The sequence below is a fragment of the Luteimonas campi genome, assembly GCF_051162505.1.
In the GTDB taxonomy this organism is placed as follows: Bacteria; Pseudomonadota; Gammaproteobacteria; order Xanthomonadales; family Xanthomonadaceae; genus Luteimonas.
The window spans coordinates 342778-455585 of record NZ_JBNWEM010000001.1 but is presented as its reverse complement, the minus strand read 5'-3'; the positions used below and the strand labels follow the sequence as shown (position 1 = coordinate 455585).

Below are 112808 nucleotides of genomic sequence, written 5' to 3'. Positions count from 1 at the left end.
AGGGCCAGCTTCGGAAGTTGCGGGTCCTCGCCCTGGCTGGACAGGAAATCGCGCAGCAGCAGCAGCCCCGGGCGCAGGTTGCGCGCGCCGCCGTAGACGTCCTCGGGCGATGCGGCGTCGATGCGGAACACGCTGTCCAGGCAGGTGCCCAGCACGGCCGCATCGGCCTGGCCGGTTTCGGCGATGCGACGCACCTGCTTGAGGGCCTGTGCCAGGCCGGCCAGCGCGAGTACGCGGTCGTCCATCATGCCGCCTCCCCGCGCAGGCGCTGTTCAAGCGGCGCATCGGTGCTGGCGATGACCGCGCCGCCCAGGCAGGTGTGGCCGTCGTAGAACACCACGGACTGGCCTGGCGTGACCGCGCGCTGCGGATTGCGGAACGCCACTTCGAGGCTGCCGCTGGATTCGTCGATGCTCACCTGGCAGGGTTCCTCCGGTTGCCGGTAACGGGTCTGGGCCGTGCATTCGAACCGTCGGGCCGGCGGCGAACCGCCGATCCAGTGCGCCGGTTCGCTCCACAGCCGCGTGGATCTGAGATAGGGGCTGTCGCTGCCCTGGTCAACCACCAGCGCGTTGCGCGCGACGTCCTTGCCCACCACGTACCAAGGGGCCGCGTCGAAACCGCGCAGGCCGCCCAGTTGCAGGCCTTCGCGCTGCCCCAGGGTGAAATAGAACACGCCCGGGTGGCGACCGACCACGCGCCCGTCCGGCGTCTGCATTTCGCCTTCGCGCGCAGGCAGGTACTGCGACAGGAAGCTGCGGAAATCGCGCTCGCCGATGAAGCAGATGCCGGTGGAGTCCTTCTTGGCCGCGGTAGGCAGGCCGGCCTCGCGGGCCATGGCGCGCACGTCGGCCTTGGCCAGCGCGCCCAGCGGGAATTCGGTGGCGGCCAGCTGGTCCTGGCCCAACTGGTGCAGGAAATAGGTCTGGTCCTTGCCGCGGTCGGCCGCGCGCAGCAGGTGCCAGCGGCCAGCGCGATGGCCCACGGCGGCGTAGTGGCCAGTGGCGATCTTCTCCGCGCCCAGTTCGCGCGCGGCGTCCAGGAAATGCCGGAACTTGATCTCGCGGTTGCACAGCACGTCGGGATTGGGCGTGCGGCCGGCCGCGTATTCGGCGATGAAGTGCTCGAACACGCCGCTCCAGTACTCGGACGAGAAGTCGCGGAAATGGATCGGGATGCCAAGCCGGCCGCACACCGCGACCGCGTCGCGGCGGTCGTCCTCGGCGCGGCACTCGCCGCTGCCGGCCGCTTTCAGCTTCCGACCGCCATGGATGGCGGGAGTGCCGGAAGCGCAGGACGCATTTTCCGGCCTGCCTTCAGCGGCACTCGCGCTGTCCTGCGCGTCGTCGTCGGCCCAGTTCTGCATGAACAGCCCCGCGATCGGCGTGCCGGCGTCGCGCAGCAGCAGGGCGGCGACCGAGGAATCGACGCCGCCGGACATGCCGACGATGACCTGCGGGCCGCTCATGCCAGCTGCGTGACCAGCGACAGCGGATGGCGGCGGCCGGCCAGGTAGTCGGCGACCACCCGCCACACCAGGGGGCTGCGATGCCGTGCGACTTCAGCGCGCAGGTCCGAGGGCGCCAGCCACAGCGCACGCTCGATGCCCTCGTCGAGGGTGCGGTCCGGATCGAGCCGAAGTGGCTCGGCGGCAAAAGCGAAGCGCAGGTAGTGGCGACCCTCGCTTTCACCAGGGCGGGCCGGCGCCTTCCACTGGTATGCGCCGATGAAGGCGGTCAGGCGCACATCCCAGCCGGTTTCCTCGCGGGTCTCGCGCAGCGCCGCTTCCATCAGGCTTTCGTCGGGCTCCAGGTGGCCGGCCGGCTGGTTGAGCACCAGCCGGCCCTGCACCCGTTCCTCCACGCACAGCAGCCGGCCGTCGTCGACCACCACCGTGGCCACGGTGACGTCGGGTTGCCAGAAGCGGCCTTCGCGGTAGCTCATGCGTCAGAGTTCGTCCCGGTCGCCGCTGAACTCGATCTCCTTGTCGTCGGCGACCTGGGCCGCGATGTCCAGCGCGGCTTCCAGGGCGGCCGCATCGACGCTGTCGGGCAGCTTGATCACGAAGTACAGCACGTCGCCCGCGGCTTCCCAGGCGCCCAGCTTCTGGGTGCGGCTGTCCTCGAGCAGGGTGAGGGCGCGGGCGCCGTCGATTCCGTCCTGCTCCAGGCGCGCGGCGGGGGCGAACACTTCGCGGATCCGGAACCCGGCCACGTCCTCGGTGCGCCCGGACACGAAGACCAGCTGGGTGCGGCCTTCCTCGGCATAGTTGTAGACCACCTTGTAGTCGCCGTCCTCGTCGACCTCGTACTTCATTCCGCGCGCGTCCAGGCGCGAGGCCACCGAGCTGTCGGCCATGGCCGGGGCAGCGGTCAGGACGGCGAGCGCGGCGGCGACCAGCAACAGTGCAACGCGGTGTTTCATGGTGTCCCCCCTTTGTGGATTCGCCGTGAATTGTCTCGCGTGGGCCCGCGCCCCGTCCAATGCCGGCCGTTCCGGCCCTGCGTCCGCTCTCCGTATAATCGCCGGATGACCCGCAAGCATCCCGAACACGACCACGGCACCGTCGTCGAAACCGGAAAGCCGGAACTGGCACGTCCCCCGCTGTATTCGGTCCTGTTGCTGAACGACGATTACACGCCCATGGACTTCGTGGTCGACGTGCTGGTGCGCTTTTTCGCGATGGACCTCGAAAAGGCCACCCAGGTGATGCTGCACGTCCACACCCGGGGGCGGGGGGTCTGCGGGGTGTTCAGCCGCGAGGTGGCCGAGTCCAAGGTGGCACAGGTGAACGAATACGCCAGGCTCAACCAGCACCCCTTGCTCTGCACCATGGAAAAGGCCTAAAAGGAGCCGAGGCCGGGGCATGGAAAAGCCGAACCGCGGCCCCATACAGGCTGCAGTTCCCTGGAGGTTCCCTCCCCATGTTCAGCAAGGATCTCGAGTACAGCATCGGCCAGTGCTACAAGCGCGCCCGCGAGGCGCGTGACGAGTACATGACGGTCGAGCATCTGCTGCTCGCGCTGCTCGACAACCCCTCGGCCGAGGCCGTGCTCAAGGCCACCGGCGCGGACTTCCCGCGCCTGCGTGGGGATCTCGAGCAGGCCATCCTGACCTCGGTGTCCAAGCTGCCCGAGGACGATGGCCGCGATACCCAGCCCACGCTGGGTTTCCAGCGCGTGCTGCAGCGGGCCGTCTACCATGTCCAGTCCTCCGGCAAGAAGGAGGTCACCGGCGCCAACGTGCTGGTGGCGATCTTCGGCGAGAAGGATTCGCACGCGGTCTATTTCCTGCACCAGCAGGATGTCACCCGCCTGGACGTCGTCAACTACATGTCGCACGGTATCGCCAAGGCCGGCGGCGAGGCGCCGGAGCCGGGCAGTGAGGACGCCGCGGCGCGGGCCGAGGGCGGCGACGGCGAAGCCAAGGGCGATGCCCTGGCCGAATTCGCCTCCGACCTCAACGCCATGGCCCGCGAGGGCCGCATCGACCCCCTGGTGGGACGCGCCGAGGAGGTCGAGCGCACCATCCAGGTGCTGTGCCGGCGGCGCAAGAACAATCCGCTGTACGTGGGCGAGGCGGGCGTAGGCAAGACGGCGATCGCCGAAGGCCTGGCGCGGCGCATCGTCCACGGCGAGGTGCCGGACGTGCTGGCCGATGCCACCATCTATTCGCTGGACCTGGGCGCGCTGGTGGCGGGCACCAAGTACCGCGGCGACTTCGAGAAGCGCCTGAAGGCGGTGCTCACGGCGATCAAGAAGCATCCGGGAGCGATCCTGTTCATCGACGAGATCCACACCATCATCGGGGCCGGCTCGGCGTCAGGGGGCACGATGGACGCCTCCAACCTGATCAAGCCGGCGCTGGCCTCGGGCGAACTGCGCTGCATCGGTTCGACCACGTTCCAGGAGTATCGCGGCATCTTCGAAAAGGATCGCGCGCTGGCGCGGCGCTTCCAGAAGATCGACATCGTCGAGCCGACCGTGGGCGAGGCCTACGAGATCCTGCGCGGGCTGAAGTCGAAGTACGAAGAGCATCATGACGTGCAGTACCAGGACGAGGCGCTGCAGGCGGCCGTCGACCTGTCGGTCAAGCACATCGGCGACCGGCTGCTGCCCGACAAGGCGATCGATGTGATCGACGAGGCGGGTGCGCGGCAGCGGTTGCTGCCGGCCGATTCCCGCAAGCACCTGATCGACGTGGAGGAAGTGGAGGCGATCGTCGCCAAGATGGCGCGTATCCCCACCAAGCAGGTCAGCGCTTCCGACAAGGACGTGCTCGAGCACCTGGAGCGCAACCTGAAGATGGTGATCTTCGGCCAGGATCCGGCGATCGAGATGCTGACCTCGGCGATCAAGCTCTCGCGCAGCGGCCTGGGCAATCCGGACAAGCCGATCGGCAACTTCCTGTTCGCCGGCCCCACCGGCGTGGGCAAGACCGAGGTCACCCGCCAGCTCGCGCTGCAGCTGGGCATCGAGCTGGTGCGCTTCGACATGTCCGAGTACATGGAACCGCATTCGGTGTCGCGCCTGATCGGCGCGCCCCCGGGCTACGTCGGCTTCGACCAGGGCGGCCTGCTGACCGAGAAGATCGTCAAGACGCCGCACTGCGTGCTGCTGCTGGACGAGGTGGAGAAGGCGCATCCGGACATCTTCAACATCCTGCTGCAGGTCATGGACCGCGGCGTGCTGACCGACACCAACGGGCGCGAGGCGAACTTCCGCAACGTGATCCTGGTGATGACCACCAACGCCGGCGCCGCCCAGGCCTCGCGCCGGTCGATCGGCTTCACTCGCCAGGACCACAGCACCGACGCGATGGAAGTGATCCGCAAGGGCTTCACCCCGGAGTTCCGCAATCGTCTCGATGCGATCGTGCAGTTCCAGGCGCTGGGCATGGACCACATCCTGCGGGTGGTGGACAAGTTCCTGATCGAGCTGGAAACCCAGTTGCACGAGAAGAACGTGGCGATGACGTCCACGCCGGCCGCTCGCGACTGGCTGGCCGCGCACGGCTTCGACCCGCAGATGGGCGCGCGTCCGATGGCGCGCGTGATCCAGGACAAGGTGAAGCGCCCGCTGGCCGACGAGCTGCTGTTCGGCAAGCTGGCCAAGGGCGGCCGGGTCAGCATCGACGTCAAGGACGACGAGCTGGTGGTCGAGACGTTCGCCGAACCGGAGAAGCTGCTGCCGGCCACGGTCGAATAGCGCGGCGCGATGCAGCGAAAAAGGCGGCCCATGGCCGCCTTTTTCGTGTCCGCCCGCCTGGCCATGGCGCCGGTCCCGTTGCGGGACCGGCGCAGCAGGAGCCGCGCGTCAACCCTTGCGGCTGGCGATCCACTGGTCGACGCGGCGCTCCAGCAGGTTCAGCGGCAGCGCGCCGCCGCCGAGCACGGCGTCGTGGAAGCCGCGGATGTCGAAGCGTTCGCCCAGCTCGCCCTCGGCTTTGCGCCGCAGCTCCTGGATCCGGATCATGCCGATCTTGTACGCCGTGGCCTGGCCCGGCCAGGTGATGTAGCGCTGGATCTCGGAGCGGATCGCGGCCTCCGGCGTGGCGGAGTTGGCGCTGAAGTAGTCCACCGCCTGCTGCTCGGTCCAGCCCTTGGCGTGCAGGCCGGTGTCGACCACCAGGCGCACCGCGCGCCAGAGTTCCGAGGCCAGGCGGCCGTATTCGGAGTAGGGATCCACATAGGTGCCCGGCATCTCGCGCGCCAGCCATTCCGAATACAGGCCCCAGCCCTCCGAGTACGCGGTCGAGCGCGCCTGGGTGCGGAACTCGGGCACGCCGGTGAGTTCCTGCGCGATCGAGATCTGCATGTGATGGCCCGGCAGGCCCTCGTGGTAGGCGATGACCTCGAGCTCGGGCTTGGGCATCGCGTTCATGTCCGACAGGTGCGCGTAGTACACGCCGGGACGCGAGCCGTCGGCGGTGCCGGGGAAGTAGTGCTGTGCGGCGCCTGGCTGCTCGCGGAACGGTTCGACGCGCTTGACCACCAGGTCGGCCTTGGGCAGCAGGCCGAAGTACTGCGGCAGCACCTTCTTGATGTTGTCGATGGCGCGGGTGGCATCGTCGATGTAGGCCTGGCGGCCGGCATCGGTGTCGGGATACTTGAACTTCGGATCGGTTGAGATGTGCCGGAAGAAGGCCTGCAGGTCGCCCTCGAAACCGACCCGCTTCATCAGCGCCTCCATTTCGCGATGGATGCGCGCGACCTCGTCCAGGCCGATCCGGTGCACCGCGTCGGCGTCGAGGTCGGTGGTGGTGTGCATCCGCAGCTGGTGGCGGTAGTAGTCCGCGCCGTTGGCCTGGGTGGTGCCCACGCCCGACGGGTTGTCGATGGCGTTGGCGCGATCGGCTTCCGCCCAGGCGATGAGGTCGCGATAGCCGGGCTGGATGTTGTCCAGCAGCGCCTGGCGCGCCTCGTCCTTGAGCGCGGTGGCGCGCGCCGCGTCGATGAGGCCGGACTTGACCAGCCCGTCGGCCTTGGCCTGCAGGTCGCCCCACAGCGCCGAATCCTTGCCCTCGTCGAAGGGCGCGCCCGTGATCACCGCGCGCGCTTCCTTGAGCACCCCGTCGTAGGCGAAGCGCGGCATGCGATAGCCGTCGTCGGCATTGCGCCTGGCCAGCTCCAGCATCTGTCCCATCGCGCGACGCGCTTCCTTCAGGCGGGCGAGGTACGCCAGATAGTCGGCTTCGGTCTCGACCTTGTGGAAATTGATCAGGAAGGTCGGCAGGAACGACTGCGCGCCCTGCATCTGGTTGAAGACGTAGACGTTGCGCCGATAGCGGTTGCCCGCGGCGGCGGTCTCGTACTGCAGCTTCCACAGGTCCCAGGACAGCCTGGTCTCGTCGTCGAGCGCCTCGCGGTCGAACTGCGACTCCATCTCGTCCACCGTGGCCTTGCGCCAGGCCAGGCGCTCGTCCTGCGCCTGCTCGGACATGTCGTCGAGCCGGTCGTAGAGCTCCTTGCGGCCGAGGAAGGTCAGCGCGATGGGACTGAAGCGCAGCTCTTCCTGGTACTTGCGTTCGAACCAGGCATTCAGGCGCTGGCTCTCGGTCTGGGTGCTCGCGGCTGCGGCGGCCGGCGCTTCCTGCTGCGCGAAGGCGGCCGGAGCGGCAAGGGCGAGCGCGACGGACAGGGCGAGGGCGCGGACAAGGGCGGGCCTATGCATCGGACATCTCCTGAAGGGATGCACGAAGCATAGGCGCGTCGATGCCCGGCCGCCATGCGACTGATGGCAGGGGGAATGCGGGTAGGGGAAGCGCGCCGAGGGTGCGGTGCGGGAAGGCGCCGTCCTGCGGCGCGACCGGCGATGCCGGTCTACTTCATGCGGTAGGTGATGCGACCCTTGGTCAGGTCGTAGGGGGTCATCTCGACCTTGACCTTGTCGCCGGTCAGGATTCGGATGTAGTTCTTGCGCATGCGTCCGGAGATATGCGCAATGATTTCGTGGCCGTTCTCAAGCTTCACCCGGAACATGGTGTTCGGGAGGGTCTCGGAGATCGTGCCTTCGAATTCGATGACGTCGTCTTTCGCCATTCGTCCTGTTGCCGGTGGTTGCGGGCGCGCCACTGCCGCGAAAATAAGCGGGGCATTCTGCCATGCGCGCCGGCCCGGTGCAAAGCCGCGGCCGGGGCGGGGTGTTCATCTTCCCCGCGAATGCAGCGGGACAGTGCCGAAGTCCGCCGTCCAGGAACCTGGCGCCACGGGCGCCTCGACCAGCGGCGCGATGGCCTGCAGGAAGCGCTCGCGCGGCATGTGCGCCGCGCCGAGGAATAGCAGGTGCGGGTTCTCCACCTGGGCGTCGATCAGCGGGCAGCCGCGCCCGTGCAGCCAGTGGGCGAGGGCGGCCAGCGCCGCGGTCGATCCGCCCGAGGCCGCGCTGAACATGCTTTCGCCGTAGAACATCCGTCCCACCGCGATGCCGTAGATCCCGCCCAGCAGCGGCGCGTCCTCGTCCGCATCGGCGAACACCTCCACGCTGTGGGCGTGGCCGAGCCGGTGCAGGTGCAGGTAGGCCGACTGCATCTCGGCCGTGATCCAGGTACCCGATTGCCCCGGACGCGGGCTGCTGGCGCAGCAGTGGATCACGCGTGCGAAGGCCGTGTCGGCCCGCGCCACCCAGGTCGAGCGGCGCAGGCCGCGCCGGAAGCGCGAGGAGAGGCGCACGCCATCGCTGCGGAACACCATGCGCGGATCGGGCGACCACCACAGGATCGGCTGGCCTTCGGAGAACCAGGGAAAGACGCCGCGCCGGTAGGCGTTGAGCAGGCGTTGCGGCGACAGGTCGCCGCCATAGGCGAGCAGCCCATCGGGTTGGCGCAAGGCGCGGGCCGGATCCGGAAACGGCGCGGCCGGGTCGTCGGACAGCCGGGGCAGGGGCAGGTTCACGCCCGGATTGTAGGGCGGCCGTGCGCGATCGCTGGGCCCGGTTGGCTCAGTCGCACGTGTCCGGCGCAGCCCGGAACGGGCTGCGCTGCTGCAGCCAGGCGCGATTACGCGCGACGACCATGCGCTCCTGCGCGCACCAGGACGACAGTGCCTCGCGAAACCGGGCGTCGGCGATCCAGTGGCGGCTGCGCACCTCCACCGGCAGGAAGCCGCGCGCGATCTTGTGCTCGCCCTGCGCGCCCGGCTCGAACACGCGCAGGCCCTCGCGCAGGCAGTATTCGATGCCTTGGTAGTAGCAGGTCTCGAAGTGCAGCCCTGGCAGCTGCGCCAGCGCGCCCCAGTAGCGTCCATACAAGGTGTCGTCGCCGCGCAGGCACAGGGCACCTGCCACCGCCTCGCCGTGGTACATCGCCAGGATCAGCAGCAGTCGCGATGGCATGGCCCTGGCCAGGTGCTGCAGGAATTCCAGCGTGAGCGCGGGCGAGTTGCCGTATTCGGCAAAGGTCTGCAGGTAGAAGCGATGCATGGTGGCGAGGTCCGCCTCGCTGGCCTCGCCGCCGTGGACGGTGCGGAACTCCACGCCCGCACGTGCCACCTTCGCCCGCTCCTGCCGGATGTTCTTGCGATGCCTGTGGTCCATCGCCCCGAGGTAGTCGTCGAAGCTCGACCAGCCGGCGTCGTTGCGCCAGTGGTACTGCAGGTCGGTTCGCTGGAGCCAGTCCTGCCCGAAGCCGGTGTCCTCATCGGCGGGTGCGAAGTTCACGTGGGCCGACGACAGCCCCAGCCGTGCAGTCTCCTCCACCAGTTCGCGTGCGAGCGTGCCGCGCAGCGCGGCCGTCGGCGCCAGCAGGCGAGGACCGGTCACAGGCGAGTAGGGCACGGCGCACAGCAGCTTGGGGAAATAGTCCAGCCCATGCTGCGCATAGGCGTGGGCCCAGGCGTGGTCGAACACGAACTCGCCGTGCGAGTTGTGCTTGAGGTAGGCCGGCGCCGCCGCCAGCAGCGCATCGTCCTCCCAGAGCGCGAGATGGTGCGGGGTCCAGCCCCAGTCCTCGCGCAGGCAGCCGGCCTCTTCCAGACCGGACAGGAAGGCGTGGTCTACAAAGGGATTGCCGCCATCGTGCAGGGCGTCCCAGCGGTCTGCCGGAATATCGGCGAGGCGGCGATGGATCCGGACCTCGGCCATGCTGTGCTCGGCGCGCCCCACCGGCCCGGCATCGCCGGACCGGGCGGGGCGCGTGGTCAGGCGCCCTTGTCCAGGAACCGTTCGGCGTCCAGCGCCGCCATGCAGCCGAACCCGGCCGACGTGATCGCCTGGCGATAGACCTGGTCGGCGACGTCGCCCGCGGCGAAGACGCCCTTGACCGAGGTTTCGGTCGCGCCGCCGGAAAGGCCGGAGCGGATGTCGAGGTAGCCGTTGTTCATCGCCAGCTGGCCCTCGAACAGCGCCGTGTTGGGCGTATGCCCGATGGCGACGAAGAAGCCGTGCACCGCGATTTCGCGGGTACTGTCGTCCTGCACCGACTTCAGGCGCATGCCGGTCACGCCGGCATCGTTGCCCAGCACCTCGTCCACGGTGTGGTGCCAGACCGGTTCGATCTTGCCGGCCGCGACCTTGGCGAACAGCTTGTCCTGCATGATCTTCTCGGCGCGCAGCGTGTCGCGACGATGCACCAGGTAGACCTTGCGGGCGATGTTGGACAGGTACAGCGCTTCCTCGACCGCGGTATTGCCGCCGCCGACCACGGCCACGTCCTGGTCCTTGTAGAAGAAACCGTCGCAGGTGGCGCAGGCGGACACGCCGCGGCCCTTGAACTTCTCCTCCGACTCCAGCCCCAGGTACTTGGCGGTCGCGCCGGTGGCGATGACCAGCGCGTCGCAGGTGTACTCGCCGCTGTCGCCGACCAGGCGGAACGGGCGCTGCGAGAGGTCGGCGGTGTGGATATGGTCGAACACCACCTCGGTCTCGAAGCGTTCGGCATGCGCCTGCATGCGCGCCATCAGGTCCGGGCCCATCAGGCCATGCGCGTCGCCGGGCCAGTTGTCGACCTCGGTCGTGGTCATCAGCTGGCCGCCCATCTGCAGGCCGGTGATGACGACGGGCTTGAGGTTGGCGCGGGCGGCGTAGACGGCGGCGGTCCAGCCGGCAGGGCCGGAACCGAGAATGATCAGACGGATGTGCCGGGGCGAAGAGGGGGGCATGTATACTCGCAGTTCATTGAGCGCGGCTTGACGGGTCCATAGCTTGGCGGCGGCGCGGCGGCAACACAAGGCGCGCGCGGCGATGTCCGCGAAACGCAGTATCCGCGGGGCGACATGTCGCGTGCCGACGTATTCGCTTCCGGTGTCCGCGAAACGCGCTGTCCCGGCCGCCAGGCGCGGCGATCGCGATCGGAGCCGCGCATGCGCATCGGAGTGCCGAAGGAAACCAAACCGCTGGAGGGCCGCGTGGCGCTGGTGCCGGCCGCCGCCGGCGACCTGGTCCGCCGCGGACACGAGGTATGGATCGAACGCGACGCCGGCGTGGCCTCGGGTTTCGCCGACGCGCACTACGAGCGACTGGGCGCGCGCATCGCGCCCGACGCCGCCGCGCTGTACGAGCGAGGCGAACTGATCGTCAAGGTCAAGGAGCCGGTCGCGGGCGATCTCGCGCTGCTTCGTCCGCATCACCTGTTGTTCTGCTACCTGCATCTTGCACCCGATCCGCCGCTGGCCAGGCGGCTGCTGGACATCGGGCTGACCGCGGTCGCCTTCGAAACGGTGGAACTCGACAGCGGCGAGCTGCCGCTGCTGGCGCCGATGTCGACGATCGCCGGACGGATCGCCGTACAGGTCGGCACCGCCCAGCTGCACCAGCCGCTGGGCGGCAAAGGCGTGCTGCTCGGCGGGCTGCCGTCGACGCCCCGCGGCAAGGTGGTGGTGTTCGGTGCCGGCCAGGCCGGCGGCGCGTCGGTCGCGGCCGCGGCAGCCGGCGGCGCCAACGTGGTGGTGTTTGAGACCCGGCAGGACCGGCGCGAGGCGATGATGCGGGCCGGACAGAACGTGACCACCCTGCATCCCTACGACGACCTGGTCGCGCAGGAAGTGGCGACGGCCGACCTGGTGGTCGGCGCCGTGCTGGTCACAGGCGCGGTGGCGCCGCATGTGCTCGACCGGGCGATGGTGCGGGCAATGGAGCCGGGCAGCGTGCTGGTGGACATCGCCATCGACCAGGGCGGCTGCTTCGAGACGTCGCGTCCGACGACCTGGGAGGCGCCGACCTACGTGGACGAGGGCGTCACCCACTTCTGCGTCACCAACATGCCGGGCGCGGTGCCCCGCACCAGCTCGCAGGCCATCTGCGCGGCGATCCTGCCCTGGGTGGACCGTCTCGCCTCGGGCGGCTGGCGGACGCATCCGGCCCTGCTGCGCGGAATCAACGTCGAGGCCGGCCGGCTGCTGCATCCCGCCCTGCAATCGCTGGAACTTTGAATTAAGATCAAGGCATTGTGTCGGTTTGCTAAGGCAGTGGATGACGGTGGCTCGGGCGATTCCTGAACGCGGCAAGCGCCAGCGCGCGACGGCCAAGGAGGCCGCGCCGCCGGATCCGCGTCGCCAGCGCCTGCTGCGCGACATCGCGATGATCCTGGTCGCGCCCCTGCTGCTGTACCTGCTGGTGTGCCTGGTCACCCATTCGCCGGACGATCCGGGCTGGTTCGTGGCCTCAGGCGGCGGTGTCGCCAGCGAGTTGCACAATGCGGGCGGGCCGGTGGGCGCGCGTATCGCCGACATCCTGCTCGGCCTCACCGGCTACGTGGCCTATCTGCTGCCGCTGATCCTGGGCGCGATCGCCTGGATCGCGCTGTTCGGCATGGATTCGGATGGCGATGGCCGGGTCGATTTCGGGCCGGCGCTGCGCCTGGTCGGCATCGTCGGCTTCATGGTGTCCGCCACCGGAATGCTGTACCTGCGCTTGGGCAACGTCGAAGGCCTGCCGCAGGGCGGGGGCGGGATCCTCGGCCGGCTGGTCGGCAATTCGCTCGACCGCGGCTTTGGCGCGCTGGGCGGCAACCTGTTCCTGCTGGCCCTGCTGCTGGTGTCGGTGACCCTGGCCACCGGCCTGTCCTGGCTGGCGGTGGCCGACCGGGTCGGGGGCTGGGTGCTGATGCTGCCCGCCCTGCTGCGCCGTGGGCGCAAGCAGGCGGCCGAGCGCATCGAGGCGCACGAGCGGCGCGTGGAGCGGGAGGAAACCCGCAAGGTCGACACCGAACTGCGCGCCAGGCGCGAGAAAGTGAAGATCGAGCCGCCGCCGGCGCCGGTCGTGGAAAAGAGCGACCGGGCCCGGCGCGAGCAGCAGATCCCGCTGTTCCACGTCGGCGACGGCAGCGGCGTGCCGCCGCTGGCCCTGCTCGACGATCCCAAGCCGCAGCCCAAGGGCTACGACGAGGAAACGCTGGAAACGCTGTCGCGGCAGATCGAGTTCAAGCTCAAGGACTTCCGCATCGATGCGCAGGTGGTGGGTGCCTATCCCGGCCCGGTGATCACCCGCTTCGAGATCGAGCCGGCGCCCGGCATCAAGGTCAGCCAGATCAGCACGCTGGACAAGGACATCGCCCGCGGCCTGTCGGTGAAGTCGGTGCGCGTGGTGGATGTGATCCCGGGCAAGTCGGTGATCGGCCTGGAAACGCCGAATACCCACCGCGAGATGATTTACCTGTCCGAGCTCCTGCGTTCCAAGGAGTACGACAAGTCGACCAGCCCGCTGACGCTCGCCTTGGGCAAGGACATCGCCGGCCGCCCGACGGTGGCCGATCTTGCGCGCATGCCGCACCTGCTGGTGGCCGGCACCACCGGCTCGGGCAAGTCGGTGGCGGTCAACGCCATGGTGCTGAGCCTGCTGTACAAGGCCTCCGCCAAGGACCTGCGGATGCTGATGATCGACCCGAAGATGCTGGAGCTCAGCGTCTACCAGGGCATCCCGCACCTGCTCGCGCCGGTGGTCACCGACATGAAGGAGGCCGCCAACGGCCTGCGCTGGTGCGTGGCGGAGATGGAGCGCCGCTACAAGCTGATGAGCGCGGTGGGCGTGCGCAACCTGGCCGGCTTCAACAAGAAGGTGCGCGACGCGCAGGAAGCCGGGCAGCCGCTGCTCGACCCGTTGTTCCGCCCCAATCCGGAATCCAGCGAGGTCGCCGAACCGCTGGAGACGCTGCCCTTCATCGTCATCTTCATCGACGAATTCGCCGACATGATGATGATCGTCGGCAAGAAGGTGGAGGAGTTGATCGCGCGCCTGGCGCAGAAGGCGCGTGCGGCGGGCATCCACCTGATCCTGGCCACCCAGCGCCCCTCGGTGGACGTGATCACCGGCCTGATCAAGGCGAATATCCCGACCCGTATCGCCTTCCAGGTCTCGAGCAAGATCGACTCGCGCACCATCCTCGACCAGTCCGGCGCCGAAACCCTGCTCGGCCACGGCGACATGCTGTACCTGCCGCCGGGCACGGCCATGCCCGAGCGCGTGCACGGCGCCTTCGTCAGCGACGAGGAGGTGCACCGCGTGGTCGAGCACCTCAAGCAGAGCGGTGGCGGACCCGACTACATCGAGGGCGTGCTGGACGAATCGCAGACCATGTACGACGGCACCACGGTCGGCGCGACCGGCCTGCCGGAAGCGGGCGGCGGTTCGGGGGACGAGTCCGACCCGCTGTACGACGAGGCGGTGAAGATCGTCACCGAGACGCGCCGCGCTTCGATCTCCGGCGTGCAGCGGCGCCTGAAGATCGGCTACAACCGCGCCGCGCGCCTGGTCGAGGCGATGGAGGCCGCGGGCGTGGTGTCCGCGCCCGAGCACAACGGCGATCGCGCCGTGCTGGCGCCGCCGCCGCCGAAGTAGGGCGGTGGCGACGACGCTCGCCGCCTGGTGAACGTCGACGGGCCCCGCAAAGTGCGGCTGCATGAACGCTCACCGGGCAGCTGCGTCCGGCCTGGCCCCGGCTTCCCGTAACAAGGGGCCTGGGATGGGCGAAGTGCGTGTTCAGCTTCCTCTTTGCAGACTTGCGCCACCCATTCCCGAGGACGTGTCCATGATCCGCAAGAGCCGCTGGCTGCTTGTCGCCATTGTCGCACTGGCAGGTGCTGCCCACGCTGGCGGCCGTGCGCAGCTCGACAGCTTCACCCGGGGCCTGACCGGCCTGGACGGGCAGTTCATGCAGCAGGTGCTGGACGAAGGCGGCCGCGTGCGCGAGACCTCCAGCGGCCGGGTCGCCCTGTCGGCACCGCGCCTGTTCCGCTGGGAGTACGAGAAGCCCTATCCGCAGCTGATCGTGGCCGACGGCAAGACCGTGTGGGTCTACGACCCGGACCTGGAGCAGGTCAGCCGCCGTCCGCAGGGCAGCGCCGAGCAGGACAGCCCGCTCGCGGCGCTGATCGATCCGGCGCGCCTCGACCGCGACTACCTGGTGGAAGAGGGCGGTGAGGACGACGGCCTGCAGTGGCTGGTGCTCAAGCCGAAGCAGGGCGCGGAAGATGCGCCGTTCCAGAGCGCGCGGCTGGGCATGGCCGCGTCCGGGCTCGCGCGCATGGAGATCGTGGATGCGCTGGGCCAGCGCACGCAGATCCGCTTCAGCGGCTGGAAGCGCAATCCGGGCTTCGAGCGCGGCACCTTCGTATTCACGCCGCCGGCGGGCGTGGACGTGGTGGGCGAAGGCTGAGCCCCCTCGGATGATCGCGCAGGCGCCATCGCGGGCAGGCGCAGCCGCCATCCAGGTGGCGACTGCGCTGCTGCTGGCGGTGGCGCAGGCCGGCGGGCCCGCACAGGCGCAGCTGGCCGCCACCGCCGCGCCTGCACGCGCCTCGCAGGCCGCGGCGCAGCCGGGCGCCGCCACCAGCGGCAACGAGGCGCTCGACAACGCCGTGGCCGCCGTGGTGGTGGCCGCTCTGGCCGAGCAGATGAACACCGCATCGATCGAGGTGAGCATCGACTCCTACGAGGTCGGGATCGCCAGCCTCCGCGACCGCAACGTCAGCGGGCTGGGGCGCATGCGCCTGGACGGCGACGAGGAATGGATCGGCTTCCGCTATAGCACCGTCTACGACACCACGTTTTCCAGTGCGGGCTATCCGCGCCTGACCATCGGCGGCGTCTCGGCGGGCGAGCGCGAGGTCCCCAACGATTCGGGGCTGGTGCGCGAACTCGAGGAACGGGTGATGGTGGAGCTGGACCGCCAGTTCGGCGGGCGCTCCACGCGCCTACAGCTCGATGACATCAACACCGTCCAGGGCGGCGGCCGGCTGCTGCGCATCAATGCCCAGGGTATCGCCGACTTCGGCCTGGACGGCAGCACGCCGGTCCGGATCGAGGCCCTGTACGACCGGGTGGCGGGCGCCTGGCAGCGCGTGAACTACGACCTGGGCACGGCGTCCCGCTGAGGCCCGGCGGCGGCAGCTTCAGCCGACGCTTGCTATGGTGCGCACCCGGTTCCCGTTTGCCTACCGCCGTGCCTCGCGCCAGACCTCCATCACCCGCCCCGGGCGGCGACCTGCTCGACATCGACCGCAGCGCGCTGCGGCCGCTGGCCGAGCGTATGCGGCCACGCACGATCGAGGAGATGGTGGGGCAGCGCAGGCTGGTCGCGCCCGGCTCGGCCTTGCGACAGTCGATCGAGGCCGGCAGCGTCCATTCGATGGTGTTGTGGGGGCCGCCTGGCTGCGGCAAGACCACCCTGGCCCTGCTGCTGGCGCACTATGCCGACGCCGACTTCCGCTCGGTGTCGGCAGTGCTGTCGGGGTTGCCCGAGGTCCGGCAGGTGCTGGCGGAGGCTGGCCAGCGTTTCGCCGACGGGCGCCGCACCGTGCTGTTCGTCGACGAGGTGCACCGCTTCAACAAGGCCCAGCAGGACGCGTTCCTGCCGCATATCGAACGGGGCACGATCGTCTTCGTCGGCGCGACCACCGAGAACCCCTCGTTCGAACTCAACTCCGCGCTGCTCTCGCGCTGTCGCGTGCATGTGATGGAGGCGGTCTCCGCCGACGATATCCGGTCGGCCTTGCGCCGCGCGCTGGACGACCGCGAACGGGGCCTGGGTGGACGCGGCCTGCAGATCGCCGACGGTCAGCTGCTGCTGATCGCCACCGCGGCGGATGGCGACGTGCGTCGCGGGCTGACGTTGCTCGAGATCGCCGCGGAACTGGTCGGAGAGGGCGGAACGATCACCGACGAGGTGCTGGACCAGGTGCTCGCCGACCGCACCCGCCGCTTCGACAAGGGCGGTGAGCAGTTCTACGACCAGATCTCGGCGCTGCACAAGTCGGTGCGCAGTTCCAATCCGGATGCCGCGCTGTACTGGCTGGCGCGCATGCTCGACGGGGGCTGCGATCCGATCTACCTGGCGCGCCGCCTGACGCGCATGGCGGTCGAGGATATCGGGCTGGCGGATCCGCGCGCGCTGCAGATGGCCGTCGACGCCTGGGATACCTACGATCGCCTGGGCAGCCCGGAGGGCGAACTGGCGCTGGCGCAACTGGTGCTTTACCTGGCCAGCACCGCCAAGTCGAATGCGGCCTATGTCGCCTTCAAGGCGGCCCGGCGCGATGTGGCCGAGTACGGTACGCAGGAGGTTCCGATGCACCTGCGCAACGCGCCGACCAAGCTGATGAAGCAGTTGGGCTGGTCGAAGGGTTATCAGTACGACCACGACGCCGAGGGCGGCGTGGCGCTGGACCAGACGGGGTTTCCCGACGCCATGGGCGAACGCGTCTACTACCATCCGGTCGAGCGCGGCCTCGAGCTCAAGCTCAAGGAGAAGCTCGACGCATTGCGCGGCGCGCGCGCGGGGCGGCAGCGCGGCAGGGGCGGCGGCTGAGGACTCGCGCTGACCTGCCCGGCGCAACCCGGCGCAGGCACCGGCGTGTTCCATCGGCGCGCTCCCCATCTTCACCGGTTTGCGGCAAAGATAGGCGTTTGTCGCCGGGCGTTCGTGGATGGCCAGCAGAAAACCGAACGGATGGGCACTTCTCGGCATCGCGGTCATCGCCGTGCTGGCGCTGGCGTGGCTTGGCGGAGAACCCACCCGCGCCATGGACGACGAGGCGCGCACCGCGCTGCGCGGACGCCACATCGGCTTCGTGTTCCAGTTCCACCACCTGGTCAACGCGTTCACCGCCCTGGAGAACGTGTTGATGCCCTGGATGGTGGCCAATGGCCGGCCCGACCCGGCCATCACCGAGACCGCACGCGGTCTGCTCGCCGACGTGGGGCTGGAGAAGTTCACCGACCGTCGTCCCGACCAGCTTTCCGGGGGGCAGCAGCAGCGCGTCGCGATCGCGCGCGCCCTGATCACCAGGCCCGCTCTGCTGCTCGCGGACGAACCCACCGGCAACCTCGACACCCGGACCGCGGCGGAGGTGTTCGGACTGCTGCGCCGCTTCAACGAACAGTTCGGCTGCGCGGTGCTGGTGGTCACCCACGACCCGCGCCTGTCCGAGACCTGCGACCGCACGATCCAGCTGGTGGACGGCTGCGTCGTATCGGACGACCGGCGCCGCGGCAGCGGTCCTGTGCACTGAGTCGGTTGGTTTCCGGCTCTGTCGGCGCAGATCGATGCGCCAGCCATCGCGGCCGGCCGGATGGCAACTGCCGTCCTCCGCCGCGGCAGGTGCCAGCACGAAAAAGCCGGCACGAGGCCGGCTTCACGCAACACACTTGATTCATGGTGGGCGGTGCAGGGTTCGAACCTGCGACCCTCGCCGTGTGAAGGCGATGCTCTACCGCTGAGCTAACCGCCCGGTTTCGATGCCGCCTGCGTACTGGCGGCCCTGCCGTCGGGTGCCCGATGGGGCGACGGTGAAACGGGACGCGAATTCTACGGTGGAGGGCAGGGCCGGGGCAAGCCTCGTCGCGGATTCCTTTTGGGCACAGCCGTGCGGGCGCCAGCCTGGACGATCCTTCGGCGTTTCCGGCGCTATCGGGTATAGGCCCCGATCAGATGGCTCAGGTGGGCGCGCTCCGCGTCGCGCAGGAAGGGCGACAGCAGCATCATGACCTGGACGATCCCCTCGCGGATCGCGGTGCGCTCGTCGCGGTCGCCGCGGATGGCCGCGTAGTTGAGCCAGAATGTGGCCAGCACCAGCAGATTGGTGGCGGCCGCATCGATCTCCGAAGGCGAGGCGCGCACCACGCCGGCCTGCGACAGGCGCTGCATCACCGTATGCGCGCGATCGTCGGCGCGCTTGAGGATGCGCGCGAAGCGCGTCCGCAGGTGCCGGCTGCGGCTGAGGATTTCCAGCAGGTCGCGGTAGAAGAACCGGTATTCCCAGATGCACTCGAACACCTGGTGCAGTTGCATCCAGATGTCCTCGAGCCCGGGCAGGCGGCCGTCGGGCGGCGTGAGCACGTCGTCCATGCGCGCTTCGTAGCGCGTGAACAGCTGCTCGATGATGTCGTCCTTGTTGCGGAAGTGGTAGTACAGGTTGCCGGGGCTGATCTCCAGCTCATCGGCGATGTGGTTGGTGGTGACGGTCGGTTCGCCCCGCGCGTTGAACATCGTCAGGGCGCAGTCGAGGATCCGCTGGCGGGTGTCGCGGGCCATCCGTCCGGCGCTCAGCCCTTCAGGCTGGCGACGAGCTCCACGTACTGACGCTGCGCCTGTTCGCGCGGCATGCCCGCGAGCGCGCTCCAGGCGTCGTACTTGGCGGTGCCGACGAAATCGAAGAAGCCCGGCTTCTCGCCCTTGGCATCGCCTTCGGAACCTTGCTTGTAGAGCGCATACAGGCGCAGCAGGGTTTCGTTGTCGGGCCGTCGGGACAGCAGCTGCACGTCCCTGGCCGCCTGTTCGAACGTCAGCCCGGCGCTGGCCATTACGCACTTCCACACCCAGTCCGCGGCAATGACAGCACGCAGGTCCGGGGTGGTCAACACGTGCCGTACCGTCGCGGTCCGGCGGACGCCGTCAGTACGAGCGGCACTGGCGGAAGCGGACCGTCGCGTCGCTGCCCGGTGGCGGCGTGAGCTGGATGCGCGAGGCGGCCAGGTCGTCGTAACGCTCCACGAGCGGGCAGATGCGCCCGAACGGATCGTCCTGGATCGCGGACAGGAAGACCTGCAACGTGGATTCGCTGGACCAGGCCGCGCGGTCGACATCGGGCAGGGTCGACACTGCGGCGGCGATGTCGGCACGCTGCTGCTCGATATCCGGCGTCGTCGCCGCAGGCGCCTGTGGCCCGGGGAGGGACACCGACGGCAGGCCGGGGTCGACCGCAGGGGCTGTCGCGGCAGCCGGCTGCTCCCCGGGCCGGGCCACATCGGCCGCGACGGCCGGCGCCGCGGCCGGTCTGGCGACGGGCGCCGGTGGCGGCAGGGCCAGCCAGACCGCGACGCCGGCGAGCAGCGCCAGCAGCCACGACAGCAGCACGCGCTGGCGGGCCGCCCGGGCGGCGCCGGCGCGGATGCCGGCCAGCTGATCGGCGGGCAGGAAGTCGCGCAGCTGCGGCCACAGGGCCGGGCCGTCCAGCAGTTCGATGCGCTGCAGGGAAGCCACCGGCCGTGCATCGTCGGTGATGCGTCCCTGGGTGACCAGAAAGCCGCCCACCGCGCCCTTGAGTTCGATGGCCCTGGACAGTTCGTTGACGGTCAACCGGCCGAGCAAGAAGGCGCTGCCGTGCTTGCAGGAGAGCAGCCAGTGGTCGCCGTCGCGTTCCAGGATGTAGTCGCTGTCGCCTGCGGGATTTTCCGCATCCACCACCCGGCGGTACCCGCGTCGCGACAACGCGTCCAGCACCATGTGGATGAAGCTCCGCCAGGACACCCCCGACAAGGCCCGGATGCCCGCCCGCGTCTCGTCGCGCCGCAGTTGCACGGTGCGGAAGTGGAACGTGGCGATGCTGCCGATCAGCAGCGCCACGCCGATCGCGATCAGCCAGTTGGGCATCGGTTACCAGGCTTGCGGGGGGCGGCAAAGGATAGCGGAATCGCCCTCCTGCGCCGCGCGGCGGCCATGCGCGAGGCGTTGCCAACAGCGGTGGCGCGACGGCCGTCCCAGATATGGCGGCGGCCTGATTGCCGCGCGCCGCAGTCGTCGCCAAGGCGCGGCCCGGTCAGGCCCGGTTCCGGCACCTGCTCCTGGCCGGTCCGGGTCAGGCGCTGGCGCTGTCGCCGAAACGCTCGGCCAGCACCCGGCGGATCTCGGCTTCGATCGGCCCCTTCATCGCCGACAGCAGGAAGCCCAGGCTCGCGGTCACGTGGACCTGGTTGGGTTCGAGCGCGATCCGGCCCTCCACCCCGCTGCGGGAGAAGTGCAGGGTGTCGTCCTGCCAGTCGCAGGCCACTTCGAACCGTTCTGACAGCTTCTGCGCCACCTGTTCGACGGACAGGCGGGCCTGGTCCAGCGGGAGCGAATGCGGGTGGCGGATGTCGATGCCGGCCATGGGGGGGCGCCTGGGGGGAGGGGCGCCATTCTGCGATGGGAGGGCGCGCCCGGCCAAGCCTCCCCGACGCGCGTGATAGATTGCCGCGCCATGGAGTCCGTCAGATTGCGAATTGCCGCGCAGCCGCGCGACGACCGTCCCTTGCCGGTCGGCGTGCACGGTATTGCGCGCACCGGGCCCGGCCGCATCGAAGTGGTGGAAGGGGGCGGCGACTGCCCGCTGCGGTTGTGCGTGGACCGGCGCGGCATGTGGCTGAACGTGGAGGCTGGCGCCCCGGGCGTGCATGTGAACGGTCGCCAGGTGCAGCGCATGGCCATGCTGCGGGCCGGCGACGCCATCTACGTCGACGGGGTGGAACTGCGCCTGGTCTCGGCCGAGCCGGTCCAGGTGCCGGGTCCGGGCGACGAAGCCGGCCTGCCGGACGAGATGCCCAACCTGCGGGTGGTGCTGCGTGGCGTGGGCGGGCGCTTCCACGGCCGCTGCTTCACGCTGGAACGCCCGCGTCTGGTCGGTCGACATGCCGACGCGGATATCCGGATCGACGACCCGGCCTTCGCCGACCGCCACGCGCGCCTGGAGCTGGTGGGCGAGCAGGTGGTGCTGCGCGACCTCGGCTCGGCCGAGGGCAGCCAGGTCAATGGCGAGTCCGTACGCGACGCCCTGCTCGAGGCCGGCGACCAGATCGTCTTCGATGGCCATCACCGCTTCGTGGTCGAGGCGCCGCGCCGGCGCAGCCGGGCCGCGGGGGACGCCGCGCCGGAAGCACCCGCCATCCTGGCGCCGCCGGCTTCACGCCAGGCCATGCGGTTGCCCTGGCTGCTGCTCGCCGCCGTGGGGCTGGCCCTGCTGCTGGCGGCGCTGTTGCTGTTCGGCTCCGGCTGAGGCGCCCGAGGCCATCGCCGTCTAGGGCCAGCGCGGGGCGGGCGCGGGGCGTGAGCGCCGCACGGTCTTGTTCCAGACCCGCCAGCCCAGCAGCATCGCCAGCACCAGGGCGTAGAGCAGCGGCTCGCGATAGTCGGATTTCACGATCCACCAGAAGTGCAGCACCGCCAGCACCGCGACGAGGTATACCAGCCGGTGCAGGCGGCCCCAGTTCCGCCCCAGCCTGCGCATCCAGCCGCGGGTGGACGTGACCGCCAGCGGCACCAGCAGCAGCCAGGCGGCGAAGCCCACGGTGATGTAGGGGCGCTTGACGATCTCCTCGAACACCAGCGCCCACCAGCCGCGCAGGTCCAGCGCCAGATAGGCCGCCAGGTGCAGGCTGGCATAGGCGAAGGCATACAGGCCGAGCATGCGCCTGAACTTCAGCCAGGCCGGCTGCCCGCTGATCTGGCGCAGCGGCGTGATGGCCAGGGTGACCAGCAGCAGGCGCAGCGCCCACAGGCCGAGTTCGTGTTCGATGGCCGCGACCGGATCGGGCCCGAGCGCATCGATGTCCGCCTCGCTCCAGACCTGCCAGAAACGCCAGGCGAGCAGCGACAGGGGCAGCAGCGCCAACGCATGGACCGCGGACTTGGCCAGCGGCAGCGGACGGCTCGCCTGCGTCATGGATCCATCGTTCCCCGATCGCGGAGGCGGCCACGGGCGGCGGCGGCCGGCATGCCGGGACTCAGTACCACTTCTTCAGGTCCATGCCGGCGTACAGCGATGCGACCTGGTCGCCGTAGCCGTTGAACATGCGGGTGGCGATGCGGTCGGCGAACAGGCGGTTGCCGGTGCCGGCGATGCGGCGTTCGGTCTTCTGGCTCCAGCGCGGATGGTCGACCTCCGGATTGACGTTGCTGTAGAAGCCGTATTCGCCAGGCTGCAGCCGGTTCCATGCAGTGGCGGGCATGCGCTCGCTGAAGCGGATCTCCACGGTCGACTTGATGCTCTTGAAGCCGTACTTCCACGGGACCACCAGCCGCAGCGGGGCGCCGTTCTGCTGCGGCAGCGGCTTGCCGTACAGGCCGGTGGCCAGGAAGGCCAGCGGATGCATGGCCTCGTCGATGCGCAGGCCTTCGCGATACGGCCAGTCGATCGAGCGGAAGCGCAGGCCAGGCATCTGCACCGGATCGGCCAGCGTGGTGAATGCGACGTACTTCGCGCTCGAGTTCGGCTCGAACTTCTTCAGCACCGCGGCCAGCGGCACGCCCAGCCAGGGGATCACCATCGACCAGCCCTCGACGCAGCGCAAGCGGTAGATGCGTTCTTCCTGCGCGATTCCCCTGAGCAGTTCCTCGAACGGGACGTTGCCCGGCTTCGCGCACTCGCCCGACACAGCCACGTTCCAGGGCGAGGTGCGCAAGGTCTTCTTCGCCCGCGACGGGTCGGCCTTGTCGGTGCCGAACTCGTAGAAATTGTTGTAGCTGGTGATGTCCTCGTAGCGCGTCTGCACCTCGTCGGTGCGGAAACCGGAGCGCGCCTGCGCGGGCGTGATCACCGCGGTGGAGGGTGGGGCTTCGGCTTCGGCGCATCCGGCCAGCGGCAGCAGCGGTGCGCCGGCGAAGGCGCCCAGCAGGCAGCGGCGGGCGCGATAGACGGTTTCATCGGTAACGTCGGCCGCGGGAATCGAGAGCACGCTGCGCAAGGACATGATTGGTTTCCTGTGGAAGCGTGGTTTGGACGCCGCAGCGCGGTAAAAGTTGCGCATCGGCGGCAGGAATCGCTGTTGCGCTGCGGCATACTAGGCATCTCCATCACACCGGTCCGTGAAGCAAGATGGCGCGCGCATACAACTTCAGTCCTGGTCCAGCGATGCTGCCCGAAGCCGTGCTGCGCCAGGCGCAGGCGGACATGCTCGAGTGGGGCGACGCGGGCGCGTCGATCGTCGAGATGAGCCATCGCGGTCCGGAGTTCCTGCAGGTGGCTCGCCAGGCCGAGGCCGACCTGCGCGAACTGGTCGCCATCCCCGACGATTACGCGGTGCTGTTCCCGGCCGGCGGTGCGACCACGCAGCAGGCCCTGATCGCGCTCAATTTCGCCGAACCCGGGCAGCGCGTGGACTACGTGGTCAGCGGCCACTGGGGCCGCACGGCATTGAAGCAGCTGGTGTCGGTGGACCTCAACATCGCCGCGAGCGGCGAGGACGGCGGCTTTCGCACGATCCCCGCGCGCGAACGCTGGCGCCTGTCGGACGATGCCGCCTATGTGCATATCACCGCCAACGAGACCATCCATGGCGTCGAGTTCCGCCCGGCCTGGGGCCAGGTGCCGCCGGACACCGGCAAGGTGCCGCTGTTCGCGGATTTCAGTTCGAGCATCGCCTCCGAGCCGGTCGACGTGTCGAAGTACGGCCTGATCTACGCAGGCGCGCAGAAGAACCTCGGTCCGGTCGGGATCAGCGTGGTGATCGTGCGTCGCGACCTGCTCGAGCGCGCCGGCCAGCCGCGCGCGGACATCTTCGACTACCGCTCTCAGCTCAAGGGCGAGTCGATGCTCAACACGCCGCCGACCTGGAACTGGTACCTGCTGGGCCTGACGGTGCGCTGGATGCTGGACGAGGGCGGGACCGCCGAGTTCGACCGCCGCAGCGAGCACAAGGCGCGCCTGCTCTACCAGGCGATCGACGGATCCGGCGGCTTCTACCGCAACGACGTCGACGCAAGCGTGCGTTCGCGCATGAACGTTCCCTTCTTCCTCGTCGACGAGGCGCTCGATGCCGCCTTCCTCGACGGGGCGCGCGAGGCCGGCCTGATCGGCCTCAAGGGCCACCGGGTGCTCGGCGGCATGCGCGCCTCGCTCTACAACCCGATGCCGGTGGCGGGCGTGCAGGCACTGGTCGACTACATGCGGGAGTTCCAGAAGCGTCATGGCTGAGCGCAACACACGGGCGCGGGCGAAGTCCGCTGCCGGCAAGAACCGGCCGAAACCAACGACCGGGGTTCCCGGCACCCCCAAGGCCGCGACGCGCAAGCGGGCGGACCCGGCCGCGCCAGCGCACAGGTCGGCTGCGGCCGCGTCGTCGGCGCGCAGCCGCGGCGAGCTGTCGCGCAAGTCGCCGCCCGACCTGGCCGCGGTGCGCGCGCAGATCGACGGCATCGACCACGAGATCCAGGCGCTCATCGCAGAGCGCGCGCTGTGGGCGCACCAGGTCGGCAAGGCCAAGGGCAAGCTCGCCGCGGCCATCGACTACTACCGGCCCGAGCGCGAGGCGCAGGTGCTGCGCCGTGTGGTCGACCGCAACGACGGACCGCTCAGCGACGAGGTGCTGGTGCGCCTGTTCCGCGAGATCATGTCCGCGTGCCTGGCGCAGCAGGAACCGCTCAAGATCGGCTACCTCGGGCCCGAGGGCACGTTCTCGCAGCAGGCGGTGCACAAGCACTTCGGGCATTCGGCCAAGGGCCTGCCGCTGGTGAGCATCGAGGAGGTGTTCGACGAGGTCGCCGCGGGCAGCGCCGACTTCGGCGTGGTGCCGGTGGAAAATTCAGGGCAGGGCACGATCCAGTCCACGCTCGACATGTTCCTGACCTCGCCGCTGAAGATCTGCGGCGAGGTGGAACTGCGCGTGCACCAGTACCTGCTCTCGCGCACCGGACACCTCGAGGACATCGAGCGCGTGTACTCGCACGGCATGTCGCTGGCGCAGTGCAAGAACTGGCTGCGGCAGAACCTGCCGGGCGTGCACAAGGAAGCGGTGGCGAGCAACGCCGAGGCCGTGCGCCGGGCCAAGAAATCCGACGACGCCGCCGCCATCGCCGGCGAGAACGCGGCGCATGTCTACGGCATGAAGGTGGTGGCGGGGCCGATCGAGGACCGCAACGACAACACCACGCGCTTCCTGGTGATCGGCCGCGCCTCGTTCCCGCCGTCGGGCAACGATCGCACCTCGCTGATGGTCTCCATCCGCGACCAGCCCGGCGCGCTCTACCGCATCCTCGAGCCGCTGGCGCGGCGCGATATCAGCATGAACCGGATCGAATCGCGGCCTGCGCACGGGGCGTTGTGGCAGTACGCCTTCTTCATCGACGTGGCCGGTCATGTCGACGAGTCGCCGCTGAAGGATGCGCTGGCCGAGATCGACGATTTCGCCGGCGACGTGCGCGTACTCGGCTCGTATCCGGTCGCGGTGCCTTGATCTACGACATTGCCGGCCGCCGCGGTGCCGGCGGCCGGGCAGGCTGCGCGCGCCGCGCGTGCCGGGCCTGGGACATTTTATTGAACGCTTTGCACGGGGAGACGCGATGAGCAGCGGGACGGACATGCACTGGATCGCCTCGAAGGGCGCACCGCTGCGCGGCGAGCTGGCGGTGCCCGGCGACAAGTCGGTATCGCACCGGGCGATCATGCTGGCCTCGCTGGCCGATGGCGTCTCGCGCATCGACGGCTTCCTCGAAGGCGAGGACGCGCGCGCCACCGAGACCATCTTCCGCCGCATGGGCGTGCGCATCGAGACGCCGAAGGCCGGCAGCCGCGTCGTGCACGGCGTGGGGATCGATGGCCTGCGTGCGCCGGACGTGCCCCTGGATTGCGGCAATGCAGGAACCGGCATGCGCCTGCTCGCCGGCCTGCTGGCCGGCCAGACGTTCGACACCATCCTGGTCGGCGACGCGTCGCTGTCCAAGCGGCCGATGCGCCGGGTGACCGTGCCGCTGGCGCGGATGGGCGCGCGCATCGATACGGGCGAGGGCGGCGTGCCGCCGCTGCGCATCCACGGTGGCAGTGCACTGCGCGGGATCGAGATCGAGACCGAGGTGGCCAGCGCGCAGGTCAAGTCGGCCCTGCTGCTGGCCGGGCTGTATGCGGACGGCGCCACCACCGTGCGCGAGCCGCACCCGACCCGCGACTACACCGAGCGCATGTTGCAGGCGCTGGGCTGGCCGATCGAGTTTTCGCCCGGCTTCGCGCGGATCGAGGGCGGGCATCGCCTGCAGGCACGCGACATCGAGGTGCCCGCCGATTTCTCGTCCGCGGCCTTCTTCATCGTGGCCGCCACCCTGGTGCCCGGTTCGGAACTCCGGTTGCGGCGGGTGGGCGTGAACCCGCGCCGCACCGGCCTGCTGCACGTGCTGCGCCTGATGGGCGCGGATATCGTCGAGCAGCCGGCGGGCGAGCAGGGCGGCGAGCCGGTCAGCGACCTGCTCGTGCGCCATGCGCCGCTGCAGGGCATCCAGGTGCCCGAGGCGCACGTGGCCGACATGATCGACGAGTTCCCGGCGCTGTTCGTGGCCGCCGCCTGCGCCCGCGGCGACACCGTGGTGCGTGGCGCGGCGGAGCTGCGGGTCAAGGAATCCGACCGGATCGCGACGATGGCCACCGGCCTGCGCACGCTCGGGGCATCGATCGATGAGACCCCCGATGGCGCGGTGATCCGCGGCGGCGCCCCGCTTGGCGCCGGCAGCATCCAGAGCCATGGCGACCATCGCATCGCGATGTCCTTCGCCGTGGCGGCGCAGCTTGCACAGGGCGAGGTGCGCATCGAGGACGTGGCCAACGTGGCGACCTCGTTCCCAGGTTTCGATGCGCTGGCCTCGGGAGCCGGGCTGGGACTGCGCGCGGGCTGACCCGGCCGGTGCTCGGCCTCGGGTGGGGCAGGCAGGCATCGATGGACCTGCTTGCGCCCGACCCGCTGAAAGTCGACGGCATGGCCCGCGCTGCGGGCCATGCCGGAGTCCATCGATCCGCTGGCCTGCGCCGGTCTACTGTCGTTCGACCCTGAAATCCACCGGCACCTGCACCGACGAGGCCACCGCCTTGCCGTCGCGTGTCGCGGGCCGGAAGGTCCAGTCGCGCACCGCGCGCTCTGCGGCGCGATCCAGCTCGCGCGAGCCGCTGCGCCCGACCACCTGCACATCGCTCGGCGTGCCGTCGGCAGCCACGTCCACGCGCAGCACGACCGTGCCCTCTTCCCCGGCGCGCAGGGCGGCGCTGGGATACTCGGGGCGCTGCGGATCGATCGGCTCCGCTGGGCGCTCGCTGGGCGCTGCGGGCGGTGTCCGCTCGCGGGCGGGTTCGCGCTCCGCCGGAGCGGTCGATACCGGCGACTCGGAGGGCATGGGGGCGGTTTCGCCAATGGGCGGTGGTACCGCGTCCGGCGCGTCGTTGCGCCCGACGAAATACCAGGCCACGGCGATGATCGCCAGCAACAGCAGGATCCAGAGCAGGGCGCTGCTGCGCTGCGGCGGCGTGCCATCGCCGGGCGGCGGGGAGGCAGGGCGGTCGTGCGTCATCGGGTCGGACATGGGCCGGGCTCCATAGGTTTGGGCCCAGGCAAAGTTCCACGCGCCCCGTGCAGGCGGCGTCGCCCCGGCGTCAAGGCCCGGTGAGCCTCAGCGCGGCGCGTCGAAGCGGATCGTCTGTTGCACGGAGCCCGCCACCGCCGCGCCATCGCGCATCGCCGGTTCGAAGCGCCACTGGCGCACGGCGCGTACCGCCGCACGATCCAGGGCGCGGTTGCGGGTGCCGCTGAGCACCTCGACCTTGCCCGGACGACCATCGGCGCGCACTTCGATCTGCAGCACCACCTCGCCGGACGCGCCGGCCCGCAGTGCGGCCAGGGGGTACTCCGGTGGCGGTGCCGACAGCACCCGCGGTTCGCGTGTCCCGGCCAGCTCGGCAGGTGCCGGGGACGGCGGCATGGGCGCGGCCGGCTGGACGGCGGTCTCGACCGGAGGCGTGCCATGCTGGTCGACCCTGGGCGCGTCGCCGTCCGCAGGGGCGTCGGTGTCCATGCCGCTGGCCGCCGACTCGCCCGCCGGCAGCGGGGCCGGCAGCGGCTCGAAGATCTGGCCGGGCACGCCGGTGCCCGCTTCGCCATCGGCGCGATAGAATTCGAACTCGTCGCGCTTGCCCGACAGCACCAGGGCGAACAGCAGCAGCCCGGCCAGGATCGCGCCGCCGACCAGCCACCAGGCGCGGCCTGCGGGCAGGAAGCGGGCGATGCCGCGGGACGTGGGCGTTGAAGGCGTGGACATGCGCAGCGAAGAGCCTGTGTTTTGCCCGATTCTGGCACATCGGAGGTCATGCGCCGCGCAGGCTGCGGGGCAGGGCCTGCCCATCTCGGCGATAATGCTGCGCTGTTTCCCGCGCCCTTGCCCCCGCCATGCTCGATCCGACCCTGCTCCGCCAGCACCTGCCCGAAACCGCCGCGCGCCTGCGCGATACCCGCGGGTTCGAGCTGCCCGTCGACCGGCTGCAGGCGCTGGAGGCCGAGCGCAAGCAGATCCAGGTGCGCACCCAGGAGCTGCAGAACCTGCGCAATACGCGCAGCAAGGCGATCGGCCAGGCCAAGGCGCGTGGCGAGGACGTCGCGCCCCTGCTGGCCGAAGTCGCGGGCCTGGGCGACGAGCTCAAGGCCAGCGAGGCGCGGCTGGACGCGATCCGCGGCGAACTCGAAGCGGTCGCGCTCGGGCTTCCCAACCTGCCGGATCCGTCGGTGCCGGTGGGCGCGGACGAAACCCAGAACGTCGAGCAGCACCGCTGGGGCACGCCGCGTGCCTTCGACTTCGAAGCGAAGGATCACGTCGAACTCGGTGCACGCCACGGCTGGCTCGACGGCGATACGGCGGCCAAGCTGTCCGGCGCGCGCTTCACCGTGCTGCGCGGCCAGCTGGCCCGGCTGCATCGCGCACTCGCCCAGTTCATGCTCGATCTGCACACCGGCGAGCACGGCTACGAGGAAACCAATGTGCCGGTGGTCGTCAACGCCGACAGCCTGCTGGGCACCGGGCAGTTGCCCAAGTTCGAGGAGGACATGTTCGCCACCACCCTGGGCGAGCACCGGCGCTACCTGATCTCGACCGCCGAGATCTCCCTGACCAACATCGTGCGCGACGACATCGTCGATGCCGGGCGCCTGCCGCTGCGCATGACCGCGCACTCGCTGTGCTTCCGCTCGGAGGCCGGCAGCGGCGGTCGCGACGTACGCGGGATGATCCGCCAGCACCAGTTCGAGAAGGTGGAACTGGTGTCGATCGCGCGGCCCGAGGACAGCGACGCCGAACTCGAGCGCATGACCCGCGCCGCCGAGACCGTGCTCGAGCGCCTGGGCCTGCCGTACCGCCGCATGCTGCTGTGCTCGGGCGACATGGGGTTTTCGGCCCGCAAGACCTACGATCTGGAGGTCTGGCTGCCCTCGCAGCAGACCTACCGCGAGATCTCCTCGTGCTCCAACTGCGGCGATTTCCAGGCCCGCCGCATGCAGGCGCGATGGCGCAACCCGGACAGCGGCAAGCCCGAACCGGTGCACACCCTCAACGGGTCGGGCACCGCGGTCGGTCGCGCCCTGATCGCGGTGATGGAGAATTTCCAGCAGCCCGACGGCTCGATCATGGTGCCCGAGGTGCTTCGCCCCTACATGGGCGGCGCCGACCGCATCGCCTGAGTCGGCGCCCGGCGCGGCTGGCCCGAGTCACCCAATCATACGAACGGCCGTAACTGCCGCTTCCCGTGGCTGCGTGGTGAAACCGTCGCCCGGCAGCCGGACGCTGCCCCTGCTCACGCCACCTTCGGCAACGGCTCCGGGAGCGACGCCAGCGCGTTCGCGATCGAGTCCTGGCGGTGCTCCGGCGACAGCCCGATGCGGTCGGCGCGCACCACCTCGATGTCGGTGATCCCGAGGAACCCGAGCACCTGGCGCAGGTAGGGCTCGACGAAGTCGGTGGGCTGGCCCTGGTGCGCCCCGCCCGCGGCCAGCGCCAGGACGACGCGCTTGCCCCCGGCCAGGCCGACCGGCCCGGATTCGGTATAGCGGAAAGTGCGCCCCGCCACGGCGATCCTGTCGATCCAGGCCTTGAGCGACGAGGGCAGGCCGAAGTTGTACATGGGCGCGCCGATCACCACCACGTCGGCCGCCAGGAACTGCTCCAGGACCGCCGCGCCACGGGCTGCGCCCAGTTCGTCGCGGCCGGACAGGATGGCGCCCGACAGGTGGGGCAGCGGATCCTGTTCCAGGTCGCGGGTCTCCACCTGCAGCCCGCGCACCTCGGACCGCCAACGTGCGACGATGGCGGCAGTCAGCTGCCGGGTGACGGAATGCTCGCCCAGCGCGCTCGAATCGATCTGGAGCAGTTTCATGTCGGTGTCCTCTCTCGTGTACTGACGGGAGGGCAGCTTATTTCGTTGCATTTATGAGATAAATGCGGTTAAATATTACTCATCGTTCCAAATTCGGAGGTTCCAGTGCAGGATCTCAATGATCTGTACTACTTCGCCATGGTGGTGGAACACGGCGGGTTCGCCGCCGCGGAACGTGCCCTGGGAATCCCCAAGTCCCGCCTGAGCCGACGGATCAGCCAGCTGGAGAACGATTTGGGCGTGCGGCTGCTGCAGCGCTCGACCCGGCGCTTCGCGGTGACCGATGTCGGTCAGAGCGTGCATCGGCACGCGCAGTCGATGCTGGCCGAGGCCACCGCCGCGCGCGAGGTGGTCGACCGGCTGAGCGCCGAGCCGCGCGGCGTGGTCAAGGCCAGCGTACCGGTGGGCGTGGCGCAGCAGCTGATGCCCAAGCTGCTGCCCGAGTTCCTGGCCCGCTATCCGGAGGTGCGCGTGCAGTTGCACGTGAGCAACCGCCGCGTGGACGTGATCAACGAGGGTTTCGACGTCGCGATCCGCGTGCGCACCCGCTTCGACGACGACGGCAGCCTGGTGATGCGCAGCTTCGGCCAGATCCAGGAACTGCTGGTCGCAAGCCCCAGGTACCTGGACCGTGCCGGCCGCCCGACCGCGCCCGAGCAACTGGGCGACCACACGACCATGACCATGGGCGAGGACGAGGGCCGCCAGCGCTGGGAACTGCAGGGCAGAGACGGCGAGGTCCGCCGCGTCGAGCTCAAGGCACGCGTGTCCGGCTTCGATTTCCCGATGCTGATGGCACTGGCCAAGCAGGGACTGGGCATCACCATGCTGCCCGAGACCATGTGCGCCGAGGCCGTGCGCAGCGGCGAACTGGAGGTGGTGCTGCCCGACTGGCGGCTGCCGCAGGGCGTGGCGCATGCGGTCTTCGCCTCGCGTCGCGGCATGCTGCCGGCGGTGCGCGTGTTCATCGATTTTCTGGCCGAGAAACTGCCGCCGTTGATCGAGGAATCCAGCCTCAACTGCCGCAACTGCAACAAGGACGATGGCGCTTCGGCAGCCGCCGGCGCCCTGCGCCGGCCGGGCGGCGACGCGGGCACGCATGCGACAATGCGCTGAGCGCGCGGTCGTAGCAACGGCGCGGTAAAAGCCGGAAGGGTGGCAGAGTGGTCGATTGCAGCGGTCTTGAAAACCGCCGATGGGTCAAACCATCCGTGGGTTCGAATCCCACCCCTTCCGCCATCACACCCCGATATCGAAATGGCACACGTCCTCGCGCGTGCCGAGCTTGGTGTACAGCGCCATCGCCGGTGCGTCCGGCGGGTCGGCCTGCACGTAGATCACCCAGGCCCCGCGTTCGCGTGCGATCGCGCGCAGCTCGTCGATGAGCGCGGTGGCGATGCCGCGTCGGCGCCAGGCCTCGTCCACCGCCAGGTCGTAGATGTAGATCTCGCTGCGGGCCTGTTCGAACTTCTGCAGTTCGTAGGCCGCCAGGCCACCGACGACCTCGCCCCCCGAGATCGCGGCCAGGGCGATGAACTGCCCGCCCGACAACAGCCTGCCCAGGTAATCGTCGTCGGGCTGGGCGCCGGTGTAGGTGTCCATGTCGTCGAAGGCCTTGCCCAGCATGGCGAGCAGGGCGCGCATCACCATGAGGTCGCCGGCGGATACGCGCCGGATATCGGGTTCGGCCGTCGTCATTCGTTGCTCCTGTGACCAGGTGTTCCGGTGGGCGCTGTCCTCCGCCCCGGTGCGCTTGCGCGCGCGCGTGGCATGGCGCTAGCCTCCCGTGGTCAGGGGCGTGGCGCAAGGGGAGACAGGGATGACGATCCGGGTGTTCATGGTCGACGACCATGCGCTGGTGCGCGCAGGGATGCGCATGATTCTGTCGGGCGAAACCGACATCGAAGTAGTGGGCGAGGCCGAGTCCGGCGAGAGTGCGCTGCCGATGATCCGCAAGCTGCGGCCGGACGTGGTGCTGTGCGACCTGCACCTGCCCGGCGTGAGCGGGCTGGAGGTCACCGAGCGCGTGGTCAAGGGCCGGCACGCCAAGGTGATCGTGGTGTCGGTGCTGGAGGACGGGCCGATGCCGCGCAAGCTGATCGAGGCCGGCGCGTCCGGTTACGTCGGCAAGGGCGGCGACTCGACCGAGCTGGTGCGTGCGGTGCGGGATGTGGCGCGCGGCAAGCGGTTCCTGGCCAACGGCATCGCGCAGAAGCTGGCGCTGTCGGGACTGGGTGGCGAGCTCACGCCGTTCGATGAGCTGTCCCCGCGCGAGCTCGAGATCTCGATGCTGCTGGTGCAGGGGCTGCGGCAGGAAGAGATCGCGCGGCGGCTCAACCTCAGCCCGAAGACGATCAATACCCACAAGTCGCGGCTGTTCGCCAAGCTTGGCATCGACGACAGCATCGCGCTGGCGCGCCTGGCCAGCCAGTACGGGTTGGTCGATCCCTCGCAGGTGATCTAGCACCTGCGAGGGGCGACCCGGGGCGGGACGTCAGGCGTTGCGGCGGGTGTCGCCGTCGGCGTGGATGTCGTCCTGTCCCGCGGCTTCGTCGATCGCCTCGGCCGCATCTTCCGCGGGCGAGTTCGCGACGGCTTGCGCAGGCGGCGCCTGCACGGGCGCGTCGAACAGGCCCGGCGCGCGGTCGTCCGCCGGCGGCGCCTGCTCGACCACGAGCGCCGCGGCCGCAGCCGGTTCGGCTGCGGGCTCAGCCAGTGCGGCGGTGTCCTGCGCAACGACCGGCTCCGAAGTCGCGTCGACCAGGACCGGGGCTTGGGTCAGCGGCGCGGACGTCGGCGTCGGTTCGGCGGCCTCGGCTGCTGCGACCGGGTCTACCGCCGCCGCGGCCTGCGCCACAGGCTCGGGCACGTCGACCTGGGCAGGTTCGGCTGCAGCGACGACCGGTGCATCGGGCTCGAGCGACGCCGGCGTGGCCTGCGCCACCTGCTCCGGCTCCGGCACATCGCGCTGGGCAGGCTCGGCTGCAGCCACCGGCGGTACGACGGGCTCGAGCGCGGCGGTCGCCACCGGCTCGGCCTGTGCCGGCCGAGGTTCGACTGGCGCCGTGGCTGCGGCGGACTCGTCCGCCGCAGCGACCACGGTCGTCGCCGGCCTGGTCCCGGCCTGCGCCGTGTCCGTCTCGACGGGCGCAGGCGCGGCGGGGACGGAGGCGGCCTGCACCGGCGCGCCAGGCTCGTCGAACTCGAATTCCGGCTGGGTGCGGCGGGCCTGCGCGATGGCGGGCGTTTCGCCCTCGTCGTCGCCCTCGTCGCCGTCCTGGCCCAGGTCGTCGTTCAGTCCTTCAGCCAGTCCGGCGGCTTCGCCGTTGCCGCGACGGCGACGGCGCCCGCCGCGACGCCCGCGACGACGACGGCCACCGGCGCCCTCATCGCCCGCGGCGACCGCGGTCTGGTCCTGCCCATCGGCGCTGGCCGCCTGGGCCTGGGCCGCGGTCTCGGCCGCTGCGGTGCCAGGTTCCGGCGCTGCGACCACGCTGGGCGGGGTGGCGACGGGGGACGCGTCCTGCGTCGCGGTCGCGGGAGCGAAGGGCTCGCGCTCGACCGACTCGACAATGGCGGCAGGCGCTGGCGACCTGGTGGCCGCGTCGGGCTGCGGCCTGGTCACCGGCTCGCCCGCGTCGGCCGCGCGGGCCTGTTGCTTGGGCTGCTTGGCCGGCTTCTTCTGCGCCGGAGCCTGGGCCTGCGGCTGCGCGTTGCCCTGCGCCGGCTGCTGGCCACGCGCCGGCTGGGCCTGGCGCGCTTCCTTCTGCTGTCCCTGGGCCGGTTTGCCGCCATCACGGCGTGCCGCCTTGCCCTGGCGCTGGTCGCGCCGGCCGCGTTCTCCGCGTTCGCCACGCTCGCGATTGCCACGCTCGCCGCGTTCACCACGCTGCGGCGACTGCGCCGACGACGCAGGCCGTGCCGGTTCGGTGTTCGACGCGGATTCGCCGACGAAGACCCGACGGAGCCAACCAAGCACGCCACCGGCCGCGACCGGCACGGGGGCGGGCGCGACGACCGGCGCCGGCGCGGGCGCCGGTTCGGGCTGGGGCTCGCGCACCGGCGCAGGCTGCGCAGGACGCACGTTGGTGACGGCCGGCGGCGGGATGTTGAGGTTGTTCTTGTTCAGCGCGATGGTCGCCACGCGACGCGGCGTGCCGCGCTGGTAGCTCGGGCGCGCACTTTCCTCGCCCAGTTCGTTCTCGCGCAGCCGGGTAACCTCGTAGTGCGGCGTGTGCAGCTGCTCGTCGGCCACGATCACGATCGGCGCCTTGTGGCGCTTCTCGATCTCGGCCAGCGCGCCGCGCTTTTCGTTGAGCAGGAAGTTGGCGATCTCCACCGGCGCCTGCACCAGCACCTGGCCGGTGTTGTCCTTCATCGCGTGCTCCTCGGCGACGCGGATGATCGACAGGCTCAGCGATTCCACGCTGCGCATGCGGCCGTGGCCCTCGCAGCGCGGGCAGACGATCTGGCTGGATTCGCCCAGGCTGGCGCGCAGCCGCTGGCGGCTCATTTCCAGCAGGCCGAACTTGGAGATGCGGCCCAGCTGCACGCGCGCGCGGTCGTACTTGAGCGCGTTCTGCAGCTTGTTCTCGACCTCGCGCTGGTGCTTGCTCGAGTCCATGTCGATGAAGTCGATCACCACCAGGCCGCCCAGGTCGCGCAGCCGCATCTGGCGTGCGACCTCTTCGGCCGCCTCCAGGTTGGTGTTGAACGCGGTGGTCTCGATGTCGCTGCCCTTGGTGGCGCGCGCCGAGTTCACGTCGATCGCGGTCAGGGCCTCGGTCTGGTCGATCACCAGGGCGCCGCCGGAGGGCAGGCGCACGGTGCGCTCGTAGGCGCTCTCGATCTGCGACTCGATCTGGTAGCGGTTGAACAGCGGGACGTCGTCGGTGTAGTGCTTGAGCTTGCGCAGGTTGTGCGGCATCACCTGCTCGACGAAGTCCTTGGCCTCGGCGTACATCTCCGGGGTGTCGACCAGGATCTCGCCGATGTCGGCGCGCATGTAGTCGCGCAGCGCGCGGGTGATCAGGCGTGATTCCTGGTAGATCAGGAACGGCGAGGGCTTGCTGAGGGCGGCCTCGGCGATCGCACGCCAGATGCTGAGCAGGTAGTCCAGGTCCCACTGCAGCTCTTCGGCGTCGCGGCCGACGCCGGCGGTGCGGATGATCACCCCCATGTCCTCGGGGATGGTCAGCGCGTCCATGGCCTTCTTCAGCTCGGCCCGGTCGTCGCCCTCGATCCGGCGCGAGACACCGCCGGCGGTGGGCGAGTTGGGCATCAGCACCATGTAGCGGCCGGCCAGCGAGATGAACGTGGTCAGGGCCGCGCCCTTGTTGCCGCGCTCTTCCTTGTCGACTTGGACCACGACTTCCTGGCCTTCGCGCAGGAGTTCCTTGATGTTGCCCGAGCGGTGGTCTGCGCCGGCCTGGAAGTAGTCGCGCGAGACTTCCTTCAGCGGCAGGAAGCCGTGGCGGTCGGCGCCGTATTCGACGAAGGCCGCTTCGAGGGAGGGCTCGAGCCGGGTGATGCGGCCCTTGTAGATGTTGGACTTCTTCTGTTCGCGGGACGGCTGTTCGATGTCGATGTCGTACAGGTTCTGGCCGTCGACGATCGCCACGCGCAGTTCTTCTGCCTGCGTGGCGTTGATGAGCATTCGCTTCATGGTTTGCGTTTCCTCGCGCTTGCCGCTGCCGCGCTCTTGCGAGCGTGTGCAGGCGCGCGGAACGCCGGGGCGTTTCGCCTGGAGCTTCGGTTGGCCGCCAGCCGCGCATGCGCAGCGGCGATCCCGGGTTTCCAGCGCTACGACACCACGGCGGACCGCGGGAGCGCTTCAATCAAGAGTGTTACGGGGCCGGCGGCTGCTTCGCGAAGGCCTTTCGGGCCGGCGCTTGCGCCGCGCGGGACATGTTCAGCACCGCTGCCTTCGCAACGGGCGGTGTCCGGGACTGCCGTCCAGCCGCTAACATGGCCGCCCCGAGGGCGGTGGCCGCGTGCTGGCACGGACCTCGCGGAAGGCGGGCTTTCGGCCCGTGATCTTCCAGCGAAATCAGCACCTTATCTCGCCCGCCGAGTGTATCAGATAAAGCCCAAGAATGAATGAGACCCGGTTACCCCCCAGCGGTGGCGTACGCATCGTCGCCGTCGACGGCGAGCGCGCCGGACAACGCCTCGACAACTTCCTGCTGTCCCAGTTGAAGGGCGCGCCCAAGTCGCTGGTGTACAAGATCGTGCGCAGCGGCCAGGTTCGGGTGAACGGCGGGCGGGCCAAGGCCGAGACCCGGCTGGAGGCGGGGGACCAGGTGCGGATCCCGCCGGTCCGTCTCGGCGAGCCGGGAGACAAGGGCGCGCCCGCCAAGGGTCTGCTGGAGGCGATGGCCGCCAGCATCGTGTTCGAGGACGCACGCCTGCTGGCCATCAGCAAGCCCTCCGGCGTGGCCAGCCATGGCGGCAGCGGGGTCAACTTCGGGGTCATCGAGACGCTGCGCGCCCTGCGGCCCGGCCAGGAGTTGGAACTGGTGCACCGGCTCGACCGCGACACCTCGGGCCTGATGGTGATCGCCAAGAAGCGCTCCGCGCTGCGCGAGCTGCAGGCCCTGCTGCGCGAGGATCCATCGGTGCAGGCCAAGGGCATCGCCAAGCGCTACCTGACCCTGCTGGCGGGGCGCATGCCCGACGGCGTGATGAGCGTGGACGCGCCGCTGCACGTGGGCCTGCGCCAGGGCGGGGAGCGCCACGTCCAGGTCGGCCCGGAAGGCAAGGCATCGCTGAGCCATTTCCGGGTGCTGGAGCGTCGCGGTGGGCAATCCTATTGCGAGGTCCGCATCGAGACCGGACGCACCCATCAGATCCGCGTGCACGCCCGGCACATCGGGCATCCGGTGGCCGGCGACGACAAGTACGGCGATCCCGACGTCAATCGGCGCCTGCGTGATCAGCTCGGGCTGCGCCGGCTGTTCCTGCACGCCGCCTCGCTGGAGTTCGCGCTCGAGGGAGGCCAGGCGCCGTACGTGTTGAATGCCCCGCTGGCGCCCGAGCTCGTCGAGGTGCTGGACCGGCTGGGCTGAGCCGCTTCCAGGCGGCTGTCCAACCCACAGCGCCGCGCCCGTCCCGGGCGCTCACGACTTTCCAGCCCCTACCGCGCTCGAGGCGCGCAATGACAGGGCGACGACGGGAGGCGCGATTCAATCGGTCGCCATGACCGACGCCGCGTCCGCTTCGCCCACCCGGCCAGGCCCAGGGTCCACGACCGCCCCGGCCGTCTGGACGATCGGGCATTCCACGCGATCGTGGGAGGAATTCCTCGATCTGCTGGCCGAGTGCGGCATCGGCGCCATCGCGGACGTGCGTCGCTTCCCGGGTTCCCGCAGGTATCCCTGGTTCGCCAGCGAAGCCATGGCGGAGCAATTGCCGGCGGCAGGCCTGCAGTACCACTGGCTGCCGCAGCTCGGCGGTCGCCGCAAAGCGCGGCCCGGTTCGCCCAATGCCGCCTGGCGCAACGCGGCCTTCCAGGGCTATGCCGACCACCTGCGCAGCAGCGAGTTCGCGCAGGGGCTGGATCTGGCGCTGCAGAGCGCGCGTGCGTGCAGGACCGCGCTGATGTGCGCGGAGGCGGTGTGGTGGCGTTGCCACCGGCGGTTGATCAGCGACGTACTGGTGCATCGCGGGCACGAGGTCGTCCATATCCTCGGAGCAGGCCAGTACCAGCGGCATGGCCTGCATCCCGATGCGCGTGCCGATGGCGATCTGCTGGTCTATCCGCCCGTGCAGGCGGCGTTGTTTCCGGGCGGGAGCGGCTGACGGCGCAATGCGTCGCTGCGGCGATCCCCGCCTGGCTGCGGATGTGGAAAGGGCCCGCTGACGGGCCCTTTCCGGCATCGCGCCGTGGGGGAGGGGCGCTATTCTTCCTCGTCGCGTCCGGGCTGCTGTCCCTGCTGCCTTTCGCGCTGGTTGCCGCTGTCCTGGGACTCGCGCTGGCTGTCTTCGCTGTCACGCATGTGCCGTCTCCTGTCCCCGGCCCAATGCCGGGGTGGGGCGAGCCTGCGCCGGCCGCCGTCAAGACGATGTGCGAGCGGCCTGCCCTGGATTCATCATGCTGAAGCGACCCCGCCGGGCCGTGGCTCAGCCGTCGAGCGCGGCAAGCAACTGCCGGATGCGATAGGGCTTGGACAGGAAATGGGCGCCCTCCGGCAACTGCTCCAGCTGGGAGCGCTGGTAACCCGAGGCCACCACCACGCGAGGACGCGGCTGTTGTCGCAGCGCGTGTTCCGCCACCTCCAGGCCGGAGACGCCTTGCGGCATGCTCACGTCGGTGACCACGTGCGAAAAGCGGCTGCTGCCGAGCTGCTCCAGGGCCTCGCGCCCGTTCCGGGCCATGGTGACCTCATAGCCATGGTCGGACAGCGCGTCCTGCATGATGCTGCGCAGGTCGTCCTCGTCCTCGACGAACAACACGTGCTGCGTCGGTCTGCTCATTCGCCCCCCGCAACCGGCAGGCGGATGACCAGGCTCGTGCCGGCCCCCGGCGTGCTGGACAGGTCCACGCCGCCGCCCGACTGCGAGGCGAAGCCGAATACCTGGCTCAGCCCGAGGCCGCTGCCCTTGCCGACCTCCTTGGTGGTGAAGAACGGTTCGAACACGCGGGTCTGGTGATCGAACGGGATGCCCGGCCCCGTGTCCGTGACCTCGACGCAGACGAACCGGTGCTGGGGACTGCCGGACGATCCCGGCTCGCGTTCGTCCCGCAGAAAGGTCCGCAGGTGGATGCGTCCGCCATCCACCATCGCATCACGGCTGTTGCTGACCAGGTTGAGCAGCGCGGCCTCCAGCTGGCCCGCATCGGCATCCACTTCAGGCAGCGGCTCGGCGAGTTCGAACGAGAACTCCACGGCATCGCCCGCGCAGCGTCGCAGCAACTCGTCGCGGTCGCGGATGACGGTGTTGATGTCGAGCCGCTCCGGCGCGAGATTCTGGCCGCGACCGAAGGTGAGCAGCTGCCGCGACAGCAGCACCCCGCGCTCGGAGGCGCGCATTGCCGTCTCCACCATGCGCGACACGCGCTCGTCGCGGACGCGGTTGTCGATGACGTCCAGGCTGTTGATGATGATGGTCAACAGGTTGTTGAAATCATGCGCCAGGCCCAGCGTGAGCTTGCCGATCGCCTCCATCTTCTGCGACTGCAGCAGCGAGTGGCGCGTCCGTTCCAGGCGCTGTTCGGCTTCGTAGCGTTCGGTGATGTCGCGGGTGATCTTGGCGAAGCCGACCAGGCGACCATCCTCGAAGATCGGGTCGATCACCACGCTGGCGTGGAAGCGGCTGCCGTCCTTGCGCAGGCGCCATCCCTCGCCGACATAGCGGCCCTCGGTACGGGCAGTGTGCAGGTTGCGTTCCGGCACGCCCGCGGCCGCATCTTCCGCAGAATAGAACCGGGAGAAGTGGCTGCCGACGATCTCGTCGGCGCTGTAACCCTTGATGCGTTCGCCGCCGGGGTTCCAGGAGCGCACGTGGCCAGTGTCGTCCAGCATGTAGATCGCATAGTCGGTGACCGAGTTCAGAAGGAGCGCGAACTGGCGGCTGGGGTCCCCCAATCCGAGCGTGGTGCGTGCTTCCTCGGCCGACTGCATGTGGATCCCCCGGAACAAGCGACCAAGGTAGGATTGCGAAAGTTAAAAAACTGTCAATCGCGCGACGGAAAGACCCGCATGCGGCGACGTGCCGGATGCCGTCTTGGCACAGGTTCGCGTAGGCGCCACGCGGCGCCCGTCAACGTTGGCGGGCCCGACCGGCCGGCGCACGCACCGACACATGCAGGCTGCCCGCCACATGCCATCGCCAGGGGAATTCCACCGCGCGGCTGATGCCGATGCGCGGGCCGACCGCAGGCTCGCGCGGCGGCGGGGTACCGTCGCTGACGATACCGATCCCCGAATCGGCCGTGACCAGGTCGGCGCCGTCCAGCGCGCCTGTGATGCCGAAGGCCTGGGAGAGCTTGCCTGGGCCGCTGGCGAGGTCGCGGTCGCGGCGCGCCGCAGGCCGCAGCAGGCGCATCTGCTCCACGCCCCGGATCGGTTCGGCCGCGCGCAGCAGCACGCCCATGCCTTCGCCGACCTCGCCGCATACCGCGTTGCTGCCCCAATGCATGCCATAGGTGAAGTAGACGTACAGATGCCCCGGCTCGCCGAACATGGTGGCGTTGCGCGCGGTCTTGCCGCGGAACGAATGCGCGGCCGGATCCTCATGGCCCGCATAGGCCTCGACCTCGACGATGCGCGCTGCGCGACCGTCGCCACGCACCAGGATCTTGTTGAGCAGTTCGGGCGCGACGAGGGCAGGGTGGCGTCGGTAGAACGCGCGTGGCACCGGAACCCACTGCGCATGCGTGGCGGTTGCCGTATCCAGATGCTGCTCCGTGTCGGTTGCGGTCGTGCGCCAGAGGATGACCGCAGGGCCCGCAAGCGATTGTCAACGCGTGCGGTGTCGTTGCCGTGCCCGAAAGGGTGGCCCGGATTCCTGCCGGGTCGACACGCATCCCGGCAGTCGCGTCGGATGGCGCCCGCTCCGGTGCCGCGCGGCGGCCGGTCGCGGCGGGATCGTGCCGCGTACGCGTGATCGAGGCCGATGGTGCGCAGGTCGCGACGTTCGACGTGACTCGACCAATGCCACGATGACGGGCCAGTCGGCGGCTGAGGCAGCGGCATGCCGGGAGCGGCTGCGACGCGCCGGAGCACGACCCACTTGCCTGCCCGGTACATGGATCACTAGAATAGGCGGCTCACCTGTCGGGGTGTAGCTCAGTCTGGTAGAGCGCTACGTTCGGGACGTAGAGGTCGCAGGTTCGAATCCTGTCTCCCCGACCATCAGGTCAAGCAGTTGGGCCACCCTCGCGGGTGGCCTTCCTGTTTCCGGGCCGTGGGTTCCGGGCAATGGGCGCCGGCGCGACATGCGTCTGCGGCGCGCCCCCCATCCAGCCGGACGGGCATCGCGCCGCGTCCATGCCGCGATCGCCATACTGCGGGCTCCGTCGATGGCGAGATGCGATGACCGCAATCCTTGCCGCGCCCGCGCGCGGCGAACGCAAACGCCGCACTGACTGGCTGGATGCGCAACTCGCGCCGGTGCGCGCGACGCACCGCAGGGGGCTGGCGGCCTTGGTGGCCGGGGGCTGGTTGCTGCTGCCGCAGGCCTGGGCGATCGCGACCATCGCCCAGGCGGTGTTCGTCGAGGGACGTGCGCCGCAAGCGATGGCCGGCCCCTTCCTGGTCCTGCTGCTGGCGATGCTGTTGCGCGCCGCGCTGGTCCGGTACGCGCAGGCTGCGGCGGCCACCGTGGCCGAGTCGGTCAAGGCGCGATTGCGTACGCGACTGGCGGAACAGTCGCTCGCCCGGGGAGCGCTGTGGCTGCGCGGTCGCCGCAAGGGCGCGCTGGTGGAGCTGTCGATGGGGCAGGTCGATGCGCTCGACGGCTACTACGCCGGCTACCTGCCCGCCCGTGCCGAGGTGATGTGGGTGCCCGTGGCGCTGCTGGTCGCGGTGGCCGCCGCGGACTGGGTGGCGGGCCTGCTGCTGCTGCTCACCGCGCCGATGATCCCGCTGTTCCAGATGCTGGTCGGCTGGGGCGCCGAAGCGGCGGGCCGCAGCCAGTTGCAGGCGCTGGCACGGGCTTCGGCGCATTTCGCGGACCGGCTGCGCGGGCTGGACCTGGTCCGGGTGCATGGCCGCGCGGGCGATGAACTGCGGGAGGCCGCCGCCGCGGCGGATGAGGTGCGCGACCGGAGCATGCGGGTGCTGCGCATCGCCTTCCTGTCGTCGGCGGTGCTGGAGTTTTTCGCTTCCGTCAGCGTGGCGATCGTCGCGATCTGGTTCGGCTTCCGTTACCTGGGCCTGGTCGACTTCGGCCCCGCGCTTCCGGCCGGCCTGCTTTTCACCGGCCTGTTCTGCCTGCTGCTGGCACCGGAGTACTTCGCGCCGCTGCGGCGGCTGGCCGCGCACTACCACGATCGCGCCAACGCCCAGGCGGCGGCTGGGCTGGTGGAAGATGTGTTCGAAGCGCTGCCGCGCGACCGGGCCGAGCCGGCTCCGCCCCCCGCCGGCACCGCGAGCCGCGACGGCGGACTCGTGGTGGAGCAACTGCGACTGCGGTATCCCGGGGCCGCCGCGCCGGCGGTGCAGGGGGTGTCGTTCGCACTGGCCCCGGGAGGACGGCTCGCGCTTGCCGGGCGCAGCGGCTCGGGCAAGAGCAGCCTGCTCGAAGCACTGGCGGGCTGGGTGCCCGCGGAGGCCGGCAGGCTGGAGCTGCCTGCCGGTGCGAGGATCGCGCTCGCAGGACAGCGGCCGTGGATCTTCCAGGGCAGCCTGGCGGACAACATCCGCCTCGGCGACCCGGAGGCAGGCGATGCCGCCCTGGAGCAGGCGGCCGAGGCGGCCCAGGTGCTGGCGTTCGCGCGTCGCCTGCCGCAGGGGCTGCTCACACGGGTGGGCGAGCGCGGCATCGGCCTCTCGGGCGGGGAGGCGAGGCGGGTGGCGCTTGCGCGGGCGCTGCTGCGCGATCCCGACCTGCTGCTGCTCGACGAGCCCACCGCCTTCCTCGACGCCGGCACCGAGGCCGGGCTGCTGGCGGCCCTGGAGGCATTCGCCCGCGGCCGGATGGTGGTCGTGGCGACGCACAGCCCGGCGGTGATGGCCTGGGCCGGGCGGGTGCTGCGCCTGGACGGGCCTGCTCCGCGGAGCGCGCGTGCCGGAGCGCCGGCATGAGCGTGACCGGCCCGGGACAGGTGCTGTCCCGCCACCGGGCGGCTCTCGTGGCCACCGTGGCCCTGCTGCTGGCGACCCTGCTCGCCGGCATCGGGCTGCTGGGCGTATCCGCCGGCTTCCTGACGGGCGCGGCGCTGAGCTTCGGCGTACTCGGCGGATTCAACCTGTTCCTGCCCTCGGCCGGCATCCGCGCGCTCACCATGGCGCGGATCCTGAGCCGCTACGGCGAGAAGCTGGTCGGCCACGAAACAACGCTGCGCATTGCGCGCGACCTGCGCGTCTGGCTGTTCGGACGAATGCTGTCGCTGTCGCCCGGGCAACTGTCGCGGCTGCGCACGGGGGATCTGCTGGCGCGCCTGCTGGACGACATCGATGCGGTGGACGGCCTGCTGGTGCGCGCGATCGGGCCGCTGCTGGCGCTGGTTCTGGCCGCGCTGGCGCTGGTGCCGTTCGCCCTGCTGCTGGATCCGCCGTCGGGCGCATGGATCGCGGTGGTCTGCGGGGCCAGCGCCATGATCGCCTGGTGGGGCGCGGCGCGTGGGCACGCGGCCACCGCGCTGGCCCGGCAGCGTGCCTGCCTGCGCGCCAGCCTGCATGAGCTGCATGACGGCGCGGCCGACCTGGCCGCCGTGGATGCCACCGGGCGCTGGCTGCTGCGCCTTCCCGGCCAGGCTGCGGAGCTGGCGCTGGAGGAACGCCGGCGGCGCCTGCGTCTGGCCGATATCGGTGCCCTGCAGGGCGTGGCCGGGGCGGTGGGGTGGTCCGTCCTGCTCTGGCTGGTCTGTACGGCGGTGGTCGAGGGCCGGCTGGGCGCGGATCGTGCCGCTGGCCTGGCCTTCGCCGCCCTGGCGCTGTCGGAGATGCTGCCGGGCATGGCGCTGGCCTGGCAGTCGCTGCAGGCGGCGCGCGCTTCCGGGTCCCGCATCGACGCGCTGGCCGGCCAGTCGCCCGCCGTCGCCGATCCGGTTCGTCCCGGCGTGCTGCCGGCCCGGGGGGCGCTGGTGCTGGACTCGGTCGCCTTCGCCTGGCCCGGGGGGCGGCGCGTCCTCGACGGGGCCGAGTTGCAGCTGGAACCCGGCGAGCGCGTCGCGATCCGCGGCGACAGCGGCATCGGCAAGAGCAGCCTGGCCGCACTGGCGTTGCGCCTGGCCGATCCCCTGGCCGGCGCGGTGCGCTGGGGCGGCGTCGACCTGCGCGAAGTGGCGCAGGCCGACTGGCATGCCCGCCTCGCCTGGCTGCCCCAGGAAGCACCGGTCTTCGCCGGGACGCTGGCCCGGAACCTGCGCATGGGCGGTGGCGGGACCGACGAGGCGGACCTGCATCGCCTGCTGGCCGCCCTGCGGCTGGAGGATTGGGCCGACGCCGCAGGCGGACTGGCGGCCTGGATCGGCGAGAACGGCGCCACCGTCTCCGCGGGGCAGGCGCGCCGCATCGCGCTGGCGCGGGCCCTGCTGCGCCCGGTACCGCTGCTGGTGCTGGACGAGCCCACCGACGGTCTCGACCAGGACACTGCCGACGCGGTGATGGGCGCCTTGCCGGCGCTGTGCGGCGACAGGTCCGTGCTGCTGATCAGCCACGCGCCACTGCCCCCGGGCGTAGTCCACCGCGAGCTGCTGTTGAGCGAAGGGCGGCTGCATCCGCTGGCGAGGGCGGGTTGAGCGACGCCTCCGCGCTGCCGCCTACTGCAGGACGGTAGCCAGTTCGGCGAGCGCGGCGTGGTCGAGGATTTCCACGTGCTGGGGGTCGGGCAGGGCGATCACGCCCTGTTCGCGCAGGCGGGTGAAGCTGCGGCTCACCGTCTCGACGGTGAGGCCGAGATGGTCGGCGATGTCGCCACGGCCCATCGGCAGGGCCATGGTGGCTTCGTCGTCGTGGATCTTCATCTGCCTGCGCAATCGCAGCAGGAAGCTGGCCAGACGCTCCATCGGCGACAGGCGCGCGAGCAGCAGCATCGAGTCGTGCGCATCGTCGAGCTCGCGGCAGGCGCGCTCGAGCAGGGTGTGCTCGAACTCGGGGAAGCGGTTGCGCAGGTCGCGCAGCACCGCGAGGTCGAAGACGCAGACGCGGCTCGGAACCACCGCTTCGATGCTGTGCCGGTGCACCGTCATCTCCGACAGTCCGACGAAGGTGCCGGGCGTGGCGAAGCCGACCACCTGGCGGCGCGCGTCGGACAGGGTGCGCACCAGGCGCAGCATGCCGCCGGTGACGCTGTAGGCATGCCGGCTGGGCTGGCCGCTGCGCGCGAGTTCGGCGTTGGCCTGCAGCTCCATCGACGAGGCGTAGCGCTCCAGCGAATCGATCTCGGGCGCGGGCAGCGAGGCGCAGACCGCGAGGTCGCGCACCGCACAGCGGGCGCAGTCGATCGGGACGACGGTACGGGTCTGGTGACGGCAGCGGGCAACGGCGGGACTGGACATGCGGCTTCTGTTCGCAGACTGGGCACATGATACCGGTGCGCGAGGTCGCCCATCCGGAAAAAATGTCCCAGCCCGGTGGCACGCCGGCCGGCGCGGCCGCAGGAAGGCCGTCGGCGCCCGGTTCGAGGTCATGCCCGGGTAGAATGGGCGTCTTTCTCCGCCACTTCGCGACAGCATGATCAAGCCCAGAACCCCGCCCGGCGTCATGGAACTGCTGCCGCGCGACCAGATCGCGTTCCAGCGCATGCTCGACACGATCCGGCGCATCTTCGAGGGTTTCGGCTTCCTGCCGATCGAGACTCCGGTGTTCGAGCTGTCGGAAGTGCTGCTGACCAAGTCCGGCGGCGAGACCGAGCGCCAGGTGTATTTCGCCCAGTCCACCGGCGCGCTGGAGAAGGCCGCCGACGGCCTACCCGAACTGGCCTTGCGTTTCGACCTCACCGTGCCGCTGGCGCGCTACGTGGCCGAGCACGAGCACGAGCTGGCGTTCCCGTTCCGCCGCTACCAGATGCAGCGCGTGTACCGCGGCGAGCGTGCGCAGCGCGGGCGCTTCCGCGAGTTCTACCAGTGCGACATCGACGTGATCGGCAAGGACGCGTTGTCGACGCGCCACGACGCCGAGGTGCCGGCGGTGATCAGCGCGGTGTTCGAGGCGCTGGACATCGGCGATTTCACCATCCAGTTCAACCACCGCAAGATGCTGCGCGGCTACTTCGAGGGCCAGGGCATCGCCGCCGAGGCGCAGGTGCCGGTGCTGCGCGAGATCGACAAGCTCGACAAGCGCGGCGAAGACGCGGTGCGCGCGACCCTGGCGGGCGAGGGTTTCGGGCTGTCGGCCGAGGTGATCGACCGGCTGATGGCGTTCTCCCGCGTACGCTCGACCGGCCACGACGATGCGCTGGCCAGGCTCGATGCCCTGGGCAGCGGTACGCCGCTGTTCGAGGAGGGGCGCGAGGAACTGCGCGAAGTGCTGCACCGGCTCAAGGCGCTGGGCGTGCCGGAGTCCCGCTATGCGATCAACCTCTCGATCGCGCGCGGCCTGGATTACTACACCGGCATCGTCTACGAGACCACGCTCGACGCGCACCCGGGCATCGGCTCGATCTGCTCCGGCGGGCGCTACGACAACCTCGCCAGCCACTACACGAAGTCGAAGCTGCCGGGCGTGGGCATCTCGATCGGCCTGACGCGCCTGTTCTGGCAGCTGCGCGAGGCCGGCCTGGTCCGGACCGCCGACAGCTCCGTGGACGTGCTGGTGACGCTGTTCGACGACGCCGGCCTCGACCATGCCCTGGGCCTGTCGCAGCAGTTGCGCGCGGCCGGGCTCAACGTCGAGACCCAGCTCGAGCCGCGCAAGCTCGGCAAGCAGATGCAGTACGCAGACCGCGCCGGGATCCGCTTCGTGGTGATCCGCGGCGAGGACGAGGCGGCCAAGGGCGTGGTCTCGGTGAAGGACCTGCGCCGCGGCGAACAGTTCGAAGTGGCGGACGCCGATCTCGCGCGCACCCTGCTGGTGGAGCGCGAGCAGTGGCGGGCGCTGCGCGACGGCGCGGGCTGAGCCGCGACGCCGGTCGCACCCGTCGGGCGCGCGCCTTCGCGACGCCGCGTCCGCCGGATGGCGTCGGGCAGCCGGCGAAGCCGGTTCCAACATGGTGGCCGGGCCAGGCACCGCCCGCGCGCCTTGCGGCAGGGAGTCCGGGCGGCCTCGTTCCGCCCGCTTTCCGCCGTGCACCACGGCAGACATGATGTCCCGGCACGCGGGACGCCCCCGATGACGACGGCAGACGCGCCATGAAACCTGTTCTCCTGGACGGTAAATCCCTCACCCGCGACCAGCTGGTGGTGGTCGCCAATGGCGCGCAGGTCGCGCTCGATCCCGCGGCGCTGCGCGACGTGGCCCGCGCCGCCGACTTCCTGGCCGAGCAGGTGCGCCGCGAGGAGCCGATCTACGGCGTCTCCACCGGCTTCGGCAGCAACGCCGACAAGCTGCTCGGTGCGCATCCGCTGCGCGACGAACTGCCTGGCGCGGTGAAGTCCGGCCGATCGCTGCACGAAGAACTGCAGCACAACCTGATCGTCACCCATGCGGTCTGCGTGGGCGAGCCGCTGGCCGCGGACGTGGTGCGCGCGATGCTGTGCATCCGCATCAACACCCTGCTCAAGGGTCATTCGGGCATTCGCGTGCAGACCCTGCAGGCGCTGGCCGACCTGCTCAATGCAGGCATCGTCCCGGTGGTGCCGGCACTGGGGTCGGTCGGTGCATCCGGTGATCTCGCGCCGCTCTCGCACCTGGCGATCGTGCTGCTCGGCGGCGGCGAGGCGTTCTACGCGGGCAAGCGCATGCCGGGCGGCCAGGCGCTGGAGGCCGCGGGCCTGGCGCCGGTGTCGCTGTCGTACAAGGAAGGCCTGGCGCTCAACAACGGCACCGCGCAGATGCTCGCGACCGGCGCGCTGGCGCTGCATCGGCTCGAGCGCCTGCTGGACACGGCCGACCTGGCCGCGGCCATGACCATCGATGCCTTCGCGGGGCGCCTGGGAGCGTTTGCCGAAGAGGTGCATGCCTTGCGTCCGCACCCGGGCCAGGTACGCACCGCGGCGCACCTGCGCGAGCTGCTGGACGGTTCGACCCTGGCCGATATTCCCTACCACCTGGTGCCCAGGTTCCAGAGCTGGCTGCCGACGAGCTGGGATACCGACCAGGCACGCGACCTCGGCTTCGACATCGGCTGGGACTGGGTGCCCAGCGACCAGCGCCATGGCCGCGAGAAGTTCTACCTGCGCTTCAAGCCGTTCCGCGGCGGCAAGAAGCACCAGCCACAGGACAGCTACTCGCTGCGCTGCATCCCGCAGGTGCACGGGGCGGTGCGCGATGCGGTGGCGCACGCGCGCAGCGTGTTCGACATCGAGCTCAACGCCGTCACCGACAACCCGCTGGTGTTCCCCGACCGGGAGGCCGAGCACGTCGAGCAGCAGGTGATCTCGGCGGGCCATTTCCACGGCATGCCGCTGGCGCTGGCGATGAGCGCGGTCAAGGCGGCGATCCCGGTGCTGGCCTCGATCAGCGAGCGCCGGCTCAACAAACTGGTCGATCCGGCGACCAGCGATGGCCTGCCGGCCTTCCTGATCGGCAACGAGGACGGCACCGAGTCGGGCTACATGATCGTGCAGTACACCGCGGCGGCCATCGTCAACGACCTGGCTACGCGCGCGCACCCGGCCAGCGTGTACTCGATTCCGACCAGCGCCAACGCCGAGGACCATGTGTCGATGGGCACCAACGAGGCGCGGCACGTGCTGTCGATGGTGGACGACCTGGGCAAAGTGCTGGGGCTGGAGCTGTACACCGCGGCGCAGGCGCTGGACCTGCGCCTGGACATGATCAATGCGGCGCGCGACCTGGCGCGACGCAGCGATGCCGCCGGCTTCGCCCGCAAGATCCGCGGCGTGGACGACGACTCGCCGCTCCACGCCGGGTTCCTGGCCGAGGTGGAAGCGCTGCGTGCCGAACTCGCCGCGGCCGGAGCCTTCCATCCCGGCGCCGCGGTTGCGCGTGCGCATGCCGAGATCCGCCGCCGCATCGCCTTTCTCGACCGCGACCGCGCGCTCGATGGCGAGGTCGCCGCCGCGGTGCAACTGGTGGCCGACGGCAGCCTGCTCGCCGCCGCCGGGCTGACCGCATGAACCTGCCGCTGCCCCTCGGCTGGACCGGTGTACTGCTCGCGGCCCTGATCGCGTTCGCGATCGGGATCGCCAGCCTGCTGTTCTGGCGCTGGCTGGCCCGGCGCGCCGGCTGGAGCGAGGCCCATGCGATCGGCTGGGCCTGCGTCACCGCCGTGGCGATCGGGGCCGGCATCGACACCTGGCACCTGTTCTACCTGGGCGTGGTCGCGCTGGAGTCGCCGCTGTACGCGCGCATTGCGCTGGCCAGGATCCACGATGCCGACTACGTCGGCACGCGCGCCTTCCTCGAATGGGCAGGCGCGTTGGCCGGGGTGGTGACGGGCTGGGTGATGGTGCAGAAGCGGGGCCTCGTCGAAGACGGCTGAGCGACGGGCGCGGTGCCGCGTCGCGCCAGCGCAGCGGTGCTCCTGCAAGGCCAGCTGCCCCGGTGACTGGCGCGGCGTTCGGGCAGGCATGCACGCGCGTGTCGGCCATTTCTGATGCGTTGATGGATCCCGGGGATAGAGCGGTTGGGCAGCGCAAGCGGCGCCCGCAGTCGAACGGGTTCTCCCCAAGAGCGCGGCCCGGATGGTTTCGGTGCGGCGTGAGACGTTGCCTTCGTTTGCGCCTGGGGCGGTCGGTCTGCATGGGGCCGGCTTTGGTCGGGCCGGCCTCGGTGGGGCCGGCTTCGGTAAGGGCCGCAGCGCCCCGGGCAGGGAGGGCGCACCGCTCGGGCAGACGTCCGTGTCCGCACTCGCGGCCGCGGCACATCCGTGTGCCGCTTGCGCCGTCCCTGCCCGGGTCACTGCGGCACGCGGCCATGAGGGCGTCCCTCCGGTCGGAAGGGTGGCTCCAGGGGAGCTTCGGCGAACGCGTGCCAACCTCGCCCCGGAGCATCGGGGCATCAGGATCGATGAGTCATGCCCTCCCGGCGGGGGATCGCGGAAAGCGAAACATGGATGTTTTGCGCGCGAGTCAGGGCAGGATGCCCTGACCGAGCGGGGAGCGATCCCCCGCCGGGAGGGCATGGCGTCCGTCCGACGCCCGTATCCAGCACCTACGCCAAACAGCTCCGATCCAGTCGGAAGAACCAGGATTGTCCAACCCCTGCATCCGCGGTAGGGATTTCTCCCTGCGGCAAATTCCCGAAGCTGCGTTCCGGCGCCCCGGGGTCGGACCGCCGCTCGTGTTCAGGAGGAATCGCGCGCAGTCGTTCGCCCCGCCCGGGCACGACGCTGAACAAGTTCCTGGAACTCTCTCGCAACTGGTTGACTAATGTAATAACGCGCTATTACATTATGCCGACCATGAAGCAGCGCCTCGAACCCCTGTCGGACTCCGATGCCGACGCCTCCTTCCGCGCCCTGGCCAAGGCCCTGGCCGGGCTGGAGCGTGTCGACGAGGCGGCCGCGTTCCTGCGCGATCTCTGCACCCCGGCCGAGCTCGAGGCCATGGCCGACCGCTGGCGCGTGGTGCCCCTGCTGCTCGAAGGCCTGCCCTATCGGGAAATCCACGAGCGCACCCTGGTCAGCGTGACCACGATCGGCCGCGTCGCGCGCACGCTCGAACACGGTGCGGGCGGATATGCCGCCGCCGTCCGTCGCCAGTACCCCCGGCTCGCGCCGGGCCACTGAAGGAATCCAAGATGAGCCCCACGGCCGTCCCCGCGGCGCGCGATCGCCTGCGCATCGCCATCCAGAAATCCGGTCGCCTCAGCGATCCGGCGCGGGCACTGCTCGCGTCCTGCGGCCTGTCCTGGCGCGAGAGCCGCGACAAGCTGTTCTGCTACGGCGAGACCGCGCCGGTCGACCTGCTGCTGGTGCGCGACGACGACATTCCCGGCCTGCTGGCCGACGGCGTCTGCGATTACGGCATCGTCGGGCGCAACGTGCTGGAAGAACAGGCCGCCGTCCGCGCCGCGTCCGGCAAGCCGCAGGTGTCCAGGGAGATCCTGCCGCTGGGCTTCGGCGGATGCCGGCTCGACATCGCGGTGCCCGATGCCTGGGACTGGGAAGGCCCGCAGCAACTGCAGGGCAGGCGCATCGCCACCAGCTATCCGGGCCTGCTCGCGCAGTGGCTGGCTTCGCACGGAGTGGAGGCCGGCATCGTCGAGCTGTCCGGGTCGGTGGAAATCGCGCCGCGCCTGGGACAGGCGGACCTGATCTGCGACCTGGTGTCCAGCGGCGCCACCCTGGCCGCCAACCAGCTCAAGCCGGTGCAGACGATCATGCGCAGCGAGGCCGTGCTGGCCGGTCCGGTGCAGCCTTTCGCCGACATCCGCGGTGAATTGGCGCAGCAACTGCTGCGCCGCCTGGACGGCGTGCTGCGGCTGAAGGACAGCCGGCTGCTGATGTTCCAGGCACAGCGCAGCGAGGTGCCGGCGCTGCTCGAACTGCTGCCCGACGCCGACCAGCCGACGCTGCTGCAGGTCGACGGTGCCGACACGCTGGCGCTGCAGGCGCTGTGCCACGGCGCCATGACCTGGCAGCGGCTGGAGGATCTCAAGCGCGCCGGTGCGCGCGGGCTGATGGTGCTGCCGGTCGAGAGGATGCTGGCATGAGCCCGGCGCTCGCCCAGCGCCTCGACTGGACGCGGCTGGACGCAGCGGCGCGCACGCAGGCGCTGCAACGTCCGGTGCAGGCCGTGGCTGCGCAGACGCGCGACGCGGTCGCGGCCCTGGTCGAGGACGTGCGCGCTCGCGGCGATGCCGCGCTGCTGGAGATCACGCAGCGCTTCGATGGCGTCGCCCTGGACGCCATCGAAGTGTCCGCCGACGAATTCGCAGCGGCCGAGGCCGCCGTCCCGCTGCAGCTCAAGGCGGCGATGGAGGAGGCTGCCGCCCGCATCGAGCGCTTCCACCGCGCCGGCATGGTGCAGGGCTATGCGGTGGAAACCGCCCCCGGCGTGGTCTGCGAGCGCGTGGTGCGCGCGATCGCGCGGGTCGGCCTGTACGTGCCGGCCGGCAGCGCCCCGCTGCCGTCCACCGCGTTGATGCTGGGCGTGCCGGCGCGACTGGCCGGTTGCCGCGAAGTGGTGCTGTGCACGCCGCCGCGCCGCGACGGCACGGCCGATCCTGCGGTGCTGGTGGCCGCGCGGATGACCGGCGTGCACCGCGTGTTCAAGCTCGGCGGTGCCCAGGCGATCGCGGCCATGGCGCTGGGCACGGGCAGCGTGCCGCGCTGCGCCAAGCTGTTCGGCCCCGGCAACAGCTACGTCACCGAAGCCAAGCAGCAACTCGCCCAGGCTGGCGCGGCGGCGATCGACATGCCGGCCGGGCCTTCGGAAGTCCTGGTGATCGCCGACGCCGGCGCCGATCCTGCTTTCGTCGCGGCCGACCTGCTGTCGCAGGCCGAGCACGGGCCGGATTCGCAGGTGCTGCTGCTGAGCGACAGCGCCGACCTGCTCGATCGCGTCGAGCGCGAACTCGCGGATCAGCTGGCGATGCTGCCGCGTGCCGGGATCGCGCGCCAGGCATTGGCGCAATCGCGGCTGCTGCGGGTGGAGACGCTGGAGCAGGCCTTCGACATCAGCAACCTCTACGCGCCCGAGCACCTCATCCTCGCCCTGCGCGATCCGCGCGCCTGGCTGGATCGGGTGCAGGTTGCGGGTTCGGTATTCCTGGGCGACCACACGCCGGAAGCCCTGGGCGACTACTGCAGCGGCACCAACCACGTGCTGCCCACCAATGGCGCCGCGCATGCCTACAGCGGCGTCTCGGCGGCGAGCTTCCAGAACTTCGTCAGCGTGCAGTCGGCGAGCGCGTCCGGCATCGCCGGCATCGGCGACTGCGCAGTGACCCTGGCCGAAGCCGAGGGGCTGGAGGCGCATGCCAACGCCGTGCGCCTGCGCCTGGCGGCCACGCGGGAGGCGGCATGAGCGTCGATCCTGGCGATCCCCTGTCGCTGGTGCGCGAGGACCTGCGCGATTTCGCCGGCTACAGTTCGGCGCGCAGCGCCAGGCTGCAGGGCGAGATCTGGCTCAACGCCAACGAGTCGGCGTGGGCGAACGCCGCGGACATGGACGCAGGCTGCAGGCGCTATCCCGATCCGCAGCCGGCGGCGCTGCGCGATGCGCTGGCCGCGCTCTACGGCGTGCGTGCCGAGCAACTGGTGGTGGGGCGGGGCAGCGACGAAGCCATCGACCTGTTGGTCCGTGCCACCTGCCAGCCCGGCCGCGATGCCGTGCTGGTGACGCCGCCGGTGTTCGGCATGTACGCGGTGAGCGCGCGCCTGCAGGGCGCGCCGCTGGTCGAGGTGCCCCTGCGCGACGATGAGCGCGAAGGCCTGGTGCCGGATCTCGAGGCCATCGGGCGCGAGGCGCTGGCCCGCGGAGCGAAGCTGGTGTTCCTGTGTTCGCCGTCCAATCCCGGTGGCGCGGCGATTGCGCTGGACGACATCGTCGCGCTCGCGCAACGGCTCGCGGGTCGTGCCCTGGTGGTGGTCGACGAAGCCTATGGAGAGTTCTCGGACGTGGCGTCGGCCACGACCCTGCTCGACGCGCTGCCCAACCTGGTGGTGCTGCGCACGCTGTCCAAGGCCCACGCGCTGGCGGCTGCGCGCATCGGCGTGGCCATCGCCGCGCCTGCGCTGATAGCCGTGCTGCGACGCTGCCAGGCCCCGTACCCGGTGCCGGGCCCGGTGGCGAAGATCGGGGTGGAGGCGCTGTCGCCGGTGGCACTGGCCCAGACGCGGCAGCGCATCGCGCAGGTCCGCGACGAGCGCGAGCGCCTGCGCCAGGGATTGAGCGGCATGGCGGGCGTGCGCCGCGTCTACCCCTCGCAGGCCAACTTCCTGCTGGTGCGCTTCGAAGACGCCGACGGCGCGTTCGCGGCGCTGCTCGCGGCCGGCATCGTGGTCCGCGACCAGCGCGCAGCACCCTCGCTGGGCGACGCGCTGCGGATCACCGTGGGTACGCCCGAACAGAACGACCGCGTGCTGTCCGTGCTGTCCGGCGCGACAGCCGCGAGGACACCACAAGCGACCGCCGCTGGAGAGATCGGCTGATGGCCACCAGGATCCTGTTCGTCGATCGCGACGGCACCCTCATCGAGGAGCCGGAGGATTTCCAGATCGACGCCTACCACAAGCTGCGCTTCGTCAAGGACGTGATTCCGGCGATGCTGAAGCTGCGCGATGCCGGCTTCGAGTTCGTGATCGTCAGCAACCAGGACGGCCTGGGCAGCGAGGGCTATCCGCGCACATCCTTCGACGGGCCGAACGACCTGATGCTGCAGGTGTTCGAAAGCCAGGGGATCGTGTTCCGCGAGGTGCTGGTCGACTGCAGCTGGCCGGCCGACAACGCGCCCACGCGCAAGCCGGCCCTGGGCCTGGTGCAACACTACCTGCGCGATCGCGGCATCGACCTGGACCGCTCGGCGATGGTCGGCGACCGCGAGACCGACCTGCAGTTCGCCCGCAACCTCGGCATCCGCGGCTTCCAGCTGCGCACCGCCCAGTTCGGTGGCGAGTGGGACTGGCCAGGCATCGCCCACGAACTGGCCGACGCGCCGCGCCGCGCACGCGTGCAGCGCAACACGAAGGAGACGCGCATCAGCGTCGAGATCGACCTCGACCGCGCGGCCGAGGCCGAGGTCGCCACCGGCCTGCCGTTCTTCGACCACATGCTCGACCAGATCGGCAAGCATGGCGGCATCGCGCTGAAGGTGCGCGCCGAGGGCGACCTCCACATCGACGAACACCACACCATCGAGGACACCGGCATCGCGCTGGGCCAGGCGCTGAAGCAGGCCCTGGGCGACAAGCGCGGCGTCGCGCGATACGGCTTCACCCTGCCGATGGACGAGACGCTGGCCAGCGCGGCCCTGGATTTCGGCGGGCGTCCCTACCTGGTGTTCGATGCGACGTTCCGGCGCGAGCGCGTGGGCGATATGCCGACCGAACTGGTCGGGCACTTCTTCCGCTCGGTCTGCGATGCGGCCGCGCTCAATCTCAACCTGAGGGTCGAGGGCGAGAACGACCACCACAAGGTCGAGGCCCTGTTCAAGGCCTTCGCGCGTGCCTTGCGCATGGCGGTGCGGCGCGAGGGCGCCGACCTGCCCAGCACCAAGGGCGTGCTGTGATGCGCGGAAGGCAAGCATGAAGCTCGTCCTCGTCGACGCAGGCGGCGCCAACCTCGGTTCGGTGCGCTGCGCGCTGGAACGCCTGGGCGTAGTGCCGGAGCTGTCGGCGGACGCGGAGGCGATCCGTGGCGCCGATCGCGTGATCCTGCCGGGCGTCTCCACCGCCGCCACCGTGATGGGGCGTCTGCGTGCCCTGGGGCTGGTCGATACGCTGCGCGGGTTGCGCCAGCCGCTGCTGGGCGTCTGCGTGGGCATGCAGTTGCTGTTCGAACACTCGGAAGAAGACGACACGGACTGCCTCGGACTGCTGCCGGGGCGCGTGCGCCGCATTCCCGGCGGGCCGGGCCTGCGCGTGCCGCACATGGGCTGGAACCGGCTGCAGCTGCATCGCCCCGACCCGCTGCTGGCAGGATTCGGCGAGGGCGAGTACGCCTACTTCGTCCACAGCTACGCCGCCGGCACGACCGACGATTGCATCGCCGGCAGCCATCACGGGCAGCCGTTCGCCGCCGTGGTCCGTCGGGGCAACGTGATGGGCGCGCAATTCCACCCGGAGCGCTCGGCCTCGGCCGGTGCGCGCCTGCTGCACAACTTCCTGACACTGGAGCCGGCATGAGCAGTTTCATCCTGTACCCGGCGATCGACGTGCGCCACGGGCGGATCGTCCGCCTTGCCCAGGGCGACTACGCGCAGGAGACGCGCTACGGCGACGACCCGCTGGCGTTGGCGCAGGCCTACGCGGCGCAGGGCGCCCGCTGGCTGCACCTGGTCGACCTGGACGCCGCGCGCGCCGGCGGCTACACCCTGCTGGAGCTGGTGCGCGATATCGTCGATAGCAGCGGCCTGCAGGTGCAGACCGGCGGCGGCGTGCGCTCGCGCGACGACGTGCAGAGGATCCTCGATGCCGGCGCGGCGCGCGTGGTGGTCGGCTCGCTGGCGGTGCGCGAGGCGGAGATGGTCTGCGGCTGGCTCGACGAGTTCGGGGCCGAGCGCATCACCGTCGCCCTCGACACCCGCCAGGACCGCGAAGGCACCTGGCGCCTGCCGGTGCACGGCTGGACCGAAACCGCGGCCGGCACCCTGCAGGAGATGGCGCGGCGCTATGCCGGCCATGGGCTGGCGCACCTGCTGTGCACCGACATCACCCGCGACGGCATGATGACCGGCCCCAACCTGGCGCTGTACCGGCTGCTGGCCGACGAGGTGCCCGGACTGGCGCTGCAGGCCTCCGGCGGCGTGCGCGATCTTGCCGACGTGGTCGCCGCCCGCGACCAGGGCTGCGCCGGCATCGTGCTGGGCCGTTCGTTGCTGGAGGGCCGTCTGCAGCTGCCGCAGGCGCTGGCCGAGGCCGGCGCCGGAGCGCCGCGCTGATGCTGGCACGGCGGATCATTCCCTGTCTGGACGTGCGCGACGGGCGCGTGGTGAAGGGCGTGCGCTTCCGCGACCATGTCGACATGGGCGACATCGTCGAGCTGGCGCTGCGCTATCGCGACGAGGGCGCGGACGAACTGGTGTTCTACGACATCAGCGCCACGCCGCAGGGGCGTTCGGTGGACCGCGGCTGGGTCGAGCGCGTGTCCTCGAACATCGACATCCCGTTCTGCGTGGCCGGCGGCATCCGCGACGTGGAGACGGCGCGCGCGGTGCTGCACGCCGGCGCGGACAAGATCTCGATCAACTCGCCTGCGCTGGAGCGGCCCGCGCTGATCTCCGAGCTGGCGACCGCGTTTGGAGTGCAGTGCGTGGTGGTCGGCATCGATTCGATCCGCGAGGCCGACGGCGAGTGGAGCGTGCGCACCCATACCGGCGATCCGGACCGGATGCGCGCACCCGCGGTCCGCACCCTCGACTGGGTAGTGGAAGCGCAGCGGCTGGGCGCGGGCGAGATCGTGCTCAACTGCATGGACAGCGATGGCGTGCGCCGGGGCTACGACCTGGTGCAGCTGGGCGCGGCGCGGGCGCTGTGCCAGGTTCCGCTGGTGGCTTCCGGGGGTGCCGGCGAGCCCGTGCACTTCCGGCAGGCTTTCGCCGAGGCCGACGTCGACGGCGCGCTGGCCGCAAGCGTGTTCCACAGCGGCAGCATCCGCATTCCCGAACTCAAGCGGTACCTGCAGGACAACGGCGTGGAGGTGCGCAATGGATGAGGCCACGGACGCGACCGTCCCGGACGGCGTGGCGGCCCTGGACTGGGCCAAGGGCGACGGCCTGCTGCCGGCGATCGTCCAGGACGCGCGGACCCTGCGCGTGCTGATGCTCGGCTACATGGATCGCGCGGCGCTCGAAGCCACGCTGGCGACGCGACGGGTGACCTTCTTCAGCCGCAGCAAGCAGCGGCTGTGGACCAAGGGCGAGTCTTCCGGGCACTACCTGGAGCTGGTGTCGCTGGATGCGGACTGCGACCGCGACACGGTGCTGGTGCTGGCCCATCCGCAAGGACCGACCTGCCACCTCCAGCGCGAGAGCTGCTTCCCCTCGGCGCCTGGCGCGGCGCTGGCCGAACTCTCGGCCCTGGTCGAACGGCGCCGCGACGAGATGCCCGAAGGCAGCTACACAAGCCGGCTGTTCGAAGGCGGCACGCGCCGCATCGCGCAGAAGGTTGGCGAGGAGGGCGTGGAGACGGCGCTGGCAGCCGTGGCCGAGGACGACGATGCGCTGCTGGGCGAGGCGGCCGACCTGCTGTTCCATCTGCTGGTCCTGCTGCGCGCGCGCGGACTGGGGCTGGAGGACGTGGAAGCGAAACTGGCGACGCGGCGGCGCTGAGGGCGCCGGCAACGACGATCGGTTTCGCGTTCGTCCGGGAGCGCCATCGACGCGCCATTACGCCGCGCTGATCGACGTCCTCACGCAGTCGCGGCCGTTGGCCTTGGCCGCGTACAGCGCCTTGTCGGCCGTCTCCAGCGCATCGTCGATATCGTCGGCCGCGTCGGGTGCCACCGTGTGTACGCCGATGCTCGCCGACATCCTGACCTGGACGCCATGCGCTTCGCAGGGTTCGTCGACCAGCGAACGGCGCACGTCCTCGGCCACCGCCACCGCGCCGCGCAGGTCCTGGCTGGGCAGGACCACCACGAACTCCTCGCCGCCGTAGCGCGCCAGCAGCGCGTCGTGCGGGCGCAGCACGCGGCCGACGCGGCGCGCCGCCCAACGCAGGCATTCGTCGCCGACCAGGTGGCCGTGACGGTCGTTGATCGACTTGAAGTGGTCCAGGTCCACCATCAGCAGCGACAGCGGCCGGCGCGCCTCGCGGCACTGCGCGAGCATGCGGTCGAAGCCCTCGTGGAAGTAGCTGCGGTTGAACAGACCGGTGAGGCCGTCGCGCCGGCTGGAGTCCTGCAGCTTCTCGTGCGCGTCCTTGAGCTGCACCAGCGCCTGCTGCAGTTCCTGGGTGCGACGCGCCACGTTGCGCTCGAGCTGGCGGTTGGCCTCGCTGGTGATGCGCTGGTTCTCCTGGCGCAGCTGCGCGTAGCGGTAGCCCAGCGCCACCGACAGCAGCAGCATCTCCAGCGCCGAGCCGATCTGCACGCCGTACTCGGTGGCGAAGTTCTTGGGCAGGGCGCCGAAGGCGAGCAGGGTGAAGATCGCCGTGCCGAGCAGGAACATCGACCAGGCCAGGAGCAGCAGCCTCGCCGGCGTGTAGCCGCGCCGCAGGACATGCAGGGTGGTCAGCACGATCCAGACCACGCCGACCAGGACCGCGCGCGAGGCGATCGGCGTGGACACGCGGTAGGGCAGCCAGATCGAGGCGACGCCGAACACCACGAAGAATCCGATCAGTCCGATCGTGACGAGGTTCAGCCGAGGCGCCCGCTGCGGCAGTTCCAGGAACGTGCGCGCGAACTGCAGCATCGCGATCAGCGCCAGGCAGATCGAGATCGGCACCATGTGGTCGGCCATCCACGGCGACGCCGGCCAGAGGTACTCGAAGCCCAGCCCGTTGAGCGTGAACAGCACCAGGCCGAATGCGGTGATGTGGCACAGATACCAGAAGTAGCTGGCGTCGCGCAGCGAGAGCCACAGCACCAGGTTGTAGAAGAACAGGGCGAGCAGGATGCCGTAGTACAGGCCGATGGCCAGCTGGGCGTCGCGCGAGACCTCGGTGAACGCAGTCTGCGTGTACAGCTGCAGCGGCACCTGCATCGAACTCTGGCTCTGCACGCGCACCAGCAGTTCCACCGGCTGCCCCACGGGCAGGTCGACCAGCAGGTTGGGGTGGCGGTAGCGCACGCTGCGCTCGGCGAACGGCACGTGGTCGCCGCCGACGTGGTGGATGATGCGTCCGTCGGGATAGCGCAGGTGGATGTCGAGCCGGTCGCTGAGCGGGTATTCCTGCACCAGCAGCCAGCGCTGCTCGTCCGGATTGCGGTTGACGATGGTGGCGTGGAACCAGAACGCGCCGCTCTGGAACCCGAACGCATCCTTGCCGCCCGGCAGCGGCCGGAAGTCGCCATTGGCCGCGCGCCGCCATGCGTCCTCGGCCCTGTCGGAACCGGTCGTGTCGTGCCGGTAGGCGAGATAGGGAGAGAGGGATGCCGCCGTCACCGCAGGCGTCAGTTCCAGATCGGCCTGGGCCGACGCCGGCAGGCTCGACCCCACCATCGCCAGGGCCAGCAGCCACCACAGGGCCAACCTCATCGCGTATCCGTCGTGCGAACCATGGCGTTCCATCCGTCGTCCAGCCGGCACCCAGTCCAAACGATGACCGACGGCATAATGGGACAAATCCAGCAAAAAAGGGGGAGCCGGATGCACCAGCCGCGCCATATCGCGGGACTGCTGCTCATCGTCGCGGCGGCGCTCGCGCCGGCGTGGGCCTGCGAACGTGGCACCGTCTTCGAGGATCTCGATGGCGACGGCCGCCGGGGCGGGCATGAGCCGGGGCTGGCGGGGGTGCGCGTTTCGGATGGTCGGGAAATCGTTTCCAGCGATCGTGGTGGCGGCTGGCGGCTGTCCTCGTCCCCTCGGCAGCCCGTGTTCCTGATCAAGCCCGCCGGCTTCTCGGTTCCGGCCGGAGCCGATGGCCTGCCGCGCTTCTGGCGCGCCGTGGGCGAGACCGGGTGCGACTTCGCCCTGCAGCGGCGCGAGTCGCGGTCCGGCCTGAAGGTGATCGTGAGCAGCGATCCGCAGGCGGGCACGGCGCGCGAAGTCGACTACTACGCCCGGATCGCGGCCCGCGGTTTCGCCGCGCACCGCGATGCCGCGCTCGGCCTGACCCTGGGGGATGTGGCCAATGACGACCTGTCGCTGTATCCATCGCTGGTGGCCGCGACCGTGGCCGCCGGCGTGCCCTGGCTGCACGCGCCCGGCAACCACGACCTCGATCCGGAAGCGGAGGACGACGCCGGCTCGCTCTCCGGCTTCGCCCGGGTGTTCGGACCCGACAGTTTCGCCTGGGAGGAGCGCGAAGCCGCGTTCGTGATGCTCGACAACGTGGTGGCCCTGCCCGGGCAGCGCCCGGCCTATGTCGGCGGTCTGCGCGAGGACCAGTTCGCTTTCCTCGAACGCTATCTCGCCGGGGTGGACCGCGACCGGCTGCTGGTCCTGGGTGCGCATATTCCCTGGTTCGACACCGCCTCGCCGGGCGAGCCGCCGTCGCTGCGGCCGCAGGACCGCGCCCGCCTGTTCGCCCTGCTGCGTCCGTTCCCGAAAGTGCTGCTGCTCAGCGGTCACCGCCATGCGCAGCGCATGGTCTTCCACGACGCGGACAGTGACTGGCGCGGCGATGCATCGCTGCGCGAGTACAACGTCGGGGCGATGAGCGGCGCCTACTGGTCGGGCGTGCCCGGCGCCGACGGCATACCGCACTCGACCATGGCCGATGGCACGCCGCGCGGCTTCGCGACGCTGCACATCGACGCTGGCGGGGACTATCGACTGGCCTGGCATCCCACTTCATTGCCCGAGGACGACCCCGCGCTCACCCCGGCCATGGCCCTGCACGCGCCGAAGGTGCTGCGCAACGGCGCCTATCCGGCCTGGGGCGTGTACGCCAACGTCTTCCTGGGCCATGCGGGCACCCGCGTGGAATTCCGGGCCGACGACGGCGAGTGGCGCCCGATGCGGCACTGGCCCGCGCCCGATCCGCGCCTGTTGTTGGAGAACACGCGCGACGATCTCGCAAAGGCACTGCGCGCGTTCGACCGCTCGGCCGAAGCGGAGGCATCGACCCATCTGTGGCGCGGCGCGCTGCCGACCCGCCTGGGTGCGGGCGAACACCGGGTCGAGGTCCGTGCCTTCGACGACCAGGGCGGCGAGCATCGCGCCAGCATCGTCTACCGGCTGGAGGACGCCAGCCTGCCGCCCGGCACCGGCGTCGCGCCCTCGCCCTAGAGCGGGTGCGGATAGGGCAGGTGCGGGCCGCGCACCAGGCGCGCTTCCCAGGCGTGCAGGCGCGCGGCGATGTCCTCGCCAATGGAGATCTGCGGGAACGACGGCTCCACATCCTCCGAGGTCTCGCGTCGCGCCACCTGCCGCTTCGCGTACTCGAAGGCGCCCACCAGGCCTTCGTCGCGGTTGAAGCCTTCGACCAGCAGTGCACGTCCGAACCAGGTAGCGCTGCCGCTGTCGCCGCAGCCGAACGAGGGACGGTCGTGGCGCGCCGCGGTGATCACCAGCGCCGCCGGTCCGGCCAGATCCCGAATGAAGCCGCCCGAATAGCAGGCCGACACGATCAGCAGCCGGTTGCGGATGCCCGAAGCGTCGAGCGCCTCGCGCAGTTCCGCGGGCCGCAGTGCGGCATCGCCGTGGCCGGCGAGCCGCAGCGTCAGCGCGTGGTCGCGACTGCCGTGCGAGGTGATGAACAGGAGCAGGAGGTCTTCTTCCGGATCCATCAGCTGGCCGAGGCCCTGCAGCGCAAGACGCAGGTTCGCCGGGGTGGCCAGCGGTCGCGGATCCTCCTCGAGGCTGCGCGGATGGTTGACCAGCGCCATCGCGCGCCCACCGGCGCCGTAGCGGGCGGTGACCAACTGCTCGAAATAGAGCGCCTCGTTGCGGAACACGTCCTCGTCGCCGTCGCCGGCCACCGCGATCGCGTAGAGGTCGGGCCTGCCCGGTTCCGGTGGGGGCATCTGACGGAGGCGGGACTCGATGAGGTCGCGATCGCGCCGCGCGACGGACGACGTCGCATCGTCCGCGGCGGCGGGGCATGTGCCGAGGCAGGCGAGCAGGCCGAGGCAGGCCGTTGCGGCGATCCGACGAAGGCCGGGGCGCCGCAGGAGACTCATCCGGGCTGGATGCCGTCGAAGCCGGTGACGCGCAGGTGCCCACCGTGCTCGCCGGTGCGGGGCTGCGGATAGTCCTCGGGCCGGTCGACCAGGACAGTCCGCATCCCGGCCTCCCGCGCGGCATCGAGCTCGGCCACCACGTCGGACAGGAACAGGACGCCGGCCGGCGCCACGTCCAGCGCATCCGCGATCCGCGCATAGCTGTCCGCCTCGCGCTTGCCGCCGATGGCGGTGTCGAACCAGGCGGAGAACAGCGCGGTCAGGTCCCCTGCATCGGTGTGCGCGAACAGCAGCTTCTGCGCCGGCACCGAACCGGAGGAGTACACGGCCAGCCGGTGGCCGGCGGCATGCCAGCGGCGCAGCGCGTCGGTGGCGTCGGGATAGACCGGCGCGGTGAAGTCCGCGCTCGCGTAGCCGGCCTCCCAGACCATGCCCTGCAGCGCCTTGAGCGCGGTGTGCTTGCGGTCCTCGTCGATCCAGCCCTGCAGGGTCTCGACGATCATCGAGTCCTGGCACAGGCCACCGTTCTCCAGCGCCACCTGGTCCAGCCAGCGCCGTACTTCCGGCTCCTGCCCGTGCTCGCGCACGAAGCGGGGCAGCTCGCGCCGGGCGTAGGGAAACAGCACGTCCTTGACGAAGGAGATGCTGCTGGTGGTGCCTTCGATGTCGGTGAGGATGGTGGTCATGTCGTCTCGTTGCGCAGGTCGCGCGCCCGCAGGAGCCGCGCGTGCGCGTACGCTCAGCCGGCGTCCTTCTCGTAGCGCGGGAACTTCCGCGCGATGTCGGTGCCGGTGAAATGGCCGATCCAGCCGTCGGGCTGCTGGAAGAAGCGGATCGCCACGAAGCTCGGCTCCGCGCCCATGTCGAACCAGTGGGTGGTGCCGTCCGGCACCGCGATCAGGTCGTTCTTCACGCATTCGATCTCGTAGACCCGGTCGTCCACGTGCAGGGTGAACAGGCCCGAGCCCTCGACGAAGAAACGCACCTCGTCCTCGTTGTGGTAATGCTCGTCGAGGAACTTGCCGCGCAGTTCGTCCTTCTTCGGGTTGTCCGGCGCGATGCTGATCACGTCGACGGTGGTGAAGCCGCGCTCGGCGGAAATGCGGTCGATGTCGGCGCGGTAGGCGGCCAGCACCTCCTCGGACGAGGCGCCAGCGGCGACCGGCTGGCTGGCCTGCCAGCGCTCGAAGTGCACGCCGATCTTCGCCAGTTCGCGGGCGATCTCGTCGCCATCGTGGCTGGTGAACTCGGGGGCGTCCGGATTGGCGTCGGAGAAGATGCGGAGTCGGCTCATGGCGGTCGGCTTGCGTGAACGGCAGGAAGTCAGGCTATCAGCAGGAGCGGGCCGCCGGGAGGCAGCGGATGGAACGCGGGCGTTGCGCGCATGCGCCGGTGGATCAGCGGTGCACGCCCAGCCGGCGCAGCTCCAGCTCGCATCCCAGCAGGAACTCGAAGGCCTCCAGGTGGCGACGGGCCTCGCCCATGTCGCGGCCCCAGGCATAGAGGCCGTGGCCATCGATCAGGTAGCCCCACATCGGTCCCTTGTCGAGCAGGGCATCGACCTGGGCGGCGAGGGTGGGCATGTGCTGGCTGTTGGGCAGCACCGGGACGTCGACCGCGGTTTCGTGGGTCTCGTTGCCGCGGAAGGCCTTGAGCAGTTCGTAACCTTCCAGGCGCAGGTGGCCGGCGCCGGCGAACAGGCGGGAGGCCACGGTCTGGTTGCGCGAATGCGTATGCAGGATGCAGCCCACGTCGGCGAAGCGCCGGTACAGCTGGGTATGCAGCAGGGTCTCGGCGGAGGGGCGGTGATCGCTGCCCACCGCGGCGCCGTCGAAGTCGACGACCATGATGCCGTCGGGCGTCAGCCGGCCCTTGTCGCGGCCGGACACGGTGATCGCCGCATGGCGTTCGTCCAGGCGCGAGGAGAAATTGCTGCTGGTCGCCGGCGTCCAGCCGAGTTGCGCGAGCTCGCGCACGTTGCTGATGATCTCGCCGGCGCGTTCGCGCAGCAGGTCGGCATCGAAGGGCAGGTCGTTCATGCCGCAAGTGTATCGCCGCGGGGCAGGCGCGGCGATGCCAGGGCGTGGTGCGCCGACGCTAGGCAGCGGCGCGGCGCCCGAAGCCGCGATAGGCGGCCCAGGCCAGCAGCGCGATGATCACCGCACCCACCAGGATGTCGGTGTCCGACGACCAGGCCAGCAGGCCGCAGGCGATCAGTGCGCCCATGCCGAAGACGCGGTCGCTGCCCTGCGGGCGACGCTCGCGGGTGCCGAACAGCAGGCTCAGTCCGGCCGCGGCGTAGGCCATGATCACCAGGGTCACCGCCATCTCGATGATGGTGCCGAACTGTTCGCCGACGGTGGGCGCGCGGGTCAGGATCGAGATCGCGGTCATCGACAGCACGATGATGAACAGGCCCCAGCCGGCCGCACCGTTGGGTCGCAGGCGGCCGAAGATGCCCGGCAGGAAGCCCCGATCGGCCGCGCGCGCGCCCGACTCGCCGGTGACCAGCATCCAGCCCCCCAGCGTGCCGGTCGCTTTCAATGCCGCGGCGGCTGCGATCAGCGGGACCGCCCAAGGGCCGAACATGCTGCCGGCCACCAGCGCGAACGGTGCGCTGGACGCGGCCATGTCCGCCGCGGGCACGATGCCCATCATCAGCACCGAGGAGACCAGGTAGATCGCGCCGGCGATCAGGATGCCGCCGAGCGTGGCGATCGGGACGTTGCGGTCCGGATCGCGGACCACGCCCGCCACCATCGCACCGGTCTCCAGGCCAATGAAGGCCCAGAATACGGGGGCGAGGGAGCTGAACACCACCGACAGGTCGCTGCGGCCGCTGACGTTCCAGCTGGCGCGGTAGATCTCAGGGTCGAAACTTGCCCAGCCGGCGATCAGCACCGCGGCCACCGGCATCAGCCCGAAGATCACGCAGAACGACTGGAAACGCGCGATCGAACGCGGCCCCAGCAGGTTGAGGGCGAACATCAGCCAAAGCAGCGCGATCTGGCCGACCAGACGCACGCTGCCGCTGTCCTCGATCGGCAGCAGGATCACCAGGTAGCCGAACGCGGCCACCGCGATCGCGTTGTTGCCGATCCAGGATGACAGCCAGTACATCGTGGTGGCCACGAACCCCATGTCCCGGCCCAGCGCGGGGCGGATGTAGTCGTCCGGCGAGGTGAGGTCGGGATACTGCCGCGCGAGCCGCGAGAACGCCGCACCCAGCACCACGGCCAGCACCGTGCCCAGCAGCCAGGCCAGCGCGGTCACGCCGCCGACCTCCGCCAGGGACGCGGGCAGCAGGAAGAAGCCCGATCCGATCATGTTGTTGGCGACCACGAACGTCGCGAGGACGGGGCCGATCTTCTTGATGCTGGTGGCCGTCATGCGGGATTCCGGGGCAGGAACGCCGACGGCGCCACCAGGGCGCCGTCGGTCGAGGAACTCAGGCGACGTTGAGCCGGCTGTGTCGATAGCCGTACAGGAAGTAGATCGCCTGGCCGATCAGCGTCCAGCAGACGAAGATCACCCAGTGCTCCATGAACGACTGCAGGAACAGGAACAGGCAGGCCACCACGCCCAGCGGGCAGACCAGCCAGAACAGCGGCACCCGGAACGGGCGGGTCAGGTCGGGCCGGGTGAAGCGCAGCACAAGCACGCCCAGGCACACCGTGGCGAATGCGATCAGGGTACCCATCGAGACCAGCTCGCCCAGCACGCTCAGCGGCATGAACCCGGCCAGCAGGCAGGCCAGCACGCCCACCACGATGGTGCCCACATGCGGCGTCTGGTGCTTCGGATGCACGCGGCCGAACATGCGCGGCATCAGGCCGTCGCGCGACATCGAATAGAAGATGCGCGGCTGCGCCATCAGCATCACCAGGATCACCGAGGACAGACCGGCGATCGCGCCGATCTCGACCGCGGTCTTGAGCCAGCCCAGGTTGGCGCCGGGATCGGCACGCATCGCCAGCTCGAGGGCGGTTGCCACGGGCTTGGCGGTATCCAGTTCGCGGAACGGCGCCATGCCCACCAGCACCGCGCACACGGCGATGTAGATCAGGGTGCAGGCCGCCAGCGAGCCGAGGATGCCGATCGGCATGTCGCGCTGCGGGTTCTTGGCTTCGCCGGCCGCGGTCGAGACCGCGTCGAAGCCGATGTAGGCGAAGAACACGATGGTCGCGGCGCGGAACACGCCCTCCATGCCGAACTGGCCGGGTCCCTCGTTGGCGGGGATGAACGGGGTCCAGTTGGCGGGATCGACGTACATGACGCCGAAGCCCAGGAAGGCCGCGATCACGGCCACCTTGATCGCCACCACGATGCCGTTGACGAAGGCCGACTGGGTGATGCCGACGTAGCACAGCCCGCTCACCGCGGCCACGATCAGCACCGCGGGCAGGTTGATCAGGCCGGCGGTGCGCACGAAGCCCCCGTCGGCCCAGGTGATCGGCGCGGAGGCGAGTTCGGCGGGGAAGGGCAACCCCAGCGTGGTGGTCAGGAAGCTCACGAAATAGCCCGACCAGCCCACCGCCACAGTCGACGATGCGAACAGGTACTCGAGCACCAGACACCAGCCGATGAACCAGGCCACGTACTCGCCGAGCGTGGCATAGGAATACGAGTAGGCGCTGCCGGAGACCGGCATCATCGCCGCGAACTCGGCATAGCACAGGCCGGCGAAGGCACAGGCCAGGCCGGCGAGCACGAAGCTGAGCATGATCGCCGGGCCGGCGTGGTTGGCCGCGGCCTGGCCGGTGAGCACGAAGATGCCCGCGCCGATCACCGCACCGACGCCCAGCAGGACCAGATGGCGCGCGGTCAAGGTGCGCTTGAGCGTCACCTCGCCCTGCAGGGAGCCCTCGACCGGTTCGCCGGCATCGACATGCGGCGCCGGCTCGACCGGCTTGACCCTGAACAGACTTCTCGACATCGGTGGTTCCCTGGAGATGGACTTGAGGGCGCCGCTGGGGGTCGGCCGCGGAATCGTTACCGCCGCTACCTTGCCAAACGGCGAACCGGGGCACAAGCGCGCTGACGATGCGCGACAATCGCCGCCCATGACCTATGACACTGGAGCGCCGCGACCTTGAGCGACGAGAGCAACGATGCTGGACGGCTGGCCGAGGGGCTGCTGGCCTATGCCCGTCGCCACCCCGGGCAGGCTGACGTCGCGGGCGATTTCGCAGCGCTGCTGGAGGAAGGCGACAGGGCGTTTCTGCGTGATCGCCTGGATGGCCACTTCACTGCCTCGGCCTGGCTGGTCGATCGCACGCAGCAGCGGGTGCTGCTGACGCACCATCGCAAGCTCGGCATCTGGGTGCAGCTTGGCGGGCACGCCGATGGCGACCTCGACCTGCGCCGGGTCGCACTGCGCGAGGCCGAGGAAGAATCGGGTTTGACAGGCCTGGTTGTCGATCCGGAGATCTTCGACCTGGACCGTCACTGGATTCCCGAGCGCAAGGACGTCGGCGGGCACTGGCACTACGACGTGCGCTACGTGGTACGCGCCGGCGCGAACGAGGCCTTCGTGGTCAGCGATGAATCGCACGCGCTGGCCTGGCGCGGGATCGACGCGATCGCCGCCGATGCCGCGGCCGATGCGTCGCTGCGGCGGATGGCGCAGCGCTGGCTGGCGCGGGCGGGTCGACCGGAATGACGGGTGCCGCGCGGCATCCACCATGCCTGCCGTGGCGCGCGCCTCAACGGCGGGCAGCCACCTCGTCGATATGGTGGAGCAGGTCGGCCGGATCGTCGTAGACGCGGAACGCGCCGGAGCGCTCCAGTTCCTCGCGGCCATAGCCGCCCGACAGCAGCCCCACGCCCAGAGATCGCGCCCGCTGGGCCGCGAGCATGTCCCAGATGCTGTCGCCGATCACCAGCGAGTGGGCGATGTCCACGCCCAGGCGGTCCGCCGCGGCGAGGAACAGGTCGGGATCGGGCTTGGCGTAGCGCACCTGGTCGCGGGTGACGACCGGTACCTTCGCCGGATCCACACCGAGCGCGGCGATGTTGGGTGCCGCGGTCTCCATGCGGCCGCTGGTGGCGATCGCCCAGGGAATGTTCTCGGCGGTCAGGAAGGCCAGCAGTTCGGGCGCGCCGGGCAGGGGGCGGATCGCCCCGGCGGCCGCCTGCCGGTTGTAGGCCTCCGCATGCCAGGCGCGCAGGCGCTCGAGGCGGTCGGCGGTGATGTCCAGCCCCGTCTCGCGCAGCAGGATGTTGGTGAACAACCCGCCGCTCATGCCGATCTTGCGGTGGATGCGCCAGACCGACAGGTCCACGCCCTCGCGGTCGAGCGCCTCCTTCCAGGCCAGGACGTGCTGGTAGACGCTGTCGACGAGGGTGCCGTCGAGGTCGAACAGGAAGGCGGTGGAGATGCGTGGCATGGGCTGCTCCTGCAGACGTGGGGCGGGGACGCGTAGCCCAGCATGCCGCAGCGTGCGCAGCCCCCGCGTCAACGCGCGGCCGCGCCCTCAGTACAGCACGCGCGTGCGCAGCGTCCCCTCGATCGCGTTGAGCGCCGAGCGCAGGCGCGCGGTGATCTCCGGGGTGGAGGCGATGTCGATCACCACGTAGCCGACCTTGGCGTCGGTGCGCAGGAACTGGCCGTCGATGTTCACGCCCTCGCGCGAGAACAGCTCGTTGATGCGCGACAGCACGCCGGGCACGTTGCGGTGGATGTGCAGGATGCGGTGGCTGCCCGCGTGTTCGGGCAGGGTCACCTCGGGGAAGTTGACCGCCGAGAGCGTGCTGCCGTTGTCGCTGTAGCGCACCAGCTTGGCCGCGACCTCGGTGCCGATATTGTCCTGGGCTTCCAGCGTGCTGCCGCCCACGTGCGGGGTCAGGATTACGTTGTCGAAGCGGGTAAGCGGCGATTCGAACGCATCGCCATTGCCCTTGGGCTCGATCGGGAACACGTCCACCGCCGCGCCGCCGACCTGGCCCGATTCCAGCGCCGCGGCCAGCGCGTCGATGTCGACCACGGTGCCGCGCGAGGCGTTGATCAGGTGGGCGCCGGGTTTCATCTTCGCGATCTGCGCGGCGCCGAACATCATCTGCGTGGCCGGGGTTTCAGGCACGTGCAGGGTGACGACGTCGGAGCGCTCGAGCAGATCGTCCAGGCCCGCTGCCGCGCGCGCGTTGCCGAGCGAGAGCTTGGTTTCCACGTCGTGGAAAAGCACATGCATGCCCAGCGACTCGGCGAGTACGCCCACCTGGGTGCCGATGTGGCCGTAGCCGACGATGCCCAGGGTTTTGCCGCGCACCTCGTGGCTGCCCAGCGCCGACTTGCTCCAGCCGCCGCGATGGCACTCGGCGTTCTTGAGCGGGATCCCGCGCATCAGCATGATCGCCTCGGCCACCACCAGTTCGGCGACGCTGCGGGTATTGGAATAGGGGGCGTTGAATACCGGGATCCCGGCCAGTTCGGCCGCGTCCAGATCGACCTGGTTGGTGCCGATGCAGAAGCAGCCGATCGTGATCAGCTTGCGCGCCTCGGCCAGCACCTCGGCGGTGAGCTGGGTGCGCGAACGGATGCCGACGATGTGCGCGTTGGCCAGCTTCTGCTTCAGCTCCTCGCCGGCGAGCGACTTGGACAGCAGTTCGACCTGCTCGTAGCCGGCCGCGGTGAACACATCGACCGCACTCTGGCTGATGCCTTCGAACAGCACGACGCGGATGTCCTGTTTCGGGAACGAGGTCTTCAGGGGCGTCATGCGAGCAGGCATCCGGCGGCGGGGAGCCCTGCATTATTCCAGATGCGGCACCGCGTTTCCGCAGCGCACAAGCGTTTTTTAGGCTGCGGCGCGGAACGCCGGTGCGCGATAGGCGGAACACCAGCAGGCGCGGGCCATCGTTGCGTTCGAAACGATGCCGACGCAGGCGCCGCGTAAGGTCGTGGCCGGCGGCGCGCGTACGCTTGCTGGACGCGCCCGGTCGCGGCTGGCACGCTTGCGCTCCCTCCCGCAGCGCGTTGTCCCGATGACCGATCCGCGCCTGGCGGCGCTTGTGCAGGCCCTGCCCGAACTGCGCCTGCTGACCGACGCCGCCGACCTCGAACATTACGGCCGCGACTGGACCCGTCGCTGGACGCCGGCCCCGCTGGCCATCGCGCTGCCGACCTCGGTCGAGCAGGTGCAGGCGGTCGTGCGCTGGGCCCGCGAGCATGCCGTGGCCATCGTGCCTTCGGGGGGACGCACCGGCCTGTCCGGCGGCGCGGTCGCGGCGCATGGCGAACTGGTGCTGAGCCTGGAGCGGATGAACCGGGTGCTGGGCTTCGACCCGATCGACCGCACGCTCACGGTGCAGGCCGGCATTGCGCTCGAGGCGGTGCACAACGCCGCGCGCGAGCACGGGCTGGCCTACCCGGTGGATTTCGCCGCGCGCGGGTCCTGCAGCATCGGCGGCAACATCGCCACCAATGCCGGCGGCATCCGCGTGATCCGCTATGGCAATACCCGTGAATGGGTGGCGGGTTTGAAGGTGGTGGACGGCCGCGGCGAGCTGCTCGATCTCGGCCGTGGCCTGGTCAAGAACTCCAGCGGCTACGACCTGCGCCACCTGATGGTCGCGTCCGAGGGCACGCTGGGCATCATCGTCGAGGCGAGCCTGCGCCTGACCGATCCGCCGCCGCCGACCAGCGTCATGCTGCTGGCGCTGCCGGATTTCGCCGCCCTGATGCAGGTCTTCGCCAGCCTGCGCCAACGCCTGCGCCTGGAAGCCTTCGAATTCTTCACCGACCGCGCCCTGCACCATGTGCTCGCGCACGGCGCGCACAACCCGTTCGACGAAACCCACCCGTATTACGTGGTCACCGAGTTCGCCGCTGGCGAGGCCGAAGAGGCGGCCGCGATGGCGGCGTTCGAGCATTGCGTGGGCGAGGGCTGGGTGCTGGACGGCGTGATCAGCCAGAGCCAGGCGCAGGCCGCGCAGCTGTGGCGCCTGCGCGAGGGCATCACCGAGAGCCTGGCGCCGCACGTGCCCTACAAGAACGACGTCTCGGTACGCATCTCGGCGATGCCGGCGTTCCTGGCCGAGGTGCAGGCGCTGCTGTCGGCCGAGTATCCGCACTTCGACGTGGTCTGGTTCGGCCACATCGGCGACGGCAACCTGCACATCAACGTCCTCAAGCCCGTCGACATGCTGCAGCCCGGATTCGTGGCCGAGTGCGAGCGGGTGACGAAGCTGCTGGCCGGCGCGCTGCAGCGCCACGGCGGCAGCATCTCCGCCGAGCACGGCATCGGCCTGGTCAAGAAGCCCTATCTGGGTTCGACCCGCAGCGAGGCCGAGCTGGCGCTGCTGCGCGGCATCCGTGGCGTGCTGGATCCGGACGGGTTGCTCAATCCGGGCAAGCTGTTCGATCCGCAGTAGCGAGGACGTGCGTCTGCCGCCACGTCGCGTGCGGCAGGGCGATGCCGGCAGCATCCGTCCCGACTGCGGCCCGCCGAGCCGGGCGTTCAGCCGATGGCGCTGGCATCGCGATATGCTGCGCGCCGTGATGAATCCGGGGAATTTCCCATGAAGCGTTTCCTGCTGGCTGCCGTCGTGCTCGCCTGCGCCGTGCCGGCCTGGGCCGGGAGTTTTGCCGGGACCACGGGCGGGGCCACCTCGGCCGGCAGCTCGGCGTCTTCGGGCAGCAGTTCGGGCGACGACAAGCTGGTGCTGGCCGCGCGCGACGATGCGGCGCTGTTCGTCGCCAGCGAGGGCGCCATCCGTGGCGTTCGGCTGGAGGCGGCGCTGCGTCAGCTGCGCGAGCGCGATCAAGCGGCACGCGCGGCGACCGACCTGGCCCTGGCGCAGGCGATCCTGGCGCGCTGAAGCCGGCGCTGCGCCGGATGTTGCGCGCGGCCTGCCTTGCCGGCCTGTTGATCTGCGCCGGCCCGTCCTGGGCGGCGTTGCGCGTCGCGGTGGACACGGCCGGCATGTCGCCGCGGGAAACCGCTGCCACGCAGGAGCTGGTGGATGCCGCGCTGGCGCGCCTGCCACCCCGACTGCTGGCGGAACTCGATCGCGAGGTGCCCCTGCGCTGGCGCGACGACCTGCCGACGCGGGTGCATGGCCGGACGCGCGGTGGCGCCATCGCCTTGGACCGCGCCCTGCTCGAGGGCTGGGTGCAACGCGACCCCAACGCCGTCGACGATCCCCGCGCACGCGCCGCGCTTGCCGCGCTGCTGCACGAGCTGGCGCATGTCCATGACCGCTCGCCCGCAGGCGGCCTGTCGGCGGATCCGCGGCTGCTCGACCTGGCCGGCTGGCCGGTGCGGCCGCTGCGCCTGGGCCTGCGCGCGGGCCGCAACGATTTTCGCGACCGCAGCCCCGACCCTTACGAGCTCGCGTCGCCAGCGGAGTTCGTCGCGGTCAACCTCGAACACTATCTGCTCGACCCCGAATACGCCTGCCGCCGCCCGGCGCTGCACCGTTACTTCGCCAGTCGCCTGGGCGCGCCGCCGGCGTTGCCGGACGCGGCCTGCGCCGACGCGCTGCCGTTCGTGGCGGCGGCGCATGGCGGCGACCCCGGCCTCGACCTGCTGGCGCTCGATCCCGCACGGGTCGTCGCCGTGGAGTACCTGCTCGCGGAGCCGGCCCGCTCGCCGATGAGCCGCTGGGGACACGGCATGCTGCGGCTGGTGGTCTGCGCGCCGGATCGCGCGCCGGGACCCGACTGCAGGCTCGATCTCGACCACCACCTGGTGCTGTCGTTCCGCGCCTTCGTCGACGATGTGCAGGTGTCGAACTGGCGCGGACTGACCGGGCGCTATCCCTCGCGCCTGTTCGTGCTGCCGCTGGCGCAGGTGGTGGACGAGTACACCCGGGTCGAACTGCGCGGCCTGCGCTCGGTGCCGCTGCGGCTGGCGCCGGGGCAGGTCGCGGCCGTGCTCGAGCGCGCGGCGCAGGTGCACTGGGGCTACGACGGGCGCTACTACTTCGTGAGCAACAACTGCGCGGTCGAGACCTGGAAGCTGCTCAACGACGCGCTGCCGGCGCTGTCGCAGCGGCCGCTGCGCAGCGTCACGCCGACCGGTCTGCTGCGGCGGCTGCAACGGGCCGGCATCGCCGACGCCTCGGTGCTCGAGGATGCGGAACAGGCGCGACGCCTGGGCTACCGGTTCGAGTCGATGTCGCGCTATTTCCAGGACATGTACGCGGTCGCCGCAGCCGAGCTGGCGCTGGCGGGCGGCGACGCCGAGGGATGGCTGCGGCTCGATCCGCTGCAACGTCGCGACTGGCTGGGGCGTGGTGGACTGCGGGCGACCGCTGCGCTGCTGGTCTTGGAGGAGGCCGCGCTCAGGCGCGAACAGGTCGAAGCCCGCGATGCCTTGCGACAGCGCTATTGGCGCGAGGACGCGATGGAGGGACAGGTCGCCGGCCTGCTGCAGGCGCTGTGGTCGGACGGCGCCGGCGCAGGGCGCCCGGCGGGACTGCTGCCCGGCGCCGGCTATGGCTTGCCGCAGGGGCAGGAGCGGGCGGTGCTGGGCATGCGCGTGGCCGAGGGCGATGCGCGCCTGCGCGCCGCGCACGATGCGCTGCATGAAGAGGCGCGCGCCTGGCTGCCGGCGCGGCAGCGCGCGCGCCTGCAGGCGACGGAGGAAAACATCGCCAGACTCGGCGAACGCCTGCGCCACCTGGTTGCGGCGCCGCCGGCCTGAGGCCGGCGCGCGCCTCGGGTTCAGTCGGCGCGGCCGCCGAACTCGCCGGTGGTGGTGTTCACCAGCACGCGCTCGCCGTTGACGATGTACTCGGGCACCATGATCTCGATGCCGGTGCTGAGCCGGGCCGGCTTGGGGCGCTTGGTTGCGGTGCCGCCCTTGAGCTCGGGCGGGGTTTCGACCACTTCCAGGCTCACGTGCTGGGGCAGCTGCAGGGCCACCGGCTGCTCGTCGATGATCTGGACGTAGCTGCCCTGCAGGCCGTCGGTGATGTAGCCCGCGTCGTCGCCGACCACGTCCGCGTCCAGCGTGTACGGCGTGTAGTCCTCGTCATCGAGGAACACGAAGGCATCGCCGTCCTTGTAGGAGAAGGTGGCCTGCCTGCGCAGCAGCTCGACCTCGGTCAGGTTGTCTTCGGCATCGAAGCTGACGTCGGCCTTGTTGCCGCCGGGCACGCTGTACATGATGAAGCGGAAACGCACGTTGCCGCCACGGCCCTGCGGCGAGCTGCGCTCGATGTCGCGCACCTGGTAGACCGTGCCGTTGTGTTCGACCACGTTTCCTTTCTTGACGTCGTAGGCTTTCATTGGAGGGGCCGGGATTGGGGATTCGGGATTCGGGATTGGGACGGGACCGCGATTGGGGCCGGGACGATGGGGTTCGCTTTACCGAACCCGATTCCGGAACCGGATCGCGGCTATTTCGGTTGCAGGCGCACCGCACCATCTAGGCGGATGGTCTCGCCGTTGAGGTAGCGGTTGCCGACGATGTAGTGCACCAGGTCCGCGAACTCCTCCGGCAGGCCGAGCCGGGCCGGGAAGGGGATCGATGCGGCCAGCGACTTCTGCACGTCTTCCGGCATGCCGTCGACCATCGGCGTCCAGAAGATGCCCGGCGCCACGGTGTTCACGCGGATGCCGAAGCGCGCCAGTTCGCGCGCCATCGGCAGAGTCATGCCGACCACGCCGCCCTTCGAGGCCGAATACGCGGCCTGGCCGATCTGGCCCTCGTAGGCGGCGACGCTGGCGGTGTTGACGATCACGCCGCGCTCGCCATCCTCGCCGGCCTCGTTGTGCTGCATCAGCGCGGCCGCAGCCTTGGCTACGTTGAAGCTGCCGACCAGGTTGACCATCACCGTGGTCTGGAACTGCGCCAGCGGCATCGGCGCCTCGCGGCCCAGCACGCGGCCGGCGCCGATGATGCCCGCGCAGTTCACGGCTACGTTGAGCCCGCCCATCGCCTCGGCCGCCGCGCGCATGCTGGCGGCCACGCCGTCCTCGCTGGTGACGTCGGTGCGCAGGTAGCGCGACTGCGACGCGCCCAGTTCGGCGATCGCGGCGGCACCCTTGTCGTCGTTGACGTCGAACAGGGCCACCTGGCCGCCTCCGGCGACGATGCGCCGCGCCACGGCCAGGCCGAGCCCGGACACGCCTCCGGTGACGACGGCACGGATGGAGGATGACTGCATGGACGATCCCGGTTGCGGAAAGCCGCAATTCTAGCGCGGCGACGGCGGCAGGCGGCCGGCGCCCGCGGCGGCGCCTGCGGGCGCGAATACAGGGAACATCGCCGAATTGCAGTCGCGGCCGAAGCCGCTTCCACGGCGCTCCGGCCGTCCGCGCCTTACCGCTTCAGCTCTCGCCGCGCAGCCGCCGCGCGAACTCGTCCGGCGGCAGCCCGGGCGCGAACAGGAAGCCCTGTCCGACCGGCACGCCCAGATCCAGCATGAAGCGGCGCTGCGCTTCGGATTCGATGCCCTCGGCCACCAGGCCCAGGCCGAGACTGCGCGCGATGCCGGCCACCGCCTGGCAGACCGCCACGTCGGAGTGGTTGTCCGGCACCCCCTCGACGAACAGCTGGCTCAGCTTGAGCCCGTGGATCGGCAGCCGCCTGAGGTAGTTGAGCGCGCTGTAGCCTTCGCCGAAGTCGTCGATGGTGAGGATCACGCCCAGGTCGCGCAGCGCGGCGAAGGTGCGCAGGGTGTCCGGCGCGTCCTCGATCAGCACGCGCTCGGTGAATTCCAGCTCCAGCGCGGAGCCGGGCAGGCGGTACTCGTCCAGCGCCTGTCGGATGGTGTCCGCCAGGTTCTCGGCGAGGAACTGGCGGTAGGACACGTTCACCGCGACGCGGATGATGCCGAGCCCCGCATCGCGCCACTCGGCCGCCTGGCGACAGGCCTCGCGCAGCACCCAGCGGCCAATGCGCACGATGTCGCCGGTGTTCTCGGCATGGCCGATGAAGTGGTCCGGCCGCATCTCGCCCAACTGGTGGTTCTGCCAGCGGATCAGCGCTTCGGCGGCCACCGTGGCGCCGCGATGCAGGTCGACCTGCGGCTGGTAGACCAGGCGGAACTCGTCGTTGTCGGCTGCGCGGCGCAGGTGGGTTTCCATGCGCAGGCGGTTCTGCTGCGACTGCGCCAGCTCCGGGGTGAACTCCTGCCGGCCGTTGCGGATGCGACGCTTGCTGTCGTACATGGCCGCGTCGGCGTTCTGGATCAGAGTCTGCGGGCGGTCGCCGTCGCGCGGCGCACGCGCGATGCCGATGCTGGCGGTGATCGCGAACTCCTCCTTGTCGAAGCGGAAGCTCTCGCTGAAGCCGTCCAGGATCGCGTCGGAGATGCGCTCGGGCCGCGTTTCGTCGTCGCCGGTATTGCAGATCACCAGGAACTCGTCGCCGCCGAAACGGGCGATCAGCCCCTCGGTGCCGGCGGCGCGGCTGATGCGGCGCGCCGCGGCGTTGAGCAGGTCGTCGCCGGCCGCGTGGCCCAGCACGTCGTTGACCACCTTGAAGCGGTCCAGGTCGATGTACAGCACGGCGATGGGGCCGTGCATCGGATCGCGCATGCGCGTCTCAAGCTCGTGCAGCATCGCGTCGCGGTTGAGCAGGCCGGTGAGCGGGTCGGTGCGGGCGCGGATGCGCAGGGTTTCCTGTTCCTGCTTGCGCTCGGTGATGTCCTGCAGGGTACCGGTGATGCTGGTGCCCTCGCTGCGGTTGATCTCCGCCTCGCCGATGATGCGCAGCCACAGCGGACTGCCGTCGGTGTGCTTGGCCTCGACCTCCAGGTCGATGGGCTTGTTGTCGTGGATCGCCTGGCGCAGGGCGGCGTCCATGCGCAGGCAGTCGGCCTCGGCGAGCGCGGCCAGCAGGTCGCCGATCGAGCGGACCTCGCGCCCGGCGCCGAGGATGCGCGTGGCTTCCTCGGTCATGTACAGCGCGTCGCGGTCGACCTCCCATTCCCAGCCGCCGATGTGGGCCAGCGACTGCGCGCGGTCGAACAGGGCGCTGTCGCGCTTGAGTTCGGTGACGTCGCTGAAGAACGACAGCACCTGCAGCGGCGTGCGCCCGCCGGGGGCGAACAGCGGCACGCTGCTGATCGAGAGCCAGCGCAGGCGTCGCTCGGGGCGATGGTAGAGGCCCAGCACCTGGCTGCCGGTGGCCTTGCCGGTGTGCAGGGTCAGCGTCGGCGGCAGGTCGCTCAACGCGAGCGGGTGGCCGGCTTCGTCCACCACGGCCCAGTCGGCCGGGCGCAGGTAGGCCTGGAAGTCCTGGTTCTCGTCGGCGCCGAGGATCCGCATCGCCGCCGCGTTGGCCTGGACCAGGTGACCGGTGTCGTCGAATACCACCACGCCCTTGTCGATCACCTCCAGCAGCTGGCCATAGCGCAGCTCGGCCATGCGCCGGGCGCTGAGGTCGCGCGCCACCGCCACCACGCAGCGGCGGCCGTCGTGCACGAAGCCGGCCGAATGCACCTCGACCGGGAAACGGGTGCCGTCGCCGCGCTTGTTGGTGACCTCGATGACATAGGTCTCGCCCCGGTGCAGCACCTCCAGCACCGGACGCATGTGGTCCTTGGGCAGGTCGGGGTTCAGGACCTCGATGGGCTGGCCGACGATGCGGTCGCGCGGCAGCTGGTAGGCCGCCATGCCCGCGCGGTTGAGGTCGAGTACGGTGCCGTTCTCGTCGAGGATGCTGACCGGGTCGGGCACCGCGTCGAACAGGGCGTGGTAGCGCAGGTGGGCGATCTCGGCCTCGGCATCCGCGGCCGCCAGGGCCTGCCGGGCGCGCTCGAACAGGTCGCGCGCCGCATCGGGCATGGCGGGGTCGCGGGCGGCGGCCGCGAGCGCGGCCAGCACATCGCCGCGCCCGCTTCCGGGCGGCGCGTCCTCGTCGGCCGAGGCCTGCGCGTTCATCGTGCCGCCAGCGCCCGCCCGGCCTTGCTGCCGGTCTCGCGGCCGAGCAGGGCCGCCAGCCAGCGGCCGGTGTCGGCCAGCGCGTCCAGGTCGATGCCGGTCTCGATGCCCATGCCGTGGAGCATATACACCACATCCTCGCTGGCGACATTGCCGCTGGCGCCCTTGGCGTAAGGACAGCCGCCCGCCCCGGACACGGCGCTGTCCACCACCGCCACGCCTTCCTCCAGGCAGGCCAGGATGTTGGCCAGGGCCTGGCCCCAGGTGTCGTGGAAATGCACGGCCAGCGCCGACATCGGCAGCTCCCCGGCCACCGCACGCAGCATCGCGCGCGCCTTCGCCGGCGTGCCCACTCCGATGGTGTCGCCCAGCGAGATCTCGTAGCAGCCCATCGCGTGCAGGGCCGTCGCCACGCGCACCACGTCGGCCAGCGCGACATCGCCCTGGTAGGGACAACCCAGCACGGTCGAGACATAGCCACGCACGCGCACGCCGTCGCCGCGGGCGCGCTCGAGCACGGGCGTGAAGCGCGCCAGCGATTCGTCGATGCCGGCGTTGGTATTGGTCCGGTTGAAGGTTTCCGAGGCGGCGGTGAACACCGCCACCTCGCGCGCGCCGCCGGCGAGCGCGCGTTCGTAGCCCTGCAGGTTGGGCACCAGCACCGGGTAGGAGACCCCCGGCCTGCGCGCGATGCCGGCGAACACTTCGGCGGCATCGGCCAGCTGCGGCACCCACTTCGGGCTGACGAAGCTGGTGGCCTCGATGGTCTGCAGGCCGGTTGCGGAAAGCCTGTCGATCAGCTCGATCTTGGCTGCGGCCGGGATCAGGGTCTTCTCGTTCTGCAGGCCGTCGCGCGGGCCGACCTCGACAATGCGGACATGGCGGCTCAAGACGGACGCTCCTGGGGCGGGGCCAGGCGCGAGGCGGCGCGGGCGCCGGCGGACCGGGGGCGTGCATCGCCCGGCGCGCAGCCGGCTCGCAATGCCTGGCAACCTGCCCGGGCGAACAGCCGCATCGCACCGGCAGCGGCGAGGCCAGCGCCGCTCACTGCGTCGGCTCCAGGAGCACCAGCACGCTGTCGGCTTCGACGAACTCGCCGTCGGCCGCGCGCAGCTCGGCCACGGTTCCCGCGCGCGGCGCCTTGAGCGCCAGTTCCATTTTCATCGCCTCGAGCACCACCAGCTCCTGTCCCGCCTCCACGCGATCGCCTGCCGACACGCGCAGCGCCACCACCCGTCCGGGCATCGGCGCGCGCACGCGGTCGTCGCCGGTGGATTGCGCCGCCGGCTCGTGGCGGTACACCGCCACCGGCGCCAGCGGCAGCCGTCGTTCGCCGTCATGCACGTCGATCCGGCCCGGACGCTGCAGCACTTGGAAGCGCCGCCCCTGGCCATCCAAACGTAGCGAGAGGACGCCCTCGGCCAGCCGCGCTCCCTCCACCGAGGCGATGCGACCGCCGATGCCGATGCGATAGCGCCCGCCATCGCCCTGCGCCTGCAGTTCGATGCGCTCGCCGCGATGCTGGAACGCGAGGGGCCGCTGGCCGGCATGGCCCAGCCGCCAGCCGTCGGCGATCGACCACGGCGAGGTGGGATCGTTGGACGCCCGGGCGAACTCGCGACGCTCGTCTTCCTGGGCGAGCAGGGTGGCGGTGGCCGCGGCCAGCAGCAGTTCGTCCGCGGGCGATTGGGCGGCGACGAACTCGTCCAGGTGGCGATCGAGATAGCCGGTGTCGATGCGGCCTTCCACGATCGCCGGGTGCCTGGCCAGCGCCTCGAGGAAGGCGATGTTGGACTTGGGGCCTTCGATCGCGCACTGCGCCAGCGCCTCGCGCAGGCGGGCGAGGGCGGCCGGACGGTCGCGGTCGTGGACGATGAGCTTGGCGATCATCGGGTCGTAGAAGATCGTGACCGTGTCGCCTTCGACCACGCCCGAGTCGACGCGCACGCGCGCCGAGGGCTGCGGCAGTTCCAGCCGCTCCAGTCGCCCCGACCCCGGCAGGAACCCGGCCTCCGGGTCCTCGGCGTAGAGGCGCACTTCGATCGCGTGGCCCTGCTGCGGCACTTCGTCCTGCGCCAGCGGCAGCGACTCGCCGGCAGCTACGCGCAACTGCCATTCGACCAGGTCGAGCCCGGTGGTCATCTCGGTGACCGGATGCTCCACCTGCAGCCGGGTGTTGATTTCCATGAAATAGAAGTTGCCGCCGGGATCGACGATGAACTCCACCGTGCCCGCGTTGGCGTAGTCGATCGCGCGCGCGGCCAGCACCGCCGCCTCGCCCATGGCCGCGCGCAGCGACGGCGTCAGGAACGGAGAGGGCGCCTCCTCGAAGACCTTCTGGTAGCGGCGCTGCGCCGAGCACTCGCGTTCGTTGAGATGGATGATGTTGCCGTGCGCGTCGCCGAAGACCTGGATCTCGATGTGGCGGGGCGACTCGATGTAGCGCTCCAGCAGCACGCGGTCGCGGCCGAAGGCGTTGGCCGCCTCGCGCTGGCAGCTTTCCAGGTTCGGCAGAAACTCGTCGGCGCTGCGCACGATGCGCATGCCCTTGCCGCCGCCGCCGTGCGCGGCCTTGATCATCAGCGGGAAGCCGATGCGCGCGGCCTCGCGCGCAAGCAGGTCCGGCGACTGGTCCTCGCCCGTGTAGCCGGGAACCACCGGCACGCCGGCGGCCTGCATCAGTTCCTTGGCGCCGGCCTTGCTGCCCATGCGGCGCATCGATGCGGCCGACGGTCCGATGAAGACCAGGCCGGCAGCGTCCACCGCGTCGGCGAACTCGGCGTTCTCGCTGAGGAAGCCGTAGCCCGGATGGATGGCCTGGGCGCCGGACCGCAGCGCCGCCTCGATGATCGCATCGCCGCGCAGGTAGCTCTCGGCCGGACGGGGTCCGCCGATCGGATAGGCCTCGTCGGCCAGGCGCACGTGCTGGGCGTCGGCGTCCGCCTCCGAGAACACCGCGACGGTGCGGATGCCGAGCCGGCGTGCGGTACGGATGACGCGGCAGGCGATTTCGCCGCGGTTGGCGATCAGGATCGTCTGGAACATCAGCGGCTGGCGTCCTCGGGGAGGTGGCAGACGGCCTCGATGTTGTGGCCGTCAGGATCGATCACGAATGCGCCGTAATAGTCGGCGTGGTAGTGCGGGCGCAGGCCGGGCGCGCCGTTGTCGCGGCCGCCGGCGGCGAGTGCGGCTGCGTGGAAGGCCTCCACGGCGGCGCGGCTGGCGGCGGTGAAGGCGAAGTGCGCGGCGCCGCTCGGCGCGATGCCGTCGGTGCCTGCGCCGATCCAGAAATGCGGCCGCCGCGGCGGGCCGAACCCGCAGCCCGCGTAGCCGCCGCCCGTCTCGGCCGCGGTCAGCTCCACCACCACCGCGAAGCCCAGCGGCGCCAGGGCACGCTCGTAGAACGCGCGGCTGCGCGCGTAGTCGGCCACGCGCAGGCCCAGGTGGTCGAGCATGGTCAGTCCTCACGCGCCCAGGCGGGCGCGCGCTTGTCGAGGAACGCGCCCAGGCCTTCCTGGCCCTCGGCCGAGACGCGCAGCGCGGCGATCAAGGCCGCGTTGGACTGGTCGAGCCGGTCGCGGTCGGACTGCAGGGCGACATCGCGCACCAGGCGCTTGGCCGTGGCCGACGCGATCGGGCCGGCCTTGAGCAGCAACGCGAGCTGGCGCTCCACCGCGGCATCGAGCGCATCGGCCTCGACCACCTCGTGCAGCAGGCCCATGCGCAGCGCCTGCGCGGCATCGAACACCTCGGCGGTGGCGAACCAGCGGCGCGCCTGGCGCGGTCCGATCGCGGCGACGACATAGGGCGAGATCACCGCCGGCAGCAGGCCGAGGCGGCTTTCGGTCAGCCCGAACTTCGCGCCGGGCACGCCGATGGCGATGTCGCAGCAGGCCACCAGCCCCACGCCTCCACCGAAAGCGGCGCCGTGCACGCGCGCGATGGTCGGCTTCGGCAGTTCGTCGAGCGTGCGCATCAGCCGGGCCAGCGCCAGGGCGTCCTCGCGATTGTCGGCCTCGCCGGCCGCGGCCATTCCGCGCATCCAGTTGAGGTCGGCGCCGGCGGAAAACGAAGCGCCGGCGCCTTCCAGGACTACCGCGCGTACGCCCGCATCGGCGGCCGCCTCGTCGAATGCGGCGGTGAGGCGGGCGATCAGGGCGGCGTCGAAGGCGTTGTGCAACTCCGGGCGGTCCAGGCGCACGCGCAGCACGGCTCCGTTGCGGTGGATCGACAGCGGTTCGGTCATGACGTCATGCAGAAGGTCGACGGCTCCGCATCATAGCCGCCGACCATCGCCGGAAGGCGGGGCAGGGCGGACGGCGCACGGCTTTTCCGGGTAAGCCGGGACGACGCACCGATCAGGACCGCTGCGTCCTGCGGCGCGCGCGTCCTCCTGCTGTCCAGCATGCGGCGAGCGGAACGATCGGCGGGCGCGGGGCTCGCTGCGGCCGTGTTGCACCGCCGGGCCGCAGCCAGTGAGGCTTGCACGGGCACGCGGATACGCAGGATTGCGCTAAACTGGACGAGACTCATTCTCATTCCCCGCCCATGCTCCCACACCGCCTGCTGGCGACGCTCCTGCTCAGCGTCGTCCTGATCTGTACCTGCGCCTTCGCTTCGGACGCTTCGGTCGCCACCACCTGGCGCCTGCTCGACTACATCGCGGTCGACTATCGCGAGGCGGTGGCCGACGGCGAGGTGGTCAATCAGCTCGAATACGACGAGATGCTGGAGTTCTCGGCCACCGCGGCATCGGCCATCGCGGCCCTACCGGACACGCCGCAGTCCGCCCAGCTGCAGGGCGACGCGCAGGCGCTGGAGCGGGCGATCGCCGACAAGGCCGCGCCCGATCGCATCGCCGCCCAGGCGCGCGGACTGGCCGCCCTGCTGGTGCAGGCGCACCCGATCCCGCTGCTGCCGGCCACGCCGCCCCGGCACGCCCGTGGCGGCGAGCTGTACGCGCAACTGTGCGCCAGTTGCCACGGCCCCACCGGCGCCGGCGATGGTCCCGCCAGCGCAGGGCTCGACCCGCCGCCGATCGACTTCACCGATCGCGAACGCGCCGACGAGCGCAGCGTGTTCGCGCTCTACCAGGTGATCGAGCAGGGCCTGGAAGGCACCTCGATGGTGAGCTACCGCGGACTTCCGGCCGATGATCTCTGGGCGCTGGCCACCTATACCGGCGCGATCGCCTATCCCGAGTCCCTGGCCGGCCGTGGCAAGGCCCTGCTCGAGGGCGACGCGGCGCTGCAGGCCAGGTTCGATCTCGACCGCTACGTCGGGCAGACACCGGCCGATCTTGCGAACGAACTGGGATCGGCCGAGGACGCGGCCGCGATCGTCGCCTACCTGCGCCGCCACCCCGAGGCGACGCAGGCGCAGCAGCTCGAATCGGCCCTCGCCACCGCGCGAGGACTGCTGCGCGAGGCGATGGCCGCCTACCGCGCCGGCGACGCCAAGGCCGCGCGCGACCTCGCGCTCGCGGCCTATCTCGATGGTTTCGAGCCGGTCGAACCGCTGCTTGCCGCGCGCGACAATCCGCTGATGGTGCGCATCGAGGCGGCCATGGCGCAGCTGCGCTCGGGCCTGGCCGCCGACGCCCCCGCCGACGCGCTGCAGGCGCAGGTCGACCAGCTCGATGGCCTGTTCGCCGAGGCCGAGCAGGTGCTGGGCCAGGACAGCACCTCGGCCACCGCCAGTTTCGTCGCCGCCTTCACCATCCTGCTGCGCGAGGGCCTGGAGGCACTGTTGATCGTGATCGCGATGATCGCGCTGCTGCGCAAGGCCGAACGCACTGAAATGTTGCCCTGGGTCCATGGCGGCTGGCTCTCCGCCCTGGTCGCGGGCGCCGCGACCTGGGTGCTCGCGACCTGGGTGATCACCATCAGCGGTGCGAGCCGGGAACTGTCCGAAGGCTTCGGCTCGCTGCTGGCGGCCGTGGTGCTGGTCTGGGTGGGGCTGTGGATGCACGGCAAGAGCCACGCGCAGGCCTGGCAGCGCTATGTGCGCGAGCGGCTGGGCCACGCCCTGGGCAAGTCGTCGGGCCTGTTCCTGCTGGGCCTGGTGTTCGTAGTGGTCTACCGCGAGGTGTTCGAGACGATCCTGTTCTACGCCGCGATCTGGAACCAGGGCAGCCAGGGTGCGGTCATCGCCGGCGGCGCCGCGGCAGGGCTGGCCCTGCTGGCGATCGGCTGGGGGATGATGCGCTACAGCCGCAGCCTGCCGATCGGCCAGTTCTTCCGCTACAGCTCTGTGATGATCTCGGTGCTGGCGGTGGTGCTGATGGGCAAGGCGGTGTCCGCGCTGCAGGAGGCCGGCTATCTGCCGGTGAGCTGGCTCGAAGGCTGGCCACGGGTGGAACTGCTGGGCCTGTATCCGACGCTGCAAGGCGTCGCCGCGCAGGTGCTGGTGGCGCTGATGCTCGCCATCGGGTTCGCGCTGTCCAGCAGAAGCGCCCGCCGCGAGGCGGCAGCCTGAGGCCGCAAACCGCATCGCGGACGCGGCCTGCGCAACGCGGCCGCGGTGCGGGGCAGGGGCTGGCGCGTGCGGCAGGTCGGCGACCGGGACGTCCGGCCGCCGCACCAGGGACGATGGCGACACGCAGCGAGACGGCGGCCTGACGCCGTCAGGCCACGATCAGTGCCGCAGGCCCCGCTTGTTGGGGCTTCTGGGCGGCTTGCGCATGTCGTTGGTCGGGGAGACCTCCACCGACAGGTGGAAGGTGCGCTCCTCGCCGGCGAACATCGCGCCGACGCCGACCACGTGGCGGGTGATCTCGGTACCATCGTCGTCGCGCACGCTCAGCACCACCGAGTATTCCCAGGCGCCGCCCTCGGACGGATGCCGGATCATGCCCTCGACCTGCAGGGCGGTGGTGCTGGCGGGGACCGCGCCGGGACCGCTGCGCGGGGTATCGAAGCGCAGGTAGTGCTTGCACGAGGGACAGATGCTCGCGCTTTCGAGGATGGTGGTCTTGCAGTGGGGGCAGGTGCGCGTGGCACCTGCCGTTCCGGGCTTCGGCGCGGCCACGGGCTCAGCTGGCCAGTTCGCGCGTCTCCGCGTTCTCGCCCTTGGCCTTGTCCTTGCGCGGCGCCGACGACGCGGATTCGCTGTTGTCCCAGCCGCATTCCACGTGGCCACGGATCCTGGAGCCGGCGGCGACGGTGAGCGTGCCAGCCTTGATGTCGCCGGTGAGCACCGCCGAATCGAGCAGCTCGACCTTCGATGCCGAATCGATGTTGCCGTCGAGCTCGCCGGCCACCACCACCTGCTTGGCCTTGACCCCGCCGTTGAGCTTGGCGCCGTTCTCGATGCGCAGGTTGCCCTGCACGTTGACGTCGCCCTTGAAGCGTCCGGCGATGCGGACATGGCCGGTGCCTTCGATCTTGCCCTCGATGGTGAGATCGGCGGCGATCAGCGATTCCTTGGCGGCCGGCTCGGCCGCCGGGGCGGGCGCGGCGACGCGGGGCGGCGCGACCTGGGTGGGGGTGAAGTCCGCGACTGCCGGAGCTTCACGTTGCGGCGGCACGGCCGGTGGCGCGTCCGGCGCGAAGGACGGCGTGTCCTTGCGGGCGTTGGCGTTGTTCTGGGGGCTGAAAATGGCCATGTCGCGGGTTCCTCGGGCTGGGCAGGGACCGTCGGGCGCACGCCGCCAGACGGCGATTGGGGGCCTTGGAGCCTAGCATGTTGACATGGCCTTCACAGTGTGACGTGGCTCACCAAATCCGTGTCCCGGCAGGCACTTGCCGCATTGTGTTGAGCCGTACCCTTGGCTACGGAGCCTCCGACGGCAGCCAGGCGCGGTAGCGGCCGGCCACGTGCAGCAGCCCCATCATCTGGAGCACGCCATCGTAGTAGCGGTACTGGCCCGTAGGCACCGGCTGCTCCCACAGTGCCCGGACGAAGTCGATCCTGCGCGGATGGTCGGCGGCGAGCGAAGCGACCGCGTTCATGGCCACCAGGGCGGCGGTCCGGTCGCCGCCCAGCGGCCGGCCGTCGAGGGTGTACAGGCTGGCGTAGCGGTCCATGTCCTGTGCCTGGAAGAAGGCCTGCAACCGGTTGGACAGCGCCACCTGGCGTGGGTCGGCGCGCCACCAGGACCAGTCCATCGACCAGTTCATCGCGCTGCGCCAGGCGTCGTAGCGGAAGTCCACCGACTCCGGCCGCCATGAGGCCGCCCAGGGCGTGCCGTCGAAATTGCCGTAGTCCGGGGTCAGCCCGGTGTCGGGATGGGCGGCGGTGGCGAAGTAGTCGCGGCTGACCTGGGCCGCCTCGCGCCAGAACGCGCGGTCGGCCTCCGGGCCCACCCGCGCCCAGACTTCGTAGAAGGCGGGCAGGTGGTAGGAGGCGTCGGTGTGCGCGGCGTTCACCACATCGGGGGTGAAACGCACCATCTTCGCGTCGCGGTCGAACAGGTTGATCGCGGTCATCGTGCCGCGGTTGGTGGGCCCGGTGATCGATTCGCGGTGCAGGACATCGTGCAGCAGGCGGTCGGCATGGGCGCGGTAGTCGTAGAGGCCCTCGCCATCACCCCAGCGCGCGGACGCGAAGTAGAGCGCGGTGATGAAGTACTCCTCGCCGTCGGGCGCGGGCATCTCGTCGATCGGCGTGCCGTCGCGCTTCACCGACCAGGCGAAATAGCCATGCGCCGGGTGCGACGGGTCGGCATGGTAGGTGTGGGTCATCGCCCAGTTCCAGATCGCGTCGAACTCGCGCTTCCGGTCCAGCTGCACGGCGATCATCATCCCGTAGGACATGCCCTCCGAACGCACGTCGTCGCTGTTGACGTCGAGGATGTAGGCGAGCGGGCCGTCGGCGTTGCTGCCGGCCTCGTAGTAGATGGCCTCCTGCTCCGGATCTCCGTGGAACAGCTGCTGGTAGGCGGCTTCGATGCGCGCCTCGATCTCGGCCTGAGGATAGCCGGCCTCGGCGAAGAGGTCGGGGTAGTGCCCACTGGCGACGGCGCCGGCCGAGACGGGTACGGGGGCATCGTCAGGAGCGGCATCGGCCTGCGGGGCCGACGAGCCTGCACAGGCGGACAACAGGAAGCAGAGCGGAAACAGCGCGCGCGCGTGCAAGGCGCGATTGGACGTCAGGCGCATTCTTCGGGCGTCGGGCGGCGGGACCGGCAAGGTAGCAGATGGCGTCGCTGCGGACGGCCCACCCCGACCCCGATCCCGCGCCGAAGCTACATCCGGAACACCCCGAACTTGGCCGGTTCGATCGGCGCATTGAGCGAAGCGGAGATGCCCAGCCCCAGCACCCGCCGCGTATCCGCGGGATCGATGATGCCGTCGTCCCAGAGCCGCGCGGTGGCGTACCACGGGCTGCCCTGGTGCTCGTACTGCGCGCGGATCGGTGCCTTGAACGCATCCTCGTCCTCGACGCTCCATTCGCCGCCCCTGGCCTCGATGCCGTCGCGGCGCACCGTCGCCAGCACGCTCGCCGCCTGCTCGCCGCCCATCACGCTGATGCGCGCGTTCGGCCACATCCACAGGAAGCGCGCGCCATAGGCGCGGCCGCACATCGCGTAGTTGCCAGCGCCGAAGCTGCCGCCGATCACCACGGTGAACTTCGGCACGGAAGAACATGCCACCGCGGTGACCATCTTCGCCCCGTCCTTGGCGATCCCCGCGTTCTCGTACTTGCGCCCGACCATGAAGCCGGTGATGTTCTGCAGGAACACCAGCGGGATGCCGCGCTGGTTGCACAGCTCGATGAAGTGGGCGCCCTTGAGCGCGCTCTCGCCGAACAGGATGCCGTTGTTGGCGACGATGCCCACCGGGTAGCCGTGCAGGTGGGCGAAGCCGGTGACCAGGGTCTTGCCGTAGCGCGCCTTGAACTCGTCCAGCTCGCTGCCGTCGACGATGCGCGCGATCACCTCGCGGATGTCGAAGGGTCGGCGCGTGTCCTTCGGCACGATGCCGTACAGCTCCTCGGCCGCGTACAGCGGCTCGCGCGCCTCGCGCACGGCAACGGGCAGGGTCTTGCGGCGGTTGAGGTGGCCGACGATCGAACGCGCGATTTCCAGCGCGTGGCGGTCGTCCTCGGCGTAGTGGTCGGCCACGCCGGACACGGAGGTGTGCACGTCGGCGCCGCCCAGCGCCTCGGCATCGACCACTTCGCCGGTGGCCGCCTTCACCAGCGGCGGGCCGCCAAGGAAGATCGTGCCCTGTTCGCGCACGATCACCGACTCGTCGCACATCGCCGGCACGTAGGCGCCGCCGGCGGTGCAACTGCCCATCACCACCGCGATCTGCGGAATGTTCTCCGCCGACAGCCGCGCCTGGTTGTAGAAGATGCGGCCGAAGTGCTCGCGATCGGGGAAGACCTCGTCTTGCAGCGGCAGGAAGGCGCCGCCCGAATCGACCAGATACACGCAGGGCAGGCGGTTCTCGCGCGCGATTTCCTGCGCGCGCAGATGCTTCTTCACCGTCATCGGGAAGTAGGTGCCGCCCTTGACGGTGGCATCGTTGGCCACGACCACCACCTCCTGGCCCATCACCCGGCCGATGCCGCAGACCATGCCGGCGGCGGGCGCCGCGCCGTCGTACATCTCCTCGGCGGCAAGCGGCGCGATCTCGAGGAAGGGCGAGCCCGGATCTAGCAGGGCGGTGATGCGGTCGCGCGCCAGCAGCTTGCCGCGTTCGGTGTGGCGCTGGCGCGCCTGCTCCCCGCCGCCGTCGGCTGCGCGCGCAAGGCGGCGTTCCAGCTCGTCGACCAGGCTGCGGTGATAGGCGGCGCTGTCGAGGAAGTCCTGCGAGCGCGGATCGAGTTGCGAGGTCAGTGCCGGCATGGTGCGGATGGTTTCGGACGAAAGGGCAGAGGATACGTGAGCGGCGGCGCCCGCGCGAAAGGCGCCCGAAGTCCTCCCTCTGCGTGAACCTATGCCACAGCCAGATGGACTGCCGCTTACGATGAGGAGTCGATCCGACCCGGCGATTGCTCTCGGCTCGGTCAGCCCGCTGCGCGGTCCGGCCCGGCGCAGCGCGCCGGGCGTTCCTGCGGACGCGCGGCAGTGCCGCGCAAGCGGTCCGCACTCACCCCTGGCTGACTCGCCGCCGCAGCGCATCCATGCGCTGCTCTCCGCGATCCCCGGCCCGGATCGACATCGCCACGTCATTGGCGTGGCTTCGAAGCCCCCACCGACACGTCGCGGCTCAAGCAGCGGTGAGCCGCCGCCTGGCAGCGGGGATCACGATGGGCACAACATGGATGCATTGCGCGCGACTCGAGACAGGATGTCCTGACCGAGCGGAAAGCAACCCCCGGCCGTCAGGCAGCGGCGTCCGTCCGAAGTCCAGATCGAAACCCATGGAGCGGCGCCCAAGGGCCCCCAGAACGGGAGATGAGCAAAAAGAAAGGCCCGCGCGTGGCGGGCCTTTCGTTGCAGACTGCAACCGGGGTCAGTTGCGCGCCGCTTCCTCAGCGTTGGCAGCGGCATCCTTCACCGCGCCGGCGGCGTCGGCGGCAGCTTCGCGGCTGGCGGCAGCGGCGTCGTCGGCCGCGGCCTCGGCATTGGCGGCGGCTTCCTCGGTGGCGGCGGCCGCGTCGGCGGCGGCCTCTTCGGTGGCGGCAGCGACGTTGGCAGCGGCCTGCTCGGTGGCGGCGGCGGCGTCGGCGGCCGCCTGCTCGGCAGCGGCGGCGTTCGCGGCCGTGTCTTCCTTGGCGCCCTGGGCGGTGTTTTCGCAGGCGGCGAGCGCGAGCACGCTGGCGGCGGCAATGGCAAGGAGCTTGATCTTCAAGGGTGTTCTCCGGGTAGTTGGATGGGTCGTCCGGCCCGGGGTCCCCCTGGCCGCGGCGCAATTGTGCAAAACAGAATGTTAAAAAAAGAAAAGCCGCCGGACGGAGCCGGCGGCTTTCTTCGACTGCCTTGCGGCAACGTCGGACTTACGGGGTCGCTTCCTGAGCAGCGTCCTCGGCGTCCTTCGCGGCGTCTTCCGCAGCCTCGGCCGTGTCGGCAGCCGCGTCGGCGGCTTCCGAGGTCGTGGCGGCAGCAGCGTCGGCGGCGGCGTCGGCGGCAGCGTCGGCAGCGGCAGCGGCGTCGTCGGCAGCAGCCTGGGCGGTGTCGGCAGCGGCGGTGCCCTCGGCCTCGACCGCGGCGGTCGCGGCATCGGCAGCGGCGTCAGCGGCGTCGGCAGCGGCGTTCTCGGCCTGCTGCTGGTTGCTGCAGGCGGCCAGGGCGAAGCCCAGAGCCAGCGCGAGCAGAGCCTTGTTGATGGTCATATCCGTTCTTCCTCGTCTGAAGTTTGGCAACGCGCAACTTGCGCGTCGCAACAATGATGACAAGCCCGTGACCGCTGTCAAGCGGGGCCGGGTGGAAAATTCGTCAAGCGTGCGTTAACCGTTCACCCGGCTCAGGCCAGCTCCACCGCGATGGCCGTGGCCTCGCCGCCGCCGATGCACAGCGACGCCACGCCGCGCTTGCCGCCACGCGCCTTGAGCGCGTACAGCAGGGTGACCAGCAGGCGTGCGCCGCTGGCCCCGATCGGGTGGCCGAGGGCGGTGGCGCCACCATGGACGTTGAGCTTGTCGTGGGGGATGCCGAGGTCCCGGATCGGCGCCATCGCCACCACCGAGAACGCCTCGTTGACCTCGAACACGTCGACCTCGTCCACCGTCCAGCCCACCTTGTCGAGCAGGTTGCGGATCGCGCTCACCGGGGCGGTGGTGAACCACTCCGGCTCCTGCGAGAAGGTGGCGTGGCCGACGATGCGTGCAATCGGTTCCAGCCCGAGCTTCGCCGCATGTTCGGCGCTGGTCAGCACCGTTGCCGCCGCGCCGTCCGAGATGCTCGAGGAGCTCGCGGCGGTCACCGTGCCGTCCTTGCGGAAGGCCGCGCGCAGGGTCGGGATCTTGGCCACGTCCGACTTGCCCGGCTGCTCGTCGGTATCCACCTCGACCTCGCCCTTGCGGCCGGCCACCTTGACCGGAACGATCTCGTCCTTGAAGGCGCCCGACGCGATCGCCGCCTGGGCGCGCTTCACCGACTCGATGGTGAAGGCGTCCTGCTCCTCGCGGGTGAAACCGTACTTGTCCGCGGTCGCCTCGGCGAACACGCCCATCGACTGGCCGTCATAGGGGTTGGTCAGACCGTCCCAGGCCATGTGGTCGACCAGCTTGGCCTCGCCATAGCGCAGGCCCGGGCGCGCCGAGACCATGTGCGGCGCGTTGGTCATCGACTCCATGCCGCCGGCGACCACCACGCTGGCCGAACCGGCCTTGATCAGGTCGTGGCCCAGCATCACCGCCTTCATGCCCGAGCCGCAGACCTTGTTGATGGTGGTGCAGCCGGTGCCCTTGGGCAGCCCGGCGGCCAGCGCGGCCTGGCGCGCGGGTGCCTGGCCGAGGTTGGCCGGCAGCACGCAGCCCATGATCACTTCGGAGACGTCCTCGCCCTTGGCGCCGGACTGCTCGAGCGCGGCGCGGATGGCGGCGGCGCCGAGGGTGGGCGTCGGCACGCCGGTGAACTGGCCGAGCATGGAACCGATGGCGGTGCGCTTGGCACCGACGATGACGACGTCGCTCATGGAAAACTCCAAAACCGCGTGGGGAAGCCCCGATTATCGCCCCCGCCCGAGCGGCCCCGCAAACGGACGCAGGTCGGCTGGCGCGGCATCGCGAATGGGGCTATAGAAGCGCGGTGCGCCTGCCGCGTGCGATCAAGGGAGGGAGACCATGGCACTGCGGGGCCTGCACCACCGATCGATCCTGGCCACGGCCATCATGGCCGCCTGCGTCCTGACCGCCTGCGGGGGCGGCGGGGGCGGGACACGCGCCGATCCGCCCCCCGTGGCGCCTCCGCCGGCAGCGCCGCCGCCGCAGCCGCCACCGCCCACGGTGCAGGATCCGGATCCCGGCTACAGCCGACACATCGAGTGGACCGGCGCGGCCGCGGCCCATGCCATGGGCCTGACGGGTGCGGGCGTGCGCATCGGCATCGTCGACAGCGGCGTCAACCGCAGCCACCCGGCGATGCGCGACGGTCGCGTCGTCGCCAACCTGACCTACATCGACCGGACGACGAACAACCTGCAGGTCGACGACGTGGTCGGCCACGGCACCGCCGTCGCGCAGACCGCAGCCGGCATGCCGTTCGGACGCTGGCCGGGCGGGATCGCGCCCGGCGCGCGGATCGTCTCGGCACGCATCATCAACGACAAGCCGCCGGTGGACGACGGCAGCGGGCGGGGCAACGAGGTCGACGGCGCCCTGGGCCTGGCGCCGATCCACGCCGACCTGATGCGTCAAGGCGTGCAGGTGATGAACAACTCCTGGGGCGGCCTGTACTGGACCAATCCCGCTGCGACCGCGCCGATCGCGGCCGAATACCGGCCCTTCATCCGGGACCACGGCGGCCTGGTGGTGTTCTCCGCAGGCAACTCCGGATTCGCCGATCCCTCCGATACCGCGGCGTTGCCGAGCCAGCCCGGGGTCGCGGGCAGCCTGCCGGCCGCGGACCTGGAGCGCGGCTGGCTGACGGTGGCCGCGCTCGATGCGACGGACGCCTCGCGGCTGGCGGTCTATTCCAATGCCTGCGGCCTGGCGATGCGCTACTGCCTGGCCGCGCCCGGCACGGTGGTGACCACAGGCACCAACGACGCGCCCAACGCGCCCAGCTACGTGCGCTGGTCCGGCACTTCGTTCGCCGCGCCGATCGTGTCGGGAGCCGCGGCCCTTGTCTGGGAGGCGTTTCCGTACTTCGACAACGACCTCGTGCGGCAGACCCTGCTGGGCACGGCAACCGACCTGGGCGAGGCCGGCGTCGATCCCGTGTTCGGTTATGGCTCGGCCGATATCGCCGCGGCGGTGCGGGGGCCCGGCCGCTTCGACTGGGGCGATGTCGTCGCCGACTTCGACGGCATGACCTCCACCTGGGGCAATGCGATCGACGGCGATGGCGGTCTGGTCAAGCGCGGCAGCGGCCGCCTGGTGCTGGCCAACCTGCCCAACAGCGACTATCGCGGCGACACGCGGGTGGAGGAGGGCACCCTGCAGGTCGACGGGCATCTGACCGCCACCCAGGTGCGGGTCGAGCGCAACGGCACGCTGACCGGCAGCGGCGCGATCTGGCAGGGCATCCGCAACGCCGGAACGCTGGCCGTCGATGCGGACAACCGCCTGCTGGCCGCCGGCGACTACACCCAGCTGGAGACCGGCACGCTGTCGGTGCAGGTCGGCACCTCGCTCATGGTGCATGGCTCGGCCACGATCGAGGGCGGCACCTTGCATGTGTCCGGGATCGCCCCGGGTTATGTCACCCGCGCCAGCGAGCCGGTGCTGACCGCGCTCGAAGGCCTGAGCGGCGAGTTCGACCGGTTGACGCAGGCCTCCAGCCTCTTCCTCGAGGCCGAGCTGGCCTACGACTACGACGCCTCCGTGGTGAGCCTGGAGATCGAGCGGCTGGACCTGGCCGCGGCGGCGAAGCGCCTGGCCGGCGTGTCAACGGCCGGGTTGGCGGCGGCGGAGCGGCTGGAACGTGCGTTCGATGCGCTCGACGCCGCGCAGGCCGAAGGCGCGGACGCGTCGCTGCGGCAGGTGGCCGGCGCGTTCCAGGCGCTCAGCGACGAGGCAGGCGCTGCCGCCGCGCTCGACAGCCTCTCGGGCGAATCGCATTCGCTGGCCACCAGCCTGAGCTTCGACGCCATCGACATGGGGCGGCGGGCGCTGTCCACCCGCCTGGGCGAGCTGCAGTCGGGAGCGGGGCAGGCGGGCGCCTGGACGCGATCGCTGGGCCAGGGCGGCAGCACCGGCATCGCCGGCGGCGGCTATCAGCGCGATGGCTGGACGATCGGCCAGGACCAGCGATCTGGCGGATTCATCTCGGGCCTGGCCTTCGGTGAAACCCGCACGCAGGACTGGATCGGCGGCAACCGCGACCGCAGCCGCGACCGGCAGACGCACGCCGGCATCTACCTCGGCCGGCTGGCGGCCGATGGCTATGCCGCGGCGCACCTCGCCAGCGGACGATTCGAACGCGGCATCGAGCGCCGGCTGTTCGACGGCGACGCGGGGCGGGCCGGTGTGTTCTCCGCGTACACGGGCCGCTACGGCAGCCTCGAGCTGGAGGCCGGGCGCCACCAGGCGCTGGGCGGCTGGCAGCTCACGCCTTATGTCGGGGCCGGGTACGTGCGGATGCGCAACGACGGTTTCGCCGAATGGGGCAGCGGCTTCGGGCTGCAGGCCGCGGCAGCCACGCTCACGCGCACCCAGGCCATCGCCGGCCTGCGCGCCAGCCGCGACTGGCGCGGCGCCCGGCTGCGGGCGTGGTCGGAGTGGCAGCAGACGCTGCAGGCCGACGGCTTCGACATGCAGGCGAGCTTCATCGGCATCGACAGCTGGTCGCCGCTGCCGCTGGCGGACGCGGCGAAGTCGGGCGGCCTGGTCGGCGTCGGGCTGGAGGCGTGGATGGGACGCAACGCCCGGCTGATGCTGGATCTCGACCAGCGCTTCGGCCCACGCGGTGACGAGCGCATGGGCACGCTGCGGTACGCGATGGGGTTCTGACAGCGCGGCCGTACGCGGCGCACGGCTGCGCCCGGGCGCGCCTCAGTGGTTGCCGGCGAACAGCTCGCGGCCGATCAGCATCCGGCGGATCTCGTTGGTGCCCGCGCCGATCGCATAGAGCTTGGCATCGCGCAGGATGCGGCCGGTGGCGTATTCATTGATATAGCCGTTGCCGCCCAGCGTCTGGATAGCCTCCAGCGCAACCTGCACCGCGGCTTCGCTGGCGTGCAGCAGGCAGCTGGCCGCGTCGATGCGCGAGCGGTGGCCGCCGTCGTAGTCGCGTGCCACCTGGTAGGCGAAGGCGCGAGAGGACTGCAGCGCGGTGTACATGTCGGCGACCTTGGCCTGCATGATGCCGAAGCTGCCGATCGCCTGGCCGAATTGGCGACGCTCGCGCACGTAGGGCAGGGCGATGTCGAGCGCGGCCTGCATCAGGCCCAGGGGGCCGCCGGTCAGCACCAGGCGCTCGGTGTTGAGGCCGCTCATCAGCACCTTGACGCCGTTGTTGACCTCGCCCAGCACGTTCTCGCTGGGGATTTCGCAGTTCTCGAACACCAGCTCGCAGGTGTTGGAGCCGCGCATGCCGAGCTTGTCGAGCTTCTGCGCGGTGGAAAAGCCCTTCATGCCCTTTTCGACAATGAAGGCGGTCATGCACTTGCTGCCCAGCTCGCGGCTGGCGGTGCGCATGTAGACCACCAGCACGTCGGCCTCGGGGCCGTTGGTGATCCACATCTTGTTGCCGTTGGCGATCCAGGTGTCGCCCTTGAGTTCGGCGCGGCAGGCCATCGAGCCGACCACGTCGGAGCCGGCGCCGGGCTCGCTCATCGCCAGCGCGCCCTTCCACTCGCCGCTGCACAGCTTCGGCAGGTACTTTTCGTGCTGCGCCTGGTTGCCGTTGGCGTAGAGATTGGACACGCAGAGGTTCGAATGCGCCCCATAGCTCAGGCCAACCGAGCCGGAGGCGCGGGAAATCTCCTCCATCGCCACCAGGTGGGCGAGGTAGCCCATCTCGCTGCCGCCGAACTCGCCGGGCACGGTCATGCCCAGCAGGCCCAGCTCGCCGAGCTTGGCCCACAGCTCCTGCGGGAACGCATTCTCCTCGTCGATCGCGGCGGCGCGCGGCGCGATCTCGGCCTCGGCGAACCGGCGCACGGCCTCGCGCAACGAATCGATGTCCTCGCCGAGGGGGAAAGTCCGCATGCCCAGCTCCCTGTGAATTGGTTTCACATGCTACAACGAGCCGCCCCGGCTCGGTCGACCGGCGCCATGTCGCCGGCAGGCACGTCACCAGTGGCCCATGTAACAGCGGCCTGCGGGCCAGCGGCCCTGTATCAGCGACCCGGCACCAGCGGCCCCGCACCAGCGCCCTGTAACAGGAGCCTCCGCACCAGCGATCACGACACCAGCGGCCCCTGTGGGAGCGCGCTCGCGCGCGAAGCTTTCCCGACGAAGGTTGCTCTGCCGGAAAGCGGCTGCCGGGTTCGCGACCAAGGTCGCTCCCACAGTGTGCGATGGAGAGCGGGAAAACACCTGTGGGAGCGCGCTCGCGTGCGAAAGCCTACGCGACCACGGCCGATCTCACACGAGGCGGCTGCCCCGGTTCGCGACCAAGGTCGCCCCCACACAGAGGGTAGCTGCCTCGTTCGCGACCAGGATCCTGCCCACCGCGAGTCGAGAAGCGGGGTGGCGCCTGTGGGAGCGCGCTTGCGCGCGAAAGCCTTTGCGGCCGAGGCTGCTCCCCAGGAGGCGGCTGCTCCGGTTCGCGACCAAGGTCGCTCCCACAGCAAGCGAAGGAGCGGGGAACCAATTGTGGGAGCGCGCTTGCGCGCGAAGCCTTTGTGGCCGAGGCTGCTCCCGAGCAGTTGCCGCCCAGGTCGCGACCAAGGTGTTCCCACGAAAATGGGTGCCCGGTTCGCGACCAAGGTCGCTCCCACAGTCCGGGGATTGCCGGCGGCGCGGCCGGGCCGTTCCCGCGGGCAATCCCGCCTGAGTGCTGCTCAGTTCCCGCGCACGCGCCCTTGGAAGCGCGGCGTGGCGCGACCCATCGGCAGCTTGAGCTTGCCGATGGTCTCGATCCGTTCCTCGGCCAGGCGGTCGGCGGCCTGGTAGGTGGGAATGCCGTCGCGGTCGGCGATCTCGAAGATGCGGCCGAGGTTGTGGTAGATCGTGCGCATCATCCGCATCGCGCGCTCGCGGTTGTAGCCGTCGATCTCCAGCGAGATGTTCATCACGCCGCCCGCGTTCACCGCGTAGTCCGGCGCGTACAGGATGCCGCGGCGCACGACCTCGTCGCCGATCGCATTGTTCGCCAGCTGGTTGTTGGCCGCGCCGCAGATCACCTTGGCCTTCAGGCGGGGCAGGGTCTTCTCGTTGACCGTGCCGCCCAGCGCGCAGGGCGAGTACACGTCGGCGTCCACGTCGTAGATCTCGTCCAGGCCCACGGCCTCGGCGCCGAGCTCGCTCACCGCCTGGTCCACGCGCTGCTGATTGATGTCGGTAACGAAGATCTTCGCGCCGCGCTCCTTGAGCAGCTTCGCGAACTCCATGCCCACGTGGCCCAGGCCCTGCACCGCGTAGCTGTACTTGCCCACCTCCTCGTCGCCGAACTTGCGGTTCAGCGTGGCCATCAGGCCCTGCAGGGTGCCGTAGGCGGTGAACGGCGAGGGATCGCCCGAGCCGCCGTGCACCTGGTGCACGCCGGTGACGAACTGGGTCTCGCGATACACATATTCCATGTCGCTGACGTCGATGCCTACGTCCTCGGCGGTGATGTAGCGGCCGCCCTGCGAGTCGACGAACTGGCCGAACGCGCGGAACAGCGCCTCGGACTTGTCCTTCGACGGATCGCCGATGATCACCGCCTTGCCGCCGCCCAGGTTCAGGCCGGCCACCGCGTTCTTGTAGGTCATGCCGCGCGACAGGCGCAGCACGTCGTTCAGCGCTTCCTGCTCGCTTGCGTACGGCCACATGCGCGTGCCGCCCAGCGCGGGCCCCAGCACCGTGTTGTGGATGGCGATGATCGCCTTCAGGCCCACGTCGGGGTTGTGGCAGAACACGACCTGCTCATGGCCGTAGGTCCCAAGCTGTTCGAAGATCATGGATAACACTCCGTCGCGGACGCCGCGCGTGCTGCGCGCGGGCCCTGGATCAGGTTGGCGAGAAAGGTGGCTTGTAGATGTGAAAAAGCCCGCGTCGCGGGCAGGCCGTACTGGATTGGCGCGGCATTCTACGCCCCTCTCCCGGGAAATGCCCGTGACCGGCGTGAAGGCCGGCCGCGGGCCCGGACGTTCGCGCCCGCAGCGGCCGGATTCGCCAAGCTAGAGCTGCGATTCCACCGGCAGCCAGCCCACCACGCGGGCCACCGCGCGCGGCCACCAGCCCGATTCGGGTTCGTGGTCGAGCACCACCGGCGGCTCCTCGGCGCGGTCGAGCCAGCGCAGCTCGTCGTCGTCCAGGTACACCCAGTAGCTCTGGTCGGCGCCGGACAGGCGCAGGTACTCGTTGCGCAGCGCCAGCGCCAGCGGTTCATCCTCGAACAGCACGCCCATCTCGGTGTTCAGGTCGATCGAGCGCGGATCGATGTTGAACGAACCGATGAAGCCATGGCGGTCGTCCACCACGAAGGCCTTGGTGTGCAGGCTGGCGCCGCTGCTGCCGAACAGGCTCGAGTCCGAACTCGCCTGCGGCCGCATCTCGTACAGCTTCACGCCGGTGCGCAGCAGGTCCTTGCGGTAGTTGGCGTAGCCACCGTGCACCGCCACCACGTCGTTGGCGGCGAGCGAATTGGTCACCACCCCCACGTGCGCCTCGCGCTCGCGCACCAGTGCCGCCAGCGCCGCTACGCCCTCGTCGCCGGGCACGAAGTAGGGCGAGACCAGCAGCGCCTTGTGCCGGGTGTTGCGCACCACCTCGAACAGCTCGGACACCAGGTATTCGCCCGGCTGGTTCTCTTTCCATTTCAGCGGCGGGTCGGAGAGCACGCGGATGCGGTCGGTCCAGTAAGGCGTGAGTTCCTTGGCGATGTAGGCGCGCACGTTGGGCGAGAGGTCCACGCGGTCGAGGTAGCGCCGCGCCACGCGGCCGTTGGCCTCTTCCTGGATGCCGGCCAGCACCGCATCGAGCTTCTGCCGCGGCTTGCGGTTGAGCTGGCCGATGGGCACCACCGCGTCGCTGTTCCAGAAGTCGTCGAAGATCGCGCTGGCCTGCGACACCGCCGGGCCGAACAGCAGCACGTCCAGGTCGCGGAAGTTGGTCTGGTTGTGCGCGTCGAAGTACTCGATGCCCACGTTGCGCCCGCCCACGATCGCCACCTGGTTGTCGGCGATCCAGGCCTTGTTGTGCATGCGGTAGGTGATCGAGAACATGCGCTGCACCATCTCGATCACGCGCCCCACGCCGTCGCGGTTGCGGAACGGGTTGTACACGCGGATCTCGATGTTCTGGTGCGAGTCCAGCGCCAGCAGCGCGGCATCCTTGCCCGAGGTGTTGATGTCGTCCAGCAGCATGCGCACCCGTACGCCGCGCTCGGCGGCCTTCCAGGCCTCGTACATCAGCAGGTGGCCGGTGAGGTCGTCGTGCCAGATGTAGTACTGCAGGTCCAGGCTGCGCCCGGCTTGGCGCGCCGACATCGCGCGGGAGGCGAAGGCATCCAGGCCGTCGGGCACCAGGATCGCCCCGGTCTGGCCGGGGTAGCGCGCCAGCAGGGGCTCGAGTTCCTGGTCGAGCGCGGTCTGCCCCGGCACCACCGGCAGCGCGTGCCCCGGCGCCCCGGTGGCCGGCGGCATCAGCCGGTCGGCCAGCAGCACGCCGCTGCCCACCAGCAGGGTCAGCGAGAACAGGCCCCACAGTGCGATGCGCTTGGCCCGCGTCAGCATTCGAGTGGATTCCCCGTTCAAGTCCGGGGGCATTGTAGGCCCGGCCCATGGCCCTGCCGGTGGCCAGCCTGAACGGTGGTCGTAGTCGCCCTGGCCTGCGCAGCGCGCCGATCCCGTCGCCTTGACGCCGGTGGCACCGCCCCCCAGTCTCCGCGGCCGCGTGAACGGGCGGCGGGCACCATCCGCCGCCGCATGGTGCAGATCCGGCCCGCACGGCCGATATCCACCACCGCGGGAAACGCGCCAACCGGCGCGAATGGATATCCACCAACAGGGGAAAACATGGAACGAGTGAAGTCGCACGGCGCAATCGCCGCCATCGTCGTGGGCGCGTGCCTGGCCAGCGGCGTGCAGGCCCAGAACAAGCCGGTACAGCCGTGGCAGCCGCAGCAGGGGCAGCAGGACCCGGCCAAGCGCGTACCGGAGACTGCGGCGCCGACCGGCGACGCCGCGGCGCCGCCGCAAGCCTGGCAGGCCGCGCCAGCGCAGGAATCGTCGTATCGCACGCCGGCCTACGAAGAAGGCCGCGGCGGCGCCTTCGTCGGCGTCTCCGCAGGCAAGGGCTGGGTGTACGACGGCGTGAGCCAGTCCGCGCGCCAGCTCAGCGCCGGCTACCGCTGGCAGGCGGGCCCTGTCGCCCTGCTGGGCGTGGAGGCGGCCGCCGGCAAGCTGTCCTCGACCACCCGCCACGAGTACGGCACGGACTGGCATTACGGCGCGGTCGATTTCGCCAGCATCGGCTTCACCGGCCGCTTCAACTTCGGCCGCTACAGCCCCGTCTACGGCCTGGTGCGCACCGGCTACTGGGCCGCCGACGGCGACGTCGACAACGGCAGCTACGACTTCGACGTGGACGGCGGTTATGTCGGCGTCGGCCTCGGGGCCGATCTCGGCCGCCATCTCAGCCTGAGCCTGGTGTTCACCAGCTACGTGTACTTCAACGAGCTGTACTGGGACGACCGGGAGGATGAGCTGGTGTACGACGCCAGCCGTGCCGACACCCTGATGTTCGGCGCGGAATACCGTTTCTGAACCTTGGCACCCGCCGGGCCGGACACGGCCCGGCAAGGCGCGGGCCGACCGCAAAGGAGCAGCGGAAAACTCCGGTTTCCGCTGCAACCATCTAGAATCGGGGGCTCACGAGATTTTCGGTGCCCGATCCATGAACCAGCCGGCCAGTTCCCCCACCGCCACCGTCGCCGCGGCTTCCACGCCGCTGCGCTTCGTCACCGCCGCCAGCCTGTTCGACGGCCACGACGCGGCGATCAACATCATGCGCCGGCTGATCCAGGCCCAGGGCGCCGAGGTGATCCACCTGGGCCACAACCGCTCGGTGGAAGACGTGGTGCGCGCCGCGTTGCAGGAAGACGCCGACGCCATCGCCCTGTCCAGCTACCAGGGCGGGCACGTGGAATACATGAAGTACATGGTCGACATGCTGCGCGAGCGCGGCGCCGGCCATATCCGCGTGGTCGGCGGCGGCGGCGGCACCATCACGCCGGAGGAGATCCGCGAACTCGAGGCCTACGGCGTCGAGCGCATCTACCACCCCAACGACGGCATGAAGCTGGGCCTGGTGGAGATGATCGAGGACGTGGTGGCGCGCGTGTCCAGGGCACGCGAGGCCGTGGCTGTGCAGGCGCGCCAGCCGGCAAGCACCCGCCCGGCGCTGGAGGACGAGATCGCCATCGGCCGCGTGCTCTCCGCGATCGAGGACGGCAGCTACGGCGAGGCCGAGCTGGCCATGCTGCGCAAGCAGTGGGCGGCAGGCGCCGCGGGCCACGCCGGCGCCACGCCGGTGATCGGCATCACCGGCACCGGAGGCGCGGGCAAGTCTTCGGTGACCGACGAACTGCTCAACCGCTTCCTCGCCAGCTTCCCGCAGATGCGCATGGCGGTGATCAGCGTCGACCCGACCCGGCGCCGCACCGGCGGCGCCCTGCTGGGCGACCGCATCCGCATGAACTCGCTCCGCTCCCACCGCGTCTACATGCGCTCGATGGCCACCCGCCGCCAGAACGTGGCCACCAATGCCGTGCTCAAGGACTGCATCGGCTTCCTCAAGGGCCTGGGCTACGACCTGGTGATCGTGGAAACCGCCGGCATCGGCCAGAGCGATTCGGAGATCGTCGACCTGGTCGACTTCCCGATGTACGTGATGACCAGCGACTACGGCGCGGCCAGCCAGCTGGAGAAGATCGACATGATCGACTTCGCCGAGCTGATCGTGCTCAACAAGTACGACAAGCGCGGCGCCGAGGACGCCCTGCGCGATGTGCGCAAGCAATGGAAGCGCAACCGCGTGGCCTTCCAGCTGGCCGACGAGGACGTGCCGGTCTATCCCACCATCGCCAGCCAGTTCAACGACCCCGGCGTGAGCTGGATGTTCGCGAATCTCTGCCGCCTGCTGCGCGAGAAGTTCGCGACCGGCGAGCCTTCGGAAGCGACCCAAGCCCCTGTGGGAGCGGCCTCGGCCGCGAACGACCCTGCAGCAGCCATCGCGACCAAGGCCGCTCCCACACAAGACAGCCCCAACCCCCGCTGCGACTTCAACCCGCAGATCGATACCTCGCTGAAGGAACCGCGCGCCACCGTGCTGATCCCAGGCAACCGCGTGCGTTATCTCGCCGAGATCGCCGAACAGGGCAGGGCAATCAACGCCTCGATCGAAAAGCAGGCCGAAGCCGCCGACCGCGCCCAGTCGTTCTGGCAGTCGCTCAAGGAACTGGAAGACCCGAAGCTGCCCAAGGCGCTGGACCTCTACGACAGCGCGGACTTGCTCCCCTCTCCCCCCGGGAGAGGGGCCGGGGGAGAGGGTACGGCCGCCCGCGCAGGCGCCGGCAGCGCCTACACTCACCCCAACCCCGCTGCCGGGGGAAGCGGGGCTCAAGCGCCCGACCGATCCCTGTTGACCCTCCGCCAACGCTACAACGACGCCGTCCAGGCCCTCTCCAGCGACCACCTGCGCAACCTGCGCGAATGGCCGCAGCGGCTCAAGTCCATCACCGACGAGGTCAACGAATACCAGGTCCGCGGCAAGACCATCCGCGTCGAGAACTACCGCACATCGCTCAGCCACCAGAAGATCCCCAAGATCGCCGCCCCCACCTACAAGAGCTGGGGCGAGTTGCTCACCTTCCTGGGCAAGGAGAACCTGCCCGGCAGCTACCCCTACACCGGCGGCGTCTACCCCTACCGTCGCAGCGGCGAAGACCCCATCCGCATGTTCGCCGGCGAGGGCACGCCCGAGCGCACCAACCGCCGCTTCCACTACCTCAGCCTCGGCCAGCCGGCCGCGCGCCTGTCCACCGCCTTCGACAGCGTCACCCTCTACGGCGAGGACCCTGCGCCGCGTCCGGACATCTACGGCAAGATCGGCAACTCCGGCGTCAACATCCCCACGCTGGACGACATGAAGAAGCTCTACTCCGGCTTCGACCTGTGCGCGCCCACCACCAGCGTGTCGATGACCATCAACGGCCCGGCGCCGATGATCCTGGCGATGTTCATGAACTGCGCCATCGACCAGCAGGTGGAGAAGTACCTCAAGGCCGATCCCGACCGCTGGGCCGAGGCGCAATCGAGGATCGACGCTTTCTTCGAAGGCCGCGAACGCCCGCGCTACCACGGCGAACTCCCGCCCGGCAACGACGGCCTCGGCCTGGCCTTGCTCGGCATGACCGGCGACCAGCTGGTGGACGCCGAGACCTATGCCCGCATCAAGGCCGAGACGCTTTCCACCGTGCGCGGCACCGTGCAGGCCGACATCCTGAAAGAGGACCAGGCCCAGAACACCTGCATCTTCAGCACCGAGTTCGCCCTGCGCATGATGGGCGACATCCAGCAGTACTTCGTCGACCACAAGGTGCGCAACTTCTACTCGGTCTCGATCTCCGGCTACCACATCGCCGAGGCCGGGGCGAACCCGATCAGCCAGCTCGCTTTTACCTTAAGCAACGGCTTCACCATCGTCGAGTACTACCTGGCGCGCGGCATGAAGATCGACGACTTCGCGCCCAACCTGTCGTTCTTCTTCTCCAACGGCATGGACCCGGAGTACACCGTCATCGGCCGCGTGGCCCGCCGCATCTGGGCGCGCGCCATGCGCGAGCGCTACGGCGCCAATGAGCGCAGCCAGATGATGAAGTACCACATCCAGACCAGCGGCCGGAGCCTGCACGCACAGGAGATCCAGTTCAACGACATCCGCACCACGCTGCAGGCGCTGTACGCCCTGTTCGACAACTGCAACAGCCTGCACACCAACGCCTACGACGAGGCCATCACCACCCCGACCGAAGAAAGCGTGCGCCGCGCCGTGGCCATCCAGATGATCATCAACAAGGAGCTGGGCCTCAACTTCATCGAGAACCCCTGGCAGGGCAGCTTCGCGGTGGACTACCTCACCGACCTGGTGGAAGAGGCCGTCTACAAGGAGTTCGAGGCCATCAGCGAGCGCGGCGGCGTGCTGGGCGCCATGGACACCATGTACCAGCGAGGCAAGATCCAGGAAGAGTCGCTGTACTACGAGCACAGGAAGCACGACGGCAGCCTGCCGCTGGTGGGGGTGAACACCTTCCTGCCCAAGGAGCATGCGGGCGAGGTGGCGACGGAGATCGAGCTGATCCGGTCGACGGAGGGGGAGAAGGGGCAGCAGATTGCTAACGTGCTGGGGTGGCAGGGCAACCGGAACCGCCTGGCGCCGGAGGGCGAGACCTCGCATGCGCATGTGGTTGAGGATGAAACGGTTGCCGGCGAGGTGCACGACGGGCACGGGCTGGCGTATCTTCAGGACACGGCGCGGCGACGGGGGAACGTGTTCGCGGCGCTGGTGGAAGCGGTGAAGACCCACTCATTGGGGCAGATCAGTCATGCCTTGTATGAGGTGGGGGGGGAGTATCGGCGGAATATGTAGCGTGATTGCTAGGGGGATGGCGTGGCGGTTAAAGAAGCTCTCGAAAGATTTTTCAACGCATCCAAACTGCCCATCCTCTTCGCCGGTGCAGGAGTGTCTGCAGCCGCTGGGTTACCCACGTGGCCAAACTATCTGAGTGCACTTGCCGCTGCAGTATTCGAGTACGACGAGTTCACGCGGTTCAACATGGACCGCGCCATTAAGGATGGCGCGCTCGGGGATGCTGCGACATATTATATGATGTGCCGTCAAATGCCTGAAGCAACAAAGCTTCGAGAGCTTGCGCGGCCATTAGAAACTTTCAACCCTGCCCCGCTTAGCGCGCTTGCAAAGCTGCCATTCCACGCAGCTGTGACGACAAACTACGATCGTGCACTGTTCTCGGCCGTAGCTAAGTACAACGCATTATCCGCGACCGAAGTCAATATAGATGACCCGTCCTTGGACGCGGCAGCGTTCTACGATAATTTCTACATCGCAAGAATTCATGGGCGAGTAGAGTTGCCGGCATCTATGCGATTAACGACAGCAGCGCTGTCCGAAATTGAAAAGAATTATTCGTACACTCGCTTCCTAGAGCATATTCTGACACGAAGGCAGGTGCTTTTTCTCGGGTTCTCATTCTTGGACCCGGCTATAGAGACGGTGCTACGGTCTGTGCGGGCTGTGACGAAAAGCATGCATCGCCAGGAGCATTTGGCTCTCGTGCCGAGTGATGCGCCGAATTCATTCATTGCCGAGCTGGAGGCGCACTCGATCAAGCGGGTGACTTACAGCTCAGATGCCAATCATATCGAGTTGTGGCGCGGCATAAGCGAGTACGCAATGTCGGCTTCCACTTCCAGCCGAGCCGTTGCCGATGTGCGTGAGGAGCCGTTTCGTGTGGCGAAGCGCTATCTTGCGACCGCATTCGCGCGCGCTCGCCTTGGGCGCCAGCGTGAGCCTCTGATTCAGGCCGTTGCGGAGGGGGTAGTCTCCGGGATTGTCCAGAGCTCCGGTGCGGCCGGGATCGATGAAGAGTCAATTCTCCACCGCCTACGCGATGACCTGGTGCTCGACGAGGATGCGGCGAGATCACTGGTCGCACAATCTATTACCTCCTTGGCTCGAGCCGGCCTTTGCAAGGTTGATACGAGTTGCAATCCGGTGCGCTATCTTTCGCAGACCGGCGCCATCAACACCTATGACGCGGCCATGTCGCGTCTCACGGATGGAGTCATACAGAGATTTCTCGTTACCGATCGAGGTACGGATAGCGTTTCGGCACGTCACTTCGTGACAGAACTTCTTTCCGAATTGCTCTTGGTACGGGGATGGGAGCTTGGGGCAGCTTTTGCTGCCCGTAAGATGCCGGCAGACGTGGATGTAGCCGGCATATCTGACCAGCTAGATTCGCACGGGATGAAGCACTCGGAATTGAGCGGAATTGTCCGCTCTGTTAAGAGCTTACTGACGAGGCCTGACGACGAGGAGGCCGAACTTCTTGCTGACCTGGGTCGGACTGCCTTTGGCCTGGAGCTTCTACTTGAAGCGCCGCACGATGCGGGCTTTCTGAAGAGGACGTTGCCGGAACGGATCTATTTCGATGCAAATGTGATCATGCCGGCCATTACGCCGGGGCATCCGCATTATGATGTCTTCAATCAAAGCATTGCTGCGCTTAGGGGTGCGGCGGGAAGCGCAGTGGTCAGTCTTTCACTTCGAATATACGATGGCTTTCTGAACGAGATTGTTAGTCACAAGCAGCTTGCTCGCGAAGCCATGCGTGCAAGTAATGGCGAAGGCGCCCTATGGGAAGAGCGCTCCGTTGGCCTTTACGGATCAGGCAACGTGAATGTGTTCGTGGGCGCGTACTTCAATTATCGGGAAACGCATCTGGGAATCAGCTTCGAAGAGTTTCTACACGTTGCTGCGCCCTACAACAGCGAGGTGGATTTACGACGCTATCTTGAGAAGCTCGGTTTCGAAGTTCTGCGGGATGGACAGGCTAGAAAGAAGGGGGCGGCCGAGCTCCTCCATGCTCTTGAGAAATACTATTCTGGAAAGCTGGAGGCGAGTAAAAAATCCGCGATAGTAATTTCGCACGATGCAGCTCAGCTGGCGATCGTCAACGCAGAACTTCATGATGGGGTTCGGACAATGTTCGTATCGGCAGATCGCGGCATTCGTTTTGCTCTAGAGTACGAGGGGCATTCGAGTATATCGAACTGTATGCTTACTCACTTGGGGTTGTCGCAGCTAGTAGAACTGATGGTCGGCCGCTTGCCCGCTTCGCGAGGCCTCGCATCGCTGCTATGGATGTCACCCGTCTCTGACGATACGGCTAGGATCCGGAGCTACCTGGTGGCGCTCGCGCTGAGAGAGCATGACGCGGCACTGACCATGGGTATGAGCGAGATAGTTGGAGAGATAGCAGAGGATGCCGGAATGGAGCTGTCCCGCAGAAAGCTTTCCCTTGACCCCATTACTCAATCTGAGCGCCTGGAGACTAATCGGACGCTTGAAAGATACGAAACAAAGTTTTTCGAAAAGCTCCGTGCAGAGGCCGAGAAGATTCGTAAGCGCGGTGTTGATTGAGCTGTCGGAACAAGCGTAATTCAACGCGAGGGATGGACTCGAAAGAAGCAGGTCAGACACTGTCTGTTAGATCGGCTTGGAGGCGTGCGCGATGTAACGTAGCAGCTCCTGATCCACCAAAAACAGGGGTCAGAGTAAAACAGGGGTCTGACTTAAGGGGACGGAGGTAATTAAGTCGTCGCAGCCACAAGATCCGGAGGCATTAGGCTTCGGGATTACCGTGTGCGGTGCACTTCTTGGCGACGGCGCTGCGCAGTTCGGTCGTACGTATCAAGGCAGATGGGGAGGGGCGATATGGATGCCAACCGGAAGATCCCGTTCTTCGGGGCCCGGCGCGTTGCGCGAGAGATCCTTGTTGAATTGGCCACGGTGTCGAAAGACCGTGACGAGCTGTACGCCACTATAGCCCGGGTCGGCGCCCTGGATCAGCTTGAACGGGAGAGAGTGCTTGCGCGCCTGAAGGACGAGATTGACGCCACCAACGCCGCCTGGAAAGCACAGCTTGCCGAACTCGGTGCTGAGCGCGACCAACTGCTTGAACATGTCGCCGAGCTGCGTTCGGAGGTGGTGGAGACGCGTGAGCGGGCGTTGTTGCAAGAGTCTGGTGTCTACGAGTACGCGCACCCCCTCGAGGATGCGGTGGCGTACAAGGCACGCTTGGACATGCTTCGGCAAAGAATCAAAGAGATGAACATGGCTGATGGCCGTGCGGTCTCTGCCGCAAGGGGATGGACGGTCAACGGCTCTGAAGCGCAAGGTCGCACGATGATCCGCGACTACTCCAAGCTGATGCTGCGCGCCTTCAATGCGGAGGCGGATGTGCTAGTTCGCGGGCTAAAGCCCTACGCGCTTCCGGCGGCGATCGATCGGTTGCAGAAGGTCTCCAAGACGATCCAGCGCCTCGGCAAGACCATGAGCATCCATATCACGCCTGAGTACCTTCGGTTGCGCATCGAAGAGCTCCAGCTGACGGCCGACTTCATCCAGAAGAAGGCGGAGGAGAAGGAGCTTGAACGCCAAGAGCGTGAGCGGCTCCGCGAGGAGCGTAAGGTCCAGCAGGAGATCGAGCGTGAACGTGCGAAGTTGGAGAAGGAACGCCAGCACTATCTGAACGCGCTGGAAGCGCTGGTCTCGAAAGGTGACATGGAAGCAGCGGAGCGGCTTCGCACGCAGGTGGCGGAAGTTGAGCGTGCAATTTCCGAGGTCGACTACCGCGCTGCCAACATTCGCGCAGGGTATGTTTATGTCATTTCGAACATCGGATCTTTCGGAGAGTCATTGATCAAGGTGGGGATGACCCGCCGGCTCGACCCGATGGATCGAATCCGGGAACTCAGCGACGCGTCGGTGCCGTTCAACTTCGACGTGCATGCGCTCTTCTTCTCGAAGGACGCCGTCGGCATCGAGTCCGCGATGCACAGTCGCTTGGCGAACAAGCGTGTCAACCTGGTCAATCATCGGCGGGAGTTCTTTCGCGCTACGGCCTTGGAGGCCAAGGAGCTACTGGCTGAGTTGGCAGGTGACCTCTTGACGTTCCATGACATTCCGGACGCCCTCGAGTTCCGGCAAAGCCAAAAGCTGGCCTCCGAGTCCTGATTGTGACCGGATAAAGAGGGTCAGGTTCTAAGGTATCCCCACGTTCTCACGCTGGCGAGATCATTTGATGGAGCACCGCAGGCGGGAGTGATCGCAATCGATCCAGCCATTGGGAGACTGGCTCCATAGGCCAGTGCCTGACCAGAGCTTCGCGGCCGACACGCAAGGTTGAGTAGAGCTTGCGTTTGGTCTTGATCGGCAGCAGCCAGTGGGCGATTCCCGTCGCCTCGCAACCCATTCCCGCTAGCCAACTGGCGAACGATGCCAGTGTGCCGATCAGCAGAAGGATCTGTAGGCGTCCACCGCTGCGCGTCAGATTGTCCTCGAAGCCTTGTCCGTAGCGGTGGGATTTGAGGTCCCGGAACGATAGTTCGATCTGCATCCGACGTGCGTACAGGCCGACCAACTGCCGGGCGTTCAGCGCCGACAGGGTCGGAGAACAGACGATCAACCACGGCTCGCGTTCACGGGCGGCCGACTTGCGGCTGGCAGAGCTGCGCGCGACCTTCTCGGGAGACCGTTCGTTGCGATGTTTGCGGCCCTGTCGGGACTTGGCGTACACCACAAAGCGACAGGGGAGTGGATCACTCCGGTTGCTCTCCATCATCGGCAGTTCCCGTGGCGTCCGGCTGGCCAACACATGCAGCTGCCGCGAGTCGACCCATTGGTCTGCACGATCTTCTTCCGCGATCGGCTTGACCTGGGTGCGTCCACGCAAGCGCCCCAGCCAATGCCAACCCAGTGCCTCGACCGACCGGAACCATGGCGTGCGGAAGTGACCTGCCCCCACTGAGCCGTACCACGTGAAGCTGTAAAGTCCGTCAACCCGAGAGGACGGACATGCGCAAGAGTCGCTTCACCACCGAACAGATCATTGGATTCATCAAGCAGGCCGAGGCCGGCATGGCGGTCTCGGAGCTGGGCCGCCAGCACGGCTTCAGTCCCGCCAGCTTTTACGCCTGGCGGGCCAAGTACGGCGGGATGGAGGCCGAGGACGCCAAGCGCCTGAAGGAGCTGGAAGCCGAGAACAACCGGCTCAAGCGGCTGCTGGCCGATGCCCACCTGGACATCGAGGCGCTGAAGATCGGCTTCGGGGTAAAACGCTAGCCCCGCAACGCAAGCGCGAGGCAGTCCGTCGCATGCTCGACCAGACGGTATTGAGCGAGCGCCGGGCCTGCCGCCTTGCGGGGCTGTCCCGCGATGCCTTCCGTCACCCGCCCGAGCCAACGCCCGCCACGCAGGCGCTCTCAGCGCGGATCATCGAACTGGCCCAGTTGCGGCGCCGGTTCGGCTATCGCCGCCTGCACGACCTGCTGCGCCCGGAGTTCCCCGATGTGAACCACAAGAAGGTCTATCGGCTCTACAGCGAGGCCAGCCTCGCTGTGCGCCGGCGCAAGAAGGCCAAGCGAGCACTGCTTGAGCGACGGCCTCTGGCGAGCGCCACGGCGCCCAACGGCGTTTGGAGCATGGACTTCGTCAGCGACGCCTTGGCCAACGCCCGGCGGCTCAAGTGCCTGACTGTGGCCGATGACTTCACCCACGAGTGCGTAGACATCACGGTCGACCATGGCATTAGCGGCGCCTACGTCGTCCGGGTCCTCGACCAGGCCGCCTGCTTCCGGGGCTACCCGCGGGCCGTACGCACGGATAACGGCCCGGAGTTCACCAGCCGGGCCTTCATCGCATGGACGCAACGCCACGGCATCGAGCACCTGCTGATCGAGCCGGGCAAGCCCATGCAGAACGGCTACATCGAGAGCTTCAACGGCAAGTTCCGCGACGAGTGCCTCAACGAGCACTGGTTCACCTCGCTGGCCCAAGCCCGACAGGTCATCGCGGACTGGCGGCGCGACTACAACGAGGTCCGGCCCCACAGCAGCTGTGGGCGGATCCCGCCTGCCCAGTTCGCTGCCAACCACCGAGCACAGCAAGCCAACAACGCAGTAACCTTCAACCCCGGGCTTTATCAGTAATCACTGGTACGGCCAGTGGGGGCAGGTCACTGCGTCAAGTGTCCCCGAACAACACACTCTGCCGACTCCGCTTCTATGAGCATTGCAGTTGCATGCCGGTAGAAATCAAGGCCCAGATCGGTCACCTTGAAAGCTCGGGATGTTCGTTGAACCAAGCGAACACCAAGCGATTCCTCGAGAGCGCTCAGGCGCTTGCTTAGCGTGGAAGTGGGTATGGCCGTCGCTTTGGAAGCCGCAGTCATACCTCCATACTTAACCACCTGAACAAACATATGTACGTCATTGAGATTAAGCACCGCGATCTTCCACAAACGAAAAAGAAGTTTCCATGAATCAGTTGTTTCCGACACTTCCTTCCGCGATTATAGTGGATGGAGGCGGCGGCTGCCTACGGTTGCTGCTCGCGTCAACCCATCTTCAACGGAGGTCGGATTTGGAACACGAACGACACAATATCGAGCAGTTGATGCGCAGGTACGTCACAGCCTGGCGCGAGCGAAACTGGGATGACTGGGGTCAGCTCTTTGAAAAGGAGTCTGACTTCATTTCTTGGCGCGGATGGTGGGGGCGGACTCGAGATGAGAACGTGGCCCTACATCGTGCGACGCCTACAGCTATCGGGACTCAGATGGTCAACTACTCATTGACCACCGAGAAAGTAGCCTTTTTGTGTGAATCCATCGCATTGGTTCACGCCAAGTGGGTTTGGCGCGAATTTTCAGAAGATGCATCGCCTCCTTCCGACAGGAGGGGCCTGCTAACGATGGTGCTCGTGAAGGGAAATAGCGATTGGTCAATAAGATCCCTCCATAACAGTCGGATCATCGAATAATAATCCCCGAAGAGAGGTCGGAGATGAGTGTCCCATCCATCGGTATCATCGTAAGTACTACGCGGCGAGAGAGATTCGGCCATATTCCAGCGGAATGGGCATATCAAATCGGCCGGCAACGCAATGATCTTTCGTTTGAGATGATAGATCTCCGAGACCATTCGCTGCCGATGTTCGATGAGTCTGCGCCACCTGCATGCCAATCCTCATCAAATGCTGAGGTGCGACGGTGGCTGGAGCGGGTCCGGCTGTTCGATGGGTACATATTCGTTACGGCCGAGTATAACCACAGCATTCCCGCCGTATTAAAGAACGCGATGGACTATTGCTACTCGGAATTCAGCAGAAAGCCTGCCTTGTTCTTGGGATACGGGGGGCTGGGGGCGGCCAGAGCGGTAGAACAGTTGCGTTTGATCTGTATAGAGCTAGGGATGGCCCCCATTAGAGCCGGCGTGCATATCGGTGTTGAGACTTACCTGGCTGTTAGCAAGAAGGAGAAAGCACTTATGGATATCGATTTTCTCAATGCAAGCGCAAACGAGGCCATGAATGAACTTGCATGGTGGACTCATGCATTGAAAGAGGCCAGACAGGCGCAGCGTTGAATTGGAAGGCCCGCTATGAGCTCTCTGGTTGGCCGACGGTCGCGGCTTCCGGTTGTCCAATATGGTCGATGACTTCGACAGCGAAGGCCTGGGAGCGAGGTCGATCTGTCGCGACCAAAAGGAGCGGTTTGGCGTGATCCCGGTTCTTCGGACAGTAGACCTAGGGCACATACCCAGGCG

97 protein-coding genes, 3 tRNA genes and 1 pseudogene (1 of these 101 running past the window's edge) are annotated in these 112808 nt (G+C 69.4%); 47 read left to right on the top strand and 54 right to left on the bottom strand.

What is annotated here, in order from left to right; all coding sequences use genetic code 11:
• The 4 genes in view from hflD to ACQYVW_RS02125 are tightly spaced (at most 3 nt apart) and all read right to left on the bottom strand, a layout consistent with a single transcriptional unit that may run on beyond the window.
• On the bottom strand, positions 1 to 245 hold the 5' end (the start) of the coding sequence (gene hflD / locus ACQYVW_RS02140; RefSeq protein WP_434945901.1) for a high frequency lysogenization protein HflD. It extends 355 nt beyond the left edge of the window; 245 of the gene's 600 nt are visible here — the first part of the coding sequence; it begins with the start codon at positions 243 to 245; the stop codon falls past the left edge of the window.
• Positions 245 to 1468, bottom strand: a complete 1224-nt coding sequence (gene mnmA / locus ACQYVW_RS02135) for a tRNA 2-thiouridine(34) synthase MnmA (protein ID WP_434945900.1) — start codon at positions 1466 to 1468, stop codon at positions 245 to 247. The genes hflD and mnmA overlap by 1 nt, the downstream gene beginning before the upstream one ends.
• Positions 1465 to 1944 (bottom strand): NUDIX hydrolase, encoded by a 480-nt coding sequence (locus ACQYVW_RS02130; protein WP_434933818.1) that lies wholly within the window; start codon positions 1942 to 1944, stop codon positions 1465 to 1467. The genes mnmA and ACQYVW_RS02130 overlap by 4 nt, the downstream gene beginning before the upstream one ends.
• Positions 1945 to 1947: 3 nt before the next feature.
• Positions 1948 to 2424: a hypothetical protein gene (locus tag ACQYVW_RS02125; RefSeq protein ID WP_434945899.1), complete on the bottom strand. Its 477-nt coding sequence runs from the start codon at positions 2422 to 2424 to the stop codon at positions 1948 to 1950.
• 105 nt (positions 2425 to 2529) lie between these two features.
• Here ACQYVW_RS02125 and clpS point away from each other — a divergent pair, with 105 nt between their 5' ends.
• Complete coding sequence (gene clpS / locus ACQYVW_RS02120; protein ID WP_434945898.1) at positions 2530 to 2847, top strand: ATP-dependent Clp protease adapter ClpS; 318 nt, start codon at positions 2530 to 2532, stop codon at positions 2845 to 2847.
• A 77-nt stretch (positions 2848 to 2924) separates the two neighbouring features.
• Complete coding sequence (clpA, locus tag ACQYVW_RS02115; protein WP_434933814.1) at positions 2925 to 5207, top strand: ATP-dependent Clp protease ATP-binding subunit ClpA; 2283 nt, start codon at positions 2925 to 2927, stop codon at positions 5205 to 5207.
• A 108-nt stretch (positions 5208 to 5315) separates the two neighbouring features.
• Here the strand turns inward: clpA and ACQYVW_RS02110 are convergent, their stop codons facing one another.
• From ACQYVW_RS02110 to trxB, 5 genes are all read right to left on the bottom strand, one after another.
• Complete coding sequence (locus tag ACQYVW_RS02110; RefSeq protein WP_434945897.1) at positions 5316 to 7172, bottom strand: DUF885 domain-containing protein; 1857 nt, start codon at positions 7170 to 7172, stop codon at positions 5316 to 5318.
• Between the two features lie 149 nt (positions 7173 to 7321).
• The gene (gene infA, locus ACQYVW_RS02105; protein WP_112926214.1) at positions 7322 to 7540 is read right to left on the bottom strand and encodes a translation initiation factor IF-1; all 219 of its coding nucleotides are present in this window, start codon (positions 7538 to 7540) and stop codon (positions 7322 to 7324) included.
• 105 nt (positions 7541 to 7645) lie between these two features.
• Positions 7646 to 8392, bottom strand: a complete 747-nt coding sequence (gene aat, locus ACQYVW_RS02100) for a leucyl/phenylalanyl-tRNA--protein transferase (RefSeq protein WP_434945896.1) — start codon at positions 8390 to 8392, stop codon at positions 7646 to 7648.
• A 46-nt stretch (positions 8393 to 8438) separates the two neighbouring features.
• Positions 8439 to 9578, bottom strand: a complete 1140-nt coding sequence (locus ACQYVW_RS02095) for a GNAT family N-acetyltransferase (RefSeq protein WP_434933811.1) — start codon at positions 9576 to 9578, stop codon at positions 8439 to 8441.
• Between the two features lie 56 nt (positions 9579 to 9634).
• The gene (gene trxB, locus ACQYVW_RS02090) at positions 9635 to 10594 is read right to left on the bottom strand and encodes a thioredoxin-disulfide reductase (RefSeq protein WP_434933810.1); all 960 of its coding nucleotides are present in this window, start codon (positions 10592 to 10594) and stop codon (positions 9635 to 9637) included.
• A gap of 201 nt (positions 10595 to 10795) precedes the next feature.
• Between trxB and ACQYVW_RS02085 the strand changes: the two genes are divergently transcribed.
• The 6 genes from ACQYVW_RS02085 (at position 10796) to ACQYVW_RS02060 (ending at position 17938) form a co-directional block, all read left to right on the top strand.
• On the top strand, positions 10796 to 11863 hold the full coding sequence (locus tag ACQYVW_RS02085; protein WP_434945895.1) for an alanine dehydrogenase: 1068 nt from the start codon (positions 10796 to 10798) through the stop codon (positions 11861 to 11863).
• Positions 11864 to 11909: 46 nt separating this feature from the next.
• A complete protein-coding gene (locus tag ACQYVW_RS02080; RefSeq protein WP_434946250.1) occupies positions 11910 to 14267 on the top strand; it encodes a DNA translocase FtsK in 2358 nt (785 codons plus the stop codon).
• Positions 14268 to 14457: 190 nt separating this feature from the next.
• Positions 14458 to 15084 (top strand): outer membrane lipoprotein periplasmic chaperone LolA, encoded by a 627-nt coding sequence (gene lolA / locus ACQYVW_RS02075; protein ID WP_434945894.1) that lies wholly within the window; start codon positions 14458 to 14460, stop codon positions 15082 to 15084.
• Between the two features lie 55 nt (positions 15085 to 15139).
• The gene (locus ACQYVW_RS02070; protein ID WP_434945893.1) at positions 15140 to 15802 is read left to right on the top strand and encodes a hypothetical protein; all 663 of its coding nucleotides are present in this window, start codon (positions 15140 to 15142) and stop codon (positions 15800 to 15802) included.
• Positions 15803 to 15870: 68 nt separating this feature from the next.
• The gene (locus ACQYVW_RS02065) at positions 15871 to 17235 is read left to right on the top strand and encodes a replication-associated recombination protein A (protein ID WP_492012000.1); all 1365 of its coding nucleotides are present in this window, start codon (positions 15871 to 15873) and stop codon (positions 17233 to 17235) included.
• 118 nt (positions 17236 to 17353) lie between these two features.
• Positions 17354 to 17938 carry an ABC transporter ATP-binding protein gene (locus ACQYVW_RS02060; protein WP_434945892.1) on the top strand — a complete coding sequence of 195 codons (585 nt, stop codon included), beginning with the start codon at positions 17354 to 17356 and terminating at the stop codon, positions 17936 to 17938.
• A gap of 144 nt (positions 17939 to 18082) precedes the next feature.
• Here ACQYVW_RS02060 and ACQYVW_RS02055 read toward each other — a convergent pair.
• From ACQYVW_RS02055 to ACQYVW_RS02035, 5 genes are all read right to left on the bottom strand, one after another.
• Positions 18083 to 18157 (bottom strand) — tRNA-Val (locus tag ACQYVW_RS02055).
• A 176-nt stretch (positions 18158 to 18333) separates the two neighbouring features.
• Positions 18334 to 18960, bottom strand: a complete 627-nt coding sequence (locus tag ACQYVW_RS02050; protein WP_434945891.1) for a TetR/AcrR family transcriptional regulator — start codon at positions 18958 to 18960, stop codon at positions 18334 to 18336.
• 11 nt (positions 18961 to 18971) lie between these two features.
• Positions 18972 to 19229, bottom strand: coding sequence for an acyl-CoA-binding protein (locus tag ACQYVW_RS02045; protein WP_434936618.1), 258 nt, complete (start codon positions 19227 to 19229; stop codon positions 18972 to 18974).
• Positions 19230 to 19320: 91 nt separating this feature from the next.
• Positions 19321 to 20298, bottom strand: coding sequence for a restriction endonuclease (locus ACQYVW_RS02040; RefSeq protein ID WP_434945890.1), 978 nt, complete (start codon positions 20296 to 20298; stop codon positions 19321 to 19323).
• 205 nt (positions 20299 to 20503) lie between these two features.
• Positions 20504 to 20794, bottom strand: coding sequence for a polyhydroxyalkanoic acid system family protein (locus ACQYVW_RS02035; RefSeq protein ID WP_434935394.1), 291 nt, complete (start codon positions 20792 to 20794; stop codon positions 20504 to 20506).
• Positions 20795 to 20884: 90 nt separating this feature from the next.
• Here ACQYVW_RS02035 and ACQYVW_RS02030 point away from each other — a divergent pair, with 90 nt between their 5' ends.
• A complete protein-coding gene (locus ACQYVW_RS02030) occupies positions 20885 to 21676 on the top strand; it encodes an FHA domain-containing protein (RefSeq protein WP_434935392.1) in 792 nt (263 codons plus the stop codon).
• A gap of 21 nt (positions 21677 to 21697) precedes the next feature.
• On the opposite strand, the gene msrQ is transcribed toward ACQYVW_RS02030, so the two are convergent.
• Together msrQ and msrP are read right to left on the bottom strand one after the other, a co-directional pair.
• The gene (gene msrQ / locus ACQYVW_RS02025; protein WP_434945889.1) at positions 21698 to 22342 is read right to left on the bottom strand and encodes a protein-methionine-sulfoxide reductase heme-binding subunit MsrQ; all 645 of its coding nucleotides are present in this window, start codon (positions 22340 to 22342) and stop codon (positions 21698 to 21700) included.
• Positions 22343 to 22403: 61 nt separating this feature from the next.
• Complete coding sequence (gene msrP / locus ACQYVW_RS02020; RefSeq protein ID WP_434935388.1) at positions 22404 to 23369, bottom strand: protein-methionine-sulfoxide reductase catalytic subunit MsrP; 966 nt, start codon at positions 23367 to 23369, stop codon at positions 22404 to 22406.
• A gap of 125 nt (positions 23370 to 23494) precedes the next feature.
• Here msrP and serC point away from each other — a divergent pair, with 125 nt between their 5' ends.
• The 3 genes from serC (at position 23495) to aroA (ending at position 27276) form a co-directional block, all read left to right on the top strand.
• A complete protein-coding gene (gene serC, locus ACQYVW_RS02015) occupies positions 23495 to 24592 on the top strand; it encodes a phosphoserine transaminase (protein ID WP_434935386.1) in 1098 nt (365 codons plus the stop codon).
• A complete protein-coding gene (gene pheA / locus ACQYVW_RS02010) occupies positions 24585 to 25850 on the top strand; it encodes a prephenate dehydratase (RefSeq protein ID WP_434935385.1) in 1266 nt (421 codons plus the stop codon). The genes serC and pheA overlap by 8 nt, the downstream gene beginning before the upstream one ends.
• A gap of 106 nt (positions 25851 to 25956) precedes the next feature.
• Positions 25957 to 27276 (top strand): 3-phosphoshikimate 1-carboxyvinyltransferase, encoded by a 1320-nt coding sequence (gene aroA / locus ACQYVW_RS02005; RefSeq protein WP_434945888.1) that lies wholly within the window; start codon positions 25957 to 25959, stop codon positions 27274 to 27276.
• Positions 27277 to 27411: 135 nt separating this feature from the next.
• Here the strand turns inward: aroA and ACQYVW_RS02000 are convergent, their stop codons facing one another.
• Positions 27412 to 27954, bottom strand: a complete 543-nt coding sequence (locus ACQYVW_RS02000) for an energy transducer TonB (RefSeq protein WP_434935382.1) — start codon at positions 27952 to 27954, stop codon at positions 27412 to 27414.
• An 87-nt stretch (positions 27955 to 28041) separates the two neighbouring features.
• On the bottom strand, positions 28042 to 28686 hold the full coding sequence (locus tag ACQYVW_RS01995) for an energy transducer TonB (RefSeq protein ID WP_434935380.1): 645 nt from the start codon (positions 28684 to 28686) through the stop codon (positions 28042 to 28044).
• A gap of 128 nt (positions 28687 to 28814) precedes the next feature.
• Here ACQYVW_RS01995 and serS point away from each other — a divergent pair, with 128 nt between their 5' ends.
• The gene (serS, locus tag ACQYVW_RS01990) at positions 28815 to 30095 is read left to right on the top strand and encodes a serine--tRNA ligase (protein ID WP_434935379.1); all 1281 of its coding nucleotides are present in this window, start codon (positions 28815 to 28817) and stop codon (positions 30093 to 30095) included.
• Between the two features lie 113 nt (positions 30096 to 30208).
• On the opposite strand, the gene ACQYVW_RS01985 is transcribed toward serS, so the two are convergent.
• Positions 30209 to 30787, bottom strand: coding sequence for an FMN-dependent NADH-azoreductase (locus ACQYVW_RS01985; protein WP_434935378.1), 579 nt, complete (start codon positions 30785 to 30787; stop codon positions 30209 to 30211).
• A 105-nt stretch (positions 30788 to 30892) separates the two neighbouring features.
• Here ACQYVW_RS01985 and ACQYVW_RS01980 point away from each other — a divergent pair, with 105 nt between their 5' ends.
• Together ACQYVW_RS01980 and ACQYVW_RS01975 are read left to right on the top strand one after the other, a co-directional pair.
• On the top strand, positions 30893 to 31903 hold the full coding sequence (locus ACQYVW_RS01980; RefSeq protein WP_434945887.1) for a LysR family transcriptional regulator: 1011 nt from the start codon (positions 30893 to 30895) through the stop codon (positions 31901 to 31903).
• A 33-nt stretch (positions 31904 to 31936) separates the two neighbouring features.
• A tRNA-Ser gene (locus ACQYVW_RS01975) sits at positions 31937 to 32026 on the top strand.
• Here the strand turns inward: ACQYVW_RS01975 and ACQYVW_RS01970 are convergent.
• Entirely contained in the window at positions 32027 to 32485 is a 459-nt protein-coding gene (locus ACQYVW_RS01970; protein ID WP_434945886.1) for an AAC(3)-I family aminoglycoside N-acetyltransferase, read from the bottom strand.
• A gap of 121 nt (positions 32486 to 32606) precedes the next feature.
• Here ACQYVW_RS01970 and ACQYVW_RS01965 point away from each other — a divergent pair, with 121 nt between their 5' ends.
• Entirely contained in the window at positions 32607 to 33251 is a 645-nt protein-coding gene (locus tag ACQYVW_RS01965; protein WP_434935375.1) for a response regulator, read from the top strand.
• 30 nt (positions 33252 to 33281) lie between these two features.
• On the opposite strand, the gene ACQYVW_RS01960 is transcribed toward ACQYVW_RS01965, so the two are convergent.
• On the bottom strand, positions 33282 to 36443 hold the full coding sequence (locus tag ACQYVW_RS01960) for an Rne/Rng family ribonuclease (protein WP_434946248.1): 3162 nt from the start codon (positions 36441 to 36443) through the stop codon (positions 33282 to 33284).
• A gap of 439 nt (positions 36444 to 36882) precedes the next feature.
• On the opposite strand from ACQYVW_RS01960, the gene ACQYVW_RS01955 reads away from it, so the two are divergent.
• Both ACQYVW_RS01955 and ACQYVW_RS01950 read left to right on the top strand, forming a co-directional pair.
• Entirely contained in the window at positions 36883 to 37854 is a 972-nt protein-coding gene (locus ACQYVW_RS01955; RefSeq protein WP_434933432.1) for an RluA family pseudouridine synthase, read from the top strand.
• 130 nt (positions 37855 to 37984) lie between these two features.
• Positions 37985 to 38587: a DUF488 domain-containing protein gene (locus ACQYVW_RS01950; RefSeq protein ID WP_434945885.1), complete on the top strand. Its 603-nt coding sequence runs from the start codon at positions 37985 to 37987 to the stop codon at positions 38585 to 38587.
• 321 nt (positions 38588 to 38908) lie between these two features.
• Here ACQYVW_RS01950 and ACQYVW_RS01945 read toward each other — a convergent pair whose 3' ends face one another.
• The 3 genes from ACQYVW_RS01945 to ACQYVW_RS01935 form a co-directional block, all read right to left on the bottom strand.
• Positions 38909 to 39262, bottom strand: coding sequence for a response regulator (locus ACQYVW_RS01945; RefSeq protein ID WP_434945884.1), 354 nt, complete (start codon positions 39260 to 39262; stop codon positions 38909 to 38911).
• Positions 39259 to 40410, bottom strand: coding sequence for a two-component system sensor histidine kinase NtrB (locus ACQYVW_RS01940; RefSeq protein ID WP_434945883.1), 1152 nt, complete (start codon positions 40408 to 40410; stop codon positions 39259 to 39261). Before ACQYVW_RS01940 ends, ACQYVW_RS01945 begins: the two co-directional genes overlap by 4 nt.
• 139 nt (positions 40411 to 40549) lie before the next feature.
• Positions 40550 to 41146, bottom strand: coding sequence for a DNA-3-methyladenine glycosylase (locus ACQYVW_RS01935; protein ID WP_434933428.1), 597 nt, complete (start codon positions 41144 to 41146; stop codon positions 40550 to 40552).
• A gap of 420 nt (positions 41147 to 41566) precedes the next feature.
• Here ACQYVW_RS01935 and ACQYVW_RS01930 point away from each other — a divergent pair.
• The 3 genes from ACQYVW_RS01930 (at position 41567) to cydC (ending at position 45194) form a co-directional block, all read left to right on the top strand.
• Positions 41567 to 41643 (top strand) — tRNA-Pro (locus ACQYVW_RS01930).
• A gap of 180 nt (positions 41644 to 41823) precedes the next feature.
• Entirely contained in the window at positions 41824 to 43536 is a 1713-nt protein-coding gene (gene cydD / locus ACQYVW_RS01925) for a thiol reductant ABC exporter subunit CydD (protein WP_434945882.1), read from the top strand.
• Entirely contained in the window at positions 43533 to 45194 is a 1662-nt protein-coding gene (gene cydC / locus ACQYVW_RS01920) for a thiol reductant ABC exporter subunit CydC (protein WP_434945881.1), read from the top strand. Before cydD ends, cydC begins: the two co-directional genes overlap by 4 nt.
• Before the next feature lie 21 nt (positions 45195 to 45215).
• Here cydC and ACQYVW_RS01915 read toward each other — a convergent pair whose 3' ends face one another.
• A complete protein-coding gene (locus ACQYVW_RS01915; RefSeq protein WP_492012001.1) occupies positions 45216 to 45878 on the bottom strand; it encodes a Crp/Fnr family transcriptional regulator in 663 nt (220 codons plus the stop codon).
• 250 nt (positions 45879 to 46128) lie between these two features.
• Here ACQYVW_RS01915 and hisS point away from each other — a divergent pair, with 250 nt between their 5' ends.
• The 12 genes from hisS (at position 46129) to hisIE (ending at position 58452) form a co-directional block, all read left to right on the top strand.
• Positions 46129 to 47511, top strand: a complete 1383-nt coding sequence (hisS, locus tag ACQYVW_RS01910; protein ID WP_434945879.1) for a histidine--tRNA ligase — start codon at positions 46129 to 46131, stop codon at positions 47509 to 47511.
• A gap of 233 nt (positions 47512 to 47744) precedes the next feature.
• A complete protein-coding gene (locus tag ACQYVW_RS01905) occupies positions 47745 to 49634 on the top strand; it encodes an HAL/PAL/TAL family ammonia-lyase (protein ID WP_434945878.1) in 1890 nt (629 codons plus the stop codon).
• Positions 49631 to 49999: a hypothetical protein gene (locus tag ACQYVW_RS01900; protein ID WP_434945877.1), complete on the top strand. Its 369-nt coding sequence runs from the start codon at positions 49631 to 49633 to the stop codon at positions 49997 to 49999. Before ACQYVW_RS01905 ends, ACQYVW_RS01900 begins: the two co-directional genes overlap by 4 nt.
• 921 nt (positions 50000 to 50920) lie before the next feature.
• Positions 50921 to 51247 carry a YerC/YecD family TrpR-related protein gene (locus tag ACQYVW_RS01895; protein WP_434945876.1) on the top strand — a complete coding sequence of 109 codons (327 nt, stop codon included), beginning with the start codon at positions 50921 to 50923 and terminating at the stop codon, positions 51245 to 51247.
• An 11-nt stretch (positions 51248 to 51258) separates the two neighbouring features.
• Complete coding sequence (gene hisG / locus ACQYVW_RS01890; RefSeq protein WP_434933419.1) at positions 51259 to 52173, top strand: ATP phosphoribosyltransferase; 915 nt, start codon at positions 51259 to 51261, stop codon at positions 52171 to 52173.
• Positions 52170 to 53489 (top strand): histidinol dehydrogenase, encoded by a 1320-nt coding sequence (hisD, locus tag ACQYVW_RS01885; protein ID WP_434945875.1) that lies wholly within the window; start codon positions 52170 to 52172, stop codon positions 53487 to 53489. Before hisG ends, hisD begins: the two co-directional genes overlap by 4 nt.
• The gene (gene hisC, locus ACQYVW_RS01880) at positions 53486 to 54616 is read left to right on the top strand and encodes a histidinol-phosphate transaminase (RefSeq protein ID WP_434945874.1); all 1131 of its coding nucleotides are present in this window, start codon (positions 53486 to 53488) and stop codon (positions 54614 to 54616) included. The genes hisD and hisC overlap by 4 nt, the downstream gene beginning before the upstream one ends.
• Complete coding sequence (gene hisB, locus ACQYVW_RS01875; RefSeq protein ID WP_434945873.1) at positions 54616 to 55692, top strand: bifunctional histidinol-phosphatase/imidazoleglycerol-phosphate dehydratase HisB; 1077 nt, start codon at positions 54616 to 54618, stop codon at positions 55690 to 55692. Before hisC ends, hisB begins: the two co-directional genes overlap by 1 nt.
• A 16-nt stretch (positions 55693 to 55708) precedes the next feature.
• On the top strand, positions 55709 to 56308 hold the full coding sequence (hisH, locus tag ACQYVW_RS01870) for an imidazole glycerol phosphate synthase subunit HisH (RefSeq protein WP_434945872.1): 600 nt from the start codon (positions 55709 to 55711) through the stop codon (positions 56306 to 56308).
• Entirely contained in the window at positions 56305 to 57063 is a 759-nt protein-coding gene (gene hisA, locus ACQYVW_RS01865; RefSeq protein WP_434945871.1) for a 1-(5-phosphoribosyl)-5-[(5-phosphoribosylamino)methylideneamino]imidazole-4-carboxamide isomerase, read from the top strand. The genes hisH and hisA overlap by 4 nt, the downstream gene beginning before the upstream one ends.
• Positions 57063 to 57836, top strand: coding sequence for an imidazole glycerol phosphate synthase subunit HisF (hisF, locus tag ACQYVW_RS01860; protein WP_434945870.1), 774 nt, complete (start codon positions 57063 to 57065; stop codon positions 57834 to 57836). The genes hisA and hisF overlap by 1 nt, the downstream gene beginning before the upstream one ends.
• Positions 57829 to 58452: a bifunctional phosphoribosyl-AMP cyclohydrolase/phosphoribosyl-ATP diphosphatase HisIE gene (gene hisIE / locus ACQYVW_RS01855; protein ID WP_434933412.1), complete on the top strand. Its 624-nt coding sequence runs from the start codon at positions 57829 to 57831 to the stop codon at positions 58450 to 58452. The genes hisF and hisIE overlap by 8 nt, the downstream gene beginning before the upstream one ends.
• A gap of 57 nt (positions 58453 to 58509) precedes the next feature.
• Here the strand turns inward: hisIE and ACQYVW_RS01850 are convergent, their stop codons facing one another.
• A complete protein-coding gene (locus tag ACQYVW_RS01850; protein ID WP_434945869.1) occupies positions 58510 to 60324 on the bottom strand; it encodes a sensor domain-containing diguanylate cyclase in 1815 nt (604 codons plus the stop codon).
• Between the two features lie 111 nt (positions 60325 to 60435).
• Here ACQYVW_RS01850 and ACQYVW_RS01845 point away from each other — a divergent pair, with 111 nt between their 5' ends.
• The gene (locus tag ACQYVW_RS01845) at positions 60436 to 62019 is read left to right on the top strand and encodes a calcineurin-like phosphoesterase C-terminal domain-containing protein (RefSeq protein WP_434945868.1); all 1584 of its coding nucleotides are present in this window, start codon (positions 60436 to 60438) and stop codon (positions 62017 to 62019) included.
• Here the strand turns inward: ACQYVW_RS01845 and ACQYVW_RS01840 are convergent.
• The 6 genes from ACQYVW_RS01840 to ACQYVW_RS01815 form a co-directional block, all read right to left on the bottom strand.
• On the bottom strand, positions 62016 to 62756 hold the full coding sequence (locus ACQYVW_RS01840; RefSeq protein WP_434945867.1) for a C13 family peptidase: 741 nt from the start codon (positions 62754 to 62756) through the stop codon (positions 62016 to 62018). The genes ACQYVW_RS01845 and ACQYVW_RS01840 overlap by 4 nt on opposite strands.
• Before the next feature lie 152 nt (positions 62757 to 62908).
• Positions 62909 to 63598, bottom strand: a complete 690-nt coding sequence (mtnC, locus tag ACQYVW_RS01835; protein WP_434945866.1) for an acireductone synthase — start codon at positions 63596 to 63598, stop codon at positions 62909 to 62911.
• 53 nt (positions 63599 to 63651) lie between these two features.
• The gene (locus ACQYVW_RS01830; protein WP_434933407.1) at positions 63652 to 64206 is read right to left on the bottom strand and encodes a 1,2-dihydroxy-3-keto-5-methylthiopentene dioxygenase; all 555 of its coding nucleotides are present in this window, start codon (positions 64204 to 64206) and stop codon (positions 63652 to 63654) included.
• 103 nt (positions 64207 to 64309) lie between these two features.
• On the bottom strand, positions 64310 to 64951 hold the full coding sequence (locus ACQYVW_RS01825) for a methylthioribulose 1-phosphate dehydratase (RefSeq protein WP_434945865.1): 642 nt from the start codon (positions 64949 to 64951) through the stop codon (positions 64310 to 64312).
• 58 nt (positions 64952 to 65009) lie between these two features.
• Entirely contained in the window at positions 65010 to 66302 is a 1293-nt protein-coding gene (locus tag ACQYVW_RS01820; protein ID WP_434945864.1) for an amino acid permease, read from the bottom strand.
• Positions 66303 to 66360: 58 nt separating this feature from the next.
• Entirely contained in the window at positions 66361 to 67848 is a 1488-nt protein-coding gene (locus ACQYVW_RS01815) for an amino acid permease (RefSeq protein ID WP_434945863.1), read from the bottom strand.
• Positions 67849 to 68004: 156 nt separating this feature from the next.
• Between ACQYVW_RS01815 and ACQYVW_RS01810 the strand changes: the two genes are divergently transcribed.
• Positions 68005 to 68574, top strand: coding sequence for an NUDIX hydrolase (locus ACQYVW_RS01810; RefSeq protein ID WP_434933403.1), 570 nt, complete (start codon positions 68005 to 68007; stop codon positions 68572 to 68574).
• A gap of 43 nt (positions 68575 to 68617) precedes the next feature.
• On the opposite strand, the gene ACQYVW_RS01805 is transcribed toward ACQYVW_RS01810, so the two are convergent.
• Positions 68618 to 69301 carry an HAD family hydrolase gene (locus ACQYVW_RS01805; RefSeq protein ID WP_434933402.1) on the bottom strand — a complete coding sequence of 228 codons (684 nt, stop codon included), beginning with the start codon at positions 69299 to 69301 and terminating at the stop codon, positions 68618 to 68620.
• Between the two features lie 87 nt (positions 69302 to 69388).
• A complete protein-coding gene (gene serA / locus ACQYVW_RS01800) occupies positions 69389 to 70630 on the bottom strand; it encodes a phosphoglycerate dehydrogenase (RefSeq protein ID WP_434933401.1) in 1242 nt (413 codons plus the stop codon).
• A gap of 265 nt (positions 70631 to 70895) precedes the next feature.
• On the opposite strand from serA, the gene ACQYVW_RS01795 reads away from it, so the two are divergent.
• From ACQYVW_RS01795 to ACQYVW_RS01785, 3 genes are all read left to right on the top strand, one after another.
• Positions 70896 to 72284 carry an FAD-binding oxidoreductase gene (locus ACQYVW_RS01795; RefSeq protein WP_434945862.1) on the top strand — a complete coding sequence of 463 codons (1389 nt, stop codon included), beginning with the start codon at positions 70896 to 70898 and terminating at the stop codon, positions 72282 to 72284.
• A 147-nt stretch (positions 72285 to 72431) separates the two neighbouring features.
• Positions 72432 to 72731 (top strand): DUF2388 domain-containing protein, encoded by a 300-nt coding sequence (locus ACQYVW_RS01790; RefSeq protein WP_434933434.1) that lies wholly within the window; start codon positions 72432 to 72434, stop codon positions 72729 to 72731.
• Positions 72732 to 72748: 17 nt separating this feature from the next.
• Entirely contained in the window at positions 72749 to 74560 is a 1812-nt protein-coding gene (locus tag ACQYVW_RS01785) for a DUF7844 domain-containing protein (RefSeq protein ID WP_434945861.1), read from the top strand.
• A 20-nt stretch (positions 74561 to 74580) separates the two neighbouring features.
• On the opposite strand, the gene yeiP is transcribed toward ACQYVW_RS01785, so the two are convergent.
• From yeiP to ACQYVW_RS01745, 8 genes are all read right to left on the bottom strand, one after another.
• On the bottom strand, positions 74581 to 75147 hold the full coding sequence (yeiP, locus tag ACQYVW_RS01780) for an elongation factor P-like protein YeiP (protein ID WP_434936661.1): 567 nt from the start codon (positions 75145 to 75147) through the stop codon (positions 74581 to 74583).
• A 110-nt stretch (positions 75148 to 75257) separates the two neighbouring features.
• Positions 75258 to 76028, bottom strand: coding sequence for an SDR family NAD(P)-dependent oxidoreductase (locus ACQYVW_RS01775; RefSeq protein WP_434945860.1), 771 nt, complete (start codon positions 76026 to 76028; stop codon positions 75258 to 75260).
• A 163-nt stretch (positions 76029 to 76191) separates the two neighbouring features.
• Positions 76192 to 78750 carry a sensor domain-containing protein gene (locus ACQYVW_RS01770; RefSeq protein WP_434945859.1) on the bottom strand — a complete coding sequence of 853 codons (2559 nt, stop codon included), beginning with the start codon at positions 78748 to 78750 and terminating at the stop codon, positions 76192 to 76194.
• Positions 78747 to 79640, bottom strand: coding sequence for a hydroxymethylglutaryl-CoA lyase (locus tag ACQYVW_RS01765; RefSeq protein WP_434936764.1), 894 nt, complete (start codon positions 79638 to 79640; stop codon positions 78747 to 78749). The genes ACQYVW_RS01770 and ACQYVW_RS01765 overlap by 4 nt, the downstream gene beginning before the upstream one ends.
• A gap of 154 nt (positions 79641 to 79794) precedes the next feature.
• Positions 79795 to 81795 carry an acetyl/propionyl/methylcrotonyl-CoA carboxylase subunit alpha gene (locus tag ACQYVW_RS01760; RefSeq protein ID WP_434945858.1) on the bottom strand — a complete coding sequence of 667 codons (2001 nt, stop codon included), beginning with the start codon at positions 81793 to 81795 and terminating at the stop codon, positions 79795 to 79797.
• Positions 81795 to 82205: a VOC family protein gene (locus tag ACQYVW_RS01755; RefSeq protein WP_434945857.1), complete on the bottom strand. Its 411-nt coding sequence runs from the start codon at positions 82203 to 82205 to the stop codon at positions 81795 to 81797. The genes ACQYVW_RS01760 and ACQYVW_RS01755 overlap by 1 nt, the downstream gene beginning before the upstream one ends.
• A gap of 2 nt (positions 82206 to 82207) precedes the next feature.
• Positions 82208 to 82996 (bottom strand): enoyl-CoA hydratase-related protein, encoded by a 789-nt coding sequence (locus ACQYVW_RS01750; protein ID WP_434936178.1) that lies wholly within the window; start codon positions 82994 to 82996, stop codon positions 82208 to 82210.
• Complete coding sequence (locus tag ACQYVW_RS01745) at positions 82993 to 83283, bottom strand: hypothetical protein (protein WP_434936180.1); 291 nt, start codon at positions 83281 to 83283, stop codon at positions 82993 to 82995. The genes ACQYVW_RS01750 and ACQYVW_RS01745 overlap by 4 nt, the downstream gene beginning before the upstream one ends.
• Before the next feature lie 15 nt (positions 83284 to 83298).
• Between ACQYVW_RS01745 and ACQYVW_RS01740 the strand changes: the two genes are divergently transcribed.
• The gene (locus ACQYVW_RS01740) at positions 83299 to 85227 is read left to right on the top strand and encodes an FTR1 family protein (protein WP_434945856.1); all 1929 of its coding nucleotides are present in this window, start codon (positions 83299 to 83301) and stop codon (positions 85225 to 85227) included.
• Positions 85228 to 85386: 159 nt separating this feature from the next.
• Here the strand turns inward: ACQYVW_RS01740 and ACQYVW_RS01735 are convergent, their stop codons facing one another.
• From ACQYVW_RS01735 to ACQYVW_RS01705, 7 genes are all read right to left on the bottom strand, one after another.
• The gene (locus ACQYVW_RS01735) at positions 85387 to 85779 is read right to left on the bottom strand and encodes a hypothetical protein (RefSeq protein WP_434936184.1); all 393 of its coding nucleotides are present in this window, start codon (positions 85777 to 85779) and stop codon (positions 85387 to 85389) included.
• A gap of 4 nt (positions 85780 to 85783) precedes the next feature.
• Positions 85784 to 86356 carry a bactofilin family protein gene (locus ACQYVW_RS01730; protein WP_434936185.1) on the bottom strand — a complete coding sequence of 191 codons (573 nt, stop codon included), beginning with the start codon at positions 86354 to 86356 and terminating at the stop codon, positions 85784 to 85786.
• Positions 86357 to 86522: 166 nt separating this feature from the next.
• Entirely contained in the window at positions 86523 to 87851 is a 1329-nt protein-coding gene (locus tag ACQYVW_RS01725; RefSeq protein ID WP_434945855.1) for a family 8 glycosyl hydrolase, read from the bottom strand.
• 86 nt (positions 87852 to 87937) lie between these two features.
• Positions 87938 to 89545, bottom strand: coding sequence for a carboxyl transferase domain-containing protein (locus ACQYVW_RS01720; protein ID WP_434945854.1), 1608 nt, complete (start codon positions 89543 to 89545; stop codon positions 87938 to 87940).
• Between the two features lie 610 nt (positions 89546 to 90155).
• On the bottom strand, positions 90156 to 90494 hold the full coding sequence (locus ACQYVW_RS01715; RefSeq protein ID WP_434945853.1) for a hypothetical protein: 339 nt from the start codon (positions 90492 to 90494) through the stop codon (positions 90156 to 90158).
• Positions 90495 to 90639: 145 nt separating this feature from the next.
• Positions 90640 to 90975, bottom strand: a complete 336-nt coding sequence (locus tag ACQYVW_RS01710) for a hypothetical protein (protein WP_434945852.1) — start codon at positions 90973 to 90975, stop codon at positions 90640 to 90642.
• Between the two features lie 131 nt (positions 90976 to 91106).
• Positions 91107 to 92279, bottom strand: coding sequence for a thiolase family protein (locus ACQYVW_RS01705; protein ID WP_434945851.1), 1173 nt, complete (start codon positions 92277 to 92279; stop codon positions 91107 to 91109).
• 148 nt (positions 92280 to 92427) lie between these two features.
• Here ACQYVW_RS01705 and ACQYVW_RS01700 point away from each other — a divergent pair, with 148 nt between their 5' ends.
• On the top strand, positions 92428 to 95256 hold the full coding sequence (locus ACQYVW_RS01700) for a S8 family serine peptidase (RefSeq protein WP_434945850.1): 2829 nt from the start codon (positions 92428 to 92430) through the stop codon (positions 95254 to 95256).
• 42 nt (positions 95257 to 95298) lie between these two features.
• Here ACQYVW_RS01700 and ACQYVW_RS01695 read toward each other — a convergent pair whose 3' ends face one another.
• The 3 genes from ACQYVW_RS01695 to ACQYVW_RS01685 form a co-directional block, all read right to left on the bottom strand.
• Entirely contained in the window at positions 95299 to 96456 is a 1158-nt protein-coding gene (locus ACQYVW_RS01695; RefSeq protein ID WP_434945849.1) for an isovaleryl-CoA dehydrogenase, read from the bottom strand.
• A gap of 797 nt (positions 96457 to 97253) precedes the next feature.
• On the bottom strand, positions 97254 to 98354 hold the full coding sequence (locus ACQYVW_RS01690; RefSeq protein WP_434932402.1) for a Glu/Leu/Phe/Val dehydrogenase dimerization domain-containing protein: 1101 nt from the start codon (positions 98352 to 98354) through the stop codon (positions 97254 to 97256).
• Between the two features lie 219 nt (positions 98355 to 98573).
• Positions 98574 to 100130, bottom strand: a complete 1557-nt coding sequence (locus ACQYVW_RS01685) for a phospholipase D family protein (RefSeq protein WP_434945848.1) — start codon at positions 100128 to 100130, stop codon at positions 98574 to 98576.
• A gap of 282 nt (positions 100131 to 100412) precedes the next feature.
• Here ACQYVW_RS01685 and ACQYVW_RS01680 point away from each other — a divergent pair, with 282 nt between their 5' ends.
• The 4 genes from ACQYVW_RS01680 to ACQYVW_RS01665 all read left to right on the top strand — a co-directional run bounded on the left by ACQYVW_RS01680 (position 100413) and on the right by ACQYVW_RS01665 (position 109218).
• Positions 100413 to 101162, top strand: coding sequence for an outer membrane beta-barrel protein (locus tag ACQYVW_RS01680; RefSeq protein WP_434945847.1), 750 nt, complete (start codon positions 100413 to 100415; stop codon positions 101160 to 101162).
• Positions 101163 to 101292: 130 nt separating this feature from the next.
• Positions 101293 to 105045, top strand: coding sequence for a methylmalonyl-CoA mutase family protein (locus ACQYVW_RS01675; protein WP_434945846.1), 3753 nt, complete (start codon positions 101293 to 101295; stop codon positions 105043 to 105045).
• 21 nt (positions 105046 to 105066) lie between these two features.
• Positions 105067 to 107622, top strand: coding sequence for an SIR2 family NAD-dependent protein deacylase (locus tag ACQYVW_RS01670; RefSeq protein ID WP_434945845.1), 2556 nt, complete (start codon positions 105067 to 105069; stop codon positions 107620 to 107622).
• A gap of 294 nt (positions 107623 to 107916) precedes the next feature.
• Positions 107917 to 109218, top strand: coding sequence for an SNIPE associated domain-containing protein (locus ACQYVW_RS01665; protein WP_434945844.1), 1302 nt, complete (start codon positions 107917 to 107919; stop codon positions 109216 to 109218).
• Between the two features lie 46 nt (positions 109219 to 109264).
• On the opposite strand, the pseudogene ACQYVW_RS01660 reads toward ACQYVW_RS01665, so the two are convergent.
• Positions 109265 to 109993: pseudogene (locus ACQYVW_RS01660) on the bottom strand (IS4 family transposase); the annotation flags it as partial.
• Between the two features lie 65 nt (positions 109994 to 110058).
• Between ACQYVW_RS01660 and ACQYVW_RS01655 the strand changes: the two are divergent.
• Positions 110059 to 111191, top strand: a protein-coding gene (locus tag ACQYVW_RS01655; protein WP_434945843.1) for an IS3 family transposase whose coding sequence is annotated in 2 segments (ribosomal slippage) — positions 110059 to 110314 and positions 110314 to 111191 — 1134 coding nt in all. Because the reading frame shifts where the segments join, the coding sequence is not laid out codon by codon here.
• A 26-nt stretch (positions 111192 to 111217) separates the two neighbouring features.
• Here ACQYVW_RS01655 and ACQYVW_RS01650 read toward each other — a convergent pair.
• Positions 111218 to 111487, bottom strand: a complete 270-nt coding sequence (locus ACQYVW_RS01650) for a LysR family transcriptional regulator (protein ID WP_434945842.1) — start codon at positions 111485 to 111487, stop codon at positions 111218 to 111220.
• Positions 111488 to 111519: 32 nt separating this feature from the next.
• Here ACQYVW_RS01650 and ACQYVW_RS01645 point away from each other — a divergent pair, with 32 nt between their 5' ends.
• Positions 111520 to 112023 (top strand): nuclear transport factor 2 family protein, encoded by a 504-nt coding sequence (locus ACQYVW_RS01645; protein WP_434945841.1) that lies wholly within the window; start codon positions 111520 to 111522, stop codon positions 112021 to 112023.
• A gap of 23 nt (positions 112024 to 112046) precedes the next feature.
• Positions 112047 to 112628 (top strand): NADPH-dependent FMN reductase, encoded by a 582-nt coding sequence (locus ACQYVW_RS01640; protein WP_434932420.1) that lies wholly within the window; start codon positions 112047 to 112049, stop codon positions 112626 to 112628.
• Positions 112629 to 112808: the final 180 nt, after the last annotated feature.

What these genes read in the sequence shown, in the direction of transcription:
- mnmA (WP_434945900.1), bottom strand. Translation starts at nt 1,468, where the DNA reads ATGAGCGGCCCGCAGGTCATCGTCGGCATGTCCGGCGGCGTCGATTCC.
- ACQYVW_RS02130 (WP_434933818.1), bottom strand. Translation starts at nt 1,944, where the DNA reads ATGAGCTACCGCGAAGGCCGCTTCTGGCAACCCGACGTCACCGTGGCC.
- ACQYVW_RS02125 (WP_434945899.1), bottom strand. Translation starts at nt 2,424, where the DNA reads ATGAAACACCGCGTTGCACTGTTGCTGGTCGCCGCCGCGCTCGCCGTC.
- clpS (WP_434945898.1), top strand. Translation starts at nt 2,530, where the DNA reads ATGACCCGCAAGCATCCCGAACACGACCACGGCACCGTCGTCGAAACC.
- clpA (WP_434933814.1), top strand. Translation starts at nt 2,925, where the DNA reads ATGTTCAGCAAGGATCTCGAGTACAGCATCGGCCAGTGCTACAAGCGC.
- ACQYVW_RS02110 (WP_434945897.1), bottom strand. Translation starts at nt 7,172, where the DNA reads ATGCATAGGCCCGCCCTTGTCCGCGCCCTCGCCCTGTCCGTCGCGCTC.
- infA (WP_112926214.1), bottom strand. Translation starts at nt 7,540, where the DNA reads ATGGCGAAAGACGACGTCATCGAATTCGAAGGCACGATCTCCGAGACC.
- ACQYVW_RS02095 (WP_434933811.1), bottom strand. Translation starts at nt 9,578, where the DNA reads ATGGCCGAGGTCCGGATCCATCGCCGCCTCGCCGATATTCCGGCAGAC.
- trxB (WP_434933810.1), bottom strand. Translation starts at nt 10,594, where the DNA reads ATGCCCCCCTCTTCGCCCCGGCACATCCGTCTGATCATTCTCGGTTCC.
- ACQYVW_RS02085 (WP_434945895.1), top strand. Translation starts at nt 10,796, where the DNA reads ATGCGCATCGGAGTGCCGAAGGAAACCAAACCGCTGGAGGGCCGCGTG.
- lolA (WP_434945894.1), top strand. Translation starts at nt 14,458, where the DNA reads ATGATCCGCAAGAGCCGCTGGCTGCTTGTCGCCATTGTCGCACTGGCA.
- ACQYVW_RS02060 (WP_434945892.1), top strand. Translation starts at nt 17,354, where the DNA reads ATGGCCAGCAGAAAACCGAACGGATGGGCACTTCTCGGCATCGCGGTC.
- ACQYVW_RS02050 (WP_434945891.1), bottom strand. Translation starts at nt 18,960, where the DNA reads ATGGCCCGCGACACCCGCCAGCGGATCCTCGACTGCGCCCTGACGATG.
- ACQYVW_RS02045 (WP_434936618.1), bottom strand. Translation starts at nt 19,229, where the DNA reads ATGGCCAGCGCCGGGCTGACGTTCGAACAGGCGGCCAGGGACGTGCAG.
- ACQYVW_RS02040 (WP_434945890.1), bottom strand. Translation starts at nt 20,298, where the DNA reads ATGCCCAACTGGCTGATCGCGATCGGCGTGGCGCTGCTGATCGGCAGC.
- ACQYVW_RS02035 (WP_434935394.1), bottom strand. Translation starts at nt 20,794, where the DNA reads ATGGCCGGCATCGACATCCGCCACCCGCATTCGCTCCCGCTGGACCAG.
- ACQYVW_RS02030 (WP_434935392.1), top strand. Translation starts at nt 20,885, where the DNA reads ATGGAGTCCGTCAGATTGCGAATTGCCGCGCAGCCGCGCGACGACCGT.
- msrQ (WP_434945889.1), bottom strand. Translation starts at nt 22,342, where the DNA reads ATGACGCAGGCGAGCCGTCCGCTGCCGCTGGCCAAGTCCGCGGTCCAT.
- msrP (WP_434935388.1), bottom strand. Translation starts at nt 23,369, where the DNA reads ATGTCCTTGCGCAGCGTGCTCTCGATTCCCGCGGCCGACGTTACCGAT.
- serC (WP_434935386.1), top strand. Translation starts at nt 23,495, where the DNA reads ATGGCGCGCGCATACAACTTCAGTCCTGGTCCAGCGATGCTGCCCGAA.
- pheA (WP_434935385.1), top strand. Translation starts at nt 24,585, where the DNA reads ATGGCTGAGCGCAACACACGGGCGCGGGCGAAGTCCGCTGCCGGCAAG.
- aroA (WP_434945888.1), top strand. Translation starts at nt 25,957, where the DNA reads ATGAGCAGCGGGACGGACATGCACTGGATCGCCTCGAAGGGCGCACCG.
- ACQYVW_RS02000 (WP_434935382.1), bottom strand. Translation starts at nt 27,954, where the DNA reads ATGTCCGACCCGATGACGCACGACCGCCCTGCCTCCCCGCCGCCCGGC.
- ACQYVW_RS01995 (WP_434935380.1), bottom strand. Translation starts at nt 28,686, where the DNA reads ATGTCCACGCCTTCAACGCCCACGTCCCGCGGCATCGCCCGCTTCCTG.
- serS (WP_434935379.1), top strand. Translation starts at nt 28,815, where the DNA reads ATGCTCGATCCGACCCTGCTCCGCCAGCACCTGCCCGAAACCGCCGCG.
- ACQYVW_RS01985 (WP_434935378.1), bottom strand. Translation starts at nt 30,787, where the DNA reads ATGAAACTGCTCCAGATCGATTCGAGCGCGCTGGGCGAGCATTCCGTC.
- ACQYVW_RS01970 (WP_434945886.1), bottom strand. Translation starts at nt 32,485, where the DNA reads ATGACGACGGCCGAACCCGATATCCGGCGCGTATCCGCCGGCGACCTC.
- ACQYVW_RS01965 (WP_434935375.1), top strand. Translation starts at nt 32,607, where the DNA reads ATGACGATCCGGGTGTTCATGGTCGACGACCATGCGCTGGTGCGCGCA.
- ACQYVW_RS01960 (WP_434946248.1), bottom strand. Translation starts at nt 36,443, where the DNA reads ATGCTCATCAACGCCACGCAGGCAGAAGAACTGCGCGTGGCGATCGTC.
- ACQYVW_RS01955 (WP_434933432.1), top strand. Translation starts at nt 36,883, where the DNA reads ATGAATGAGACCCGGTTACCCCCCAGCGGTGGCGTACGCATCGTCGCC.
- ACQYVW_RS01950 (WP_434945885.1), top strand. Translation starts at nt 37,985, where the DNA reads ATGACCGACGCCGCGTCCGCTTCGCCCACCCGGCCAGGCCCAGGGTCC.
- ACQYVW_RS01945 (WP_434945884.1), bottom strand. Translation starts at nt 39,262, where the DNA reads ATGAGCAGACCGACGCAGCACGTGTTGTTCGTCGAGGACGAGGACGAC.
- ACQYVW_RS01940 (WP_434945883.1), bottom strand. Translation starts at nt 40,410, where the DNA reads ATGCAGTCGGCCGAGGAAGCACGCACCACGCTCGGATTGGGGGACCCC.
- cydD (WP_434945882.1), top strand. Translation starts at nt 41,824, where the DNA reads ATGACCGCAATCCTTGCCGCGCCCGCGCGCGGCGAACGCAAACGCCGC.
- cydC (WP_434945881.1), top strand. Translation starts at nt 43,533, where the DNA reads ATGAGCGTGACCGGCCCGGGACAGGTGCTGTCCCGCCACCGGGCGGCT.
- hisS (WP_434945879.1), top strand. Translation starts at nt 46,129, where the DNA reads ATGATCAAGCCCAGAACCCCGCCCGGCGTCATGGAACTGCTGCCGCGC.
- ACQYVW_RS01905 (WP_434945878.1), top strand. Translation starts at nt 47,745, where the DNA reads ATGAAACCTGTTCTCCTGGACGGTAAATCCCTCACCCGCGACCAGCTG.
- ACQYVW_RS01900 (WP_434945877.1), top strand. Translation starts at nt 49,631, where the DNA reads ATGAACCTGCCGCTGCCCCTCGGCTGGACCGGTGTACTGCTCGCGGCC.
- ACQYVW_RS01895 (WP_434945876.1), top strand. Translation starts at nt 50,921, where the DNA reads ATGAAGCAGCGCCTCGAACCCCTGTCGGACTCCGATGCCGACGCCTCC.
- hisG (WP_434933419.1), top strand. Translation starts at nt 51,259, where the DNA reads ATGAGCCCCACGGCCGTCCCCGCGGCGCGCGATCGCCTGCGCATCGCC.
- hisD (WP_434945875.1), top strand. Translation starts at nt 52,170, where the DNA reads ATGAGCCCGGCGCTCGCCCAGCGCCTCGACTGGACGCGGCTGGACGCA.
- hisC (WP_434945874.1), top strand. Translation starts at nt 53,486, where the DNA reads ATGAGCGTCGATCCTGGCGATCCCCTGTCGCTGGTGCGCGAGGACCTG.
- hisB (WP_434945873.1), top strand. Translation starts at nt 54,616, where the DNA reads ATGGCCACCAGGATCCTGTTCGTCGATCGCGACGGCACCCTCATCGAG.
- hisH (WP_434945872.1), top strand. Translation starts at nt 55,709, where the DNA reads ATGAAGCTCGTCCTCGTCGACGCAGGCGGCGCCAACCTCGGTTCGGTG.
- hisA (WP_434945871.1), top strand. Translation starts at nt 56,305, where the DNA reads ATGAGCAGTTTCATCCTGTACCCGGCGATCGACGTGCGCCACGGGCGG.
- hisF (WP_434945870.1), top strand. Translation starts at nt 57,063, where the DNA reads ATGCTGGCACGGCGGATCATTCCCTGTCTGGACGTGCGCGACGGGCGC.
- hisIE (WP_434933412.1), top strand. Translation starts at nt 57,829, where the DNA reads ATGGATGAGGCCACGGACGCGACCGTCCCGGACGGCGTGGCGGCCCTG.
- ACQYVW_RS01850 (WP_434945869.1), bottom strand. Translation starts at nt 60,324, where the DNA reads ATGAGGTTGGCCCTGTGGTGGCTGCTGGCCCTGGCGATGGTGGGGTCG.
- ACQYVW_RS01845 (WP_434945868.1), top strand. Translation starts at nt 60,436, where the DNA reads ATGCACCAGCCGCGCCATATCGCGGGACTGCTGCTCATCGTCGCGGCG.
- ACQYVW_RS01840 (WP_434945867.1), bottom strand. Translation starts at nt 62,756, where the DNA reads ATGCCCCCACCGGAACCGGGCAGGCCCGACCTCTACGCGATCGCGGTG.
- mtnC (WP_434945866.1), bottom strand. Translation starts at nt 63,598, where the DNA reads ATGACCACCATCCTCACCGACATCGAAGGCACCACCAGCAGCATCTCC.
- ACQYVW_RS01830 (WP_434933407.1), bottom strand. Translation starts at nt 64,206, where the DNA reads ATGAGCCGACTCCGCATCTTCTCCGACGCCAATCCGGACGCCCCCGAG.
- ACQYVW_RS01825 (WP_434945865.1), bottom strand. Translation starts at nt 64,951, where the DNA reads ATGAACGACCTGCCCTTCGATGCCGACCTGCTGCGCGAACGCGCCGGC.
- ACQYVW_RS01820 (WP_434945864.1), bottom strand. Translation starts at nt 66,302, where the DNA reads ATGACGGCCACCAGCATCAAGAAGATCGGCCCCGTCCTCGCGACGTTC.
- ACQYVW_RS01815 (WP_434945863.1), bottom strand. Translation starts at nt 67,848, where the DNA reads ATGTCGAGAAGTCTGTTCAGGGTCAAGCCGGTCGAGCCGGCGCCGCAT.
- ACQYVW_RS01805 (WP_434933402.1), bottom strand. Translation starts at nt 69,301, where the DNA reads ATGCCACGCATCTCCACCGCCTTCCTGTTCGACCTCGACGGCACCCTC.
- serA (WP_434933401.1), bottom strand. Translation starts at nt 70,630, where the DNA reads ATGACGCCCCTGAAGACCTCGTTCCCGAAACAGGACATCCGCGTCGTG.
- ACQYVW_RS01795 (WP_434945862.1), top strand. Translation starts at nt 70,896, where the DNA reads ATGACCGATCCGCGCCTGGCGGCGCTTGTGCAGGCCCTGCCCGAACTG.
- ACQYVW_RS01790 (WP_434933434.1), top strand. Translation starts at nt 72,432, where the DNA reads ATGAAGCGTTTCCTGCTGGCTGCCGTCGTGCTCGCCTGCGCCGTGCCG.
- ACQYVW_RS01785 (WP_434945861.1), top strand. Translation starts at nt 72,749, where the DNA reads ATGTTGCGCGCGGCCTGCCTTGCCGGCCTGTTGATCTGCGCCGGCCCG.
- yeiP (WP_434936661.1), bottom strand. Translation starts at nt 75,147, where the DNA reads ATGAAAGCCTACGACGTCAAGAAAGGAAACGTGGTCGAACACAACGGC.
- ACQYVW_RS01775 (WP_434945860.1), bottom strand. Translation starts at nt 76,028, where the DNA reads ATGCAGTCATCCTCCATCCGTGCCGTCGTCACCGGAGGCGTGTCCGGG.
- ACQYVW_RS01770 (WP_434945859.1), bottom strand. Translation starts at nt 78,750, where the DNA reads ATGAACGCGCAGGCCTCGGCCGACGAGGACGCGCCGCCCGGAAGCGGG.
- ACQYVW_RS01760 (WP_434945858.1), bottom strand. Translation starts at nt 81,795, where the DNA reads ATGTTCCAGACGATCCTGATCGCCAACCGCGGCGAAATCGCCTGCCGC.
- ACQYVW_RS01755 (WP_434945857.1), bottom strand. Translation starts at nt 82,205, where the DNA reads ATGCTCGACCACCTGGGCCTGCGCGTGGCCGACTACGCGCGCAGCCGC.
- ACQYVW_RS01750 (WP_434936178.1), bottom strand. Translation starts at nt 82,996, where the DNA reads ATGACCGAACCGCTGTCGATCCACCGCAACGGAGCCGTGCTGCGCGTG.
- ACQYVW_RS01745 (WP_434936180.1), bottom strand. Translation starts at nt 83,283, where the DNA reads ATGAGTCTCGTCCAGTTTAGCGCAATCCTGCGTATCCGCGTGCCCGTG.
- ACQYVW_RS01740 (WP_434945856.1), top strand. Translation starts at nt 83,299, where the DNA reads ATGCTCCCACACCGCCTGCTGGCGACGCTCCTGCTCAGCGTCGTCCTG.
- ACQYVW_RS01730 (WP_434936185.1), bottom strand. Translation starts at nt 86,356, where the DNA reads ATGGCCATTTTCAGCCCCCAGAACAACGCCAACGCCCGCAAGGACACG.
- ACQYVW_RS01725 (WP_434945855.1), bottom strand. Translation starts at nt 87,851, where the DNA reads ATGCGCCTGACGTCCAATCGCGCCTTGCACGCGCGCGCGCTGTTTCCG.
- ACQYVW_RS01720 (WP_434945854.1), bottom strand. Translation starts at nt 89,545, where the DNA reads ATGCCGGCACTGACCTCGCAACTCGATCCGCGCTCGCAGGACTTCCTC.
- ACQYVW_RS01710 (WP_434945852.1), bottom strand. Translation starts at nt 90,975, where the DNA reads ATGACCATCAACAAGGCTCTGCTCGCGCTGGCTCTGGGCTTCGCCCTG.
- ACQYVW_RS01705 (WP_434945851.1), bottom strand. Translation starts at nt 92,279, where the DNA reads ATGAGCGACGTCGTCATCGTCGGTGCCAAGCGCACCGCCATCGGTTCC.
- ACQYVW_RS01700 (WP_434945850.1), top strand. Translation starts at nt 92,428, where the DNA reads ATGGCACTGCGGGGCCTGCACCACCGATCGATCCTGGCCACGGCCATC.
- ACQYVW_RS01695 (WP_434945849.1), bottom strand. Translation starts at nt 96,456, where the DNA reads ATGCGGACTTTCCCCCTCGGCGAGGACATCGATTCGTTGCGCGAGGCC.
- ACQYVW_RS01690 (WP_434932402.1), bottom strand. Translation starts at nt 98,354, where the DNA reads ATGATCTTCGAACAGCTTGGGACCTACGGCCATGAGCAGGTCGTGTTC.
- ACQYVW_RS01685 (WP_434945848.1), bottom strand. Translation starts at nt 100,130, where the DNA reads ATGCTGACGCGGGCCAAGCGCATCGCACTGTGGGGCCTGTTCTCGCTG.
- ACQYVW_RS01680 (WP_434945847.1), top strand. Translation starts at nt 100,413, where the DNA reads ATGGAACGAGTGAAGTCGCACGGCGCAATCGCCGCCATCGTCGTGGGC.
- ACQYVW_RS01675 (WP_434945846.1), top strand. Translation starts at nt 101,293, where the DNA reads ATGAACCAGCCGGCCAGTTCCCCCACCGCCACCGTCGCCGCGGCTTCC.
- ACQYVW_RS01665 (WP_434945844.1), top strand. Translation starts at nt 107,917, where the DNA reads ATGGATGCCAACCGGAAGATCCCGTTCTTCGGGGCCCGGCGCGTTGCG.
- ACQYVW_RS01645 (WP_434945841.1), top strand. Translation starts at nt 111,520, where the DNA reads ATGAATCAGTTGTTTCCGACACTTCCTTCCGCGATTATAGTGGATGGA.
- ACQYVW_RS01640 (WP_434932420.1), top strand. Translation starts at nt 112,047, where the DNA reads ATGAGTGTCCCATCCATCGGTATCATCGTAAGTACTACGCGGCGAGAG.